This window comes from Pseudoalteromonas sp. K222D, from assembly GCF_017653575.1.
GTDB lineage: Bacteria > Pseudomonadota > Gammaproteobacteria > Enterobacterales > Alteromonadaceae > Pseudoalteromonas > Pseudoalteromonas nigrifaciens.
Window position 1 is genome coordinate 230,687 of the sequence record NZ_JAGGDL010000001.1, and the last position, 115,343, is coordinate 346,029.

The following is a 115,343-nucleotide window of genomic DNA, read 5'->3' on the forward strand; positions in this document are numbered from 1 at the left end:
AACCCACCTATGGCTTCTAAAACACTTTTTTTAATCATTATCATTGAAGTATAACAACTCCCAGATAGCAAAAAGGTCTTAGCGTCATGGCCTACAAACTTATCATCGTTTGCTAAAACACCTTTACCATTTTCTTCTACTTGCATATGGCTACAACAGACAGCAGGCTGCTCTTGTTGGTGTTTAAAAAAGTTAAGTTTTTCGAGTAATTTCCCATCTATAAAAAAATCATCATCGTCTAAAAAAGTAACATACTCGCCATTGGCTTGCTTAATACCAATGTTTCTGGCAATCCCTGCTCCTGAGTTTTTTTCTAATGGTATGTATTTTATTTTTTTAGAGACAATTAAATCCTCTAAAATAGACTCTGTATTTAGCTGATGCTCTGACCCTTTACCATTATCATCAACAACTATTACCTCACAAAGTGAGTTTATAAGTGCACTTTGTATTGCATTTCTTATTTTTGTGACTCTTCCATAAGTAGGAATAATGATGCTTAACTCTACCATTTAGCTTAATCCTTTTTAATTTTTATAAATGAAATTTAGCATAACCAAGTTTTTAACTTTGTTATTTTATATACATCAATCGACATCCAAATATTCCACAGCACTAGACTCATGCTTACAGCTAAAGCCGCCCCAATTGCTTGATAGATAGGCACTAAAATAAATAACAACAACACGTTTATTAATAATGTAGCCAACAATGCTTTTAATGAACGTTTTTCATTTCCTGTCATATTCAGCACTAAACCAACAGAGCCAAAACAAATATTAATTATTTGGCCAATACATAAAATAATAAGAATTGGATGGGAAGCCAGATATTGCTCTCCAAAAAGTATTCTTATAAACCAATCCCCAAAAAAAATTAAAACAACCGCTATTGGTATTGAAAAAGTGGCGCTTAACTTTACACTTTTAGTTAGTAAAGCCTGTGTTGACTGTATATCGCCACTTCTATACAACCTAGCAACTTTAGGGCCTATAATATTGTTTACCGCTGCAAACCCTAAGGTAACTAATGTCACCCCTTGTAAAGCTACCTTAAAAGAAGCGACAGACTCTTTATCATCAAAGTAGCCTAAAAATACGTTTGCAAGCTGTGCATTCATGGTGCTAATAAATATCATTAGCGTAAACGGGAGTAATGCAATATGCCATTTTTTAAAATAGTAAGTAGGTTTAACATGGTTAAGGTTATTCGATCGCTCTTTAAATATTAGCCCTAAGCCTAATAACAGCGTTAATGCCGATGTTATTAACTGTACTTTTATAAGCAGTAAACTGGTGAACTCAGTTTTTGATACAATAAAATATAAGTAAACTAAAATGGCTAAAAATGGCATCAAAATAAACTCTGGAAATAAGCCTAGAATTGGTTTTCTAAAACCGTTTAAAATAGCTCCTTGTTTTGCAGAAAAGCTTTTTATAGGGATCAAAAAAATTGCAAACCAAAGTAAACTAGCAGTCTGGGAACTTATTAAGCCTAAATATAAAATAAGCATGGTCGTAAGCATCACAAGCGCAGAAATACTGATAATAAATGCCGATGACCACCTGAGTAACCCCTTTAATTCTCCCCATTTACCTTCCAATTCAGCATGTGCAATTTCACGGATCAATAATTGTGGTAAACCTGCTATAACAGGTATTGTGACTATGGCAATAATTGATAAAACATAGGTATATAAGCCATATTGCTCAGGTCCTAAATAACGGGCAAGTATTACGCCTGCTATAACGGATAAAGCACGGCTTATCATTTGTAAACCGGCTGTGCCTAAAAACTTATTTAAAATAGCTGGCGATTGGCTCAAAAAACTTACCTTGTAATAATAGAGTCATATTTATAACTTCAATAAATCAAAATTTTAAAATTCAATAACTAAATAAATTAACTGACTGACTGTTTTAGATTTATAAAGATCTCAGTGTAGTAACTATATTAGTAATGTGTACTGCTTTATTAAAATTCACTAATCACTGCTACGTAAAAAATACGCACATAATTAGTACTCATATACAAACATCGTTTCCTATGTCGACTTTTGTGCATATTTAACTGTACTTTTTTGCCCTAAAAAAATTCGTGATGCGTAATTACTTTTTGATAATACAATTTCAACTGCAATCGGACCAAAGATCCCAAAGAACATGCCAAATACAATATTAAGCTCTGTCGATTGCACACCTAAATAAACTAGTAACATTCTAGATAAAACCAAAAAGTAAACATGGTATAAGTATATTGAAAATGAATATTTACCAATAAACACAAGGGGTATAATCTTTATTTTTGCAAAGTAAAATAATGAACAACCAACAAAGCCAGTTACTAGCCCCATTAGGCTGTTTCTTTCAAAGTTACTCTGGCTTTGTAGTTGTAAAAATTTATACAACATAAGGCCAGCAAACAAAGTTAATAATATTGTAACTAACTTTATATTTAGCTTTTCTTCGCTGTGTCTTTTTGAGCTAAGTAAGCACCCTAACGAGAAGAAAGGTAATAAAAAGAAAAATCCAGATAATGAAAAAAAATAAATATCTGTAGGCATAAATACGCATAAAATAATCCCCGTAAATAGCGCAAATATGTATTTATTTTGAGTTGTAGTTTTTATAAATGATGATAAGCCATAAAATAAAAACACCAAAAACATTGCTTGTAAAAACCAAAAATGAAATTTACTTTCCCATATCACGCTAAAGTAATAAGTAATATTGGTTATTTCTATTTTTTGATTTGCTCCTAAAGTATGTGCCTGAATAAATAGATAAATTGGGCCTACAAAAATTAGAGGAATGATTAGTCTAAAGTACTTTCCTTTTAACATAGAAAAAAATTGCTCTGATGTCACTCCTCTAAAAGAGAAAATAACGCCGCCTAAAAATGCAAATAATGGCATTCTGACATTTTCTAACATTAAGTTAAAAAAATAAAAGTCGTTATTTTCGGGTAACTTTAAACCTGATATATTTGGTTCACCTATTAAGTGATTAAGTACTAATAATAAACAAGCCCACCCTCTGAGTGTTTCTAGACTGAGAATTTTTTTTATTTTCATCTTCACTCCCTTAAAGTAAAAGCGTGAACCATTTATTAAATATACTTATTCTCTTAATTTATTAACCATTGTTTTTAAAAGCTAGTTTCATTTTACTTGCTAACTCCCTATCAAACTTTTCAGGCAGGAATTTAATGTACCCATTCCCAGGAGTAAACGTTAATTCACCAAAATATATTTTATCTTGAATATAGAGATCAACTCTTACAAAAGAAAATGAGCTACTCAATGCTTCTACAATTACAACTGCCTCTGCAAAATTTTTTGGTTTGAGTTCAACTTCTCCAATATCACATCCAGCCCTTAAGATTGGAAGTGGTTGCCATAACCTTGAATAGTAGTTGTGCGTTTGCTTATTGCTTGTCCTTTGTGAAATTACCTGCACAAATTCAATTACGCCCTCTATACAATAAAATTTATAGTCTTTTAGGCCATCTGTTGATTCAATAAACTCTTCACAAATAACTAGCTGCTCAACGTTTTTATACTGTTTTTCTTTACTTATTGCATAAAAATCAGACTTTAGCCATTGTGTAATTAATTGGCGAATTTCAGCATTACAATGATCATTTTTATTATTGATAACAAGATTATAGCCGCTACCGTTATTTAGTTTTATGACAAATTTATCTGGCATTTCGGTTAAATTAAAATCTTCAGCTACGGTACAAGTTTTTAGTAAGGTTGGAAGGTATTTTTCACCGCATTTATCAGCGACAAATGCTCTAACTTTATATTTATCCACAAAAATAGAAAAATCAGTTAGTTTCTTACTTAGTTTCCAGGAGAAAATCCTATCGCTAAAAGTAAGCACTTTCTTTTTTGAATAAAATTTACGGTGAAGCTTTAAATATTCATATCGAATATATATAGAGTCAGGTATCAATACCTTTAATTTATTTTTCAACAGTTTCAAAAATAAACCCATCCGTTGACTCTCTTAAATTTACTAAACGTAAAATAATTTTTCTAACTCCAAAATTGGAGCTACCATCAGACTCACTTGGTTTAAAATAGAACAATTCATCTTATAATAGATCAACTTATAAGATTAAACTTTTAATTTACTTAGTAAAACAGATCTCAAAAAACTCGTAAACATTGTATTTTCATGTGCACCGAGATTGTGTTTAATATTGAGCCTCTCATGTATTACTTAAGCTTTAAGTAATTAATATATATGGTTTATCAATGGTATAACTTAACAATGTAGTGTATTTGCTACATAGCACTTTATATCAATTGCCATACAATTTAATAAAGTCAAAATTTAGTGCCAATTTTTATTATATCCAACGAGCAATCTTTAAAACTTTTAACGCATATGTTGGGGTCACTAATCGCGATTACGTACATTTAAAGTACAAAACAACACAATTCAATAAACATTAAACCACACCTTTTAATTAGTCAATGCTAACAAATTGTTTCATTAAAACTTATTTAACCTACTTTATTGCTAGTTTCGGTTTTAATGCTAATAATATAATAAGTGTCGCATCTAAATTTTAAGGAACTACTTGTGCGTTTGGGGTGCTGCATTGTTATCTTGTTATCTTTTTATGTTTACTCACAAGACACAATCAATTACTTGCGTAATAGCGAAATAATTGAACGTGCAAAACAACATTATGGTAAAGATGGACATAATCGCATAAAGCAATGGCTTAGGTTTATTGATGCATCGATTGATAAGAATGAATGGCGGCAGGTACATCTGGTTAATAATTTTTTTAATGAACATATAAAATACAAAACAGATAATGAGCTTTGGAATAAAAATGATTATTGGGCTACACCAATAGAAAGTTTGGGTGTAGGTATGGGGGATTGTGAGGATTACGTTATAGCTAAATACTTTACTTTAATTGCGCTTGGTATTCCTGAAGAAAAAATAAGGTTTATGTATGTGCGTCAACACACCATTAATCAGCCCCACATGGTACTGATATACTTTCCTGAAGCAGACCAAATTCCTTTTGTTTTGGGTAACTTTAATACCCAGTTACTCCCCGCAAATAAACGTCACGATTTAACACCTATATACAGTTTTAATGGCCAAGGTTTATGGTTAGCCAAAGCAAAAGGGCTTGGTAATAAAGTTAAAAATAGTAGCGGTGTGTCGGCTTGGGATACTATGCTAAAAAGAATTGAAAAAGGTGAGCTTGCACTCGTAAATGGAATTGATACAGGAGATGAAAATAATGTATCACCCTTTTAAACAAGGTATGAGTCTTAAAATACAGATCTACGGGCTAATAATTTGTATTTCCATTTTATCTTTTTTTGTAAGAATTATTATTGATGTAGATACAACCCGAGACTATTTACAAACACAAATGGCAAGCCATGCAAAAGACACAGCTACAAGCCTAGGACTTTCTATCTCCCCTTATTTGGATACAGATGGAATCATAATAGGGCAAACTATGGCAACCGCAATATTTGATTCTGGTTATTATAGTAAAATACGCTTTATTAATACAAAACATGAAACGCTATTCTCATTAGAAAACCCTACCCATGTAGATTCTGTGCCTCATTGGTTTACAAACACTGTAAAATTAAGCGCGCCTACAATGCAATCTGAAATAAATACGGGTTGGATCATTGCTGGTACACTTGAAGTTACCAGCCACTTAGGAGAGTCATATTTAACTTTATGGCTGCACACAAAGCGTAGCTTTTATAGTTCGCTCATATTATTAATTGCTTCACTGCTGATCACTTATTTTATTTTACAAACAATATTCAAACCTTTAAAAGCAGTTGAGAAGCAAGCACTGCTTGTTACTCGCAAACGCTTTACACTCAATAATAAAGTGCCGTTAGCCCACGAATTGCGCATAGTAACCAAAGCAATTAATAATATGGTGCTTAATTTGCAAAGTACATTCGACTCTTTAGCTAAACAAACCCAAGCACTAACAAACGCCGTGTATAGTGATCCACTAACAGGGTTAGGTAATCGCAAATCTTTTGAAAACTATTTTAACGCCGTTACCCACTCCATTACCTCTGAGCGTCCAATGACAGCAACAATGGTCACACTTCCCTCGCTAGTAAACATTAATCGAACACTTAGCTATCAAAGGGGTGATGAGTATGTGACTGACGTTGCTAAAATATTAAAACTCTCTTTAGCTGAACTAAATAATTATAGGTTATGCCGAATAAATGGCAGTACTTTTGTTTTTATTGCGCCATACGATATTACTTTTTTATATAATTTACACGCTAACCTTATTGACCTGTTTAGCCAAAAACAGCACAGCTCACATAATAATGGTTATGCCCGCTTAGCTTCTATAAGTGTTGAAAAAAGCTTAACACTGAGTCATTTACTTTCGTCATTAGATACAAAATGTACTATTGGGGAAAGTACGATTGACGCTAACATTGATAATAAAATAGTCTTTAGTGTTGAAGAGTGGCAAAAAATAATTCAGAGCATAATTAACTCTGGGGAAGTGAGCTTTTCAGTACAGCCTGTGAAAAAAAGTAATACCGAGTTTACACAGTCCTACTTTGAAGTATTTGCGCACTTTATCTATAACAATGAAAAAATAAACAATAGTCACTTATTCGCTATGGCCGAAAAGTTAAATTTGACAGAAGAACTGGATAAAAAATTAATCCGTGATTTTATTAATATTAAAATGCAATATCCAGAGGATAAATTCGCATTAAATATAAGTAAGTCCTCATTATATTCACCGGAGTTTATACAATGGCTAGGTGCGTTTTCTCAACACTACCCCTGCCTCAAAAACAATCTTATTTTTGAGCTTCATGAATTGAGCTTACTAAGTAATATACGCGTTGCTGCACTTCATATTGATGCGATAAAAGAGGTTGGTATTAGTGTGTGTGTAGAGCACTTTGGCACCAGTTTAACCTCTTTTAAGTATTTACATGGTCTTGATATTGAGTATGTGAAAATTGACGGTAGCTACATTCAAGATTTAATTGATAATCCGCAAAGTCGCTTTTATATTCAAACTGTAAATAATATTTGTCATGGCTTTGGTATTAAAGTCTTAGCGTGTTTAATTGAAAAGCCCGAAACATTAAACATACTCGAAAGCTTAGGTTGTGATGGTGTTCAAGGGAATTTAATTTGCTCCGCCTCACAAGTAATCAACATTATTGATGAAAACACAAATAAAAAGTTTACTTTTCATCCAAATGTATTAGAATTTTGTAAGTAGCCTATTTTTTAAACAAGGGTCGATCATGAAAGCAATTATCTTATTTGGACTAATAGTAGGGCTGTGTGTATTTTATGTACCGCAAACTTATGCACAAACTAATACATCAAAATCTGTTCAGTCTGCAGGGATAGACAACTTGATTTCGATTTTAAGTAATGCACCAATAAATGTATCTCCTGAGCAACTGCAACAAGACTTAGTTGCCGCCATTAAAATTATTTGTAAAAACAATATAAAAAACCAACTAGACAAAACCTTGCCACGAGGCAATTGTAGTAACGCTCAGGTTGATCAAATGATTACTGCCGTTATTGCTGCTTTTGGTGTAGACAGCCCTATGGTTGCTACTTTATTAGCCGCACTTTCTGCATACGGAGTAGATTCAGACACTATTACACTTGCTGCAATTAATGCGGGCATAGATGCTACTATTGCTTCACAAGCCACGGCAGCAGGCCCTATCCAAGCACAACCTAATCCTCCTATTAGCTTACCTGTATTGCCTACACCTCCTGGATCGGGTGGTACTGGTGGTGATGCTGGTATATCTGAAGTTGGTAACTAACTTTATTAAATATAAATGCAGCCTTAGCGCTGCGTTTATATTTTGAGATGGCTGTGAATCGCTTTATATTTTTTGTTATATGTTTAATTATTTTTTTACTCCCCCTACCCCTTGGCAGTTACCGCCCATGGGCAATATTAGCTATAGGCGTGCTGATTAGCTTTACGTTTTTATTGCATTTATTTAATAGTGCTATTAAAAATAAACAACTGCTTTATCCTCCTTTATACTCTTGGCCTATATTTATTGCTCTTGGCGTTGTTGTTTTAGTTTGCACAATACAGCTATTTAGTATAAGTGTTGATCCGTTTCAAACTCAGCAAATGTTAATTAAAACCTGGTTTATGCTATTATTTTGCTGGTTAATTTTTATTTACTGTAACCACTCCCTACGAATTAAAAAATTAGTTTACACTGTTATTTTTGCTGGGGTTTTTCAGGCCTTATATGCAAGTTATTTAAGCTTATCACCCGATATTATTAGCCCATTATTTAGTTATAAACATACCGATCGTGCTATTGGTACTTTTACTTATTCTAACTTTTTAGCCAACTATTTAGCGCTGTGCTTATGTTTAGGCATAGGTGTGTTGATCAGTGAGTTAAAACGCTCTGCTAACGACAATACACAATCACTCGCACAAACATTACGTGACTGGGCTGGTATATTATTAAGCTCTAAAATTGTATTACGCGTATCATTAATTATTATTATTGTTGCCTTAATATTAACTCGCAGCCGCATGGGTAACTCGGCATTTTTTATCGCTTTAATGGTTATGAGCTTATTGGCTTTATTTATTTACAGACAAAAGCCCAAAGCGTTTAAACACCTTATTATTAGCTTTTTTATTATCGATTTAATTATTATTGGTGCAATATTTGACGTTGAAAAAGTAAAACAGCGTATTAGCGAAACCAGTATACACTCAGAAACGCGTGACGAAGTGGTACGCGACTCTATACCACTTATATTAGATAAACCATTGCTGGGATCAGGTGGGGGTACTTTTTACACTGCTTTCCCTGCGTATCAATCAGAGCCCTTTTCTGGCTACTACGATAATGCGCATAACGATTATATACAATTTGCTGTGGAGCTAGGTATACCGGCAACATTAGCACTTGGTTTGCTGATACTTTATTGTTTATGGCTCTGTATTGCGACCATGCGCCAACGCAAAACCGCACTTTATCAAGGAGTAGCATTTGGCTGTGCAGTAGCTATTATTACTATGCTACTGCATTCTTTAGTCGACTATTCGCTGCAAGCTGGCGCTAATTCAATGCTGTTTTTGGCTATTTTATGCTTAGCTATTTTAACTAATAAATTACCTGCGCCTAAAACTATAAAAAAAAGACGTAATCAAGCCGACTAGTGCTGTGCTAAATCAAACTCTGTTAAGTGACCGTCGCCATGAATAAGCTGATAGCGGGCCAAATTACCTTGCTCTAGCGTTATTAAGCTAATAGCTGAATCGCTCACTAAATACTTTTGCCCATCGCCTTTGGTTTGGTGTTTATCAACCTCCATATGCCAACGTTTAGTAAAGAAATTCAGCGGACTTTTCGGGCTATATAAAATTGAATCGAGTTTATCGAGTATATTTATTAATTTACGCGGAAATTCATTTTTTATACCACTGGCAGTCAGCTGCCACACTCTATTAGGATGATCGCCAAAACGTTTTTGCACCGAAAAACAAAAGGAGTAATGTACATCACCAGATAAAATTAGCGTTTCGTTTGGGGTATCGTCTCTTCTAAAAGTATCGAGCAATTTTCTTGCCGAGCCTTCGTGAGCCATCCAGTTCTCTACGTCTACCGTGAGCGGTTGGCCGCACATATTAAATAGCGCTTGAATAGCTTCAATCGATTTAACGCCAAATACTGGCGCGGGCGATACAATAATAACTTGATCATGGCTCAATAAGCTCTGCTCAAGATCAGTAAGTCGCTCCCAATCAAGTAGACCAGAGGGCTCATTAAAATTTTGCTCATTACGCCAACGATGTGTGCGAGTGTCGAGCACCACCACTTTAGGAACCGTTGTCAGTTCATAATGCCAATGACTAAATTCTGTTAGTGTTTTATCAAATGTTTTAAATTGCCAAATATTACTACTCGCTAAGCTGTGCTTAAACGCAGCGATTAATGTGCCCGTTTTAGTGAGTGCATCATTTCCCATCCCTTGAAACAACCAGTAACTAATTAAACCATTGCTTACAATACGTTTACTCACTGGGTTTTGACTAATCGCTTGCTCCCATCCAGCTGTCAGGTTCCAGTCATCGGTTACATCATGATCGTCAAATATCATTAATGTAGATACATTGGCAAACAACCGCTCTACATCACTCAATCCTTTTGTATAATCAATCAGTGCTGATTTTTCGGCGTTAAAAATAGTCTTGTTTTGCTCGTTTTGACCTGCATACGTTATGCTTTGTATATCTACACATTGCCAAGCTGCAGCACTAAAATTTAATAAATAAAGTGCTATATATTCTTCAAAGTGAATAAGGTGATTGTGGGCTTTTACACTTGAAAAGTGAGGTTCATCTTTTTTCAGCCAGTAACTAACACCTAACTTTGGGCGTTTTTGCCAAGGTGTTTTTGGTAAGAACAAATGGCGATTATAAAGCTGCTCATTTATATCGTTCGGTAGCTCAACTGTAAGTGGTTGCTCTTTATAAATACCTAAGGCTTCAATTAACTGATGAATGGCTAATAACATAGGTCCTGCTACGTCATCGGCATAAACCTGATCACCGCTCAGTAATAGCAATTGTGCACCTTGGTTGTTATTACCGCGCTGAGTGTTTTGCCAATGACTTGCAGAAACTAAACTGTCTTTTGCGGGATGATGTGCATTACGACATGATCCGTGCAAAATATCACTGAGTTTATTGGGAATTACAAATGCAGGTGTTGCTTGATTGCTATAGCACCAAGGCGATAAATCAATTGGAGTATCGTCAACTATAAGTTCGTAGCTTAATAAGCTGTCAGTAGGAAACTTATGATTTATTGGCTTTATAATGACGAAATGCAGATATAAGTGCTCGCCGAGAGAAACGCTGTGCTGATCGCTGTAACATTCATAATTTAACAGTTCAATGCGACAGTTTACAGGCTTAGAGGTAGCAAACTGAATGCATACACTGGTTTGCTCTGCACGGCGCACCATAGGCCCCATTAATAAAATAGGAAGTTGCGCCGTGTGAGTTTTCATGTATTTAGCCTTTGGCTGCTAATTTAAATAAAGAGTAAAAGTTCTCTGTAGTCGCTTTTGCCAGCTCGTTAAAGCTAATTCCCTTTAATTCACTAATGTAATAAGCCACATCTTCTACATATGCTGGCTGATTAGTTTTTCCGCGATACGGTACTGGTGCTAAATATGGAGAGTCGGTTTCTATTAACAAGCGATCGAGCGGTATTTGTTTTACCACTTCTTTTAACTCTACGGCATTTTTGAAGGTAACAATGCCCGAAATCGAAATATAAAAGCCCATATCAATGGCTTTTTTAGCCATATCCCAATCTTCAGTAAAACAATGTAGTACACCACCACAATTTTCGGCGTTATGCTGTTTCATTAAATTAATGGTATCGCTACGAGCGTCACGAGTATGAATAATTAATGGCTTTTGTAGTTGATTTGCTACTTCTATATGACCTACAAAGCTTGCCTGTTGTACGGCATGCGTGTCTTTTGCGTAGTAGTAATCAAGTCCTGTTTCACCAATGGCGACGACTTTATCGTGCGACGCTAAATCGATTAATTGTTGCTTATTAAGCGCATCTTTTTGATCAAGTGGATGTACGCCACACGAAGCTGACACATCATCATAATGCTTAATTTTATCAAGCATATTCGGGAATTGATCAAGTGTTACGCTTACACATAAAAAGTGTTCAACCTTTTTTGCACGCGCTTTATCAAGCACTTGGTCAAGGTTTAAATCGAGCTTATCAAAATCAAGGCGGTCTAAATGGCAATGAGAATCTACAATCATGGTACTACTTACATGGTATAAGTTGGATTACCGGAGTTTAACATAGTCCCCAGTAGTTTTTCGATCTTGGCGTTTAGGTTTGTTTTATCATCTAAAAAACTAATACCTATGCCAGGCGGGTTAGAGCTTTGCGCTCCTTGTGGTGTGATCCACGACACTTTCCCGGTCACAACGTCATCCTCTAACGCATCTGGAAGGGTAACTCGTAAAGCGAGTGAATGCCCTACTTCGTAACGCATATTAGTGCGTACAAATAAGCCACCTTTTTTTAAATAAGGCATATAACAGCAATATAATTCATCTAAATCGTCTATATCTACTAATAGCTCTTGCATGCTCAGTCCTTTAATTATTTCGCAGTACGGACGCTAATCTCGATACTGCTAGCGGTAAATTTAGCCCGAGTATTTTGGTATTATTTTGTAAAAACTCGTTTAGAGCATGTTGCACATTTTGATAAGCGTCAAAGCTCATGCCTTGCATAAGCTGTTGTTTTAATTGCTCGCTTAAAAACAACGTAAATATACGAATAAGCTCAGGCTGTTTATTTATTATTGCTATTAACTCAGTAAAATTATGACTTTGTTTAAACTCAGTTGCAAATTTATAAAGTGTATTTATATTTTTTAGCTGATTTTGCTCTTGCCAGTATTTAACTTGCAGTGGTTGGCTGTAAAACAGCGGCAACCAGGTGTAATTAGTTATTTCTAGCGATTCTAACCATTGCTGAGCAAGTGCTAAGTTTGTTACTTTTACATCCGTTTTTGCACAGCGACTTAAAACAGTGGCTGGCAATTGTGTAGCTTGACTGGTTGTGAGAATTAAAAACCGGCTTTGACTTGGCTCTTCTAGCGTTTTTAATAACGCATTTGCAGCAGCGGTAGTCATTTTTTCGCAGTTTTCGATAATAGCGACTTTATTACCATTTTGCGCTGCCGAATGATGCATAAAATCACTAATACCACGTATATCGTCTACGCCAATACTCTGCCCATCAACTTGCGTTAAGCGCTTATCAGGGTGAGTACCTGCCTTTATTAATAAACAACTTTTACACTGTCCACAAGCTGATAATACACTTTTTTTTGCCGCAACTTGCTCGGCTATATTGTTGCACAACAATGCATTGGCTAACTGGCTTGCAAAAGCAAACTTGCCAACACCAATAGGACCACTAAACAACTGCGCATGATGAAAGCGCTGTGCTTTAAAACTTTGTGTTAAGCGTTGCTCTATATCGTGTAGCCAAGGCAGTCTCATATTATTTTTGCTCTGCAAAAAATGTGCGTAATACATTCGTTATATCACGATGTACGTGCTCAATGCTTTGGTTTGCGTCAACAGTTTTAATAGAGTTGTCGTCATTAGCAAGTTCTAAGTAACGCATCCGTGTACGCTGAAAAAACTCAATCGCTTCTTGTTCTATTCTATCTAATTCGCCTCGACCTTTAGCGCGTTCAAGGCCAATAACCGGATCAATATCCAAGTAAATGGTTAAATCGGGTTTTAGCCCTTTTAATACCATGGAAGAAAGCGATGCAAGTGTATTAGCACTAATACCACGCCCACCACCCTGATACGCCTGCGATGACAAGTCGTGACGATCGGCAAGTACCCATTGCCCTTGCTCAAGTGCTGGGTTAATAACATTATGCATTAGCTGCGAGCGTGCAGCGTACATAATTAATAATTCAGTTTCGAACGCTATTTCTTCGTCATGTTGTGCTTTTACTAATGTACGTAACGATTCAGCAAGCGGCGTACCACCGGGTTCACGCACATTAATAAAATCAATTTTTTTGCTGTTTAAAAACGACTGGCACAAAGCAATAGCGGTAGATTTACCGGCCCCTTCTAACCCTTCGATTACTATAAATTTAGGTTTCATAAAAAATTAGTTCTTTTTGTTTAATATATACGTTTTAACTGCCGCATTGTGTTGCTTCAATGTGGTTGAAAATTGATGACTGCCATCACCTTTTGAAACAAAGTAAACATACTCAGTTGTGGGTGGATTAACCGCGGCTAAAATAGCTGCCTTTGATGGCATGGCAATGGGTGTAGGCGGCAGGCCATTAATACGATAGGTGTTATAAGGCGTGTAGTTACGCAAGTCTTTGCGTTTAATATCGCCGTCAAAGCTCTCCCCAATGCCGTAAATTACGGTTGGATCTGTTTGTAGACGCATATTAGTATTTAGTCTGTTTACAAATGCAGAGGCGATTAATGGCCGCTCACTGGCAAGGCCCGTTTCTTTTTCAATAATGGAGGCCATTATCAGTGCTTCGTACGCTGTTTTATAGGGTAAATTTTGTGCACGCTGCTGCCAAGCAGTATCAAGGGTTTGCTGCATTTTTTGGGCGGCGCGTTTTAGCACACTGCTAATTGTGTCGTTATTATGATAGTGATAGGTTTCGGGAAATAACCAGCCTTCTAAGTGCATATCACTGCCAAGTATTTGCTGACTTAGTTGCTGCTCTTTTAAATCATTTTTTAAGTTATTGGCATTTTTAATAGCGGCTAATACTTCGCGCAGCGCTTGGCCTTCAATAATTGTAAAACTAAAGCTAACTTGTTGGCCATTATTTATTTTTTTTATATTGCTAATAACACTATCACTATTAAGTGCGTAAAGCCCCGTTTTTAAATCTGTGAGTGTTGGGTCTAGTTTAGCAAGTAATTGGTAACGCCAGCAGTTTTCTACCCAGTTATTGGCTTGCCATTGCTTACATAACTGATTAAAGCCAGTACCTTTTTTCACTTCAAATTGGGTGTTATTCGCTACTTTTAATGGGCTATGGAGCGTTGCTTGTAATTGCTGATAACCAAAAACACTGGTAATTATAGCTAATAATAATACCGATAAAGTAACTTTTAACACTTAGCCTCCTTGGCTAATAATTTATTTAATAATAACTGGCTATGCACAATATCAAAGCTACGCTGCTCAAGACGATTAATAGGCACTACGCCCATTAAGCTATTACAGATAAAAACCGCATCTGCTTCAAGCAAGTCTGCAATACTTACGCACTTAAAATCAACGGCTAATTTATCACATAATGATTGTAGATAAACCCCCTTTATCCCGCACTCATTAAGGCTTGGGGTAAATAATTTATTTTGCTTAATAGCAATAATATTTGCTGCAGAGGCTTCTATCACATTGTTGTTATAATCAAGTACAAGCACATCGTCACAAGGTTGCGTTTGCAGCGCTTTTTTTATTAATACTTGTTCAAGGCGGTTTAGTGTTTTGAGCCCTGCAAGCAAGGGTTGTGCGGCTAGTTTAATGGGGCTGATGTTAAGGCTTATACCCTCATTTGCCAGTCTGCTGTAATTTTGAGGATACTCTAAAACACTCAATAACACGGTTACATTACAGGTTTGCGGCAAACCATAACCGCGCCCTCCTTCGCCTCGCGTTATTACAATTTTAAGCACACACAACGTATGCTCCGCTATACTTTTAGCTATGTGAGCTTCAAGTTCAGCAATATCTACTAATGGAAAACCAAGTCGTGCAGCACATTCAATTAAACGTGCTTTATGATGTGACCAATGCTCTACTTGCCCATTTACTACTTTTGCAGTTGTAAAAAAGCCATCACCATAATTTAAGCCACGATCGTACGCGCTTATAGTGCTGTTTTTAACTGTTGTAATAATAGTTTGTGTGTTTTTTTGTGTTTTTTGCATATAAAAAAAGCCCAGTTAAACAACTGAGCTCTTATAGTCTGGTCTGTTGTTAAAAAAGATTATACCTTTTTAAACAGTAACGAGCCATTAGTACCACCAAAGCCAAACGAGTTACATAGTGCAAACTCTAATTTTGCATCTCGGGCAGTGTGCGGTACATAGTCTAAATCGCACCCTTCATCTGGGTTATCAAGATTAATTGTTGGGGTAACTTTTTGATCGGTTAACGACAATATTGAAATAATCGACTCAACCGAACCAGCAGCACCTAATAAGTGACCCATCATAGATTTAGATGAACTCACCATTACGTCTTTTGCTGCACTGCCAAAAACACTTTTAACGGCCGAGGTTTCTGCTTTGTCGCCTGCATGAGTCGATGTACCATGTGCGTTAATGTAACCAATTTGGTCCGCATTTACTTGCGCATCGTTTAGCGCATTTTCCATCGCTAATGCTGCGCCTGCACCATCTTCTGGTGGTGAAGTCATATGAAATGCATCACCACTCATACCAAAACCAACTAGTTCTGCGTAAATTTTTGCACCACGTGCTTTTGCGTGTTCGTATTCTTCAACAACCACAACACCCGCACCATCTGATAATACAAAACCATCGCGGTCTTTATCCCAAGGACGCGAAGCCGCTTGTGGATCATCGTTGCGTGTTGAAAGTGCACGAGCAGCATTAAAGCCCCCCATACCAATTGGTGTACAGGCTTTTTCAGCACCGCCAGCTACCATAGCATCTGCATCGCCATACGCTATCATACGGGCAGCATGGCCAATATTATGCAAACCCGTAGTACAGGCTGTAACAATAGAAATATTAGGGCCACGTAGTCCATTCATTATTGATAAATGACCAGAAATCATATTAATAATGGTAGAAGGTACATAAAATGGGGATAACTTACGCGGTCCACTATTAAGTAGTTTTATATGGTTTTCTTCAATAAGCGTTAAACCACCAATACCTGAACCCACTGCTACGCCAATACGCGTCGCGTTTTGTTCAGTTACTTCAAGGCCTGAATCTTTAAATGCTTGGATCCCCGCGGCAATGCCGTATTGAATAAATAAATCCATTTTTTTAGCATCTTTTGCTGGCATATAAGCCGATGCATCAAAATCATTGATTAGACCCGCGAAATGCGTACCAAATTTTGATGTATCAAAGTGTGTGATAGTTTGAATACCACTTTTGCCATCTAATAAGCCCTGCCAGGTTGATTGCACATCATTACCTAGCGGCGTCAACATTCCTAAGCCAGTTACGACAACTCGACGTTTAGCCACGGTTTGCCTCCAATAAGGTGTTTTATAAGGGGATAATAATACCCAAGCAACTTCAAAGTACTCGTCCCAAATTAGATTTAAAACGCATAATACCAATAAAATCAGTGTAAATTAGATTGATGTTTAGCTTTGCTTTGAATCATATACTTTGAAGTGGTTTGGATATAGAGATTAAGGGCAGCGAATGCTGCCCTTAATATGCGATTAATTACTCAGCGTGAGCTGTAACGTAATCGATAGCAGATTGTACTGTAGTGATTTTTTCAGCTTCTTCATCAGGGATCTCAGTATCAAACTCTTCTTCAAGAGCCATTACTAATTCAACTGTATCAAGAGAATCTGCACCTAAGTCATCTACGAAAGAAGATTCATTCTTCACTTCTTCTTCTTTAACACCTAGTTGTTCGATGATAATTTTCTTTACGCGTTCTTGGATATCGCTCATTCTTCTTTCCTTTATTAAAAACGCCAATGCGTTATTTTCAGATTGCGGCGTAGTTTACGTCGCATAATTCTCTGATTCAATCTTTTGACCATAAATAATTGTCTGGTCAAACCTCTTGAGTGTACGTTTCGTCTTTTATCGCTTATTTTAACCACGATTTCAAGTATGTTTAAAGCAAGATTGCCAATAATTCAATCTTTTTTGGCAATTTAATTACTTATATTTAATTACTTTCTTTGCACATAGGCTATTAAACCATGTACATCGCACCATTTACATGCAAAGTTTCACCCGATACATACGCAGCCGCATCTGACGCTAGGTAACATACAGCAGCAGCAATTTCATCTGGTTGCCCTAAACGCCCTGCTGGTACATTTGCCAGTGTGGCTGCTTTTTGCTCATCCGTAAGACCATCGGTCATATCGGTTTGAATAAAACCAGGCGCAACTACGTTTACCGTAATACCACGCGACGCTACTTCGCGTGCTAGTGACTTAGAAAAGCCAATAACACCGGCTTTAGCCGCTGCATAGTTAGCTTGCCCAGCATTACCCATAGTGCCCACTACTGAGCCAATATTGATAATACGACCGTTCTTTTTCTTCATCATTGGGCGTAATACTGCCTTAGATAAACGGAATATAGAACTTAAGTTAGTGTCGATAATATCATCCCACTCACTTTCTTTCATGCGCATTAATAAATTATCGCGAGTGATGCCGGCATTATTAACCAATATGTCAACATCGCCAAAATCAGCTTTAATCGCCGCCAATGTCGCCTCAATAGATGCAGGATCAGTTACGTTTAACGCATAACCTTTGCCGCTTTCACCTAAATACTCGCTAATTTTAGCAGCGCCCGACTCACTGGTTGCCGTACCCGCTACTTTTGCGCCTTGGGCAACTAAAGTAGTTGCAATGGCTTTACCAATACCACGGCTAGCGCCCGTGATCAGGACAACTTTGCCCGCTAATGAAAATAAATTAGTCATATTTTATACTCTTATTTTGCAGCATCAATTGAGGCACAGTCGTTAACTGAACCACAGATCATTGCTTTATCAATTCGTTTTGCAAGGCCAGTTAATACTTTGCCTGGGCCAAATTCGTAGCTTTGCGTTACACCTTGTGCAACTAATGCTTGTACTGTTTCAGTCCAGCGTACTGGGCTGTATAACTGGCGTACTAATGCGTCTTTAATTGCATCAGCTGACGTTTCAGCTTTTACATCAACATTATTAATAACAGCGCATTTAGGCGTGTTAAATGTTAACGCAGCTAAATCAATAGCTAACTTTTCAGCGGCCGGCTTCATTAGCTCACAATGCGATGGTACGCTAACAGCAAGTGGCAATGCACGTTTTGCACCTGCATCTTTACACGCTTGAGAAGCGCGATCTACAGCCGCTTTATGGCCTGCAATAACAACTTGCCCAGGAGAATTATAATTTACCGGAGAAACCACTTCACCCTGCGCTGCAGCGGCGCAAGCCGCTTTGGTTTCATCGTCGCCTAAGCCAATAATAGCAGCCATTGAACCCACACCTGCAGGTACGGCTTCTTGCATATATAAACCACGGTTTTCTACTAACTTTACCGCTTCACTCAAGCTTATTACTTCGCTACATACTAATGCTGAGTACTCACCTAAGCTGTGTCCAGCCATAACAACATCTGCATCTGGGTTTGCTGCTAACCAGTCACGGTAAATAGCAACACTGGCTGTTAATAATGCAGGTTGAGTGCGGTGAGTTTGATTTAGCTTTTCTTCTGGGCCATTAAGAACCAGTTCTGCTAGGTCATATCCTAACGCCGCTGACGCTTCGCTAAAAGTTGCTTTAACAATGTCTGAGCTTTGGAGTAACTCAGTTAACATGCCAACACTTTGTGAGCCTTGACCTGGAAATAGAATTGCAATTTGTTGTGCCATATTTTGCTCTTTTTAATTAAACAAATAAATAATGTTATAAACACGGCAACTCAATTACTACTCGTTCACCGTGTCTTTAGAATGTATTTTTTCAAAAATTGCGGCTATTTTGTCAGGAAGTTGGCGTTCAACCTCCTTTACCGCTTCATCAATTGCTGCTTGAAATGCTTTAGCTGAGGCATTTCCATGGCTTTTAACCACAATACCGCGCAATCCTACCAGACTTGCACCGTTATACTGGTCGGGGTTCACCCTTTTATAGAGTTTTTTTATTATTGGGCTCAGCATAAACGCCATGCATTTATATACGAGGTGCTTTTCAAGCGCGGCGGTAAACTTATTCATTATAAGTTTTGCAATCCCTTCACAGGTTTTAAGCGCCACATTACCCACAAAGCCTTCGCATACAATAACATCGGCTTTTCCGGTAAATATATCGCTACCTTCACTGTAACCAATATAGTTGATTAAAGGGCTTTGCTGCATTAATTGTGCAGCTTGCTTAATATCTTCATGGCCTTTGATATCTTCAGAGCCAATATTTAATAAACTTACTTTGGGATTATCGCAGCCAAGTGCTTGCCCTGCGACTACCGACCCCATAATGCCAAATTGATATAAGGTTTGCGCATCGCAATGTACGTTAGCACCCAGATCGAGTAAATAAACAGGGTTTTTTCGCTCTGTAGGTACCGCAGAAATAAGTGCTGGACGTTTTACACCAGGAAGCATTTTTAACACGTAATGTGCCATAAAGAATAACGCGCCAGTATTACCTGAACTTACGCATGCTTGAGCCTCGCCCGATTTAACTAAGTTAAGGGCAACGCGCATAGATGAATCTTTTTTGGAGCGTACAGCAACACCGGGCTTACATGCATTTGTAACAACTTCGCTACAGTGGCGAATAATAAGTCGAGGGTGTGCTAATGAATCGAGTGATTCGAGTTGTTTTGATATGACTTGCTCATTTCCGCATAAAATTAGCGTTAAATTAGCATGAGCATTTACCGCGTTAACGGCAGCGGGGATAGATGAACGGGGGCCGTAATCGCCCCCCATCATATCTAACGCTATGGTTAGATTATTCAGCATAAAGAAATCTCTTATTTAGAAATTACTTGAACGCCTTTGTAGTAACCATCTGCAGTCACATGGTGGCGACGATGAGTCTCACCAGATGTTTGATCTACAGTTAAGCTTGGACCACTAATCGCATCGTGTGAACGGCGCATGCCGCGTCTTGCACGAGACTTTTTGCTTTTTTGTACAGCCATAGTCTTCTCCTAAGAATCTTTCTTAAGTTGTTTCAAAATATCAAATGGATTAGGTTTCTCATCTTCCGCCTTTAAAACACCAAAGCTGGCAGGCTTTGCTGAATAACTGCATGAAGCTTCGTTGTGGGTAGAGACCAATGGAACTGCTAAAATTAATTCGTCTTCAATTAAATTAAAAACGTTAATTTCACCATTTTCATCAAGCGCTACTTCATCGTAGTCTTCTGGAAAAATGTCTGATTCTGTTTCATCACCAACTGGTGAATAAACAAAATCTTGCACCAAATCCAACCCTAAATCACCATTACAACGTTGACAAGTGACAGTTACGTGTGTGGACAAATTGCCTCTAATCACAACAAAACCTTGGTCGTCGTTTTTGCAATGAATTTTTACCGCTATTTCACCTACTTCTTCCTGCACAACTTCTCGTAAACGAGTTAGTTTCTCAAGCGGTACAATGCCGTCATACTTTAAACGGTGTTGCGCTGCTTTGCCTGGATGAAGAGTGATGGGAATTTTCACCTTTTGCATAGGGGCTGCATCATATAGATAGTTAGTTGGTTAGTCAAAGTAAAAAACCATATTTACGTGGTTTTTCACGTGTTTTACTCACGGATCTGATTTATCCTAACTCAATCTGATTTTGGTTAGGAAAACAATCTATGAAGTACCCACTTATATTAGCCTCAAGCTCACTCTTTAGGCAGTCTTTATTACAAAAATTCAATCTACCATTCGATACATTTTCACCGAATGTTGACGAGTCAGCATTAAACAATGAAACCCCTGCACAACTAGTTAAGCGTTTAAGTGAATTAAAAGCCCGCGCAGCTAGTAAACACTTTAGTAAAGGCTTAGTGATTGGCTCAGATCAGGTTGCTGTATTTAATGAGCAAATTTTAGGTAAACCTCATAATAAACACAATGCCGTAAAGCAGTTATCCCTTTTTAGCGGCCATAGTGTAACATTTTTAACTGGCCTGTGCGTTTACGATCTTACATCTGGGGAGAGTAAAACCTGCATTGAACCATTTAATGTTACTTTCAAAACACTCACTGATGCGCAAATAAGTGCTTATTGCGATGCTGAGCAGCCCTATAATTGCGCAGGCAGTTTTAAAAGTGAAGGCCTAGGGATTTGTTTATTTGAAAAATTAACTGGAGACGATCCCAACTGTTTAATTGGTTTACCACTGATCAAACTCAGCCAATTATTAGCTGAGTTTGGCCTTGATGTGCTAAGTGCGCAATCAAATACCCCCCTTAGTTAATGCTCAGGCAGCAATAACTGTTGCAACTGCTGATAACTATCAACAGTTGCAATCGGGTTAAACTCGCTAAGTTGCTTTGCGTTATGTACACCCATAGTGACACCTATGCTATCCATACCCGCGGCTTGCGCCATTGCCATATCAATTTTTGTATCGCCAATCATAACCGCTTCATCGGCGCTTATGCCAAGCTCTGCTAATAATTGAAACAACATATCGGGCGATGGCTTAGAGCTTGCATCATCACTACTACGCGTTGCACTAAAATAATGCCCTAACTCACTTTGGTGTAATAAACGATCGAGTCCTGCGCGCCCTTTACCTGTTGCCACGGCTAAAATAATGCCACTGTGCTGTAGTGCTAATAGCACTTTTTCTACATCGGCAAATAATGGTGTAGCCGTAGTATCTGTTTGGTAATGCTGCTTATATCCACTAATTAACGCTTGGTGCTGCGCTCTATGCAGCGGAAATAATACCGCAATGGCTTTATCAAGCGACAAACCAATAATGCTTTTTGTTGCTTCATTGCTTGGCGGTTCTATATTTAACGCAACGGCACTGCTGCGAATACAATTAACTATTTTAGTTATTGAATCCATTACTGTGCCGTCCCAATCAAAAATAACCAGCTTGTACTTTTTGAGCGAACTGACTGCTATCACGTTTTATTAGCACGCAATTTAACTAAGCAATTAGCCAGTGCTTTATCAAGCGGTGCTTCTACGCGCATGGTTGTTTCGTTTTTAGGATGATAAAAAGTTAAGTCATGAGCATGTAAAAACAAACGATTTAACCCTGTTTTACGCATCGAATTATCAAACTCTTCATCGCCATATTTATCATCACACGCAATGGGATGCCCTTTGCATTGTGTATGCACACGTATTTGGTGAGTACGCCCGGTAACCGGTGACGCCTGCACTAACGAGCACTCGTTAAAGCGCTCAAGCACTTTAAAGCGGGTATGTGAGGGTTTACCTTCAGTGTTATCTACACGCACTACGCGCTCCCCAGACTTAAGCGTATTTTTACGCAGCCCTTCGGTAACATTTTTAGTTTTAGAGTCCCATTGGCCATCAACTAGCGCCCAATAGTTTTTTTCCATGGTTTTTTCACGTAACTGCTCATGTAAAGCAGTCAGTACTGAACGGCGCTTAGCAATTAATAAACACCCCGACGTATCGCGATCTAGTCTATGCACAAGCTCTAAACTGCGCTCTTCTGGGCGTAATACTCGCAGCGCTTCAATTAAACCATAACTTAAGCCACTACCACCATGTACCGCCATACCCGATGGTTTATTAATAACAATCAGGTATTTATCTTCAAATATAATATCATTTTCAAGGCGTGTTACTTTATCAAGTTTTGAAGGCACAAACTCTTCTCGTTCTGCCACCCTAATTGGCGCAATACGAAGAACATCTTCTAGCTGCAGTTTATATACCGGCTTAATGCGTTTTTTATTAACGCGCACCTCACCTTTACGCAAAAGTTTATAAATTGCGCTTTTAGGCACCCCTTTTAAATGGGTAATAAGAAAGTTATCAATTCGTTGACCTAAATGGTCTTCGTTGATCGTGACATAAGTTACTTGTAAGTCGTTTTTTTCTGACATTGCCTAATCACTAATTTAAGAAAAATAATTTAGTTGCTAACACAGTTATAATAGTGGGATAATCAGCAGCGCAAATATTTAGTATTTGCAAATAACAACGGTGCTTTTTAACGCAGTAATACATTCGTGATGCACATTCTGGGTAATTGATCATACAGATCCGAGTTAAGTTTTCCAAAGCTTTTATACATACCCAGTCAACACGTGCGATCAATTAGCGGCAATGCGCGTAATATATTGCCAGTTAAGTTTGAACATGAATTGATTTTTAATGCGATTGAAAAAGCAATGAACAGATAATTTGTCTGATAGTGACGACGTAAAAACGTCGTTCAGCACTTGCTCAATTGTAGTACCGTACAGCAGCTTATTTAGAACTAAAAAAATCTAATAAATAAGTCGTCATTAACATTGGCAGCGATTTTTGCTCACAAAAATGGATTTTAGTAGTACATCACATTGTATTACTCACTTACTTAACGAGCCCTATGCGCCTAAATATGAACGGCATTTAATAAGATTAGTATGACAGGCCAACTTCTGGGTAAAACGTGTAACGTAGCTGAAAAGCCGACAGTTTTAGCCCTGCTATGAATTTAATAGTAATAAATACACTATTGTTTGCCTGCATTTAAAAATACTGCGTACGCAAAAAACAGAGCCGTTCCATTAAAGACCCAGTCGTGAGGCTGCACATTCTAAAAATAGGAATAACTGAACAGACGTGAAAACAGCGTCATGTCAGCGACACAAACTAGTAGAGTAACAATATGAAACGTATGCTAATCAATGCAACGCAGCAAGAAGAAATGCGCGTAGCACTGGTTGACGGCCAGCGCCTATATGATTTAGATATAGAAAGCCCAGGTCACGAACAGAAAAAAGCCAATATTTATAAAGGCAAAATCACTCGCATTGAACCATCTCTTGAAGCAGCATTTGTTGAATACGGTGCTGATCGTCATGGTTTCCTTCCTTTAAAAGAAATTGCCCGTACTTACTTCCCAGCTGGGTATACTTTCCATGGCCGTCCGAATATTCGTGACGTGATCAAAGAAGGTCAAGAAGTTATAGTACAAGTTGATAAAGAAGAGCGTGGCCAAAAAGGCGCAGCACTTACTACCTTTATCAGCGTTGCCGGTAGCTACTTAGTTTTAATGCCTAATAATCCTCGTGCTGGCGGTATATCTCGTCGCATTGAAGGTGATGAGCGTACTGAACTAAAAGAGTCACTTAGTCGTTTAGAACTTCCTAAAGGTATGGGCTTAATTGTTCGTACTGCTGGTGTTGGCAAATCGTTTGAAGAATTAAACTACGATTTAAAAGCCTTACTTGTTCATTGGGAAGCAATTGGTGTTGCAGCCGACAGTGCTAAAGCGCCGTTTTTAATACACCAAGAAAGCAATGTAATATTTCGTGCAATTCGCGACTATTTACGTCGTGATATTGGCGAAATATTAATTGATAAACCACGTGTTTTTGAAGAAGCTAAAGCGCATATTGAACGTTTTCGCCCTGACTTTATGAGCCGTGTTAAGCTTTATCAAGGTGATACGCCATTATTTACGCATTACCAAATTGAAAGCCAAATTGAGTCTGCGTTCCAGCGTGAAGTACGCTTGCCTTCAGGTGGTTCAATTGTAATTGATCCTACAGAAGCATTAACCTCTATCGATATTAACTCGTCTAAAGCAACAAAAGGCGGCGATATTGAAGAAACAGCACTTAATACTAACTTAGAAGCAGCAGATGAAATTGCACGTCAATTACGTCTTCGCGACTTAGGTGGCTTAATTGTTATCGATTTTATCGATATGACACCACCACGCCATCAGCGTGAAGTAGAAAACCGTCTAAAAGACGCTGTTCGTCCTGATCGTGCTCGTGTGCAAATTGGTAAAATTTCACGTTTTGGTTTACTCGAAATGTCGCGTCAGCGTCTGCGCCCTTCATTAGGTGAAGCAAGCCAAGGCCCATGTCCACGTTGTAGTGGTCAAGGTACGATTCGTTCTAACGAATCAATTGCACTGTCTATTTTGCGTTTAATTGAAGAAGAAGCAATTAAAGACAACACTGCACAAGTTAATGCTCAAGTGCCTGTTGCTGTTGCCGCTTATTTATTAAATGAACAGCGCCGTAGTGTTCATCGCATGGAAAAACAACATAAGTGCGACATAGTGATCATTCCTAATCAACACATGGAAACACCACACTACGAAGTAATGCGCTTACGTAAAGACGAAACGATTGAAACAGTAAGCTATGGACAAATTGTTGCTCCAGAGCCTGAAGCATTTGAAATGTCTAAGTCGCCTGTAGCACCAGTACGTGAAGAGCCAATGTTAAAAGGCGTTGTAATGCCTGCAGCACCAGCTCCACAAGCGGCTCCTGCTAACGTTGTTGCCCCTGCTGAAACTAAAGCGCAAAGCGGTTTACTGGATGCAATTGGTAAGTGGTTTAAATCTTTATTCGCCAGCGAAACCGTTGAAGTGAAAAAAGAAGAAACACAAAAACAGCAACAAGAAACGCGCGATAATACGCGTAATAACGATAATCGTCGCCGTAATAACAACAATCAGCGTCGCCGTAATAACCCTCGTTCTAAGCCACGCACTGAGCGTACTGCGGATGAAGAGGTTAAAACTAACTCTGTATCAACACCTGAAGCAGCAACGCAAACTAACGAGAACCAAGAGAGAGGCGAGAATCGCAATAAGCGTCGTCGCAATCCTAATTCACGTAAGCGCCCAGAGCCACGCACTGAAGATAAAGATGCAGTAAAAGTTGATGCACCTGCAAAAGCAGAAGCTGAAACTAAGCCAGTTCAAGCCGAAGAGCCAAAGGATCAAAAACCAAAGGTTCGTCGCCAGCGTCGTAATTTGCGTAAAAAAGTACGCCTGCAAGATGAAAATGCTGAGCAGGTACAAACAACAGATGAAACACCTGTACAAGCTACAGAAAAAGAAACACCAGTAGCCCAAGAGCAAGCACCTGTTGTAGAAAAGCAAACTCAAACAGCGGCAGAAAAAACAGCTCATATTAAAGAAGAAAAAGTTGAAGATGTTGATTCTAACGATGAAACACCTACAACCGAAGACGAGCAAGAGCAAACTCGTACACGTTCACGTCGCTCACCTCGTCATCTTCGTGCATCAGGTCAGCGTCGTCGTCGCCCTGAAGGTGAAGGCAATGAAGCTAAGTCAGATGAAGCACCGGCATTTGTTCCTGTTGCCGACCAAGCTGCTGCAGAGTATGAAGCAGAGCTTAAAGCTAAATCTGCAGCTACACCTGCGGATGCAGCGCAACAAGTTGAACAAGCCGTTGCGGTTGAAGACTTAGCCAAAGTTGAAGCTGTAGAAGAGCCAGTACAAACTGAAGAGCCAGCTAAGGTTGAAACGCCAGTAGCAGCTGAAGAGCCAGCTAAGGTTGAAACGCCAGTAGCAGCTGAAGAGCCAGCTAAAGTTGAAACGCCAGTAGCAGCTGAAGAGCCAGCTAAAGTTGAAACCCCAGTAGTAACTGAAGAGCCAGCTAAAGTTGAAGCGCCAGTAGTAACTGAAGAACCAGCTAAAGTTGAAACTCCATTTGTAACTGAAGAGCCAGCTAAAGTTGAAACCCCAGTAGTTACTGAAGAGCCAACTAAAGTTGAAGCGCCAGTGGTAATTGAAGAGCCAGCTAAAGTTGAAGCTCCAGTGGTAACTGAAGAGCCAACTAAAGTTGAAACTCCAGTGGTAACTGAAGAGCCAACTAAAGTTGAAGCGCCAGCTAAAGTTGAAACTCCAGTAGTAACTGCAGCACCACATGTTAAAACAGCGATAGCTCAAGGGTCAGCAAGTGCGCCAATGGCACAGCCTACCCCTGTAGCTGATAGCGAAGTAAAACATACATCTGTTGCTATGGCTCACGATAAACGTGAACTAGTGCCAGACAGTGGTTTACGTGCGGGTTCAATCAAACCTGCTGGTCGTGCAAGTTCTACAATGACTAAAACAATGAGTGTTGATTAACAATACTCATTAAAAAGCCCCGCTAGTTAATTATTAACTAGCGGGGCTTTTTTGTACCTGTAACTTTAGATCAATCGCATTAGTCTTGTTCTTTTTCCATGAAGCGTTGTAACTGATCTTTTAAGTTTGGCGGAATGCCTTTGATCACTAAGGTATCGGTTGCTTCATTATAAGTAACACGTTCACCTAAGTGTTTACGCTCAAAGCTCACACTTACACCGCCACCTAAACCAGAGAACTTAACCATACTTGCCACTGTTTTTTTATCAACGGGGAATGACTCTTCTAAATCGTAACTTTGCTCTTTGCAAAAGCTGTCAAACGGACTGTCATCGCCTTTTGTAAGTGTTGCCGAAAGCTCACTTACGTTGGCATCTTCACCTGTCGTTACACAATCATTACAGTAATCAAATACTTGTTTACGTAAATCATCTTTTTCTGATTTATCAAATTGTTGCTCTGATAAGTAATCCTCTACAGCACTGAGCATTACTTGGCTTTGTTGTTTAGGATCAATACCTTCTTCACAGCCTAAAAAGTCTAAGAAGAAATCGGCAACTTTGCGCCCTGCGCGGCCTTTAATAAATGAAATATAACGATTGTCTTGCGCTTGGGTGTCCCAAGCGGTTAAATCGATTCGTGCCGCTAATTGCATACGCGAAATATCTAAATGACGTGACGACGCTAAATCAAGTTCAGAGGTAATTGAGTAATGCTCTTTAATATTAATCATCGCAATCAGCATGTAGTCTGTAGCCACATACTGATAGTGACAAAACACTAAATAACCGGTTTCATTAAATGCGTATTTATCAAGTTCCTCTTTTAACACACTCGATGCTTGATCTGTCATATGCCAAAAGCCAAGTTCGTTGTTACGGTAACTTTGCATTGCCGATGCAACTACGCTATTTTTATCGCCACTAAAAGCGCAAAAGCCTTTACCTGGCTTACCATTATATGCATGATGCAATTGCTCAATAAACACAGCTACTTTATCGTTGATTAGCATTTCATCATTACGTAAATGAATTTGAGTATCGCCGTCTTTTTTGTCTACATAATGAACGACTAGTTTTTTAACGTCTGTTGCCATCTTTGTTTTTCACGCCTCTGGTGTTAAAATGTGAGAATATAACTATTAAATTGAACCAACTGATGCCAATCTTATCAAAATACTCTAATGAACAAGTAGAACAAATCGTCGATCAGCTTATTGATGTGTTAACTCAACACAATGCGCCGGTTGATTTGAGTCTTATGTGTTTAGGAAATTCTATCACGCATATCTTAAAAGAGCATGTACCAACAGGGAAAAGACAAGCTGTTACCGAGAACTTTGCTAAAGCTCTCGCACAGTCGGTTAAATAAACTCTATGAATTTATCGCAGCACAATCAGTTTTCATCAAAAGCGAGTCAATTACTAAGTTGGGGGCATTGGTTTACCTTTGCCAATATTGGCTTAGCGCTCTTAATTAGCTTAAGCTACTTGTTTGCCGACTCGCCACCTACAAGCTTTATGGGTATTACTTATATGCTAGTTACTTGGCTTAGCCATACTAGCTTTATTGCCTTTTTAGCGTTTGTGCTGACGGTATTTCCGCTCAGTTTAGTTTTTCCATACCCTCGCCATATTCGCGGTATGGCTGCAGTTATTGCTACCTTTGGCGCCTCTTTACTCACACTTGATGCTTATGTTTATTTTAATTTAGGTTATCACTTAAGTAGTTCTGCTTTACCTGAGATCATTTCGCTTTTATGGCACCGCTTAAACAGCTCACCCGCTTTAACAACTATTTTAGCCGGTGGCATAGTTTTAGTTATTTTAGGTTTTCAGTTAACGGTCAGTAATTTTACTTGGCAAAATTTAGCGCGTTTAAAGCAGCTCAAGTTTGCTCGCTACGCGAGTTCATTTTTAGTGATTTGTTTTGCTTTAAGTCATAGTATTCATATTTGGGCAGACGCTAATTTAAAGTTTGATGTAACTAAACAAGATAACTTTTTACCACTCTCTTACCCTACAACGGCTAAAAGCTTATTAGCTAAAAATGATCTACTAGACATAGAAAGCTATAAACAAGCGCATAATGTGCAAATTAATCAACAAAACATTAGCTACCAATTGCCTACTCCGCTGACAAAATGCGAAGATTACACACCGGCTAAAATTGATATTTTTGTATTTGAAACAGCGCAGCAGCTTGCTCAATTTGCCAGTAATAAAAACTTGTATAGCACTAAGCAGTTTTTACAACCAACCGATCATAACGATATGCTCTTTAGTTTAGTTTATGGTTTACCAGCATTTTATAAATCTACAATTATAAATGAGCAAACATTACCCGCATGGCAAAGCCAACGTCGCAGTGTTGAAGTAACGGGTATTGCAGCGTTAAATTTTATTAACGATCAAACCCACACTAATAGTGCAATTAGAATTATTAAAGGCACTGATGATTTAGCACCTCGCGATAAAAATACTCATGTTTATGCTTTTAGTTTGGCTGATAATAATAAAGAGGTGGTAATTACCTCAACGCTTTATAGTTCAGATAAACGGATCACTCGCGTTAATGGCCTTATTCAACCTAGCGATATAATAGCGACCGCTGTTGGGCAGTATTTAAACTGCAACGCTATTGCTGAGCAAACTATGCTTGGTGTTAACTTACACCAGAAAAAAGATAATATGGGTGTTAATTATTCTCAAGGCGTGGTTATAGCGTATAAAAAGGATAGAATTACCTTAATTGATCCTGATGGCGACTTTAAAAATATTTCTGCCGCCGAAGGATTTTCTATTGAGCAAGGCTTAGACATTCCATTTTTAGTTCACAGTATCAAAAAGTTAAAAACCTTTACTCAATAAGGCTATTATTAACCTAGCTTGCTATACCGCCAAGCTAGGTTATAGTTTTACTTTAACGTTATTAATTTAACGCAGTAAAACACTCTTAGGGATAGCCAATATGATTAAGCTGTACTGTATTTTTATTTTCCTCTTGCTTACAACCTTAAGCTTTAACAGTTTCAGTGCAACCAGTTACTACAAGTGTGTTACACAAGAAGGCACCACCTTTTCTCAATTCCCGTGCGATAACAACGCCACCGTATACAAAGTTAACACCATAATAAATCAGCAAGTAGGCCCTAAAGTAGATTACACCAAGCAATTAAACGAACTGGAGCGCGAAAGCTTACTAGCAGGCTTACTAGCAGGCTTACAGGCAGAGCTGCGCAGTAATCAACATAAGTTAGCAATATTAGATCGTAAAAAAGACCAAGCTGATTATAAACAGCAACAGCGCCTTAACCATATTTTAGCCAAGGAAGATAAAAAACGTATTGCCGCCGATATTGCTAAAAAACAAAAAGTAATTAACAAAAACTATAAAGCACAAATTAATATGGTAAAAAAGCGCATTAATAAATTACAAAAAAAAATAGACAACTATCAGTAACCTTTATCTCATGAATAAATAACATCTTAATTTAGCTTGGTTTTAAATCGAGAATAACATACTCTTAACAACGATAGAGTATAAGCTCTAGCGTCTAATAAGGAGTAATGATGCAGCCTCGTCATATTGCTGAATTAATTTTAACGGGCTTTAAAAAGCACTACCTGTTATTTCAAAAAACCACGGCAAAAGCACCGCTGGCGTTTGCTAAAAGAGACTGGCAAGCAATTAATGATATAAGCCGATTACGTATTAGCCATTATGATGATCGGGTTAACGAAACCACCGCCACGCTTCGACAACAACAAACCGAACAACTCGACGAAAAGCTGTGGCTAGAAGTAAAAAAACTCTATCAACATTTTTTATGTTTTCATCCTCAGGCTGAGCTTGCCGAAACTTTTTATAACTCGGTATTTTGCCGCTTGTATCATCGCCGTTATTTTCATAACGACTTTATTTTTGTAGAAGCCACTCTAAAAGATGCGCCTGCAGTGCCCGTAGAAGCTGAGTATCGCAGCTATTTTCCTGTGGTTGACGGCCTAAAGCCCACAATTAAACAGATCATTAATCACTTTGATTTTAAAGCTCCCTTTGTAAACTTAGAGCGAGACATACGACTGCTGGTAAAAGCATTTTATAAACAAGCACCCGATACGCACCATAAAGCCTGGCAAATGCGCTTTGATATACTGCACACTCCATTTTACCGTAACAAAGCTGCCTATATTGTAGGGCGAGTGGTATCGCAAAGCGGCGTACAACCGTTTATTATTGCAGTACTACACCATGAAGATAAAGGCTTGTACCTAGACGCACTACTTACTAAATCGTCGCAAATGCGAGTTATTTTTGGTTTTGCGCGTGCCTACTTTATGGTAGAAACCCATGCACCTTGCGCATTAGTGCGATTTTTAAACCAATTAATGCCCAATAAAACCATAGCTGAGCTCTACAACGCTATTGGCTTTCATAAACAAGGTAAAACCGAGTTTTACCGTGAGTTTTTAAATCATTTAACTCACTCTAACGACGAATTTACTATTGCCCCTGGTACACCAGGCATGGTGATGATGGTATTTACCCTGCCCTCATTCGGCTATGTATTTAAAGTTATTAAAGATAAATTTGGCGAAAGTAAACCTTTTGGTCGTGATACCGTGTTAAAGCGCTACCAGTTAGTTAAAAAACACGATCGGGTTGGCCGCATGGCCGACACCATAGAGTATTCTAACGTCGTATTTCCTTTAGCGCGGTTTGATAGTAACTTGTTGCAGCAGTTACACCAAACCATTGGCTCATCTATGGTAATTGAAGGCGACTGGCTTATTATCAAACATTTATATATTGAGCGACGCATGACACCGCTTAATCTATTTTTAGAAAATGCCGATGATGCCAGTGCCGCCGACGCGATTGAAGAGTATGGCCAGGCACTAAAAGAAATGATTGCTGTTAATATATTTCCCGGCGACATGCTGTTAAAAAACTTTGGTGTTAGTAAACACAAACGTATTATTTTTTATGATTACGATGAAGTGCAATATTTAACCGACATGAATTTTAGAGCACTGCCTAAAGCAAAAACGTATGACGACTACTTAATGGATGAGCAAAGCTATTCGGTTGCACCGCAAGATGTATTTCCTGAGCAACTTTGCACCTTTGTAATGCCTAACCCAATCTACAAGCAGTTTTTAATGAGCACACATCCAGAGCTTATTGATGTTAACTTTTGGAAGCAAGCACAGCAAAATATTAAAAATGGTCAGGTTAGTCATATTTATCCATACCCGACAGCACAACGTTTTATCCATCACTGGTAAAGCGTTAAGGACACACAATGAATATAAGTAAAATAGATTTAAATTTACTGGTTTATCTCGATACTTTATTGCGCGAATGTAATGTTACCCGCGCAGCAAACCGGTTAAGTATTACTCAACCTGCCATGAGCAATGGCTTAAAGCGCCTTCGTAACTTATTTAACGATCCTATTTTAGTACGTACCAGCGATGGCATGGTACCCACAGAGCGCGCGTTAGAGTTACAACCCGTTATTCGCGGAATATTAATGACCCTAGAGGAAACACTTGCGCCTAATCGTGAGTTTGAAGCAAGCCAAAGTAAACGCGTATTTAGAATAATGGCCAGTGACTATGCGGCCAGTACCTTAGCGCCCAAGCTATTAAGTAAATTACACGCAGAAGCCCCCGACACCACCTTAGATATACTCACCCCTAGTGATGTGACCTTTCATGATGTGGAAAATGGCAAAGTGGATATGGCAATCAATCGCTTTGAAAACCTACCGCAATCGTTTCATCATAAGCGCATTTGGAAAGACAGTTTTTGCTGTTTAGTTAAATCCGATAACCCGATTATTGACAATTTTAGCCTAGAGAGCTACTTAAAAGCACGCCATATTTGGGTAAGTAAAACCGGTTTTGGTGTAGGCGTAGGAATGGATCCTAAAGATGTGCAAAAACTCGGCTGGGTTGATGAAGCACTCGCTCATTTTGGTAAACACCGTAATATTGCCACCTTTACCCGTAACTACCATGTGGCAGTACATTTAGCCAAAGTACAAAACTTAATAGCAACATTGCCCTCCAAAGCAGCTAACATTTATATAGACGATCCTAGTCTTAAAATATTAGAACCTCCTTTTCCTATTCCACCGTTTGAGTTAGATATGATTTGGAGCCCGCTGTTACATCGCGATGCTAGTCATATTTGGTTACGTCAAAAAGTAGCCGAAGTTGCTGAAGAACTTAAGTAATACCGTTACAAAAGCTTTGTAAAATTTGCTTACTTAATCTAATAAGTAAGCAAACATCATCCTCACTATATATTTATTTCAATAAAAACAAACTACTACGAAAGTTCTTATAGTGGAACAACCTTTGCTTTTATATAAATGAACATTTAATTTCATTTATAAGAGAGGTCATTATGAACACCCATCAAAGTAATGAAGTAAATCATATTTCTGACATCATCCAAGTAATGAATAGTGGTATAGATTTTTACGAAAAAGCCCAACAGAACGTAAAAGATCCCGCTGTTGCCGCCCTTTTCCAGCGCATGATTGATGCGCGTAAGGTAACCGTTGAACGCTTACAACCTTTTGCTGTTAATGAACAAGGCGAACGTGAAGATGGCTCATCATTTGCGGTAGAAGCGCGCCGTGCTTACACTGCGCTTATCACTAAATTTAGCAGCAATAACGACGATACGTATATTAAAGAGCTAGAAGAAGTTGAGGATAAAACCCTCGAAGAAATTAAAGATGCAATGAAAAAACCACAACCCGCAGACTGCGAAGCTGTACTAGCTAAAGCATTACTAACAATGCAAAGCTGTCATGCTGAAATGAGCCGAATGAAAAAGCAGTAAGTAGCCTAAATTCTGGATAATAACTCAACCTAAAGCTGAGTTCAGGTTAAACAATTAAAAAAGCCCAGCATTCTTAAATGCTGGGCTTTATATTAAGTATAAAAATGGGAGTATCTATAATTAAAAGCGGTATTCTGCACCTAGGTAGTAATACGCACCGTTAAAGCCAAATGGGGCTGAACGGCGAGAGTATTTAAATACCCCTGGGCTGCTTACAATGGTATTGCCTTGGGCATCTACAATAGTACCAGTACGTGAATTACCTATGGTATTTTCATCTGGGTAGACATCAAATAAGTTATTTGCGCCAATATTTACCGATAAGTTCTCAGTTATAAAGTAATTTACTTTAACATCAGTTAATATTTCGGCACCGTAAGTCTGGCGGCCGCCATCTTCTACTGTGTACTCACCAAAGCGATTAAGTGACAAATTAACTGTCCAGTCATCACGTTGATAAAGCGCACTTAAGTTAATGCGATCCTCTGGTTGCCATTCTTCAATAATCGAAATTTCTTGGTCAGAGAACACGTCCTCAACCGGTACTGTTTCTAAACCTGAACCTGCCGGGGTAAATAACGACACCACATCGGTTTTAGTAAAGTTAGCTGCTAAGGTAAAATCAAGCGTACCGCCTAACCCTTCAGTGTTCCAGGTAGCAACAAAGTCAATACCTTGCGTTTCTGTATCAGCACCATTTAAAAAGAACTGACCCGCACCAGCACCTGAGCTTATTAATGCAGCGTCAAGACTTGGCGACAACCCTTTACCTAAACGATTACTGATAACTATACGATCGTCTATATCAATTGAGTAATAGTCGAGCGTTACGTTAATGTTGTCTGTTACGTTATACACTATACCTAAGCTGCGGTTTTGCGACTTTTCTTCTGTTAATTTTGGAATACCTAAGCTTTGCGCTAATGTTGAGTCGTTTCTAAAAGTACCGACTTCTTCGGCAACTAAGTTGCCAGTAACATCGTCAACAACAAACTGAGTACTGATATTATTAAAATACAGCTGCTGCATTGACGGCGCTCTAAAACCTGAGCTTAATGCACCACGCAGTGAAATATCGTCAGTAATCGACCAGTTACCCGCTAATTTAAAGTTAACCGTGTCACCAAAGCCTTTATAATTATCGTAGCGCAGTGCGCCCGATAAAATAACGTCTTCAATAATATAGGTTTCAGCATCAAGGTAGAACGAAATCACATCGCGCGACTCATCAACCGATGACATTGGCGATGAACCACCAAAACCTTGCGTGCCGCCCGAAGCATCTTCGCTACCAACGCCACCGCTTAAACCGTCGTATATACTTACGCCGTTATTAGTGTCGTAATCTCGGTATGCGTATTCGCTGCCTTCTAAAATGCGATACTCATCGGTGCGAATTTCTGCGCCCATAGCGAGTGAGTAATCATCAAAATTTTGAGTAAAATCTAAATTAAGCGTTTGTAGCGATAATTCCATACCGTAAGCATAGGCTTCACGCGGAATAGTGGCGCGAATATCAGCAGCGCTTAAGCCTTGGTCGTAGCGTAAAAAGTTAGCGTACGAGGCGTTAATTGTGTCACTGGTAGTGTAATCAATACTGTTTTCACCATAGGTGTACGATAAGTCTAAGCTAGCATCGTTATCAAATTGCGTTTTGTAACCAAAGTTATACGAGATATCGTCGATAGTGGTGTTAATTTTTGGCAAAAAGCCAGCCTGAATTGTCGCATCGTTATCTTGTAAAACCGTATTACCGCCACCGTTGGCATTGTGCCTGAAAAACGCTGCCGACTCGTTATCGCGCGTTGAATAAGTAATAAAACCGTATAGTTCGCCATCACCTAACTCATAACCTGTGCTTACAATTAAGCCAAATTGTTGTGAGTCGGCATCGCCTATTCTAAAGGTATCTCTGTCGGCTGTTAGCTCTCGCGGATCGCCCGCTACTAAAGTGCCGTCATCAAGTGTTGTACAACCATTAAATTGGCAAGAGCCATGTAAACCGGCACGGTTAGTTGGCGCACGATCACGGTAGTTAAGTGTAGTATTTACGTAACCTTTATCACCTAAAGCAAAACCCTTATTAAAATCAAGGTTTATCGTTTCACCATCGCCTTCTGAATATTGGCCATAGTTAATTGCGGCTTTACCACCTTCGCTACCATCTTTGAGTACTATATTAATAACACCCGCTATGGCATCTGAGCCATATTGCGCTGCAGCACCGTCACGCAGTACTTCAATGCGCTTAATTGCCGACGCCGGAATAGCATTCATATCGGTACCCGCTGTACCACGACCTACTGAAGTATTAATATGAATAATACTGGCTTGATGGCGGCGCTTACCGTTAATAAGTACTAATGTTTGATCTGGGCCTAAACCACGCAGTGTTGCTGGGCGAAGGGCGTCGGTGCCATCACTAATTGACGAGCTTGAAAAGTTAAACGAAGGCGCAATTGACTGCAGCATTCTGCCCACTTCTGTTTGCCCTGTATTCTCTAGTGCTTCTGCACTTAAAATATCAACCGGAACAGGTAAATCTTCAACTGAACGACCTGCTACACGACTCCCGACAATGGCAATTTTTTCTATTTTTTCTTGGGCAACATCTTCAGCAGCATTAACGCCCTGAGTGTTTGCAGCAAGTAATGCAGGCAATATTGCTGCACTAACGCCTGAAAGCTTCATCATGTTGTTATTTTTCCTATTGATTTGTTTGAGTTTTATACTCAGTAAACCATTTTGATCAACAACCGCATCGAGCTTAGTGTCACCTAACAGTGCCTCCAGTGCATCTAATTGGGTGTAAAAACCATAAAGCGAATTTGCATTATATTGTTTAGCTAACTCATAAGAAAACACCACGGTTTGCTCTGTTTGCTTAGCAAATTCTATTAAAGCTTTGTCTGCTCGCTGCGCTTTTATATCAAATTGCACCATTTGCCCGGTAGTTACTGTGGCTAAAACATTCAAGCTAAAAAAAGCCGATGCAAGCACACTCAAACTACACAATAAATGCGTTTGGTTACTGCGCAACTTATATAAACAGTTGGCAAACAAAAATCCTCTATAGGTTTTATTCTTTTTATTAATATATTTTTTACTTTGCATGTTCATAATTGCAACTTAATCCAACATTAGCATGATTTTAGGCGCTGCTATTTATGACTTAGTTTGACGTTTAAGGCTAACTACGTGCTCACCTAAGCGTTCGTGATCAATCGAAAAATTTGTTTTTAAACTTTCAAGTAGCCCAGCAACATCACCCGCTTTAAATACCCCTGCAACTTTAATATTCGCAAGCTCTGCCGATGAAAGCTCAAACCGAGTAGCGGTATAACGGCTAACTTCATTTAAGGCATCGCTTAATTGTTCTCCGTTAAAAATTAGCATGCCATTTTGCCACGCTAAATCTCGTTGCACATCGTCAGCAGAGAGGCGTTTAATAGGCGCTGTAACACTTTTTTCTATAATTGCTTTTTCGCCCGAAAGTACAATGTTTGCGTTTATTTTTCTAATTTTTTGGGTGCTGTTATCGGCTAGTTGATAGGCTTTAAAATCGTTAGCATCTACAGCTACACTCGGATCAGTGATCATCACTTTTCCTTCAGTTACCACTAATTCTAAATGAGATGAGGTATTGCGCTGCACATTAAATACAGTGCCTAATGCTGTAAAGCTTTTATCACCTGCCATCACACTAAATGGCCGCGTAGCATCTTTAGCAACATTAAAACGCCCTTCCCCTCTACTCAGTAATAACTGTCTGCGCCCTTTACTATAGGCAACCTCTAATAGGCTGTTGGTATTAAGTTGCACTATGGTGCCATCGGGCAGTACGTAAGTGGCTTGCTCTCCCACCTTGGTTTTATAAATTTTAGTATAATTAACTTTCGCTAGGGCTTGGTTATAACCAGTCTCTAAATTAACCAATAAGTAACTGCAAATCATTAACGCAGCAAATAAGCTGGCCGCGATACCATACGAAAACACCCATTTACTTTTTTCCTCGGTATTGTTTTTATGCGGAAATAAAGTGCTTAACTCGTTTAATACGCTCAGTTCGTCCCACAACTTAGCGAGTTCGTAAACGGCGTCTTGGTGTGCATTACTTTGCAGCATCCATAATTTAAATTGCTCTTTTTCAACCTTGTTTAAACCGCGATCTATCGCGCTTATCCAATTAGCTGCTGTTTCTAAAATTAAATCTTTTGGTGTAAATTGATGAATATTACTCATTTTGCCACACTCACTATAGTTGGCTTTTGAGCAGCGGTGTCGTGCTTTTTATACTGCTCATTTTCATCCTGAGAATGCTCTCGCATGTATAGCATGGTTTGTAGTAACCCTTTTGCAATATGTTTTTCTACTGTGCTTTGACTTAACTGTAGTTGCTGGGCAATTTCTTTTTGGCTCATACCGTACACTTTTTTTAATATAAAACACTTACGAACCGTCAAGCTTAGTTGCTCTGTTGCCCGACAAAACAATAAAAAACGCTCTTTCGAGGTGTACTCGTCCTCTAGTTGTATTGATTTAAGTAACTTTGGTAATTCATGATCATCACAAAGGGAGTCGCTAAATTTATTATCCCATTTAGCAATATGATTAAGGGCAAGGTGTTTAGCAGTTTTGAGCATGTAACTACGCGTAAATTGAATATCTTGTTTTAAATCAGCTTCGTAGCTTTTAATAAAGGTTTCTTGCACTATATCTTCTACGTCGTCAGGTAACACTATTCGTGAAACAAAGCGGCGTAAATGAGTCGATAACTCTGTAAATGTAGTGGCTAATTTGAGTCCTCGCGCCATCCTTAATTTCATCCCTTATTATTGTATAAACCTAAGTTTGTTAAGATGACTAATTTTAACGTTAATTACAAGGTAAATTGTTAATCCACGGTTATTTTTTCGTTGCGTTAAAAGTCTCTTTATATGTTATTAAAACAGTAATAAACCTGCATTTTGACCTAGGTCATGCTTTAACTAAATAACGTATTAGCAAGTTCGTGGTGCAACAACTAAAAAGCTATAATATGCAAAATTTATCTCGCTTGAATGTAAGCAACCTAAGGGAGTTTTGTGGTGTTTAATAAAACAAGTTTAAGTGTTTCTGTATTATTAGCAGCAAGTGGATTGCTTGTTATTAGTGCACCGGTGAGCGCATCGCAAACCACGTTATCGAGCCAAGTATTTGCGAATTTTAGTAATATTCAAATTGACGATCAGCACCAGGATATTGAAGATTGGCAACTTGATGTAAAGCGCTTTTATCTTAATTTAGACCATCAATTTAATGATGACTGGTCATTAACAGTGACCACAGATGTGCAGTGGCAACGCCAGCAAGACCCTACCGACATTTGGTTTCGTCATGCTTATATAAAACGCAGTTTTAATCAAGGAAGTACGCTTAAAATTGGTGTTGCTGAACTGCCATGGATTGATTACATCGCACGCCGTGTAGGGTATCGTTATGTTGATCCGAGCTTAACGCCAAAAAACAAATTAGCCGGTCCAACCGATTTAGGTATTCATTATGGCCATAAATCGGCGCACTTTTCGTATGCTGTATCGGCTATTACTGGGGGTGGTTTTCAAAAGCCAACTGTGGGCGATCGAATTGATTTAGAAGCATCGGCTGTGTGGCATATAAATAAACAATTTGATTTTGCTTTAGGTGCTTATCAAGGTACACGCGCACTTGATAAAGACGAGGCCGAGAAAAATCATACTGCAGAGCGTTTCAATGCAGCGCTAAGTTACCTGCATCAAGGGGTACGTTTTGGCGTTGAATATGTATATAACGACAACTGGAACCAAGTTAACAAAATACCGCAAGACGCTAGCAGCGGCTGGGGGACTTGGGCAAGTTATGCTTTTAAACCGGGTTACTCTGCATTTGCTCGGTACGATACAATCAACCCTAATAGACGTTTAAACGCTAGTTTAGAACGTGATTACATACAACTAGGTGTTGATTATAAGGCAACTTCTTATTTAACGCTGGCGCTTGTTGCTAAGCAAAGTAATATTGATAGTGCAACAGTTGAGCGAACTCAAAATGAAGTAGGTATATGGTCAATGTGGAATTTTAAATAATCTGAGGTAATGGTCTTAATTCAAATATTAGGTTTATGTTATGCCAATAAAAATGCGCCAAAACGGCGCGTTTTTTGTACTACTCTAGTATACACAGAGTAAATAATCTGAGTTTTAACTAAGTACATTGCAGCAATAAAAAACCGCTTAACCTTGTTAGCTTAAGCGGTTATGCATACTGTATTAATAACGAGAATCAGCGGGATTATCCATACCTGGCCAATCGTTTTCTTTACCTGCAAAGTCTGGACGTGGCTTTTTAGTAAAGTATTCCACAACATCAACAACCTCTTGCTCTGATAAAGTGATCTGCCCAAGCGGCGCTTCACGACTCACACTCAATGGCATGTTATGAATAACAAATGCACCTGCTCGAGAGGCTCGTGCCATACCTGCCCCAATGTTAAATGAGTCATCGCCCCATAATGGTGGGAAAATATAATCACCAAATTGATCTTTTATCCCCTCGCCATCACTGCCATGACAAGTACCGCATTGCGCTGCATAAACCTGTGCACCGTTATTTGCGTTTGCTGTATATTTGCCTACTTTAAAAAACTCTAGGCTAGTTAGCTTAACGGTATTGCCCGGTGCCACATCACCACCCAACCATTTCATATAAGCATGCATACCTTGCATTTCTGGCGAATCTATTGGGATTGGTTTACCATTCATCGAACGTTGAAAACAGCCGTTAATACGCTCGTTTAAATCAAGTACGCGTTGCGCACGCGGATTAAAGCGCGGATAGCGATTATAAGTATTTATATAGGGTGCCCCCAACTCTCGTTTACCTTGCCCCATATGGCAACTATTGCAATTGAGCCCGTTACCTACATTATCGGGCAATAAGCGCGCCGTTTCGTTAAGTAAGCGCATACCGTATAAAATAGCCTCTTCATCTTTGTGGCCTACTACATCGGTAATTTTAGGAATGGTAAATTGATCAATCACTTTACCTTCGGCATTAATTACATCGTAAGTTTTTGCATCAGGCGCATCATAAAAACGGCTTTCATAACCCATGTAAGCAGCAACCGAAATTACAACTACAAGCACGCTTATCCCTAGTAACTTATTCATTTTCTATCTCCTTTGCGGGTACATAATGTACCGGAGCATGGTCAACTACACGGCGCATAGTCGCAACATCTCGACTCGAAATATGGCTGCCATGATTGCCCCAACTGTTGCGAATAAAGTTTAAAACATCGGCTAACTCTTGGTTTTTTAAATGATAAAACTCAGGCATAGTAAATGTCATTACATCGTGCGCGGTTGTTGCCATTTCACCCCCTGCTAAAGTGACTTGAATTAACGAACTGGGATCTTCTGCAAACACAATAGAGTTACCAGCCAATGCTGGAAAAATACGTGGTGCGCCTTTTCCATCTAAACGATGACACGCGGCGCACTGCTCCATATACAACAAAGCACCAGAGGCCGAAAAGTCACCTGCCCGCAATGCACTTGTAGTGGTATCTGCTTTTGACTGCCAATTTTTTTCATACCCAGGGCGCGGTGCTAACTGATGCAAATAGCTAGCAATAGCGTTTAAATCTTTATCAGTAAAGTACCGCGTACTATGCGCCACTACATCGGCCATGCTGCCAAATGCGGCAGTTTTGTCGGTACGTCCTGTTTTTAAAAATTCAACAATATCGGCTTGTTTCCAGGTTGCTAAGCCTAACCCTTCATTACGTAAACTTTTAGCATACCAGCCCTCCAGTACTGAGCCTGATACAAACTGACCCGATACATCATCTGATAGCGCCTTTTCTTGAAAAGCAATACCACGTGGCGTATGGCACGCACCGCAGTGAGCTAATCCCTCAACTAAATAGGCACCCTGATTTTGCTCAGTCGTTAAATTGGGGTTAGCTGTAAAGCTACGCGCTGGTGAAAATAATGCATGCCACCATGCTAATGGCCAACGCATACTTGCAGGCCATGGAATGGTTGTTTGTTGATTTTGTTGCTTTACTGCGCTAACGCTTGACATAAAATACGCGTACATTGCCTCTATTTCAGCATCATTTACTATTTTATATGACACAAAAGGCATAGCAGGATAAAGCGGTTGGTTATCTTGGCGAATGCCTTTTCTAACTGCACGTTCAAAATCGGCGTAGCTATAACTACCAATGCCTGTTTCGATGTCGGGAGTAATATTAGTAGAATAAATAGCCCCCATAGGTGTTTGCATGCCTAAGCCACCCGCAAAAGGTTTTCCGCCGGGTGCCGTATGGCACGCAACACAGTCAGCAACTCGTGCGTAGTATTCGCCCTGAGCAATGAGCGTTTGATCGTTAATATCTACTTTATGTGTTGCAGCTAAAGGTGGTGCTAAAGTAATAGGAATGAGCTTAGCGCCCACAAAGGCAAACACCAAGAGTGCAATACCTACTAACACAATGTACGTCACTTTTTTCATTGTTAAATTTAATCCCTCAAAGAAATAAAACGGCCAATAAGCCTGAGGGGGATAATAACAACAATAAAATATTCTCAAATGAGTATAAGAACAAAGGTTGATCTAACGCATGCGCTGCTCATAATAAAAGCGTCATGCAACCGCTTATATAGTTAGCATGCAACAAATAATGACTTTATAAAGTTAAAAAACACCTCAGTTTTACGTGTGGTTAAGCTGTTTTGTGGCCGTAAAAACCATACTGGTGCGTCGCTTTGCGCCATTACACCGGGCATAACTTCAACTAAGGTGCCATTTGCGAGCTCTTCACCAATTGCTATTTTTGATTTAATTGCAATGCCATGCCCAGCAATGGCAGCTTGGGTCATGTTATCTGAGTTTGAAATAGTAAAGCGGGTTTTAGCATTAAAACTGTGGATTTTGCCTTGCTCGTCAAATAATTTTAATTGCTTTTGCCACGGCAAACATACCCAATAATGCGCCGCAAGCTCGGTTAAATTACTTGGCATACCCTGTTTATTTATATAGCTAGGCGCTGCACATAACACACGGCTATTATTGACTATTTTACGCGACAACATGCCAGAGTCGTTTAACTGCCCTACTCTTATAGCCACATCTTGAGCATCATCAACCACATTAATAAAGTGGTCCGTAATTAAAAAGTCGAGTTTTAATTGAGGATATTCACTTTCAAACTCGCTGAGCTTAGGCATAACATACTTAGAAAAAATCCACGGTGGCATAGTTACCCTTAGCAACCCACTCACAGTTGAGCTGCGAGCACCTATACTATGCTCTGCATCGTGCAGTGCCTCAATAATAGCGCCCACACGCGTGTAAAACACCTCTCCTGCAGGCGATAAACGTACTCGCCGACTATCCCTAAAGACTAAAACAGTAGACAACTCTCGCTCTAATTTACTAAGGCGATGGCTCACTGTTGCTGGCGATAAACCTTGCTCGCGCGCAGCGGCAAGTACACCTTTATTCTCTACTACGGCTATAAAAGTTTCTAAATCACTTATGTTATACATAAAAAGCTACTTTGGGTTTTCAATGTTTAATATTTTCGAATGAAGCTTTCACTTTTGCAATCTATATTTAAATAACTAAAACTATATAATCTAACGTAACTTAATTATTGAGGTTATATATGAGTTTAAAAGCGCAAATTGACGCCTATAACGTGCAAAAAGAAGCAAAGCTCCCTGCAGATGTTTTAGCACTAATGAATACGACAAACGCAGAGCTTATTGCCCAGCACATTAAAGATAATGCATTACAGGTAGGGCAAAAAGTTACCAATTTTAGCTTGGCTAATCATCAAGGGAACACGGTTGAACTAGCGACATTATTAAAACAAGGCCCAGTAATTATTAGCTTTTACCGTGGTGGCTGGTGCCCTTATTGCAATTTAGAGTTAAAAGCCCTAAATGATTACTTACCACAATTTAAAGCGCAAAATGCACAGTTAATTGCCATTTCACCACAACTTCCTGATGAAACACTGTCAACGGCGCAAAAAAACGACCTTGAATTTGATGTACTTTCAGATGTAAGTAATAAAATAGCCAAGCAGTTCGGTTTATTGTTTACACTCGATGAGCGTATTCAAGCGTTATATACCGAATTTGGTATTGATTTTGAGCACTACTACGGCGATAAAAGCTTTCAACTACCACTACCGGCCACTTATGTTATTAATCAACAAGGTGTGATCACTTACGCATTTGTAACTGAAGACTACACCCTACGCGCTGAACCTTTTGATGTATTAAACGCTTTAAAATCTGAGAGTAAATAATGTCTGTATTAACATCCCTAAAAACCCTAACCCTTTCATTAATTTTAGGCGCAAGCCTATTATCTGGAGATACTATGGCCGAACAAACCTCAAATAAACCTAAAGTGTTAATTTTTGACGTTAACGAAACACTCCTTGATCTAGATTCAATGCGCGCTTCTATAGGCGAAGCACTTGGTGGGCGAGAGGATTTATTACCATTGTGGTTTTCTACTATGCTACACCACTCGTTGGTATCAACTGTAATTGGCGATTACCAAGACTTTGGCCAAATTGGCGTGGCGTCATTATTAATGGTGGCACAAAACAACAATATTAATATTACCAGCGAGCAAGCAAAAACCGCGATTGTTACACCATTATTAACACTGCCTCCACACGCAGACGTAAAAGCAGGTTTAGCTGCATTAAGAGCACAAGGTTATAAGCTGGTTAGCCTAACAAACTCTTCAAATAAAGGCGTACAAGCACAATTTGAAAGCGCTGGTTTAACCCATTATTTTGACGAGCGCTACAGCATTGAAGATATTAAAGTGTACAAGCCTGACTTACGTGCGTACCAATGGGTACTTAAAAAACTTAATGTAAAACCAAATGAAGCCATGATGGTTGCAGCACATGGTTGGGACGTAGCCGGCGCAAAAGCAGCCGGTTTACAAACCACTTTTATTGCACGCCCAGGTAAAGCACTTTACCCACTGGCTAAAAAACCAGATCATGTTGTAAAAAACTTACATGAGTTAACCGAGCTGCTTAAATAACCTGATGTAATGGTCTCCTCCCCATACGGCATCTATGTGCCATGATTAAAGTGGTAAAAATTAATCAATACCCAGCGGCCAATGTTAGGATAACGTTGGCCGTTTTTTTATATTTATAAAATGAATATAAATAAAGTATTCAAGCAGTTATTCAAAAAACATATATTCTAGTAATTTAGCACTAAGGGCGCTATTATTACTTAAATGTGTTGCGGAGAGTGCTATGAACAGTCAAAGATTAAGTGAGTTTGAACAATATTTTCAAATTGATGAAAGTAACCGTGTAAACCTATACATAGTTGATGATAACGCCGTTCCAAAAAACCTTACTCAGTTAGACGCAGACATCCCCCCTTTATTTAAACTCGCTAATGAAGTAAGTAGCTTAGAGCAAAGCGCGCTTGGACCACTGCGTAATTTAGGTGATGTTGCCCAAGAGCTAGCGGTTTTTTTACAAGCGCAATCACGTAAAATAGACTTAATAATGAGCCATGTTCTCGCCTCAGAGAAAAGCGAAGATAACGCTATTTATTGCGATAGTTATGGCGGCGGTGGCGTAAAATTTACAACAGAGGATGTTTATTCTTTAGGGCAAAAATTTCGAACTAAACTTTTTTTACACCATGAAGCGTCAGCTGTTTATTGCTATACCGAAGTCGTTGCAATTAAAAAAATCGATACCGAGCATTACCAATACACTTTACTCTTTATAGCCATAAGAGACAGCGACCAAGAACTAGTCGTTAGAGCCAGTTTGCATGCGCAAACCCGACAACTAAAAAAACGCCAGCAATTAGAGCAATCACAAAACATGCAAGCAGATGATAAATAGCTGACATGTACACTCAAACTGCTAAACTAGCGCTACCTTAATTTGTATCAATTACTCATGAATTTTAGACTTTTACCAGAATGGGCCGAGCAAGACGCTGTTATGCTAACTTGGCCGCATAAAAACACCGATTGGGCTGAAAACTTAGCACGCGTTGAGCCTGTGTATGTAGCGCTTGCAAAACATATTACCGCAGTTCAACAGTTAGTTATTGTAGCGCACAGTGAGCCTGTAAAAGAGCATGTTATTGCGCTATTGCACGCCGCCAACGTCCCCTTAAACTGTGTTCACTTTGTAGTTACACCAACAAATGATACATGGGCACGCGATCACGGCCCCCTTACTTGCGCCGCTATAAATAACCCTAATCAGCTTAAAGTGTATGATTTTACCTTTAACGGTTGGGGTAATAAATTTGCAAGTAATTTAGATAATCAAATAAACCGTGTTTTAGTCAATGAGCTTAGCGATACAAATAATGACTACCAAGCAGTAGATATGGTGCTTGAAGGCGGTGGCATTGAAATAAACGAACACGGCGTATTACTTACTACCAGTGAATGTTTGCTCAATAAAAACCGCAACCCAAATTTAACCCCAAGTGACATTGCAACACTGTTAAAACAGCACTTAGGAGCAACTGACTTTTTATGGGTTGACCATGGTTATTTAGCGGGCGACGACACCGACAGCCACATAGACACGCTAGTTCGCTTTGCACCAAACAATACCCTTGTTTATGTACAGTGCGATGATAAAACCGATGAGCATTACAACGCGCTGCATGCGATGGAAAAACAGCTTCAAGGCTTTAAAACTACCGATAACACCCCATATAATTTAATTGCCTTACCTTGGCCCAAAGCAGTGTATGACGATGAGCAAACACGTTTGCCTGCTACCTATGCTAACTATTTAATTATTAATAATACGGTATTAGTACCAACGTACGATGATGTAAGCGATAAGCTCGCCTTAACGCAAATTCAACAAGCGTACCCAGAGCACACAATTGTGGGCATTAATTGCCTACCTATTATTGAACAATTTGGCAGTTTGCACTGTATAACAATGCAACTCCCACGTGGATTTTTAACTGGAGCAGCTCAATGACCAGCCCTGCAAAATTAACCGTTGCACTCGTACAACAAAGCAATAGCGATAATGCTGAGCAAAATATGGCAAAGTCGATTGCCGCAATTCGTGAAGCAGCCAACAAAGGCGCTAAATTAGTTGTGCTGCAAGAGCTACACCGTAGCCTGTACTTTTGCCAAACCGAAGATGTAGACGTGTTTGATTTAGCCGAAACCATTCCAGGCCCAAGCACGCATACTTTAGGTGAGCTGGCAAAAGAGTTAAGCATTGTAATTGTGGCGTCGTTATTTGAAAAGCGTGCTACCGGCCTTTATCACAATACCGCTGTAGTACTTGAAAATGACGGCAGTATTGCCGGTAAATACCGTAAAATGCATATTCCCGATGACCCTGGTTTTTACGAAAAATTTTACTTTACTCCAGGCGATTTAGGCTTTGAGCCAATTCAAACCTCAGTAGGTAAATTGGGCATATTAGTATGTTGGGATCAGTGGTTTCCTGAAGCTGCACGCTTAATGGCAATGGCCGGTGCTGAGCTACTTATTTATCCAACTGCAATAGGCTGGGATCCGCGTGATGATAGCGATGAACAAACCCGCCAAAAAGATGCGTGGGTTATTAGCCAGCGCGCCCATGCGATTGCCAATGGTGTACCGGTAATTAGTTGTAACCGCGTTGGAGTCGAGCAAGACCCAAGTGAGCAAAGCGAAGGGATTCAATTTTGGGGGAACTCTTTTATTGCAGGGCCACAAGGTGAATTACTTGCTGAGGCTAATAATACTGACGAGCAAATTTTAGTAATTGAGCTTGATCAACAGCGCAGCGAAAACGTAAGACGTATTTGGCCGTATTTACGCGACCGCAGAATTGATCACTACCAAGACTTAACAAAAATTTACCGCGATTAAATAAAATTACTTGGCCCTTATTACATAATAAATTAGGGCCAATTTATAAATGGAGTAATAAATGGCGTTTGAGCAATGGGCAGCCTTGCCTTGGGTGAAATCTCAAAAAGATAAAATTCAATGGGGGCAACTTAGCGGCAGCGGTTTAAGCATTGCTATTGCTGAGGGTGTAAAACAACAAGACAATTTAGTATTAATTGTAACCCCAGACACGCCAAGCGCCCTGCGCCTTGAAACCGAGCTAGAATATTTATTGCCCGACAACCCGGTAATGATATTTCCTGACTGGGAAACCCTGCCTTACGACCACTTTTCTCCTCATCAAGATATTATTTCTGCCCGTTTAGCCACTTTAAATACGCTCAAAAACGAGCAACAAAGTGTTTTAATTGTCCCTGTTTCTACCTTAATGCTGCGCACCGCCCCGGCTTCGTTTATTTATGGGTCCACAATTAACTTTAAGGTGGGTGATAAGCTCGATACTCATAATTTCAGAAATAATTTAGAACAAGCGGGTTATTTAAACGTACAGCAAGTAATGGAGCACGGCGAGTACGCCATTCGCGGCTCTATTGTCGACTTATACCCTATGGGCAGCCCGCATCCTTTTAGACTCGACTTTTTTGACGACGAGCTCGACAGCATTCGTTTATTTGATGTTGAAACCCAGCGCTCAGATGAAAAAGTAGATAAAATTGAACTGCTCCCGGCACACGAATTTCCCACTAACGAAGCCGACATTGAACGCTTTAGAATAGCGTACCGTGAGAAGTTTGGTGCCAGCGCGCAGCAAGACTCTGTTTACATGCAAGTGAGTAAAGGTAATTGGCCTGCCGGTATAGAATATTATATGCCACTGTTTTTCGAGCAACTGGCCACTATTTTTGATTACCTACCTGAAACCACAACGGTAATGCAGCTCGGTGATTTAGAACATGCCGCCGATAATTTTTGGCATGACGTAAACGTGCGCTATGAAAACCGCCGCGTAGACCCACTGCGTCCATTATTAGAGCCAAGCGCGCTGTATCAACCCATTAATGAATTGTTTGCTAATTTAGGGAATTATGCGCGTATTCGCTTATCTCAAGCAAAACTAGGTACAAAAGCAGGCAATAAAAATTTAACTGTTAGTGAATTACCTGTTATTCGCATTGATCATAAACAAAGCGAACCTTACGGTGCGTTTATAAACTATGTAGCGGCGCAAAAAAAGTACAAAGGCCGTATTTTACTAAGCGTAGAGTCGGATGGCCGGCGCGAGTCATTACTGGGAGTATTAAAACCTAGCGGCTTAAAGTTTAAAGAATTTACTAGTTTTGAGCAGTTTACAAAAAGCCAAAGCGACGTTGGCCTAATTGTTAGCCCACTGGAGCAAAGTGTTGTATTAGGTACTAAACCTAGTTTATCTATTATCACCGAACAAGAACTGCTTGGCATAAAAGTATCGCAGCGCCGTCGCCGTAAGCATAAATACCAAGCCAGCCAAGATGCACTAATTCGTAACTTAGCCGAACTTAAAGAAGGCCAACCTATTGTACATCTTGATCACGGCGTTGGTCGCTATCAAGGTTTGCAAACCATAGATGCCGCAGGCATTACCACTGAATTTGTTACCATTACTTACGCCAGTGAAGCAAAATTGTATGTACCGGTTTCGGCGCTGCATATGCTAAGTCGTTATTCGGGCGGCGAAGAAGCCAGTGCACCACTGCATAAACTTGGCTCAGATGCATGGGACAAAGCTAAAAAACGTGCTGCTGAAAAAGTGCGCGATGTAGCCGCTGAGTTACTTGATATTTACGCTCAGCGCCAAGCAAAACCAGGGAATAAATTTACCCTCGATGCCCCAGCTTATCGCCAATTTAGCGACAGCTTCCCGTTTGAAGAAACCGACGATCAACGCAATGCCATTGAAGCCGTATTAGGCGATATGCAATCAAAACAAGCCATGGACCGTTTAGTGTGTGGCGATGTAGGCTTTGGTAAAACCGAAGTCGCCATGCGCGCCGCATTTGTAGCTGTTAACGATAACAAACAAGTAGCTATTTTGGTGCCTACAACATTACTTGCCCAACAACACTTTGAAAACTTTAAAGACCGTTTTGCCGACTTTCCTATTGAGGTAGGTGTATTGTCGCGTTTTAACTCACCTAAAGAGCAAAAAGACACGCTTGAAAAAATGGCCAACGGCAAGCTCGATATTGTCATTGGTACTCATAAGCTGATCCAGGCTGATATTATATTTAACGATTTAGGCTTATTAATTGTTGATGAAGAACATCGCTTTGGGGTGCGCCAAAAGGAGAAGATTAAAGCGCTACGCGCCGATGTCGACATACTCACTTTAACTGCAACGCCTATCCCGCGTACCTTAAATATGGCCATGAGCGGTATGCGCGACTTATCTATTATTGCCACTCCACCTGCAAAGCGTTTAGCAGTAAAAACCTTTGTGCGCCAACGCGATGTAGAATTAATACGTGAAGCGGTACTTAGAGAAATTAAACGCGGTGGCCAAGTTTACTTTTTACATAATAACGTAGAGACAATTGAGCGCGTAGCACAAGAAATAAGTGAATGGGTGCCCGAGGCAAACGTAACCAGTGCACATGGGCAAATGCGCGAGCAAGAGCTTGAGCAAATAATGGCTGACTTTTACCACCAAAAATACAACGTATTAGTGTGTACCACTATAATAGAAACCGGTATTGACATACCAACTGCTAACACCATAATTATGGATAGAGCCGACAAACTAGGTTTAGCGCAGTTACATCAATTACGTGGACGTGTTGGTCGCAGCCATCACCAAGCTTATGCCTACTTATTAACAGGCGATCCTAAAGCTCTTTCTAAAGATGCAAGCAAACGCTTACAAGCAATAGAGTCATTAGAAGACTTAGGCGCAGGTTTTGCACTAGCAACCCACGATTTAGAAATTCGTGGTGCGGGTGAGCTTTTAGGTGATGATCAATCAGGACAAATGCAAACCATTGGCTTTAGCTTATACATGGAAATGCTTGAACAAGCAGTAAAAGCATTGCGAGAAGGCAAAGAGCCCACCCTTGAAAACCTCTTGCAAAAACAAACTGAGGTAGACTTAAAGCTACCGGCTTTATTACCCGATGATTATATTTACGATGTGAACGCACGTTTAGGTATGTACAAGCGCGTTGCTAGTTGTGCTAATGTTGCCGATATGGACGAATTGCAGGTAGAATTAATCGACCGCTTTGGCTTATTACCCGACGCGGCTAAAAACCTCTTTAGCCTGCAGCAATTAAAAATGCGAGCAAGTGATTTAGGTATAACAAAAATTGAGGCAAACCCGAAAGGTGGTTACTTTGAATTTAGCCAAAACACTAAGGTTAATCCTAGCTTCATCATAGGCTTGATACAAAGTGCACCGCGCGTGTACAAAATGGATGGCGCAAATAAACTGCGCTTTGTTATTAGCGAGGCAAATGCCCGCGAACGCTTGAAAATGGTCACTGCAATGCTTGCAGATTTCGAAAAAAAGGTTAGCCATTAATGTTGCTAAAAAAATCGCTTATTATTTTATGCTGCTTATTTAGCAGCACCGCAATTGCTGAGCGCTGGTTTGAAGTAGAAGTGCTGGTATTTAAACAACGCCCTGCTCCGTACTTACAAGAAGACTTTAGCCTTAAAAAACCAGCTATTGAAGATAAAAACACACTTGATTTACTCACCCCACTTTACACTGAGCAAGCTATGCAAGCGTGTATTGATGGCGATACACGCTTTGAAAAACGCTCTTTTACAGATTCTTTAGTTAACTCAAAACAGCAATCTGGGGTGTGTGATAACAGTATTGATTATTTAAAAAGTTATGAACACCTACCGGTAACACCGCTTGTAGCTGCACAAGATACAATGCAGCAAACATACCTTTTAGCACCAACACAACTGCAATTTAACAGCCAACGCCAAGCCCTAGAGCGCAAAGGGTTAACGCCACTATTACATACTGGCTGGCGTTTTGAAGGGGCAAGTAAGTCGCGTGCACCTAGCATGCATTTAATCGCTGGTGAGCATATTAAAAGTGCAGAGCCTAGCGCCCCAAGTTATGCAAACCCAGACTTTATTAGTTTGGTTAACTCGCAAGATTCCTTTTTTAATGCACCTAAAGAACCCACTATGAAGTGGGAACTCGACGGTTTATTTAAAATACATTTACGCCATTATTTATACATAACCGCTAATTTCGATATTAGCCAAAAGCACGATAGTGGTGAAATAGAAGCCGCTCGTTTTTCACAATTTAGACGAGTAATAAGTGAAGAAATACACTATTTTGATCACCCTAGAATGGGGATGATCGTCCAAATTAGAAAATTCAAACATTAATATGATGTTATTTAACACATAGGAAATAACAATGAAAAAACTCCTGATTATTGCAGCAACGCTAAGCCTAGCAGCGTGTTCTAAAGTAAATGTTGAGAACTACGAAAAAATAAAAATTGGTATGGATAAATCAGAAGTCGAAGTTTTTTTAGGAAGCGCTGATAACTGCGTAGAAAAAACACTGCATACCAACTGCGTTTGGGGTGACGATGCGAAAAATATTGAAATTATACTCGTATCAAACAAGGTAACTTTATTTACCAAAAAAGGGTTAGCAAACAACTAACGCTAACCCTTTAGAGGAATAACATGGGATGTAACCGGTTACAGCCTTTGTTATTCCTGCTTAGTACCGTCATCAGAGTAAATAAGTTCAATATTAACTATTTTACTGCGGTTCATGGTTATTTTATAACGCTGATACAGCTTTTTATCTCGCTCGGTTAGCACTAATACCATATTTAATTGATAACGCCGCTCTACAGCCTGCTTAGAAATCTTATTACTCTCAAGATGATATAACTTACCCTCACCTTTTTTAAGATAGCGAGAAAACGGCGCAAGGCTAAACTGCAGTGTTTGATGCAAACTATCGTAACCTGGTAAAAACTCTCGGGCATTTACACGTGTTTCGCTTGCAAAGTGTAACCACTGTGCAGCGAGCTTATTTTGTTGCCGGCGTTTGGAGAAAATAGCACGGACTTCTTTTGGAATATTTTTAAAGCGCGTATATTCCAACCAAATAAGCTGGCTCGCAACTTTGTCTTTGGTCACGCTATTTTTAAAAACAAACCGCCACTTAGGCCGCCCACGTACAATAGAGCGCCAAATAATTCGGGTTATATCTTCTTTAAATATTTCGCGAAGGCCATAAATAAGCCCCAATATTAAGATTAATGTTGCAGTAACTTCTGTAAAAGTAGCGCGTGCGTTGAGTATAACTATCATCACTAACGCCATAATTACAGCGGTTACCGAGCCCTTAACTAAACGTTTTAAATAACTATTAAGGTAGCGAGTTTGGCGGTTTAAAATTACACCATGTTCAATTAAACGCTGCAATAACCGCATTTTATTAGTAATGCGGTTTGCATCTTTAAGGGTTGATTCTGAATTATATTGTTGCTCTTCGCGATAGCTGCTTTCTGACTTACAAAAGTTAACTAAGTCGTTGCGCTCTTTTGCATAGTCACTACTGCGTGGTCCTTCATCGAGCAGTTTTAAAAACGACTGCTCTATTTGCCAACTAAGGTAGTTATCGGCATTGGTGTAAAATGAAATTAGCTTTTCATCTTCAGGGGTATAACGTCTTAGTTTTCTTAATAAGCTTTGGCTTTGCTCGCACAGCTCACCCGCCCGTTGATAAAATTCATCAGGGTCTTCTATTTTGAGGGTTTCTTTAATATCTGCATCAATAGCCAAGCGCACCTGATAACAATACAAATTGAGGTTTTGTCGGTAATCTCGCTGCTCACCTTTGTTTTTACTTACAAAACGGCTTCGCACTAGCGGTAAGTGAATATTATTGGCGTTATAAGCTAAATAAGATTTAAATTGATTATTAAAATAGGATTCTTCACTAAGGGTTTGTGCATTCACGCCCATTTCGTTGGGAATAGAAAAGTATAAATCAAGGCGTTGCTCTGAGCGTTGGCCCAGCTGCGGTTCAATAATAAAAGATAAATTTTCATCTTGCTTTAACAATTAAATCTCCTTGTAATATAGCTCCTTAGTGTACTTGCCTGAAGTATTTTGTTCAATAAAAAAGGCCTAGTAAAAACTAGGCCTTAAAATATTTATTCTGCTAATTAAAATTTAAAATTAACACTCGCAAAAATACGCGAACCAATTACATCGTATATCTCAGGAACTGTTCCCATATCATTACCACCTAATACAGACTCAGGCTCTTTATCAAAGATATTATTCATACCACCAGTAATGCGTAAATCATCACTTACGCTGTAGCTCATAGAAATATCATGATAAACAGTATTGTCAGTGCTAAAGAAGTCACCGTAATACTCGCCATCCATTCCTTTAACGAATCTTGCATTATAAAGAAAGCTTAAAGCTTCGCTTACATCGTAATTTACAGATAGATTTGATTTGATTTTAGCATAGCCACCGATATTGCCATCGATAGTGCCTGTGTAATCAATATCATCTTGTTCAAATTCGATTAAGTATGTTGTATCAAGGTTGATAGCATAGTTATCTGCTTTGTATGAGATATTCCAATCAACACCAGATGTTTTTTGCGAGCCAACATTTGTTAATGCTGAACTCATATTTGATAAATCACCTGTTGATGTAATATTGATTGATGAACATGACTCAAGCGTACCAGCAAAACAATTTCTCATTTCGTTCTGAACGTCTAGACGCGTAATTGCATCAGTTATATCAAACTTCCAGTAATCCATGGTGCTTGATAAGCCATCAGTAAGTTCCCATACCATACCAAAAGTAAATGACTTACTTTCTTCTGCTTTAAGGTTTTTGTCACTGGTGTAATTTACTTCGATTTGAGGGTCTTGCTCATTACCCCATGGATCTTCTAGGTAATCGAAAGAGCCTGAGTTACCACCAAAAAGCTCAGCAACATTAGGTGCTCTAAAACCAGTCGCTAATACAGAGCGAACCATAAACTCATCTGTTACGTTCCAAGTTGCACCAAGCTTCCACGTTGTTGCACCACCAAACGTTGAGTAGTTATCGTAACGTGCAGCACCTTCAATTGTTACTGACTCAAGCACTGGCATAGACGCTTCAAAATACACAGACTGTACTGAGTAATCACCTTCAGTTGGATCTTGTTGTGCCGCTGTACTTTCACCGCGTTGAGTGATCATATCTGGAGTGTAATAACCACTTTCAAATCTGTTTTCAACACCAATTGCATAACCAATATCGTTATCTGTTAGTGCACTGTAACCTGCAGCTAGAATAAACTGCTCGTTACCACCTTCATTTGACTCAGTGTAAATTGCACCATCTGACACTAACATATCGCGATTTAATGCATCGCCAGCAAACCAAAGCGCTTGATTAGCATAAATGCTTTGCTCAACATTGCTTGCATGGATAGAGTTTTGAACTTTATCTTTAGAATCATTACGGCCATAAGTAGCACTTACATCCCAGCTAGCGTCGTTATCTAACGTACCCGCTAATGCAACAGACGCTCTGTAGGTATCGGTTTTTTGCTCATAAATACGAGGACCTGCATCAACCATTCTGCGACGATACTCTAAGGTATCTGCAAGAGCACCCTTACCATCTACAAAAGCACTTGTATAAGCAGCATCTAAATTAGCTGTTTTTAAATCAATATTTGCTGGTTGTGGTGCAAGCTGTTGAGTCGAATCACGACGCGTATACATCAAATCAACATTAAATGTTGTATCTGAGTCTAACTCTTTATCAAAGCTAGTAAAAATACTGTACAAGTCGTTTGGTGTTTGTGCATAGCTAGAAGTCGTATAATCATAGCCTTTATTACGGTCTATAAAACCACCATTTCCATCTGGCATTTTACCACCAAGTGTTCCCTCTGGAATAAATGATGATTGACCTGGCTCTACAAAGCTTCTGTCTGATTGGATTATTTCGCCGCGGCTTGAATACTGCGCACCTACAACTAAATTACCTTCAGCAATTTGCATTCCGTGTAATAAACTTACACCGTAGTTATTGCCATCACCTTTTGTAGTGCGGCTACCTTCTACATTAACTTCTGAACCTTCAAAGTCTTTCTTGGTTATTATATTAACAACACCAGCGATAGCATCTGAACCGTATACTGCAGAAGCACCATCTTTTAAAATTTCAATAGACTTAATCATTGCAACTGGAATCGTATTTAAATCAACAGAAGAATCTGCACCGGTTCCAGATGAAACCATACGACGACCATTTAATAATACTAGAGTACGCTGAGAGCCCATACCACGTAGGTTTACAGTAGCAGTACCACCTGAACCATTATTACTCGAACCACCTAAGCTCATCCCTGCCGCTGATGGTTGATTAGAAAGCACGTCTGCAACTGATGTGTAACCACTTTTTGCAATAAAGTCATCGCCTATAACTGTAATAGGGCTAGCCGTTTCCATATCTGTACGGTTAATACGAGAGCCTGTTACTTGAATTTTTTCAATTGACTTTGCCGCTTCGTCAGCCGCTAAAACTTGCACACTTGAGAACATTGGAATAGCAGCGATAACCGCTAAGCCAAGAGTTGATTTTTTCATGGATGAACCCTACTTGTTGAAAATTTACCTAAATGGTAATGCTCACTTTTATAAGAATTGTGAGTCAGAAAACAGCAACTTAGGCGTGATTAACTGAACAAAAACTTAACGAAAGGCCAATTAAAAACCAACTAAAAAACACAACACCCAAAAAAGGTACAAACGTTACACTATGTTTCCTTGTTAATTAATAAATACACTTCAAAATCAATACACTAAATGCATTGCGCTACATTAAAAGCACAGGTGAAATCAAACTAATGGACTTTGTAATTAAATGTAATTAACTCAACAATGTACCTTTAACCGGTAATTTAACAAGTTAATCACAGTAGGTTATTAAAACCGTAAAACTAGATGTTAATTGATAACTATATTTATGCGCTTTGAGTAATTAATTAGTCTGATTTAACGCATATGTAGCTTTTAAAGGAGAGATTTTTTATTCAGCCAAGATTAAACAAGTAAACTATTCACCAATTTAATGAAGCAATGATTGCCTCAAACCTAGTAGTACACTTAATTAACCAAATACCATTGATGCATTTTTCGAAATTAAAAAGAGAAAGTAAAAATTACAAAAGGCAGGAGTGCTAAGTGCTAGCTAAAATGATGTGAGTGTACGAAGTACTCTTATTGTAGGCTTAATCTTCTTGCGCTAAAGCTAACCCTCTGCGGATTTAGCTTTTCTGCGCCAAGAAATAAAAAGTAACGCTTAACTTAAAGAGAGTAAGCACAACTAAACTGATCTCAACCAGAATGCTTATCTCCCTGCTGCAAATTAAGCGAGCTACTTAATAAGCAATATAAGCAATGGCATGTTTAGTAAGTAACGTAAAAATAATAATATACCGAGTTGCTTTGCTGTGTTACCTCATCGGTTACGTTAAGGATTAATTTCCACAGCATATTTTTTTCAGCGCAAATACCTACCATAGTTTCACTTTGCCAAGTGTTGCCATGGCGCTTAAATTGCTGAGGAATATACCCCATATACATAGTTACGCCTTCAAGTTTTGCATTCGTAATAACATGCCCTTTAGGTAACTCGGCAAATATGGAGAATGGTGTTTCAGGGGATAAATCACCATCGCTAAGCCACACTTTAACGCCATTTGGAAAAGTACAGGCTAAACCGGCTTCGCAAGCAAGGTTTTTTAATTGTTGTGTATCGCTGGTTTTTGAATAATCACACGCAACTAAAAAAATTAGTAAAAAAAACAAACATACTCTATATATATACATGTGGCAGGTACTCACAATCCAAAAAATAATGGCTGGCACTAATTTAATAGTCACAAGGTCAAATCACACTTTTATTACAAATAACGTACAATTCACCTCAAAAAGTAAACAGCAAGCTAGTAAAGTTTGATTGATGTCATAATATTATGTAATTGACCTATCTTTTTTAAGCCAAAAATTTTATCATTTCAACCGCAAAAAAATAAGGGTTTCTCGAGTCTGTTTTCTAAAATAATCGCATTTTTAATGTTTTAGATGGCAAGCTTGTGAAGTAATAGTAGGCCCCACTTTTTTTAGGTGGGTAATTCATTTCTAAACGCATTTATTGCAGCGGAAGCCAGAAAATGAGCCAGACAGTAGCATCACACACTGAGTACAACTATAAAGTTGTACGCCAATTCGCTATTATGACAGTGATTTGGGGCATCGTTGGCATGAGTATTGGGGTTCTGATTGCTGCCCAACTAGCTTGGCCAGCACTTAACTTTGATACACCATGGTTAACATACTCTCGACTTCGTCCGTTACACACGAACGCAGTTATTTTCGCATTTGGTACAAGTGCACTTTTTGCGACGTCTTATTACGTCGTTCAACGTACCTGTCAAACGCGCCTTCTTTCAGATAAATTAGCAGCTTTTACCTTTTGGGGTTGGCAGCTTGTTATTGTGCTTGCTGTTATTACACTACCTTTGGGTATTACAAGTTCTAAAGAATATGCAGAACTTGAGTGGCCAATTGATATTTTAATAGCCGTTGTATGGGTAACTTATGCCGTAGTATTTATGGGCACAATCGCAAAGCGTAAAGTGTCTCATATATATGTAGCTAACTGGTTCTATGCTGGCTTTATCATTACGGTTGCTGTACTTCATATTGTAAACAGTATGGCTGTACCTGTGTCGTTAACTAAATCGTATTCCATTTATGCTGGTGCAGTTGATGCAATGGTACAGTGGTGGTACGGACACAATGCCGTTGGCTTTTTATTAACAGCTGGCTTTTTAGGTATGATGTATTACTTTGTACCAAAACAAGCAGGCCGTCCGGTTTACTCTTACCGCTTATCAGTGGTTCACTTTTGGGCGCTTATTTCGCTTTATATTTGGGCAGGCCCTCATCACCTTCACTACACTGCGCTTCCTGATTGGACGCAAAGTTTAGGTATGGTTATGTCTATTATCCTATTCGTTCCATCTTGGGGTGGCATGATTAACGGTATTATGACGTTGTCTGGTGCATGGCATAAGCTTCGTACTGACCCTGTTTTACGTTTCTTAGTTGTTTCATTATCTTTTTACGGTATGTCTACGTTTGAAGGTCCAATGATGGCAATTAAATCTGTAAACGCGCTTTCTCATTACACCGACTGGACTGTAGGACACGTTCACTCAGGTGCATTAGGTTGGGTTGCAATGATATCTATCGGCGCTATTTACCACTTAATCCCTGCGCTATTCTCGCAAGGTCGTATGTACAGCGTTAAATTAATTAACACACATTTTTGGTTACACACTGTTGGTGTTGTTTTATACATAGTAGCAATGTGGATCTCAGGTGTAATGCAAGGTCTAATGTGGCGTGCAGTTAACTCTGATGGCACATTAATGTATAGCTTTGTACAGTCTTTAGAGGCGTCTCATCCTTTCTATGTTATACGCTTTATTGGTGGTGTGTTCATCGTAGTAGGTATGCTAGTTATGGCTTATAACGTTTATCGTACAGTGGCAGCGAAGAATGATTCGCTGCAATTAGACGAACAAGCACAATTAGCATAACGGAGTGAGATAATGAGCAATAAAAATTCACAAAACAAACACGAAATAGTCGAAAAAAACATTGGCCTTATGGCTATCTTGACCGTTTTCGCAATTAGCTTTGGTGCATTAGTTGAAATTACTCCGCTAATGTTTCAAGACGATACAACTAAACCAGTTGACGGACTACGTCCGTTAACGGCACTTGAAATGGAAGGCCGAGATCTATATGTACGTGAGGGTTGTTCTAACTGTCACTCACAAATGATCCGCCCTTTTCGTGACGAAGTTGAGCGTTATGGCCACTATTCGGTTGCTGGTGAATCTGTTTGGGATCACCCTTTCCTTTGGGGTTCTAAACGTACTGGTCCTGACTTAGCTCGTGTAGGCAAACGTTATTCGGATGACTGGCATTATGCTCACTTAGTTGACCCACGTGCTGTGGTTCCTGAGTCGAACATGCCAGGCTTTCCTTGGTTAGCAGAGAATACGCTTGATACAAGCTTGACTTTGAATAAACTTAAAATTTTCCGTGACACATTTGGAATCGATAGCCGTACCGACCGTTACGATGGTTTAGGTTACGGTAGTGATGAAGAATTAATCGCTGATGTTGCCAAAGTTGATGCAATGAATGACGGTAAAGGTGCAACAGAAATGCAAGCCCTTATCGCTTATTTGCAACAGCTTGGCACCCACTTGAAGTAACTAATTATGGATTATGGGACATACAGAGGCATTTTAACTCTGGTAATTTTAGTACTATTTATTGTGATTGTTGCTTGGGCATACAGCAAACGTAGTAAAACACGTTTTAAAGACGCTGCTAATGTTATTTTCGAAGATGAAAAAAAACACAACAATACGCTCTCTAACGAGGAAAAGGGGTCTGAGAAATGACTAGCTTTTGGAGTATTTGGGTTATTGTATTAACCCTATCATGTTTGTTCATTTTGTTTGGTTTACTCGTGTGGAATTTAAAAAACTACGCTGGTGTACCTGAAGGTGAAAGCTGCGGACATGTATATGATGGAATTGAAGAGCTAAATAATCCACTACCTAAGTGGTGGACTTACATGTTCTTTGCAACATTTATTTGGTCTGTTTATTACTTAGCAGCTTACCCAGGTTTAGGTAACTGGGAAGGGTTAGGTAAGTGGACTAGTTCTAACCAAGGTATTACTTCTTTGGCTGAGTCTAAAGAAGCAGTAGAACTTGCTAAAGAAGAAGGTCGCTTTGTAAAACTGGACGCTGAGTACCGCGTTGCAGATGCACGTTTTGGTCCTATTTTTAATGAACTGGCACAAATACCTGTAGTAAAATTGGTTGAGTCTAAATTTGAAGGTGACGCAGCACAGCAAGTTGCACTTGAAAATGGTGAAAAACATGCCGAGACACAAGGTCAGCTAGCAATTGAAATTGGCCAACGTCTTTTTGCACAAAACTGTTCTCAGTGTCATGGTTCTGACGCGCGTGGTGGTACTGGCTTTCCTAACCTAACTGATAATGATTGGTTATATGGCGGCACACCCGATAAAATTAAAGAAACATTACTTTACGGGCGTATAGCAGCAATGCCACCTTGGGGTGCTGCATTAGGTGAGCAAGGCGTTAAAGAAATGACCGCTCATGTACTTAGCCTTTCAGGTCGTACTGTAAACCAAAAAGACGCTGCTGCCGGCGAAGCTAAGTGGGCTATGTGTGCTGCATGTCATGGTGCTGACGGTAAAGGCTCTGTTGCACACAACTTACCCTTTGGTGCACCTAACCTAACCGACAACGTTTGGTTATATGGTGGTTCTCAACGTGCTGTTGAAGAAACACTTAACCATGGTCGTGCCGGTGTAATGCCAGCGTGGAAAGATATTTTAGGTGAAGATAAAATACACCTACTAACGGCTTACGTTTACAGCTTATCTCAAGCTAAATAGTTACACCGTTAACGAATATTTAATCTTTTAAATTCAATAGATTAATCCAGATCAAAAAAGCCTCCACTCGGAGGCTTTTTTTTAGTCTTTTACAAATATTTATTATAGTATAGCCGCATCTTCATTTTATTTTAGAGTAACTATGCAACCTACTCCGTGGTATAAAAATTTTTGGCCTTGGTTTTTAATCTTTTTTCCCTCTGCTGCAATTATTGGCTGCATTAGCTTATTCTTTACCGCCATAGGCAATGGCCCTGATATGGTGGTAGATGACTACTATAAAAAAGGCAAAGCAATTAACTTAGAGCTTACTAAGTTTGATAAGGCAAAAGCTTTATACTTACATGGCGAGCTGAATGTTACCAGTGAGCGCGTTGGTTTTAAATTTACCAAAGGCGATACGAGCAACATACATGCATTAAAACTGTCGTTTTATCATCGTACAATTAAAGCGCATGACTTTGAAGCCACGCTAACGCCTAATGCTAATCAAGAATTTACCGCATTACTTGACGGGTTTACCGACGGTGCTTATTCGGTATTTATTGAGCCTATTGATGGTAGCTGGAAGCTAAAAGAAAACATTACCTTACCAACCACCCTTGCTGTTTTAGTTACGCCTAATTATAAGTAGTATTTAGTATGTCTATAAATTGCTTTCATTGCCTTGAAAGTGTACCTAACGGGTTTAGCGCACACGTAGTAATTGATAATAAATCTCAGCCAATGTGTTGCATTGGCTGCCAAGCCGTTGCGCAAAACATTATTGATCAAGGTATGACCGACTATTATAAATATCGTACCGTTCAAGCTGGTAAAGTAGAGCAGTTAGTACCAGAGCAACTCGCCTTTATTAAAAGCTACGACAATGAAGATATTCAAGACGAATTTATAACGACCAATGACAACTTCTCAGAAGTATTGCTCAGCGTAGAAGGTATAACCTGCGCAGCTTGTGCATGGCTTATAGAAAAGCAATTACTCAGTTTAAAAACAGTAAAGCGTGTTGATGTTAATACCTCAACTAACCGCGCTATGGTGCAATGGGATAAAACCGCCACCCCATTGAGCGAAATTATTACTAGCCTTGCTAAAATTGGCTATAAAGCCTATCCGTTTCAGTCCGACTTAGAAGCACAGCAAAAACAGCAAACCGCAAAAGCCTATATTCGCCGCTTAGGTGTAGCCGGTTTAATGACCATGCAAGTGATGATGTTTGCCTTTGCTATGTACTTTGGCATGTTCTCCGGTATGGACAGTAATTTTGAGGAATACTTTAGGTGGATCAGCCTCGTTTTAGCTTCTCCGGTTATTTTATATAGCGCACTGCCCTTTTTAAGTAATGCCATTAATGGTTTAAAAGCAAAACAGCTTAATATGGACTTACCCGTCTCGCTGGCTATTTTTGGTGCTTACGGCGCAAGTTCTTACGCCACAATTATGAATGTTGGCGAGGTGTACTTTGAATCGGTATGTATGTTCACCTTTTTATTATTATTAGGTAAATATCTAGAATTTAGAGCACGATTAAAAGCCAGTGAATTTACAGCTAACTTACAAAAGTTATTGCCACTAACCGCCCGTACTCTCGATGCAAATGGGCAAGAACATATTATTGCCGCTAAAAAGCTTAAATTAAACGATATTATTCTAATTAAAGCCGGCGAAACCATTCCTGCCGATGGAATTTTAATTAAAGGTAAAACCAGCGTTGATGAATCAATGATGACCGGAGAGCACCTGCCGGTTAATAAGTTTATTAATCACAGTGTTTACGCCGGCACAGTCAATCATGACGGTATTATTGAAATAAAAATCAATAAAATAGGTCAAAGCACGCTGCTAAATCAAATAATTCGCCTACAACACAATGCACTTAGCAAACGCCCTAAACTAGTAGAAATTACAGATAAAGTTGCCCAATGGTTTGTAGCCGTGTTACTTATATTTGCATCGATAACGGCATTTGGCTGGTATCAAATTGCCCCTGAGCAAGCATTTTGGATCACTATTTCTGTACTCGTGGCTACTTGTCCTTGCGCGCTAAGCTTAGCTATTCCAACCGCATTAACCTGTTCGGTAGCCAACCTTACTCGTAAAGGTATTTTAATAAAACAAGCGCATGTGCTCGAAACTTTATCTAAAATCACTTTATTCGCATTTGATAAAACCGGCACGCTAACCCAAGGACGCTTTAGCTTAGATGCGGTCGATATACTCAGTGAAGAGTACACTAAAAACCAAGTGCTTGAGATTGCAGCCCAACTAGAGAGCTATTCAGAGCACCCAATTGCCCGTGCGTTTAGCCAATATAAAGTACCAGGGCATAAACTTAACGACATTCAATTACATCCGGGCAAAGGGATCAGTGCACAGCATAACGACACCCATTATGCTATTGGTAAAAGTGGCTGGTTTAATAGTAAAAAAACTAACGCGCAAGCAACTTTGTATATTAATCAGCAACCTATTGCCCGTTTTTACTTTGTCGATAAAATAAAAGATGATGCGAGTACGTTAATTAACGCTCTACACACACATAAGTTAACGTGTCATATGCTTACTGGCGATGCGTCTGATGCGGGGCAACGTATAGCTAAAAAACTTAAATTACACAGCGTGCAATCGGGCTGTAGCCCTAAAGACAAACAAACAGCGGTTGAGCAATGGTCAACACAAGGTGAAGTGGTTGCCATGGTAGGTGATGGGGTAAACGACAGCCCTGTATTTGCCAGCGCGCACTTATCAATCGCCATGGAAACTGGGGCCGATATTTCAAAAAATAGCGCCGATGTGGTTTTGCTCAATAGCGATTTAGCCTCAATCGAGCACCTATTAATAGTTGCCAAAAAAACTAGGCGTATTATTAAACAAAACTTAACTTTGTCTTTATTGTATAATGGCTCAATATTACCGTTAGCTGCAATGGGGCTGGTAGCGCCTTGGATGGCTGTTATTGGTATGTCGACCAGCTCAATTATTGTGATATGCAACTCATTAAGGCTGTTAAAGTTATGAGCATAATTTACATTTTAGTTCCTATCGCTATTTTATTTGTACTAATAGCTATAGGAGTATTTTTTTGGGCAGTAAAAGGCGAGCAATTTTCTGATTTAAATAAACAAGGCCATAGTATCTTGTTTGAAGATGACAAAGAGCAGCATAACAAAAGTAATGATTGACCCTATTTTTGTCAGTGCTTTTTTTATGGGCCTAATTGGCAGCGGCCATTGCATTGCAATGTGTGGTGGCATAGCCAGCTCATTGCAATTAGCCAGTAATAAACGCCAAACCCTCATTTACTCTTTTGCTTATAATATAGGCCGAGCGCTGAGTTACATGCTTGCAGGCGCATTAGTGGCAGGCATTAGCAGTAAATTTGCCACACAAAACTCTGTTTTTGCATTATCACTGTCTTTTATAGCAGGCATTTTTATGTTGTTGGTAGGGGTATATATAATGCGCTTAGCAGCTACCTTACAATGGCTCGAAAAAGTAGGTAAAACCTTAGTTTGGCAACACCTAGTTAAATTTAATAAATATTTAATGCCGATTAACTCGCCATTTAAAGCACTTGGATACGGCGCTTTATGGGGCTGGTTACCCTGTGGTTTAGTTTATTCAGCACTTACTTGGGCCATGACCAGCGCAAATGCGCTTGATGGTGCATTAGTAATGCTGTGTTTTGCACTAGGCACCTTTCCCGCGATGATCACAATAGGCGTTAGTGCAAAAAAACTGAGCACCCTATTTAATCACCCTTGGACGCGAATAATATTAGGCAGCGTAATAATTTGGTATGGTATTTATTTACTGATCATTGCAACAGATAAGCTTGTGCATTAACATTGATCATATTGTGGCTTGAATTTTAACGGATTGAATTTATGGATTTTTCTCAAGGTCGTGCTAAAAGTAATTGTGCTATTAGCTGTAATAACTGCAGTATCAGCCAGTTATGTTTACCCTTCTCTCTTAATGGTCAAGAAATGGATAAGCTTGACGAAATAATCGAGCGCAAAAAACCATTACACAAAGGCGACTTTTTGTTTGAGTCGGGCGCGCCATTAAACGCTATTTATGCTGTGCGTTCGGGTTCGTTTAAATCTTATACTTTATCTGAGCAAGGCGATGAGCAAATTACAGGTTTTCATTTAGCCGGTGACTTAGTTGGTTTTGATGCAATAAGTAAAATGATGCATCAAAGCTTTTCACAAGCGTTAGAAACATCTATGGTATGCGAAATTCCGTTTGATACCCTTGACGAGTTAGCAGGCAGACTCCCGAAGTTACGCCAACAAATAATGCGCTTAATGAGTAGCGAAATTACCTATGATCAAGAAATGCTGTTACTGCTTAACAAAAAATCTGCCGAGCAGCGCTTAGCCAGCTTTATTTTTAACTTATCGGAACGCTTTGGTGAACGTGGTTTTTCTCGTAAAGAATTTCGCTTTACCATGACCCGCGGCGAAATAGGCAATTACCTGGGTTTAACCGTTGAAACGATTAGTCGTTTATTGAGTCGCTTTCAAAAAGCTGATTTAATAAAAGTTGAAGGCAAATTTATTACTATTTTAGATAACGATGCACTAGCCAAAGCAGCGGCAATAGTAAAAGCTCGCTAATTAGCGTACTTACATTGTAATATTTAAACTATTTAAACTAATTCCTTAGATTAAATAGTTTGATTTAGAACAATAATATTTGTGCTATCCCTTTCACTGTGCTCTATTTACGTTACACTCAAAGTACACCCGTAAAGTGAATGGAGTTGCACATGAACACGATTAAACGCATTCTTGCGGTTATTGACCCCACCAAAGACGACCAGCACGGTTTAGCTCGTTCAATTGACTTAGCTAAAAAATCTGGTGCGAGAATTACCGCCTTTATGACGGTTTACGACTTTTCTTATGAAATGACTACTATGCTCTCTGGCGAAGAGCGCGAAGCTATGCGTAAAGCCGTGTTAAACGACCGCGAGCTTTGGTTAAAAGATTTAGTATCGCCTTATCAAAATGTTAATATTGATACACAAGTTGTTTGGCACAATCGCCCTTACGAAGCCATTATTAATACCGTTATTGAGCAAAAATTTGACCTTGTTATTAAAGGCACTCATCAGCACAGTACACTTAAAGCCGTTATTTTCACCCCAACCGACTGGCATTTAGTACGAAAATGTCCATCTCCGGTTTTATTTGTAAAACAAATGGCATGGCCTGCAAATGGCAACATTTTAGCGGCTGTTAATGCAGTGAGCGAAAACGAGCAACACTTAGCCCTTAATAAACGTATTATTAAAGACGCACAATTTTTAGCTGAACTGGCCAACGCCCAACTAAACTTGGTGAACGCCTACCCTGCGACACCAATTAATATTGCCATAGAAATACCTGAGTTTAACCCTGGCATTTATAACGAGTCGGTTAAAAAACATCATCATCAATCTACTAATGCACTGGCTGATGAGTTTAATTTACCCCCTGAGCAGTGCTTTATTGAAGAGGGTTTGCCTGAAGACGTTATTCCCGATGTAGCAAAACGTTTAAACAGCGAGTTGGTGGTTATTGGCACTGTAGGGCGTACTGGTTTAAGCGCGGCCTTAGTAGGCAATACTGCAGAGCATGTAATTGATAGCCTAGATTGCGATGTATTGGCACTCAAACCCGATGGTTATATAAGCCCACTCGCAAAAGATTAAATTTTGTTACCGGGCATTTTAAGTATATAATGCGCCCCTTTATTTTTAGCAAATAACTTTGCCGTATTGTTTAATAAGGGGGCGTAATTGTCTCATTCAGATCAAGCTAAAGCTCAATTTAACTTAACCAAGCTTCAAAAGCGTTTACGCCGCCAAACAGGTCAAGCCGTCATGGACTTTAACATGATTGAAGAAGGCGACCGCATTATGGTGTGCTTATCTGGTGGCAAAGATAGCTACACTATGCTCGACATGCTGCAACACTTAAAACGTGTAGCACCGATTAAGTTTGAGCTATTTGTTGTTAACTTAGATCAAAAGCAACCTGGCTTTCCTGAGCACGTTTTACCCCAGTATCTAGATAAACTAAATGTTGAATACAAAATTGTAGAAGAAGACACCTACAGCATAGTGACCGATATTATTCCTGAAGGTAAAACGACTTGTTCACTTTGTTCGCGCCTGCGCCGGGGTATTTTATACCGTACTGCTAAAGAGTTAGGTGCAACTAAAATTGCGCTTGGCCATCATCGCGATGACATGATAGAAACCCTATTTTTAAATATGTTTTACGGCGGCAAACTTAAAAGTATGCCAGCTAAGCTAATGAGCGATAACGGTGAACATATGGTTATTCGCCCACTTGCATACTGTAAAGAAAGCGATATTAGCCAATATGCGTTTGTACAGGGCTACCCTATTATTCCGTGTAACTTATGTGGCTCGCAAGAAAACCTACAGCGTAAACACACAAAAGCTATGTTAGCTAAGTGGGACGCAGAGCACCCAGGGCGTATAGAAAGTATTTTTACCGCCATGCAAAACGTTGTACCTTCACACTTAGCAGATAACCAGTTATTTGATTTTACTAATTTGCAAACTGGCGAAGTAATTGATGGTGGCGATATTGCCCTAGATAAACCAGACATTCCTAAAGTGCCAATTAATAGTTTACAAGATGAAGATGCCAGCGCAGAAGTTGTTACGATTAACTTAAGCTAGTGTTACATAGGGTTTGTATGCCAATACAAACCCTACCACTTCTAGTTTTTGAGCTAATTCTATTGCTTAAAAACCACTTTATTTTGGTTACATTACCTTATAATTACAATGTAACATCAATCCCCTGCTCCTTTTTTTGCTAAAACACACTGTTTACTTTTAAACAGAAAGAGTCGCGCTTTACTCTCTGATGCCCTGCTAGCAATGCATATAAAGTGTAAATTACGTATTCATTCCCCCCTTAGATCTAGCTTAATTGCAACAACCTCGTCACAACCATTCTATTTTAAAGAACAAAAAACACGGTTTTTACAAATGTACAACAGTTAAAAGTGAACCTATTATATAAAGGTCAAAACAAACTGACACTCTGTAATCAACCAATAAATAGGAAGAACTTATGTTAAAAATTAATAAAACATTAAAGACGCTAGCAGTAGGCCTAAGCTTAGTTGCTGCAACGTGCAGTTCTGCTTTTGCTGGTGAGCCATCAAAAAGCATGTTAACACCAGACAACCACTCGTTAATTTTAATTGACCACCAACCACAAATGGCTTTTGCTACTCGCTCGCACACGGTTGAAAGCGTGCGCAATAATGTAACTGGCTTAGCTAAAGCTGCTAAAGCATTTAAAGTGCCTACTATTTTAACAACCGTTGCAGCTAAGTCTTTCAGTGGTCCAATTTTTCCTGAATTACAAGCGGTATTCCCTAAACAATCACCGATTGATCGTACAACAATGAACACATGGGAAGATAAGCGCGTAACTGACAAAATAAAATCGTTTAAGAAAAACAAAATTGTTATCTCAGCACTATGGACCGAAGTATGTGGTGTAGGCCCAGTGTTATCTGCGATTGATGAAGGTTATGAAGTATTTTTTGTAACAGATGCATCGGGTGGTGTAAGTAAAGAAGCACACGACATGGCAGTATTACGTATGGTTCAAGCGGGTGCAAAACCAATCACATGGTTACAGTACATGCTAGAACTACAACGTGACTGGGCGCGTACTGGCACTTATGCTGACGTAACTGATATTGCTAAAGAGCATGCAGGTGGCTATGGTTTAGGCCTTATTTATGCAACAGACATGTTTAATGCAAAAGAAGGTCACTAGTTTTATCAATAATTAAAGGCCACTTATGTGGCCTTTTCATTGGAGAGCAGCATGAAAATCATTCCATTATTAGCTTTACTACTCTCAGCCTCACTTTATGCCAATGAGGAAGTAAGCACCTCTGAACAAGCACAAAGCCTAGCAAGAGCAAAGCAATTATCCCAACAATGTTTAGGTTGCCATGGCGAATTTGGTATTGCGCCAATTACTACTAATCCTAACTTAGCAGGACAAAATGCTGAATATCTCGAATATGCTTTAAAAGCGTATCGTGGCGGCGAGCGTAAAGGCGGAATGGCTTTTATTATGCGCGCCAATGCCAGTGCCCTATCGGATCAAGATATTAAAGATTTAGCACTGTATTTTTCATCGCAAGCTGGGCGTAACGCCAGCTCACATCAATAATTTAATGTAAGGAATACGCTATGAAACTAATTAAAAGTTTACTCTCTGTTGCTATTAGCTCGACTATCGCTTTCAATGCACTTGCCGCCGATATGATTGTTTACAATAGTAAGATTGATACTTATGACGGTCAAAAATTCAGTGCTTTTTCGGTTACAGATGGCCGTTTTGAGCAACTAACTAATGATAAAGAACAGCTATTAAAAGAAAAAACCGCCGATACTATTGTTATTGACGCGCAAGGTCGCCGAGTGATCCCTGGTCTTAACGACTCACATTTGCATGTAGTGCGTGGCGGACGCTTTTATAACCTCGAAACCCGCTGGGAAGGTATTGACTCTTTAGCCACTGGCCTGGAGATGATAAAGAAAAATGCAAAAGTAACTCCTAAAGGTCAATGGGTGCGTGTTGTTGGTGGCTGGAGCCCATACCAATTTAAAGAAAAGCGCTTACCAACCTCAGCTGAATTAACCGAAGCGGCACCTGATACTCCAGTATTTGTTTTGCATTTGTACTCAGGCGGTGTATTGAATAAAAAAGCAATGCAAGTATTAGGTATCACTAAAAATACCGTCCCCCCTAAAGGCAGTTACTATGAAAAAGATGCCAACGGTGAATTAACTGGGCGCTTAGTAGCTGATCCTAACCCAATGATTTTATATAAAACGATTGCTGCACTACCGCAATTATCCGCCGAAGAGCAACTAAATTCTAGTAAGCACTACTACAACAAGCTATTAAGCTTAGGCGTAACAAGCGTTATTGATGCAGGCGGCGGTGGCCACACTTTTCCTGAAAACTATCAAGCATCAACAGCCTTAGCGGTAACTGGTGAACTACCTATCCGCGTGTCTAATTATTTATTTCCACAAACACCTGGCAAAGAAATTCAAAGTTTTACGCAATGGATGAGCAGCTACAACGCCAACCAAGATCTGCACTCACACATGGACAATGGTTATGTAATTGAAGGCGGTGGCGAGTTACTTGCTTGGAGCGCCTCTGATTATGAAAACTTCACATCAGGACGCCCTGATCTTGCCGCAGACGCTGAAGATGAACTTGAAAAAGTAGTGCGTTTACACCTACTACAAGGTTGGCCATTTAGAATACACGCTACCTACGATCAATCTATTGAGCGCATGTTAACTGTATTTGAAGAAATCAATAAAACACAACCCTTCAACAAAGTCCGTTGGATTATTGACCATGCCGAAACCGTGTCTGATAAAAATCTAGCGCGGATTAAAAAATTAGGCGGTGCTATTGCTGTGCAAGGCCGTATGGCATTTGCAGGAGAGGATTTTGCCAAGCGTTATGGTAAACAGCAAACTAAACGTACACCACCCATTAAAAAAATGCTCGCTATGGGCATACCGGTAGGCTTTGGTACTGACGGTACCCGCGTTGCTAGCTTTAACCCATGGGCCACTTATTATTGGGCGGTATCGGGTAAAACCGTAGGCGGTTATACCCTGTACGATAAAACCAATACCCTAGACAGGCTAACTGCATTACAGGTATTCACCCAAGGTAGTGCGTATTTTTCAGGCGAAGAAATGTTAAAAGGTCAAATTGAGCCTGGCATGTACGCAGATTTTGCTATTTTAAACCAAGATATTTTAACGGTGACTGAGAGCAAACTATTAAAAACGCAAGCAGAGTTAACCGTTGTAGATGGTAAAGTGCAGTATGCTGCAAAACAAAGCTTTCCTAAATTACATAAACCACTTCAAAAAGCATTGCCTGCATGGTCACCAGTCAATCAATAAACTGAGTATTTATATTAAGCTATTAAAATATACCTAGTTTAGAAGTAAATAACGCACTAAGTTAAAAAGGGTTTGCATTGGCAAACCCTTTTTTAATCGCTAAATTTGAAGAATTAATAAGATAAAATTTATATCGTTAATTTACTAAACGCTCATATAAACCAGATGCTCTGGACACGCTTTTATTCATTGCTAGTAACAACACTTTTTTATCTGCCACCAGCTCAAAGGTATTTTTAGCACGCGTTATGCCGGTATACACTAACTGCCTATTTATCCCCATGCGGGCTTGTTTTAGCGGCGGCAATACCATGGCGGTGTAGCTAAACTCTGATCCTTGTGATTTATGTATAGTCATTACATATACTTTGTCGTGCGCAGGTAAGCGTGCTGGTGAAAACGCGCGTTGATTCCCCTGCTCGTCTATAAATAGTGCTTTAAGCTGGCCGCTTTCATCGGGCATTAAAATACCAATGTCGCCATTAAACAACTTAAGCTGATAATCGTTTTGGCTTACCATTATTGGCATACCGGTATAATGACGCTGATTCGGGCTTAGGGTAATAAGTCCTTGTTGTTGTAAAACGCGCTCAATACGCTGATTTAAACTATTAACTCCGTAATCACCTTCACGCACCGCGGCCAGTAACTGATAACTTGCAAAGGCTTTATGCACCTCTGCAACGCTTGCACCTTGAGCAATTAAACTAAGGTAATGTGTGTATTTACTTGCAGCGCTTTTAACCAATTTTTCGATAGGTTTAGCTATAAAGTCGTAATCTAAAATCACATCCTTAAAACGCCCCTCAACACTTTCTTGCTCAACGTAATTTAAAACACCTGTGTTATTGGTATTTACCGCTAACGCAAGTTGACCAATACCACTTTGTGCATCAAAGCGGTAGCTGTGTTGTAAAAATGCAATGCAATCGGCAAGTTTAAACGCGCTATTACTTTGCGCTATTAATTTAGCTTCGCCGTTAAAGCATAAGTTATTTAGCTCATCACATCGTGCAGGTGAATAACCAGGTGTTTGCCCCAGTACTAACCCTTGGCATAAGTCGCTCATTACGCTGCCGGTGTCTACCGAGGCCAGCTGATCTTTATCACCTAAGAGTATTAACCGTGCATGTGCAGGTAATGCCTCAATTAGTTTTGCCATCAGCGATAAGTCGACCATTGAGGCTTCATCTATAATCAACACATCTAAATGCAGTGGATTCGCTTTATTGTGCCTAAATTTATTGGTAAAGGGTTTTACCCCTAATAATCGGTGAATAGTTTGTGCACTTTCGGGGATTAACGTTTTAATATCAGCGGGTATATTAGTGAGCTTATCTTTAGCGCCTAAAATTGATTCGCTTAAACGCGCTGCAGCTTTACCTGTAGGTGCCACCAGCTTAATACTCAGTGGCGCAGTTTTATAAAGCGACTGTAAAATGGCGAGTAATTTAGTCACAGTGGTCGTTTTACCAGTACCTGGGCCGCCAGTAATAACGCTAAAACCTTTGGTGGCTGCAATAGCACAGGCTACTTTTTGCCAATCGGTGGTAATGTTTACATCGGGTGTAAAATACTCATTAAGTAGCGCAGCTAATAACTCATTATTTATATTAAGTGTACGCTCGCTCATTGTTAGTAAACGGCTCGCTAATGTTTGCTCGTATCCGGCAAGGCGCGCAAAATAAAGGCGTTGATTAAACAGTTGCAGTGGTTTGTTGGCTCCAACGCTTGTATGGTTTTGTAAATAGCTAAGCACCTGCTCATAATTAAACCCTTCACTAAACGGGCTTAGCTTATCTGGCACGCTCCCCTGTGTTTTACTAAAATCGCTGCGGCGTAAATTAAAGGGGTTACTCCAATCAACCTCGCTTAAGGTTAAACAACTATGCTGGCTTTGCTGCGATAAACACAGTAATAGCACCAGATAAAACATCTCATTGTGCGTATTTTCGCTATCGCTGTTACTTTTACTGAGCATTTCAGCTAACTTTACATCCACAATGCGAATGCGGTTTTCGCTAAGTAAATAGGTAAGTAAAGGCACTGCTGTACTTAAAGTAGGGTTTTGCTCATTTAGCTCAAGTTCCTGATCTAACTCTTGATCAAACTCTTGATCAAACTCTTGATCAAAAAGGCCCGGTTGATTATTTGGTTCACTCATAACATGGCTCCTTGGCTAAACAAACCATCTAAAATAGTCACTTGCTCAGTGGTGAGCTTTTTAAAGTACACACCTTGCCCAGCTGGCATGCCGCGTAAAAAGGTGTAATACACGCCGCCTAAATGAGTTTCAACTGAGTAATCAGCTATACGCTGTTTTAGCAAACGATGCAGCGCTACGGTGTAAATTAAATACTGTAAATGGTACTGGTGGCTACTCATGGCTTGCTCAAGCATATCGTGCTCGTAATCAGCAGCGTTACTACCTAAGTAATTAGATTTATAATCTAAAATATAATATTTACCTTGGTGGCAAAATATTAAATCGATAAAACCTTTTAACAGCCCTTTTACATGGCTAAATTCGAGCTTACTGTACTCAAAACCAAAATGTTTTATAAGAATTTCATTAAGCTGCGGCGCACTTAAACTTTTAAGCGGTAAGTTAAACTCCATTTCTACTAGGCAATCACTTGGCGCTAGTTGGCTTAAACTCAGGCCATTACTGTTAACTGAAGAGCTGTTAACTGAAGAGCTATTAGCTGAGGTATCATTACCTGAGGTATTAATATTTGCATTGCTATCGTCATTCAGTGGGCAAGCAAGAACGTCTAATATCCACTGCTCAGTAATATCTTGCCAGTGTTCACTAATATGGTACTTTTCTAGGCTGCGTTTAATAACTTCTGCTAAGTTGTGCTCTTTATTAACTGGGTGCTCTATTGGGCTAGTAAAATCTATTTGCTCAAAAATTTCGTGTAAACAACTCCCCGGTTTTGCCCCCTTAGGAAAGCTATATACAGAAGGTGCTTCGCCTTCTTGTACGGCAAATTCATCTTTTTCATGATCTTCATCACTGCGACCAGGCGCTAAATGGTCGATATGCTTTTTAAAGCTCAGCGCACTAAAGCTGGTTGCTCGCCAATTACGCTCAATATTGGCTGTTACATTATTTATACTCAATGTTTGCTGAGCATCAGCGCTATTATTAAAGCTTAAAGTACCTTGGGCTAATAAATCCTCTGAGGTGAATTGCTGATAATCCATACCTGTATGCTCGCTGCAAAAATCGGCTAAATGGTTACGCCAAATTTGACTACTTGTAATTTCAAGCCCTGCAAATAACACATGCCCCAGCGCACTGCTTTGTATTGCCAAACGGCTACTTTGCCCTTGGCCAATGTTATACATACCAATAGCACAAAAGTGTACCGCGCGAGTGAGTGCTACATACAGTAAGCGTAAATCTTCGGCAAGGCGCTCTTGCTCTGCTTTTTGCAGTGCGTCATCCCCTTTACTTAAATCGTAAATTAGTGTGCCATTATTATGATACAGCGCTTCTTTTGTTTCACGATAGCCACTAGCAAAGGGCATAAATACCAGCGGATACTCAAGCCCTTTTGAGGCGTGCATAGTCACTATTTTAACTAAATTAGCGTCACTCTCTAGGCGTACTTGCACTGTTTCGCCATCTTGCTGGCTTACCTTTTGTGCAAACCAGCGCAGTAAACGCAGTGTGCCCTCAAGCTCAATTTGTTTTTGCTGTAGTATTTCGCCAAGGTGCCTAAAGTCGGTAAGCCAGCGCTCAACGTTGTAGCCTAAGCCTTGCCATTTAGCACTAAGTTGATTGTGGCTCATTAAGCGCTCAAGCATTGCCATAGCGCCTTGCTTGTTCCAAATATGGTTAAGTTGCGCAAAAAAGTTTAAGTGCTCTTGCCATTGTGCCTCGTCATCTGCCAGTGCATATATTTCGTTATAGCTTAAACAAAATAACGGCCCTGCTAACACCCCACGTAATAGCGACTCATCATACTGGCCATGCAACGCAGTTAAAAAATTAAGTAAGTGATGGCTAAGCTCTTGGCTAAACACACTCTCGCGCGATAAATACACGCTGGCAATTTTAGCGTTGCTTAAGGCCTTTTTCATTATTTGCGCCTCAACACGGTCACGCACTAATATACAAATATCTGCAGCGCTTACTGGCTGTTCACCAATACAGGCTCGCCCTTGCTCGGCCTGCGTTAGTAAAGTGACTATTTTATTGGCAAAAAAGGTGGCTAAGTGCTGCTGCCCAATGGCTTTGCCTGTCGGCTTGTTTTTTTCATCTGCGGCGGTGTCGCTAAATACACAAAATTCAAACGCAGTGGCTGCTTGTCCGTCAATCAAAAACGACTCGTCAGCTTTTTTACCTTTAGCTGCTACTGCATTAAACGGTATGGCATCGTTATAAATAAAACTGTTAGCGTGCTTACCAAATAAGCTGTTTACGCTGCTTACTACATCGCTGCTAGATCGAAAGTTAGTGCCTAGCGTAAATTGCTGCTGTTTTTGCACCGCTTCCTTGGCACCAATATAGGTAAAAATGTCTGCGCCCCTAAAACCATAAATAGCTTGTTTAGGATCGCCAATCATCGCCAGTGTAGTGTGCTCTTGCTGGTAAATTTTACTAAAAATACCATACTGAATCGGATCGGTATCTTGAAACTCATCTATCATAGCCACCGGAAACAACTGAGCAATTTTTTGCTCCAGTACATTGCCTTGCTCGTTATTTAATGCGCTGTGTAAATTGCTAAGTAAATCATCTGGGGTGATCACGCTTTGCTCTTGCTTGCGCTTTATTACGGCTGCTTTTACCCACTTTGCCGCATGCTGTACTACAGCAATTGCTAACCCTTGGTTTATGGTGTTATTAAGTTCAGCAAGCTCGTCAAATTGACTCAGTAATGAATGTGTAAATAGCGGCTGATTTTTTTTATAATTGCCTATATCGCTTAAGTTTTCGCTACTCCATATCTCAAACGAGTATTTACTAGTACCAAATTCAAAAAACAAATCGCCGCCTAAACAAAAAGCTTCAAGTGCTGCAAGGCTGCCTTTGCGCCCTGGCGTTTTAGAACCACTTAAGCCAGAGCTTTTAATAGCAGCTATAAACTCTTGCTCTAACACCGCTTTTTTAAATGCAGGTATTCGGCTTATATACTCGTCACGCGCTTGCCATACGTCATCTAAGTTTACTTGCGGGGTAATTTGCGCATTCGCTTTATTTAAAATACTCGTCACTTTGCCAAACAAAGCTTCTGGCGCGGAAAATACACCTAAAATAGCATCGGTTTTTTCTTTATTGAGTGGATATACAAAGGCGCGCCAAAAATCTTTAATGGTTTCGAGCAATATGTCGCGCTCATCCAAAATAAATTCTAAGTTAAACGCCACACCCGACTCAAACGCGTGTTGTTTTAGCATGCGCTGACAAAAGCCATGAATTGTAAAAATAGCCGCTTCGTCCATCGATTTAGCCGCCGCATCGAGTAAGTCAAAGGCGCGGTGTTTATCATCAACTGCAGCTATTACCCCTGCAATAAGCTCATCTTTTGGGTCTTGCCCAAGAAGTGCATCGCGCGCGGTGATAATGCGATTACGCACGCGGTCTTTAATTTCTTGCGTGGCAGCATCGGTAAAAGTTACCACCAGTATTTGCTCAACGCTTAGCGGCTTATTTAATAGCGAGTTTGCATCATCGGCTATTTGCATTCCCAATAAGTAACGTAAATATAGGCCAGTAATTGTATACGTTTTACCCGTACCGGCACTGGCTTCAATTAAGCTTTGCCCTGTTAGTGGCATAGTAAGTGGATTAAGCGCTTGCATGGTCACTCTCCTTAGCGTGTGCAAATAACGGGGCGAGTAATTTATCGCTCCACTGTATAAACTCGTCTTGGCAATCGTTAAGCGATTGTACCGTTAAGCGAATATAGGGGTTTTCACCCTCGCCTCGCCCTATGTATTGCGGGCTAAATTTACTCATGGCTTTTGCTATATCGCCGCCGCTTTTTACGTACTCGTAACCACTTACCGGAAAAAACGCCACGGGTTCGTTGCGCAGTGCTTTGTATAACTCAAACCAATCAAGTAACAATGCATCGGCATCGGTTTTACTTATTGGCGCAAAGGTAACTTGTTTATCAAGCCCAAGTATTAGCGTTTCTACTTGTTGCTCCATACTTTGCGCTACTAGGTGATAAATAAAGCCTTTAATTAAATCTTTCGCTTTTATACTAGCGCTGCGATAAAACACTTGTTTTTGCAAATAAATATGGTTTAACCAGCCTTCTATTTTAGTGTTTTCTAGTTCGAGGGCTACCTCTATAGGGTCGCTTTTGCCCCCTTTAATTTGCTCTTTCACTTGCCCTGCCAATGCGTCTACTCGGTGCTGCATGCTCTCAAATATTAAGCTACCTACGTTGGCTTGTGGTAGTTCGCCGCGTTGCAATATTTGTTCTGTACTAAGTGGCAGCTCGTTAATGTTGGCTTCGAGTATTTCATCAAGGTAAAAATAGCGGCGCAATGCGTCTAGGCTAAAGGGCTCTTCGTCTTTTACTACTTCGTTAAATTGCGGTAATCGCAATCCTAAACTTTGTTGATAAAAACTCTCTTGGGCGTTGCAAACACTGCGAATAAACACATCGAGCTCTAACTGCTCAGGCGGTGTTGCATTAAGCGCGCTCACGACTTGTGGGGTTATTGACTCACTTGGCAGCCAAATTGGATTATAGCTGTGGTTGCTCAGCACAGTGTTTGCTTGCTCATTGGCTAAATAATAATGGCTATTAAAGGGCTGTAAATGCTGTTGGCTAATTAAACACTCTGGCAGTGTTTTTTCGCTGTCGTCGCTTAATGCAAAGCTACGCCCAATATATTCTAGCAGCTCGCTCACAAGGGTTGATGGCATGCGCGGCTGGTTGTCAAAACACGAGCGACCAATGTAACTCATGTATAAGTTATCGCGGGCACTGAGTAGCGCCTCTAAAAATAAGTAACGATCATCTAATTTACGTGATCGGTCACCTTTTTGTTTTTTAGAATAAGGCACTAAGTCAAAACCAATCGGCTGTACGTTACGCGGGTAGTCGGCATCATTCAAACCCAGCATACACACCACTTTAAATGGCACGGCGCGCATTGGCATTAGGGTACAAAAGTTAACTTGCCCCACTAAAAACCGTTGCCCTACGCCTTTTTCTTGAATGCCTTGTTTAATTAAGTAACTAACAATACGCTGCGATACCGCTTTGCTGTAGTCGCCATTATTATGATGCTTTTGTAACTCTTCGAGCACGTTTTGCAGCACCAATAAATCCCAGCTGTCGTCGCTTTCGCTCTCGTAAATTGCACTAAGCAACTCGCTTAAAACATGCGCTTTGTTGGTAAGCGTATCGTCGGGCGTTAATTGCTCTTTAAAGCTTTGTAGCACATCAATAAAATGCACTAGCTTATTAAGCGTATCAAGCGCCATGCCTTCTACTTCATCGGCGCTATAAATGCCGTTAAACGGGCATTGCTCGTCGCGCATCGCAATACCTAGTAATAAACGGTTAAGCCCGTGTTGCCAGGTATTTAAATCGATAGCGGGTAAATCAAAGCTGCTTTTATGATCGGCATTTATACCCCATTTAACGCCAACACGTTCCAGCCAATATTGAATTTGCTCGTACTCGTGTGCCTCCAGGCCAAATTTTTCGGCTATTTGTGTCACTTGTAATAAATCGAGAATATCCGACACACCAAAGCGCGAAAACGGTAAATTAGCTAAACTCGCAAATGAGCTAAGTACGGGTTTTTCTTGCTCTATGGCTAAATCGGCAAGTGCGTAAGGAATAAAGCGGCTGCCTTGTGCGCCACCAAAAACGGCTTCAATGTACGGGCTGTAAGTGCCTACATCGGGCATCATTACTATTATGTCTTTGGGGGTAAGCGCAGGGTTTTGATTAAATAAATTAAGTAAGTAGTCGTGCAGGCGCTCAACTTCTCGAAGCGGTGTATGGCAATCGCTTAGCGTAATACTGGTGTCGGTTGCACTTATAGGCAATTTACCTTCGTTGTTTATAAACCACTCTTTGTTATCGGTCAGTGACTCACCTTTAAACGCTAGCTGATAAATTTCACTTTGTATTTGCCCAAGTAAGGTGTCGTCAAACACATCAATAAAGCCATCAATCCAACGGGCGTCTAGCTGTACTAGCTGCTCAAAGTAGTCGCGACCTAATTTACCCCACGAGGATAACAGTGGGTTGCCTATAAAGTAGTATTCTTCATCGGGATTAGTTTGCTTTTTTTGCTGCGCTTCCACCAGCGGCATTTTGGCGTATTTTGCACTTATTTTAGCGGCGGTTTTTTCATCAATAATATCGCCCCAATAATGCTCACTGGGATTAAAAAAGAATAAAAATACCTCGGTTTTTTCACTCAGCGCTGTAAATACTTCAAGCTGCGAGCTGGCAATGGCCGATATACCAAATAAACTAATGCGTTGTGGTAATAAGCTGTTGTCCATTGTCTCAAGCGCTGCCAGCAGTTGTCCTTGCATATTCGCGCGATGAAATTGGCTTTGCCCAAGCTCTTGGCTTAACTGTACAATGCGTCGCCATAAATCAGGTTGCCACGGGGCTATGGTTACATCAACATCATCAAGTTCATCTGTACCGCTATCCCATGTGGCAATCCAATGCGGGCGGTACATTAAATATTGGTCGTACACGTCGGCTATTTTTTCACACAAGGCAAAGGTTTTTTGGCCATCAATATCGCCCTCTAAATAGGTTTTTAGCGGTAAATACAGTGGCTCATTAATACAGCTTGGTAAAATAGCAAACAGTTTCCATGCAAGGTTGGGTTTATTAAACGCCGACTCTTTAGGTACATTTGGTAAAAGTTGCTGATACAACTGCCAAATAAAGCTCGAAGGCAGCGGAAAATCCACCTGCGCCGCTACACCTAAGTTTTCGCTCAAACCAATTTTTAGCCACTGCGACATACCCGGTGACTGCACCAGTACCACTTCTTTGTCGAATGGGCTTGCTAATGGGTTGGTTTTTAATAACTGATGAAACTGCGCTTGCAGTGCTTCCATACGGTTTGATTGAATAATATTGAGCATACTTACCTGTCCTTGCTTGAGATAAAACGAGTGTAAGATATTTTCAATTACAGGGGTAGCGATTAGCGCAAATTGGCTTTAATAAATCAGCGGGTTAGTTAAATTTTATACGCATAGTAGTGATGCTATTTACTGTGCGTTTTATAAGGGCGATAATTAATAAGGGCTAATGCTTGAGAGTTTAAACTGACTTTGCATTATTGCTTTACCATCAATATCTTTGAGCTGTAATGAAATTGACGGGTCGGCTTGTTGCCAGTCTATGCTTAAATCGCCGTAATTAACCTGGTGGGTAAAGTCCCCTATTCGGTGTTTATTAGGGCTTACGTTTTTCCATTTTTCGGTTAGGCCAGAACTGGTCATTTCTATTAGTGGGTAGTCAAGGTTGTGCTTATACTGTGAAATTTCGCCCCAGTGGGTATCGCCGCTAATAATAACTACGCCGTTTACTTTATGCTTTTTGATCAGTGTAAATAAACGCTTTCGATCGTCGGGGAAATTAGCCCACGACTCCCACCCTGTAAAATCGGGAAGTAGCTGTAAGCTTGAGACAATTAGCTTTATAGCCGCGGGCTTTTTAAGCTCTTGTTCAAGCCATTGCCACTGCGCCTCACCAAGCATTGATGCGCCTTTAACATGACTTGGGCTATACGGGCCTTGATTATTTAGTTTGCGCTTAGTGTCGTACTCCAACTTACTTACTGCGTTTAACGCATCTCGGTTCCAGCGCAAATCTGGCATAATCACCTGCACAGTTTGCTCACCTTCACCATACGTATACGAGGTATAAATACCATCGGGGCGAGTGCGTCGTGGTGAGTTTGCAGGTTCTTGCCAAAAATCGAGCATAATTTGCCGCGACTCTTCTTTATGCGGATACTCTTTACCTGCATCGTTTTGGCCATAATCGTGGTCATCCCACATAGCTATAATAGGCGTTTGCGCTTTTAGTGTTTTAAAACCGGGCTTTGCCCCTAAGCGCTGGTATTTATTAGCAAGTACGCTCATATTATTGGTGTCGCCATAAATATTGTCACCTAAAAATATAAATAAATCGCTCTGCTCTTTGTTTATAGCATCGAATATAGGAATGTTTTTATCTTGATGCCCGCACGAGCCAAATAATATTTTAGAGGGAGCACTCAAAGCACTAAAGCTTACAAGTAAGTTGGTTAATACTACCGCGGTTATTATTTTCATTTTACAATCTCATTAATCGCTGGTGCCATATTCGAATTTATCTGCTTTGGATTTTGCCCAAGTGCCTTTAACACTGTTGCGGCAATTTGCGTTTGTTTTAGCTCAGTAGTTGTTTTAACTAAGCCTTGGCCTTTTATTGCAGGGCCAATCGCGGCAAGCCAAATATGTTCGGAGCCTATAATGCCCTCGGGAAACTTATTTTCGCCTATATGCAGTGCTGCTAAGGCGCGTTTTGAACTGTGATGCTGCCAGTCGCTTGCGTTACTACCACGGCCATGATCTGTGGTAATGATGAGGGTGGTGTTATTTTTATACCCAGGTGTTGTTTGAATGGTATTCCATAAATCAGCTATAAAAGCATCGCTTTGTTTTGCCGATTTTAAATACGCGTGGTAATCACCATCGTGAGCAAAGTCGTCGGTCTCTCCTAAACTTATTACTAATAATTTTGGTTTTTTAGCTAACATATACGCCTTAGCAAACCGATAAGTAAAACTGTCTAATCGTACATTACTCCAAGGGCTCGGAATTTCATTTTGCATGGCATTTAAAAGTGGCGCATTTTCAAATAAATCCTCCTCAATTGGCATAAATCCGGCGTTAACATATACCTTACTGCGCTCAGTATTAAGTATTGAAGGAAATACATCCCAGCTACCAAATAAGGCGGTGTTATTTTTAAACGCGGGTTGGTGCTCCAAACGCTCTAATATAGTGTGATTTGGGTTAGGGATTTTATCGTTACTATTAATACCTTCATCTACCTCACCGCTAAGTATTTCGTTATAACCGGGATACGAAAAATACCACGGGTTACTTACCGACATATTAGAGCCTTGCTCTCTATTACCAATTATTACCCCTTGCTTAGCTACAATTTGGGTAATAAACGGCATCAGCAGTTGCTGGCGTTTTGCAGAGCTGTTATGCCAAAACTCTGTATTTAGCTGCTCTGGCTTTTTAACAAAATCGGAATTATTAATAAGGTTTTTATCTGCACCACTAAACACCTCTTGCCAGCGCACACCGTCAAGCGTTACCAACACGACATTTTGTGTCGTATTTTGTACTGCCGCTGCAAAGTCGCTTGCTAGGGCAATTAAACTAAATGCACTTACTTTTAAAATCGTTTTCATATTGTTATCGGCCTATTTTTATAACAAAAAGCCCATTAGTAATGGGCTTAAAATAATTTACATTACGACTTAAAAATCTGCAGTAAACGTAACCGCAGCAGTACGAGGCGCACCAATAAAGTAAGTAGTCCCATTACCTGTGCCACCTGCTAAGTAGCTTTTATCGGTTATGTTATAAACAACAAACGAGAGATCAATGGCTTTAAATGGCCCTGCGTCTACATCGGTTGAGTAACCGGCATTAAAGTCGAGTACCGTGTAGCCGTCTACTTTATTGCGTGCTCGCGTGCCTTCGTCTTGCCATGCACCTAAACGCTCACCTGTGTATTTAGCCGACAAACCAACACGAAAGCCGTCACTAAAGTAATCGGTAGATACAACCAATAAATCTTCCGATGTATCTATTAAGCTATCGCCTTTTTTAAAGCTTGGCGCTGCAGTGTTACCCTCTTTATCTTGTTGTAATACGCCTTGTGAGTCATATGCATTTGGATCATCAGACGAATATTCAGAGCTGCTATTGGTATACGACGAATAAACACTCCAGCTTGGTGTGAGCATATAGCTTGCAGAGAGCTCTAACCCCTTAGAATCGATGCCCCCTACATTTATGTATGAACCATTAGTGCCAATAGTGTAGTCAATTCCGCCTGAATCACTGCCTGGTGCAATAAAGGTAATACGGTTATCAAACTTAACGCTGTAGGCCGTTGCGCTTAGCGTTAATCTATCGGCTTGGTAGCGTACACCAAAATCAATGTTTTTTGCTGTTTCTGGTTCTATTTCAGTCAGTGTTGAACTGTCGCGCTCCAGTACCCCGTCTTTAATTGCAGCAAAGTTTTCGCTGTAACTTGCAAATAGTTCGGTATCGTTATTTAACTGGTACAGCGCACCACCACTAAATAAAACATCAGAGTCGCTGTCTACTTTATCTGAGCTTTCGTTAGCAAAGTGGTCGTACTTTTGTAACTCAACTAAATACTGTTTAGCGCCAATATTTAAGGTTAAATCACCTAAGTTAATAGAGTCTTGGATGTACCATTTGAACGTATCTGTATCAAAGGTATTTTTGTACTGAGTCCAGTAAGGGGTGTTTTCAAAATGATGAAAAATACGCGCATCAATTACTTTGTGCCAATCACGCGACTCTTCTCGCTCACTTTGCTCATACCAAAAACCAGCCTCAATATCGTGATCACCAAACGTCGCTTGATAGTTAGCGGTTACGCCTAAACGATCTTTTTTGTAATGGGTATGGCGATAAGACATAACGGGCGTTGCTGTATCGTCGTAACATGCCGGATTTAAATCAGGCCCCGACTCCCACGGCCAACTTAAACTTGCTGTACAGCCTGAGTTAGGTGCAAGTGGGTTACCCTCGCTATCTGCAAAACCATAAGAGCCAGCATTAGTACCGCCTTGTGTTGTTGGCTCGCCGTTTTCATCAACTGGGGTTGTTAAATATGGTGGGATCCAGTCACCACGCCCCGAGTTTTTATGATAATAAGGGCTGATCGTTAATAGTGATGTGGGCGAAATTGCATATTCAAACTTTAAATAACCTAAGGTATTTTCACGTAGCGTCCCCCAACCTTCAGCAAACATTTGATCAAAATGCGGAACCCCTGTCCAGTTCCACGTTAATTGATCCCAATTTGGTGTTTGCTCAAATTGTTCAATACTCACGCTGTTGTAGTTAGTTTCGCTTACATCGTCGTAAGATAAACGTCCGGTTAGGGTTAAATCGTTAAAATTAGATACAAACTTAAGCTCAGCATGTTGGTTGTCTTTACCGCCATTACTTCCCGAGCCAATCCAACGGCTGGTGTCGGTTTGCGAGTAGCTTACGTATGCTTGGGTATTATCAAAAACAGTGCCTGTTTCGTGCTTAATATAATAACGCGAGGCGTCGTGGCTGCCCGATGTATAGGCAAACGTAGTGCCTTTTTCGAGACTGGGATCTTTACTTACAAAATTAAATGTACCGCCTAGCGCTTCCAGCGATGCCGATTTAATATCAGACGTACCTTGGCCTACTTCAACTGTAGCCAGGTTTTCGCTGTCTAGGTAACGGTTAGCTTTAGCGCCGCCACCGTAATTAGAGCCACCATTGGGTATGCCATCTACTGTCATCCCTAATTGCTGTTGGTTACCGTCAATACTAAAACCACGCATTGTAATTGTGGTAGACCAGTCGTCACCACCAAATGCATCACCTTCGTTTATGCTAATACCCGGTAAATTATCAATCACCGACAATATACTTGCTACCGAACTTTGTTGCTCAAGCATTGCAGGCTCAATAACGTTGTTAGCGTAGCTGGTAGGCTTAGCGACTACGGTTATTTCTTCTATAGTTTTGTCGTTTGCATAAACAGATGTTGATACAGCCATGGCTATAGCCATGCTCAAAAGCGATTTGTTTTTTAAAGCGTACATTGTTGTCCCGTTTAGTTTTAATTATTAAAAATTAATTATTATGAAAACGGGAGCAGTATGAGTTTTAAATATGACAACGGGGATGAACTTTATTTACATAAAAATTAAACAAATATGGGAAATTTATGGCAGGAATATGTACAAAAAAAGACAACCCAAAAGTAAGCTTATGGGTTGTCTTAAAAATCGTTTTAAATAATTATAAAACTAATAGTTACACCAGCTCGCTAAGCATATCGGCATTGTATTCTACCAGCGGTTGATTATTACTAATTTTGCTTATGTAGTCTGGGTTTGCAATAAGTGGGCGACCAATGGCAATTAAGTCAAACTTAGCGTCGTTAATCGCCTCTTTTGCTGTTTCAAAACTATAGCTACCCACACCTACTAACGTACCTTTGTAGCCTGCGCGTAAAAACTCAGAGGTGTTTTTGCCTTCAAGCGAGTCAAAACGCATGCTGTCGTCAAAAATTCCACCATGTAAGTAAGCAAGATCTTTTGTGTCTAATTCAGCTAACAAATAATCAAATACGGCTTTGTCGCGGCTATCCTCGGTCATATTAAAATAAGCACCCGGCGTTACACGAATAGCGGTACGTTCGTTTCCAACGACAGCAATAACTGCGTCGGTTACTTCAAGCGCAAAACGCGCCATGTTCTCAGGCGTTTGGCCGTATTCATCATTGCGCTCATTTGCTGCATAATGTAAAAACTGATCAATTAAATAACCGTTAGCACCGTGAATTTCTATGCCATCGAAGCCTGCTTCTATTGCGTTTTCGGCTGCTTTTGCGTAATCGGCTACTAAGCTTTTAATATCATCTGTGGTTGCCGCTTTTGGCGTAATGTAAGTAAGCTCACGCATGCGCGGAACTGTCCCTTCTACACCAATTGCTGATGGCGCAAGTACATCGCCATCAAAAAAGTGTGGGTGAGCAACACGGCCAACATGCCAAAGCTGGGCAAATATTTTGCCGCCATTGGTATGTACTGCGTCGGTTACTTTTTTCCAGCCCTGAATTTGCTCACTAGTAAATAAACCCGGCGTATTAGGATAGCCTTGCGCGTCTGGGCGAATAATTGTCGCTTCGCTAATAATTAACCCTGTATCTGCACGGCGCGCGTAGTAGTCAACCATAGCTTGGGTTGGCACTAGGTTATCATCAGCCATACTGCGCGTTAACGGCGCCATTAATACGCGGTTTTTAAGCTCAATTGTGCTGTTTAATTTATACGGGGCAAGTAAATCAATCGACATTGTGGATCCTTTGTGTGGGAATGGCTAAGCACTAAATGCTCAACCTAAATAGCAAGTATGGTGTGTAAATGCGGCCATTTGGTAAACATTCAAGGGTATTTTTGAATGAACGCTCAAATTAATAATAAAACTTATACTTACAGAGCCGTAAATTAGATCTATATAGGGTAAATTAAATAATAACTTTTCACCACACTGTCATATAACTCGATATACTTACACTTAATACCAAGCCATAAACTTAGAGTAAGCAAATTATGACAACAGCAAATAACACAGAACAACACGACGTAATTTTAGGCCTTGGTGCCAAAAAACGACTCGCTTTTATGTTTGAAACCACACAGCAATTTAAACAAGTATGGATTTTAAACGATGACGATGGCTGCGTTATGCTCACCAACGAAGATGACGACTGCGTACCCGTATGGCCAACTCGCGAATTTGCACAAGCATGGGCCACTGGCGAATGGGAAGGTTGTACGCCTAAAGCTATTCCCACACAAGATTGGATAAACCGCTGGACACCCGGCTTAGAAGACGACGACTTACTTATTGCCGTTTTTCCAACCGAAGACGACGACGGCACTATACTGTTTCCGGATGAGTTTGATACACAATTAAAAATGCCAAAGAAAAAGTATTAAGCACTTTCCCTCAAAACAGTAAAGCCATGCTCACAATAATGGTTTTACTGTTTTATACAGCCCCTTTGCAATTGCGGCCCTTATTAAATCCTCGCTTTATATTACTAAGCTATAAATTTCCGTCCAATTAAATCGCCCGCTAAATAGCATAATATTGTAACTATTAATGACCAACACGCCCTAAATATTAAAATAAAATATACATTTTAAATAATTATTAACTATATTTTTAAATACAATAAATTATGGTTTTTTAATAGCAAACTTTTAGCTAAATAACGCCGGCAAAACGATTGAAAGCAATAGGAAAATGGTTTTTCAGGCGTATAATCCACACACTTTTATACCCTAGGGTCAAATTATGTTTACACTCCGTCACATTACTATTTTAAGCGCTATCTTAGCGCTATTTGCTTGCTCTGAGCCAGTACCTGAACCAGCTAAACAAACAACCGCTAAAACCACTGCTGTTGAAAAAGCAACCAGCCAAAATACAGCTAACGCCACTGTAAAAGCAGTAGCCGAACCACTATCAGATATACAAAAAGCGCTAAGCAATGCGCCAGTAATTACTAACCTATCAGCAAGCCACCCAAACACCTTATCAACGCCAAACATTAACGATTTAGATAATAGCCCTGAATCTGATTTAATTCGTTACGGGCGTTTATTAGTTATCGATACCTACCGCCAATTACCCGAAAACGTTAATAACAAACTAAACTGTAGTTCTTGCCACCTAAACGAAGGCCGCGTAGCTAACGCAGCCCCTTATGTAGGTATGAACGTAGTTTATCCTAAGTTTCGTAGCCGTAATGCTAAAATAAACACTATTGAAGATCGTATTAATGGCTGTTTTCAACGCTCAATGAACGGCCAACCATTAATAACCGACTCTACACAAATGCAAGCTATGGTCAGCTACATGAACTTTTTATCGCAAGATATAAAAACGAAAGATGACTTAAAAGGTAATAATGGTTTTGTAGCAATTAACAAAGACCTAGAGCCAAACGCAGAAAATGGTAAAACACTGTATGCACTGCACTGTGCAAGCTGCCATCAAATGGACGCCAAAGGTTTATACCCTAGTGGCACTTATATGTTCCCAGCAGTAGCAGGCGACAACTCATTTAACGACGGCGCAGGTATGGCACGTACTTATACAGCCGCTGCATTTATAAAAGGCAACATGCCACTTGGCCAAGAAGGTATTTTAACTGACCAGGAAGCCGTTGATATAGCCTTTTACTTTAGCCACCTAGCACGCCCAGCATTTGCCGCTAAAGCAAACGATTGGCCTGAAGGTGGCGCACCAAAAGACGTACGCCGTTAATAGTATTAACTACGGTTAAATAATAAGACTTTAAAGCCAGTTGGATTAACCCGCTGGCTTTTTAATTGCCAGAAAAAACTTTTCGGCTTATAACTAACTGCTGAGTTTTTAAATTGATACTTTATCGGAATACAGGCGGTTCAGCCCCGTCGGTACGGGGAACACCATTCAACTATGACCACACCATTATCATCTGGCGGTTCAGCCCCGTGGGTACGGGGAACACAAATAAATGAAAGAAATTAGCCGCAACCCAAGCGGTTCAGCCCCGTGGGTACGGGGAACACCAAGGCGGTATTGATCACACTAACCGCATTGGCGGTTCAGCCCCGTGGGTACGGGGAACACTAACGCTACTTTAGCAGCAAACGGATCGGCCGCGGTTCAGCCCCGTGGGTACGGGGAACACAGAGTACGCCAGCCATACTGCCATTGTTAACGCGGTTCAGCCCCGTGGGTACGGGGAACACACACAAGCGAGCGAAGGCGACGTAAGTGTCTCCGGTTCAGCCCCGTGGGTACGGGGAACACTCAGATGAATTGATTGAAATGTCAATACAGGACGGTTCAGCCCCGTGGGTACGGGGAACACCTGGCTAAACGTGCCAGTAACAATAAGCAAAGCGGTTCAGCCCCGTGGGTACGGGGAACACTGTTGAATGTACAAAGCTAACCCCATAATTAGCGGTTCAGCCCCGTGGGTACGGGGAACACTACGTGTGTGCCCTGCCAGGCTCAGGTAAAACCGGTTCAGCCCCGTGGGTACGGGGAACACCTGTACGTGCTAAATGCTGGCTCTGCATCGGGCGGTTCAGCCCCGTGGGTACGGGGAACACTGCTTTTGTTCTTTCACCAACACCCCATATATCGGTTCAGCCCCGTGGGTACGGGGAACACGTTAATACCAAAGTAACCTTGCTGTAGCTCGGCGGTTCAGCCCCGTGGGTACGGGGAACACTAGTCACTTTATTAAGAAAGGTGATGAATTAACGGTTCAGCCCCGTGGGTACGGGGAACACTCGTCAGCACTAGTATCAACCAAATTATAGGGCGGTTCAGCCCCGTGGGTACGGGGAACACTCATGTCGTCGATTAGCGTTTGCGCATCGGGGCGGTTCAGCCCCGTGGGTACGGGGAACACGCGCTAGCGGCTATTCGGGCACTATAACCTCGCGGTTCAGCCCCGTGGGTACGGGGAACACCCCACTTATTGCTAATAAGTGTTACTTGGCCGCGGTTCAGCCCCGTGGGTACGGGGAACACTGATAGGTCAACTTTCATCGAGTCGGTCAAACCGGTTCAGCCCCGTGGGTACGGGGAACACACTCAACTTTAGGCTCTAACGTTTCATATTCGCGGTTCAGCCCCGTGGGTACGGGGAACACATTCGCCCAATGATGATATTCATCGTAAACAGCGGTTCAGCCCCGTGGGTACGGGGAACACCAACAAAGTAAACTTCGCACAACCTATACACTCGGTTCAGCCCCGTGGGTACGGGGAACACACTATTGATGGCTTGGGACTCATACGTAAATGCGGTTCAGCCCCGTGGGTACGGGGAACACACTCAACTTTAGGCTCTAACGTTTCATATTCGCGGTTCAGCCCCGTGGGTACGGGGAACACATTCGCCCAATGATGATATTCATCGTAAACAGCGGTTCAGCCCCGTGGGTACGGGGAACACCAACAAAGTAAACTTCGCACAACCTATACACTCGGTTCAGCCCCGTGGGTACGGGGAACACACTATTGATGGCTTGGGACTCATACGTAAATGCGGTTCAGCCCCGTGGGTACGGGGAACACAGTATGCATGCTGCGGCTATTGCTAATACCGTCGGTTCAGCCCCGTGGGTACGGGGAACACACACAAGCGAGCGAAGGCGACGTAAGTGTCTCCGGTTCAGCCCCGTGGGTACGGGGAACACACCACTATTCGACAAAACGTTTATTCACCACTCGGTTCAGCCCCGTGGGTACGGGGAACACGTTATCAGGGGAAAAATTAAGTTTATTGCCATCGGTTCAGCCCCGTGGGTACGGGGAACACCTGTTGAGGTTGGTTAAGCATTTTTAGCTATCCGGTTCAGCCCCGTGGGTACGGGGAACACCGCCTTGTTAAATGAGAGCATGGGAACCTCGCCGGTTCAGCCCCGTGGGTACGGGGAACACTCAGCATCAAAAGGTGAGCCGTAAACACCAAGCGGTTCAGCCCCGTGGGTACGGGGAACACGATAAATGGCACAAGTTTGGCACATGGCCACTCGGTTCAGCCCCGTGGGTACGGGGAACACAAAACAGCCAGCATCAAACAAATGCGCCAGATCGGTTCAGCCCCGTGGGTACGGGGAACACTTAACTCCACTGCACCCGACGGGCAATTCCATCGGTTCAGCCCCGTGGGTACGGGGAACACCGTGTTTTTACCACCACTCGCTGCCTCCACGGCGGTTCAGCCCCGTGGGTACGGGGAACACATATTCCTCATTTAATAAATTACTGCAACGCGCGGTTCAGCCCCGTGGGTACGGGGAACACAAATACCTACGTAAAAAAGGCATTAACAGCGGCGGTTCAGCCCCGTGGGTACGGGGAACACTCACTGTAACCGGCTGGGCCGATTGGGTTTGACGGTTCAGCCCCGTGGGTACGGGGAACACGCTGCCCCGCAATACGATGCAGTAATAATTGACGGTTCAGCCCCGTGGGTACGGGGAACACTAACTCGTACCGGCGGGCTATTAATTCCCACACGGTTCAGCCCCGTGGGTACGGGGAACACCATCATTAATGCGTGCAGGGCGGCGGTTGATGCGGTTCAGCCCCGTGGGTACGGGGAACACTAGTGAAGACAGTTTAATTAAACAAATAATCACGGTTCAGCCCCGTGGGTACGGGGAACACTGGTAGGTTTCCGTTTATGCAAGTACCACATGCGGTTCAGCCCCGTGGGTACGGGGAACACTTATTAATAAGTATTCTGGCTCGGTTGAGGGGCGGTTCAGCCCCGTGGGTACGGGGAACACTTATCGAACATATTTTTCATAACATGTGATCCCGGTTCAGCCCCGTGGGTACGGGGAACACCAAATAGACTCGTAAGCGACATGGAGGTAGCACGGTTCAGCCCCGTGGGTACGGGGAACACAAATTGGGCTGGTGGAAGGTTCAGGTAAAGAACGGTTCAGCCCCGTGGGTACGGGGAACACGACTTTTCAAACGTTCAAACATTCGCTCTTACCGGTTCAGCCCCGTGGGTACGGGGAACACGTCATAATGTGGCACTGAAATGTTAATGCTATCGGTTCAGCCCCGTGGGTACGGGGAACACAAATAATATTGCGGCCCAATAAGTAAATCTAACGGTTCAGCCCCGTGGGTACGGGGAACACTCTATAGTAGTTAGTCAGGACACGCATCTCAACGGTTCAGCCCCGTGGGTACGGGGAACACACATTGCATTGAAGTATACGGTTCACTTCTTCCGGTTCAGCCCCGTGGGTACGGGGAACACGTTTGCCCTGCGCCCATTACTAGCTGCGCTAATGGTTCAGCCCCGTGGGTACGGGGAACACACATGGGGTTATTGCTCAGCAGCTTTATAATACGGTTCAGCCCCGTGGGTACGGGGAACACTGACAGTCAAGGCAATAAGGGTAATAATCAGCCGGTTCAGCCCCGTGGGTACGGGGAACACGTATTTTCTGTCTTTCATTTTACACCCCATAACGGTTCAGCCCCGTGGGTACGGGGAACACGTCGAGCCAATGCGCACCGACAGAGGTCAGATGCGGTTCAGCCCCGTGGGTACGGGGAACACTACCGTTTTACAGGTAGTTTGGGTCATGCAAACGGTTCAGCCCCGTGGGTACGGGGAACACTTTAAGCCATTCGTACTGAGTCATGCCTGTATCGGTTCAGCCCCGTGGGTACGGGGAACACTCTAAGAGTATATGCTTGTTTTAATTAAATAAAAATAGCTAAGTAAAATCTACCAGATTTTTAAAGAGCAAAACAGTTATTTATCAGTCGGTATTTCTTGCGTAATTGGAGTGAACTTAACTAATCTTAAACCTTCTAAATCAATTGGCATTCGTGCATTTTTACCATAAGTAATAAAGTCAAAACCCGATTCCGTATTTGTACTCCACGCCATTACAACATTTCCTTGCTCTGCTAACTCTTGGACTTGATGCCAAATCATCTCTCGTATTTTTCTGCCAACATCGCCGACATAAACACCAGCTCGAATTTCTAATAGCCAAACAGCTAACCGCCCTCTTAATCTTGGCGGTACGGCTTCGGTTACTACAACACACATGCTCATAATCTATTCCTAACTTGAACGGTGACCTGAATCACCAATAGATTCTGGCTCTGGTAATGCCGGCGGCTGCGCATCATCATAAGGCTTAGGTGGAGTGATCTCTCCTGCATTTAGTACTTCTTCTATAAGAGGAATGAGCCGTTTGAGGGTTTTATCTTTTCTAAAAGCTTCACGGCACGCTATGCGAACTTCTCGATCGGGTTGTTTAGGCCGTTTGCTCGCAACTTTAAACGCCGCAGGCACAACCGTGTCAAATTTAATAAGGTCGGCAATATCATACACAAATGAAAGTGGCTTACCTGAGTGTAAAAAACCGATAGCAGGCGCATAACCAGCAGCTAATATCGCGGCCTCGGTTACGCCATATAAACATGAAGTGGCAGCACTTATACATTGATTTATTATATCTCCTGCTTGCCAGTCTTTTGGGTTGTAGCGCCTTCCCCGCCATTCAACATTATATTGTTTGGCGAGTAGCTCATAGGTTTTACGCACTCGTGCCCCTTCGATCCCGCGCAGCTGATCAACACTGCGTCGCTCTGGAGCTACTTCGTTAAAGCGCAGTTCAAACATTTTGCGAACCACTTTTAAGCGTAAACTTTCATCAAGTGCTAACTTGGCTTGATAAAGCAACTTATCTGAACGTGCGCCACCAGGCTGACCTACAGAATAGAGCCTGACACCGGCCTCTCCTACCCAAATTAGTAATGTGCCTGTTGTTGCTGCAAGTTTAACAGCAGCATGGCTTATGCGTGTACCAGGTTCGAGTAAAATACACACTACCGACCCTACTGGTATGTGCATTCGTTCGCCGTTCACTTCATCAATAACAACAAATGCACCATCGCGTACATCAATGCGCCCCATTGCAACAAATATCATAGAGTTACGATCTTTAATGGGTATTGGTTTTAAAGGGAGAAAGGTCATTATTTAGCATCTTTTTGAATTGTAGCCAGGGTTATCTTTGACTGTTGTTTAATAGAGTTACTGAGTATTCCCATTTGTTTAATTGCTAATTTATTTAGACTTTCAAGACGTTGAGCTTGATTAATCCCTTGCTCAATAAAATGAGCATTTAAACTTTCTAAATTAGCCAAACACACTAACTGATGAACATTAGCGTGATCGCGCATATTACCTTTTATTTTTGGGTTTTCACTGCGCCATTGCTTTGCGGTTGTACCAAATAGAGCAACATTTAAAAGATCAGCTTCGCTGGCATACATTTGAGCTACTTGAGATGAACTAACCGTATCTGGTATTAAGTTTTCTTTAATCGCGTCGGTATGAATTAAGTAATTTACTTTGGCTAGGTTTCGCTTTATATCCCAACCTAGCTGTTGTTGTTCTTGATCTTTTAAGCGTTGAAATTCTTTGATCAAATAAAGTTTAAACTCAACCGAAACCCAACTTGCAAATTCAAACGCGATATCTTTTTGCGCAAATGTACCGCCATAACGCCCTGCTTTTGAAATAATACCTATCGCATTAGTAGCACTTATCCATTGTTTAGCCGTGAGCGTAAAGCTATTTAACCCCGCTTCTTTTTTAAACCCGTCGAATTCGACGGGATTAAAATGAGGATTATTTAGTTGCTCCCAAATACCTAAAAATTCAATGGTGTTACGGTTACGCAGCCAGTTACGAATTAAATCATCAGTACGTGCCGTGCTTTTAAAACGCGCAATATCTGTAATATTAATATATTCAATATCACCTTGTTTTAAAGTAGAAATATCCTTTTCAAGTACCCTTAGTTTCGCAGCCATAACAAGTCCTATTAAATTTTAAGTTACATCAACTTTAGTTAGCTTTATAAAGTACATACTCACCTTTTACTAACGCTTTAAATAAAGGTAAATCATGCTGATATTTACGCTGTACTGATTTAAATATGGATTTTGCTTCAGTATTTAGCGCTGTGATCGCGTCTTTTCTTAATTGCGACGCTTCTTTTCTATCTACATCTAATAAAATTTGTTGAATAATTTGTTGCGCATTAGAGGTAAAGCGTTGCATTGCCTGCTCTTTAATTCCTCCTACAAAGTTTTTATCGTAACCAACTCCAAACATTTTATTAAACGATTGAGAAAGCTTATCTTTTTGCTCAAGCCCTGCATCTATAACTTGAGAGATACGCCTATTATTTTTTGATAGTGAAGAAGGCATAGAATACAAATCATAAACACGCCCGGTTATTGAACCTTGATCAGCAATATTACCGCCAATGAGTATATTCGCCTTTCCTCGCCCTAATTTATTTTGAAATTGATTAAAAATAAAAGCGGGTTTCACTATCGCTTTGTCAGTTTCCTTACCAACAATATAAGATGTTAACTCCTGCCAAGATTGCCAGTTTTGATCTCTTGCGCACACAGCATATGTTCCATCTTCTTTTTCCATTCTCGGCGTATAAGGGTGCAACCACCAACCAGCGCCATTATCACGTCCATTCTTCGTGGAGCCATATGTACCGGTAAACTTTATTCGCTGAAAATTTCTAGCTACTTTTTCTGTTTTAGAGCCGCAAATATGGCAGCATCCAGACTGCTCAACCATCTGAAAATCAATATAATATGCAAGTGCAAATAAACCTCTTTCTAACCCAATATTTTGTGCTTGGTAGACAGCTCCTGAAGGAGGTAAATCCCACATGTAGCGTGTTTCTGCTGTTTCATCTAGTGCTGAACATTCATCATAGAAATCAATCGCTACTGTATTTAATAATAAGGTTGCTTTGAGTGTATCGCCTGCGATTAAGGTAGTTATTGAACCACCGCCCCTTATACCTGTTGCTCCTGTTGGACCAAAACATTCACCTTTAATGTTCATGTGCAAATTGTAATTAAGAACATGAGTACAATCTGAACAAGATTGACTTACACTCTGTGGGTCTGAAAATAATCCTAAAGCATTTGCTGAACCACCACATTCAATTCCTGAAACTAATTTAGTAATTGGTCCATCAGCAATTTTTGAGTTGGCAGGAAATGGTAAACGCATAAAACGCGTCTCTTCAAACCATTCTACTTCTATCTCCTCAAGTGCTTTTTCATACTGTTCCGTCGTTAAACCATTCGCTAAATAGTCTTTCAACTCAGCGATTGTTGGCTTTAATACGACCGTTGTAAGCGACGCTAACATTTGCAGCATGGCTAACTGGGTTTCGTCAAAAAAGTACTGGAGTTGATAATCAGTATCTGAAGTTAAAACCTCTTTTAAAGAAACTTTACCAACGGTTGTAGAGATAAAAGGATCTTTAAGTAAGTTCATTCAATACCTCCTGATCTTTTTTAATCATTTGCCCACTAACAAATACTGTTCTCATTGCATATTTTCTAAAAATAGAGGTTAGTTTGTCTCGTACTTGCAACGTAGCGACATGGTTTTCACCTTGTATATCACTAAAAATTTGCCCGTTCTCACCATGCTCTTTTAAAGCAGTAGACGGATTAGTTTGATCCATCACTGTTTCAAACAAAGGTCGCGTCAACGGGCACGATTTTCTCCCTTGAAACAAAGTAAACTGTGGCGCTTTCACTGCATAAGTTAGCTGTTTAATTAACTGTTCACTGGCTGTAATAGCAAACGTATATTCACTATCACACCAGTATTCCCTGTAAGTAGGTTTAACGCCCTTTTGAATTTTTCCCTGTGGGCTGCGAAAATTTTGCACTGTGTGGTAGTCCATTATTTTTTCACCCGCATTATTAACTTGAACTGCCACCTGCACACTTTCAGATAATTCAAAAAGCCTACCTTGTTCTTTGCGCGTAATACCAACCGCGGCAGCAAGTAAACCAATAATCGCAGAACGTGTTGGAAAGTGATTAGCTCTGCGGTGAACATCAAAGGTTTGCAAGCCATATGCTGACAAACCTTCTGTTTTTAAAATTAACGTTTTCATAGTTAACGCCCTTTTGCATTCTGTAGCAATTTAGTGAATAACAGGTATTAAAATGTTAAATCGCTAATTTTATTCACCATTGTGATTTTTTCGCTCTGAGCGGTATTGGTCATATCGAATGCTTTAGCCTGAGACTCTAATTCATAACCATCAACTAGGTTTTCGTAATGCGTTACTAAACTTTGAATAGATGCTTCCATCACTTCTCCAGTATTGGGAATTGGCTTTCTAAAAGCATTCGCAAGGGATAATGGTTGGTTTGAGCAAGTACACAATACAAAATCAGCCTTATTATGAGCGGCAAACGTTTTTTGTTTAGCTGAAGGTGAAACCTGTGCAAAACAATTTATAATAGTGGTTACTATGCTGGTAGTTTCCTCAATTGATTTTTTAATATTTTCCGCTAGTAGGTCTACGTTAATTGATGCATAACGATAAAACACACCAGAGCTGAATTCATTTGTACCAATGTGCCCTGATCCTTGCTCTGCTAAGTCATCACACGCTGTAAACCAATCAACTTCAATATCTGCGCTGTGAGTAGTTAAACTGTGTGCTACGCTCATCGCCGCTTCTACATTGCGTTCTGGGCAACTTGCGTCCATTCGCCCTGATAATGCAACATCAATAGTGGGTAATTGCACAATTTTTTTAATTTCTTTTAGTTCTGTACCCGCTTGTACAATATGAATGGCTTCGCGTATAGCACCTAATGAATATGGCTGTACAGCATCAAAGTAACGACGTTTTTCTTTAGTGTCTTTATCTGTTTCTGTTTTTATTTTAGAACCCATATTTTCTAAAACATCTTCAATTGTTTTAGCATCAAATTCAGGTAGTTTTTCAATACAAAGCTTGAGTAGATCATCAAACCTGTTAGTTCTAATTGATAGCTCCTCTACATTACTTTTGTATAAGTCACTTTGGCGGATGGCACGTTTTAAACACTGGCTTGAAATTCTACTGCGTGTGGTTCCACCAAAGACGGCTGTTTTTTGTAAGCCAGAATCATCACGATTCATCATTGAAGAAGGATGTGATATTAATGCGTGAATATTGATAAAAGTAGTCATTGTAATTTCCTTAATTTTTATAAAATGAGTGTTACCAAACTAATCGTCAATTTGTGCCAAAATAAACTCTTTTAAAAGCTCGCGTCTTGCTTGCTCTCCCCAATATTGAGCTAACTTCCCTAAACTAGATAAACTTATATTTTCACACCGGATAAGTTGTCGTTTTAAGTATTCAATTGCATTATCACCACTGCGTGTAATTTGAATAATTTGCGTTTCTTTTACACCCGCTTTTAAAAGCGCAAGAGCGACCGAATCTGATTCTGGATCTGCTGTGACTTTAATAGATACGAGTAAAAATAAAATACGCTGCGTCTGCGCATTATCTTGTGCTCCTGAAAATTTTAAAACGCGAAAATATGCAGGACAATTAGCTAACTTTTTTAAGTTACAGCGCTTAAGTTCAGCCTGATCGCCTTTCGTTAAATTTAAGTAGGCTGTATATATTCTGTTGTACATAAGTATTCCTTAAATTAACTGGCTTTAGCCAAAGACAATAAACCTGCGCCGGCGTGTTTTTGTCGACCAATACCCATAATTAAAGCCTGATAAACTTGTTCTGCATTAGTAACTTGTAAAATCCCTTCAAAGCAAACATAACGGCTATTAAAGCTTTTTTTACTTTTCACTAATACGCTATCTATCGCGGTTACATTAACATTGGCACCCGATAACTTTTTATGCAGCCATTCTACTTGTAGGTCTTCATCATGAATTTCTACAACTCGCTTGCCTTGGCTAATGCACTTAGTTGGGTATGCTAATAACTTAAATTTATAAAACTCTTCATTGTTTAATTGAGGTGCGAACTCCTTGCTCTGTAATACCTTTGCACTATCACTACTTTTTGGTTGAGTACTTGACTGTAAGAGCACGGTTACCTGGCCTGAATCTGACTTATTTTCAACTCTAAATAAATGGTCACGTTTTCTATCTGGTGTTTTTGGAAATAAACTCCAAATTGCCTGATGTTGTAAATAACTATCGGCCGTATTTAATGCCACCATAGATATGAACATAGAGCCTCCTTTTTAAATTTATTGTTTTTTCAAATTAGGTAATACAACACCTAACTCGCCGTATTCAATGTCTTTGTTTACTACTGCTTTGATGCAATGAAAATCACTGTCTTGCTTGCCTTTAGCATACTTTTTAGCAATGGCAACGGTACTACGCTCTCTGTCTTGTTGTTCTTTATAGTCACCTCCATGTAATAACCCACCTTGCTCGTCAATAAGCACAACCGTTGCCGTCATTTCACCTTCGCGGGTTAATAATGCGCAACGAGGATCGACATCTGTTAACGGCTTTGAATCAAGTACACTGTACATTTTTGCTGTATAAGCTGAGCCTTCTTGCTCAATTTGGTACTTATCGTATAAGTTAGTTAGCTCTAACGCCTCATTTGGGTATGGTTGTTCAGCATGTACATATTCAATTGCCTGACGATAGCAATCTGGGAAAATTAAAGTGTCTGTTTGCTGCAAATACTGCTCGGTTCTAAAAAGCACTCGGATGTTTCTATACACAAAGCCACTACCCTGGTAATGACTGCTCCAATTACTAATCTTCTGGCTTGGTAATAAAGTAATAAATGTTGGCTTTTTTATTCTATTACAACGAGTGTGGAGTGACGTATTAATACGATTATGTCGCCACAACCTCCCCATACGCTGCATTAAAAACTCTATTGGGGCTATTTGACTAACCATAATGTCAAAATCTAAGTCAAGTGACTGCTCAACAACTTGAGTTGCAACTAAAATACGCCCTTTACGAGGTGCGTTTTTGCCATAAGTTTGTAGAACTTCATTTTCTATTTTTGCTCTATCTGCATAAGTGTAGCGTGCATGAAATAGATCAACTTCAATCTCCCTTTCTGCTGCTAAACGTTTCAATTGAGTATATAAGCCTTGTGCGTCCGCAACTGTATTACAAATAACACCAATAACGGCACCTGCTTTGGCATGCTCTAATAATGTTATTTGTTGCTCAGAGGAAGGCAATAAATCTTCTGAGAACCAATTTTCAATCGTTATATATTTCTTTTTATCAGATGATTCCAGTGAGTATTCTTGGGTGTTACCGTCTAAATCAACATGCGTTACGAGTGGATACGCATTGCTTTTTGCTCTACCTGCATAAGGTTTTAGTAATTTATTTTTTAACGATAAAGATAACGTAGCTGATAATAAAATAACGTTAGAAAATGCTTGATGTTGCCCCTTAATAACTTTATCAATCAGTGCATACATGTATGCATCAAAACTATGAATTTCATCAAGAATTAATACTGATTTTCGTGTACCAAACGAACGTATAAACTGATGTTTTATGCCTAAAACACCCATTAAAATCTGATCGACTGTTGCTACCGACATAGAACCCAAAAAAGCGCGTTTATTTGATTGATGTAAAAAGCCATTTTCATCTGGGAATAAATACTTTGATTTACCATGAGCGAGGGTAAGTGTGCTATCCGGAAAAAGTTTAAAGGCGGCTTCGCCAATCCGATCAAATAATCCATTTGCCGTTGCTTGTGTAGGAAGCCCAAAAACAATACCATCAGCTATCTTTTGCTCAATTAACATTGAAGCATAAGCCAATGCAAACTCAGTTTTACCTGATCCCGTATCAGACTCAACCACCGTTAAGCCTGTTTTTAAAGGTAGTTTAGCTAGTAAGGTTTGAATTCCTCGAGGTTGATATGGGGTAAATAAAAAGTCAAAGCCTGAACCGTTAATCTTGTTTAGCACACCTGATTCAAGTAATGCGTCTTTTGCTCTTGGCAGTGCTTTTTTATAATACTTTTTTATGTTAAGCGTTTGATCTTTAGTGAAATTGGTTATAGAAGAGCCAATCCAATCAGCTACACTGCACAGACCAGCAAGCATTGGAATATCGCCAACATCAGGAATTGCGGTTAAACCTGTAAACGTGAGACAAAAATCAATCCAATCTTGCCGCGCTTGTTTATCAAGCTCTACTAATTCTTCATCCGCGTCTGGGTCAATTAAATTACGATCAATTGATGCGTCGCAAAAACCGTGATGTCCAGCAACCGCTTTCATTGCTTCATTATGTCCATATTGCTGAATAAAGTGCAGGTAACCATGCGACCCATGGGCATACTTTTCTGGCTCAACTTCGAATTCATTGCCTTGTAATTCTATTCTTATTTCTTCAGCAAAATTTTGAAAGCGAGCATCAAATTTACCTAAGTCATGGAGTAAAACATAAAATAATACGATTGCTTTAGCTTCAGATTGGGAGCAATTAATTTGTTGCGCGATTTGTTTTAAAATGACACTTGATTCATCTAGCCATATATCGACTACCGCTGCCACATCCAAACAGTGATAAACCAGCAAGTGATAATCAGCGCCGTTTTGCAGCGGATCTCGCTTTGCTTTTCCCCAGTATTTAAAATAACTTGGTATACCCATTATATTTTCCCTTCCTTGTTATTTATTTTTGTTTACCCTACTGCTTGCTAGGTTTATGAGCAACACTGTACGTTTATCACCTGTCGTATTTTTAGGCAGGTTTTTTAATAACTTAAACCGTTAGCTTGCTCTTTAAAGTTATGGCATGTAAGGCTGTAACTCAGCTAAGCAATCTGGACTTAATATTATTTGCTGCGCGGCTGGGTTTGCTTGATAACTATCTACACGTAGTTGTTTTAAAAGATAAAGTAATAAGGCGGCACGTACTTGCAAGGTGCGTTTATAGAGTCCATTAGGTTGTAAAGTCATTTGGTGATCGAGAGCAATAATATGCGCTTTATTTGGAGTTAACCGTGGGTCGGGCTCTATACTCACATTGAGTATTGTTTGCCATAATGTGTCGTGATGTTGAGCAAATAATGCATCGCCTTCAATCTCACAATCGCCATTAAAACGGGTTAATACAAAATCGCGAAAGTCGCGGTTTTTTTCACAATAGGCGCGCACATGCCAGCGGCTGCCGTCAAAAACAAGGTTATGCGGGCTAATTATGCGCGACTCAAACTCGGGGCTCGATAACGACACATACCCTACATCAATGCGTTGTTTATACTTTAGCGCCTGTAAAATTCCCATTACCTTGCTGGGCTGTACCGGCACGAGTGGCGATGCCATGCTGGTAAAATGGTTTAATGCGTGGCTTTGCATACTTTGTGCTGTGATATTTAAATAGCTGCCTAAGTCACTTAAACCCTGAGTGGGTGTAAACTTCGCGGTTTGCTCATACCCTTTTTTGGAAGCGTTATAAACTAATGAATGAGGGTAACATTGAAGGTAATCTTGAATATATTTAGATGCACTTGAACGACTAATATTAAAATGCTGTTGCAGGTGATTAGTGGTCAGCCGCCCTTCCCAAAAAATAATAAGTTCTATGAAATAAAAACGTTGAACGACGTCGTAGCTTAGTTGCAGGCTCATGCTTTTCCTTAGCTGAAGATTCCTACTTACAAAGTATCAAAATAAATTATTATTGCAACTCTAAGCCAAGCCTGTGTGCTGTATTAATTCTTTTTTTGGTATACCTGAGCGTGGATCATTTCTCTGGGTATACTATCAGGTATACTAAAAACCTTAGCTTGGGTGAAACAGCATGGGACGAGGTGAAACGCCAAGCCATTGATTTATATTTATTACAGGCACAAAAAAGGACGTCATAAGACGTCCTGATATTGAATAATGGTGGAGGGAGAGGGATTCGAACCCTCGTTAGGGATTAACCTAAACACACTTTCCAGGCGTGCGCCTTCAGCCACTCAGCCATCCCTCCACGGCGTTGCTACATACTAGGTAGTGCAACAAGCGCGCTATAGTATGAAATAGCCGCCATAGGTGCAAGGCATTTTTAGTTTTGAGCTTTTAACTGCTCACTTATCATTCATATTTTTTATGCTGTGCACAAAAAACGGCTATGCGGGTGGCATAACCGTTTTTTAAGCGTTAACTTAACGTGCGTTTTTATATTCGTTAATTTTACTTTGCCATTGTGGCGGTAAAGTCGAGCATGCGGTTAAGTGATTTAAGTGCGCCTTCGCGTAAGTCCATGTCAACAAAAACTTCTTTACCTTTGGGGTCTATCAGAGCTTCTTCAATCGCTTTTAAGCCGTTCATTGCCATCCAAGGGCAATGCGCACATGTTTTACATGAAGCGCCTTCACCGGCAGTTGGAGCGGCGAAGAATTCTTTGTCTGGGCATAGTTGCTGCATTTTATAAAAAATACCGCGGTCAGTTGCTACAATAAACTTTTTGTTGCTCATTGTTTGCGCTGCTTTTATTAACTGGCTGGTTGAACCAACTGCATCAGCAAGGGCAACAATTTCCTCTGGCGACTCTGGGTGTACGAGTACGCCCGCATCTGGGTGCAGCGCTTTCATGTCTTTTAGAGCTTTAGTTTTAAACTCGTCATGAACGATACATGCACCATTCCACATGATCATATCAGCGCCGGTATTCTTTTGAATATAGCTACCTAGGTGCTTGTCTGGGCCCCAAATTATTTTTTCACCTAGTTCATCTAAGTGCTCAACAATTTCCAGTGCACACGATGAGGTTACAATCCAATCTGCACGCGCTTTTACTGCGGTAGAAGTATTTGCATACACTACTACTGTGCGGTCGGGGTGCTGATCGCAAAACGCTGAGAATTCATCTACCGGGCAACCTATGTCTAACGAACAAGTCGCTTCGAGCGTTGGCATAACCACGGTTTTGTTAGGCGTTAATATTTTTGCGGTTTCACCCATAAAACGCACACCCGCTACAATGATCATGTCGGCATCGTGGCGTGTACCAAAACGCGCCATTTCTAGCGAGTCGGCAACGCAGCCGCCGGTTTCTTCGGCTAGTGCTTGTATTTCAGGATCGGTATAGTAATGGGCAACTAATACGGCATTTTTTTCTTGCAGTAGTTGCTTTATACGTGCTTTGTATTCGCCTTGTTCGTTTTGTGTTAACGGTGCTGGCTTAGGAGGGAAAATATAGCCTTCAGGCATAATAGTTTGAGCTAGACTCATGTTCTCGACCACTTCATCTATATTGCATTAATTACGATGAATTATACGAGAATATAAAGCTAAATAACAGCTATCTGCTCAAGGTGTTTATAAATAAAAAGTTGAAGTTTTAAAAAGACGCTATTAAGAAGGGATTGTCTAAAAATGGTGGGGCATGATGGATTTGAACCATCGACCAATTGATTAAAAGTCAACTGCTCTACCAACTGAGCTAATGCCCCCCTTTGATAACTAATTAGCAAGGCTTGCTAGTTAGTTGATTGCGTAAATCCGCCGACTAATACTTTACTTTCACTGCTCATAGAATGGTGGGGCATGATGGATTTGAACCATCGACCAATTGATTAAAAGTCAACTGCTCTACCAACTGAGCTAATGCCCCGCTCTATGCACTTAATTTAATTAAGCTTACGTAAATCCGCCGACTCCAGCCATTCTTAAATATAAAGAATGGTGGGGCATGATGGATTTGAACCATCGACCAATTGATTAAAAGTCAACTGCTCTACCAACTGAGCTAATGCCCCGCTCTGGGTACTTAATTTAATAATTAATTAAGCTTACGTAAATCCGCCGATAATAGACCATTATTACTATAAATATAATGGTGGGTCATGATGGATTTGAACCATCGACCAATTGATTAAAAGTCAACTGCTCTACCAACTGAGCTAATGACCCGCTCTATTTTTGTCGCATTTCGAGTGGGGTAACCATTCGTTTGCTGCGGGCGCTTATAATACTTATTTATAAAATGAGTGCAACCGAAATTGTCTCTTTTTTTAAGTTTTTATGCTTAGCTGAACAATTTTAGACCGCTTATGACAAAAAGCAGCCTAATCAAGTCTCTTGTATTAATTTTATAAGCGCTTTGTGGCCAATTTTGCAGCAGTGGTACTTGGATACTGATTAATTAAATCGTTCAGTATTTTTTGCGCTTCGGCTGCTAAATTTTGCTCTTGTAGCAAAGTGCCTAACTTTAACATGGCATCTGGGCGCTTATTTGAATTTGGAAATTCATTAACCACCACTTTAAAATGCTCCGTTGCTTTAGCTGGGTTATTTTTTATCGTGAGCAGCTGCCCAAGCCAATAATGTGCATTTGATGCATACACAGAATTTGGGTAGGTAGTTAAAAAAGTTTGAAACTCTGGGATCGCCTGATCATAGCGTTTATCTTTCATTATTAACGCAACAGCACGCTCGTATGCTTCGTTTTCAGATAAATCGGCACTGTATGTCTGAGTATCGCTTGCTTGCGTGTGATCAACTCCAGGCGCTGTGACAGCCGGTTGACTATAAGCTTGGCTTACGCGGTTTTCAATTTCTTGATAAAGCTCGCGCTGACGCTGCAGCACTTTTTCTAGCTTATAACTTTGCTCTTCGGTTACACCACGAATTTGGCTCACTTCATCTTGCAATAAATTAAGCTGTTGCTGTAACTCAACTTGTAAAAAGTTACGTTGTTGCATCATGTTCTCTAACGACGCTAAACGCTTTTCAATACTCGATTGTGAACTTGCAGCTTCTGAAACAGGAGCGGGAGCAGCCATTAACTGGGTGCTCCCGCTCAATATCATGGCTGCCAAAATAATTTTCGGCTTCATAATATCTCTTATCTTAGTAAACTAGTACCGCACGGCGGTTTTTAGCGAAAGCTGATTCAGTGCGAGATTTAACCATAGGTTTCTCTTCACCGTAGCTTACCACTGACATTTGGCTTGCAGAAACACCTAAGCTTTGTAGGTATTTTTCAACTGCTTGGCCACGGTGCTCACCTAGTGCAATATTGTACTCTGGCGTACCGCGCTCATCTGCGTGGCCTTCAATAAGTACTTTAACAGATGAGTTTTGAACTAAAAACTCAGCGTGTGCGCGTAATAAATCAGCGTACTTGCCTTCAACTGTCGCTTTATCAAAATCAAAGTAAATTACTTGCTCTTGACGAAGTGCTTCGTATTTTTGACGAAGTTGCTCTTCTGCACGTTGCTCTGGCGAAATTGTCGCTACTTCAACTGTGTCAGTATTTGTTGATTGCTCAACCATACCTTGATTTGATTGGTTAGCTGCGCCTTCATCTATATCTGAAGATGAGCTACAAGCTGCTAAAGCCATTACTGGCACAGCAATTAGCAGGCCTTTAAGTATTTTATTAAGTTGCATTGAGTAGATTCCTATTTTGAGTAAACCAGCAATTATTACTGTAAATATGGCGACCAAGCTGGCGCCTTTACTTGTCCGTCTAGCACAGGTAACCGTGCTTTAAAGCGACCGTCCATCGATACCAGCGCAAGTACCTGTTTATTATTATGAAGCGTGCTATATATAATCATCGAGCCATTTGGCGCTATACTCGGTGATTCATCAAGGCGAGTTCGTGTTAATACTTGAAACGCACCTGTAGCCAGCTCTTTTTTAGCAAGATGGTACTGCCCGTTGGTACGGTTAACCATCACTAATTCTTTGCCATCGGGTGTTATTGAACCTGCTAGGTTCATATCACCGTCAAAGCTTAATCTTTGTGTTCTGCCAGTTTTTAAATTTAACTTATAAATCTGGGCATTACCACCCCTTTCAGATGTAAATACAATATCTTGGCCATTAGGATGCCACGATGGCTCTGTATCTATACTGCGATGACGAGTAAGACGCGTTTCTTTGCGTGTTACTAAGTCTAGTAAATAAACTTCGGTTGCACCGGTTTTATCTTTTGAAAGTACTAATAGTAACTTTTTACCATCGGGCGAAAACTGCGGTGCACCGTTAATACCAGGGTAACTAGTAACCAATTCACGTTTACCTGAGTATAGGTCTTGAATGTAAATTTGGCTCTGACGATTTTCAAACGTTACATAGGCTAACTTAGTGCCATCGGGCGACCATGCTGGCGACATTAACGGCTCTTTAGAGCGCAGTAATACTTGCTCATTAAAACCATCGTAATCAGAAACTACCAGTTGATAAGGTCTGTCGTCATTATCGCGTACTATAACATAGGCTATTTTAGTTAAAAATGCGCCTTTTTCACCGGTTAGCTTTTCGTAAATCACATCACTTATACGGTGTGAATAACGACGAAAGCCGGTGTCGCTAATAATACTTTCACGTGCTTCTAAAATATGGTCTTGGTTTTTAATCAATTTACCGTTAGTCATCATTTGCGTTTGACCACCGGTAATTTGCCCACGAATAACATCAACCAGTTCATAACGCACCAAGTAGCGGCCATTAGATTGCTGCTCAACTTCGCCAACTAATATCGCCTCTACTCCTTTGTTTACCCAAGAAGCATAGTTAATATCGCTATCTTTACTTGGCTGTTGCGGCATTTGTGCTACATCTACAGGCTTAAATTTACCACTGCGCATTAAATCTGCAGCAATAACTTCGCTGATTTTTTGTGGAATAGGGCCAATACCTTGATACTTAAATGGCACAATAGCAATTGGTCGTGCGCCATCTATACCCTCTGTTATTACAATTTCCAGAGCTGCATTTGCAACGCCCTGAAAACCCAATAATAAAATTAAACAGGCTACTTTTACTTTGCTGAACATATCATTCCTTTAAAATTCTGGCTTGATTGTTAAATTTATATTCTTAAGTTGGTCGAATACGTCTTTATCTTTTGATACCGGTAATGTGTCGGCCATACGCACCGCTCTTAATGCAGCTTCACACACTAATCTATCGCCGCCTAATGAAGTCACTTGCGTTACTAAGCCATTAAAGCCTAAACGAATGTTAACTCGGCACTGCTGATTTTTCATTTTTTCGTCAATAAGTAAGTTTTGCTGTATACGTGCCATTATTAATGCACGGTACTTATCTACTTCACTCACTACTTGTTGTTGGCGTATTTTACTGCGGGCAGCCTGCTCTTTAGCAAGTTGCTCTTGTAACATTTGCTCTTGCATTGCTTGCTCACGCTTACGTTCGGCTTCTGCTTCGCGTTTTTTGCGTTCAGCTTGTGCTTTTTTAAGCGCATCTTCCTCAGCTTTGCGTTTATCAGCGGCAGCCTTTGCAGCGTTTTCAGACTCTTGCTTTTGCTTTTCGGCTTGCTTAGCTTTAGCACGCTCTTGCTGCTCTATGGCACGTGCTTTTTTAGCTTGTGCTTGCGCCTCTGCCGTTTCTTTCTCTTTGGCTTTACGCTGTTGCTCTAACTTTTTAATTTGTCGTGCTTCTGATTCTCGCTCTTTGCGCGCATTACTAGCTCTGCGCTCTAAATCGCGAATACGTTTGTCTTCAGCTCGCTTTTGATCGTCTTCTTTTTTTCTAAGTTGCGCAATTTTTTGCTCAACCTGTTTTTGATCAACCGTTACCGCAGACACCGCTTTATCTACATCGGGAATAGCCGAATTAAGTGTAACTTCCATTACCTTAGGCGCTGGCGGATGAATATTTGCGGTGGCATACAAAAACCCACCTAATGCCACATGTAAAAGTACTGATTTAATTAATGGTGTTTGCATAAGGCTACTTCGTCCCCTCAAAGGATTCTGTCATTAACCCTACCGATGGCACGCCTGCTCTTTTTAAAAAGTCCATTAATAGTAATACTTCTTGATATGACACTTTGCCCGAGCCTTTTATCATTACAGGTACATCTGGATTTTTCATCAGCTGTAACTTAATTACGGCAGCTACATCTAGCGCTTCCATTGGCTCTTCAGGGTCGGTGCCTACGCTTACATAGTATCGGCCATCAGCATCTATAGAGGCAATAATAGGTGGCGTATCTTTAGTATCAACTAAGTCTGACTCTTCCATTTTTGGTAAGTCAACTTTAACACCGTGAGTAATGAGAGGTGCTGTAGCCATAAATATAATTAGTAGTACCAACATTACATCAATGTAAGGCACTACATTAATTTCTGCGACCGGACGGCGCTTTTTACGCTGATACATTCGCTTGGGCCTCTATTTGAGTAGCTGCTTGACGGTGTAGGATATTAGCAAACTCTTCCATAAAGTTAATGTAATGCGTTTCTAATTTTTCAACTTTATTAGCAAAACGGTTATAAGCAATAACAGCTGGAATAGCTGCAAATAAACCCATTGCAGTAGCAATCAACGCTTCAGCAATACCTGGTGCTACCATTTGTAGCGTAGCTTGCTTAACTTCGCCCAGTGCAATAAAGGCATTCATTATGCCCCATACTGTACCAAACAAGCCTATATATGGACTAATTGAGCCCACGGTTGCTAAAAATGACAAACTTGATTCTAATTTTTCTACCTCACGCGAAAGCGCCACGCGCATGGAGCGATGTGTGCCTTCCATAACAATGCCAGCACTTTGAAATGTATTTTTTTTATGACGTGCAAACTCTTTAAAGCCAGCGGTAAATAATGCTTCTATACCTTTTGATTGCCCACTACGTGATGAAATTTCGCTATACAGCTTACTTAAATCAATTCCAGACCAAAACTTTTGTTCGAACTTTTTGGCATTGCTTAAAGCGTCTGAGATTGCTTTTTTACGCTGAAAAATAATAGCCCACGACATTACCGACATCGCTACTAACGCTAGCATCACTAGTTGCACAAGCAAACTTGCTTCTAGAATTAGATCTAAAAAATTAAGCCCTGATCCCACGTTAAACTCCTAAAAAATTAAAAACACATCAAATTGATTTATTTGGATAATATGACCTTACACCAGAACTACAAAGGGTAAGCGTCTAAAATTGTAGCTAGTGTATATAGTGTATTTCCCGCTTACAACGATCTTGCTATGAATAGACAACAAAAAACGTTAAAAAATTCTTTTATTTTTATTAAACCGTAAAATAACCCGTTTATTATAATTGCGTAATTAATATTAGTGTTTATTAATGCGCTATTATAAAGGTAACACTCAGTTAAATTAGCTGTTTATTCAAAATATAAGCATAAGCACGCAAAACAACCTAAGGTTTACTTTAACGTAATAGTAAAACTAATACCGAAATTTACTGCAAAATACAATATAAGCAAATAATTTCATAAAGTTATAATGTTAACGATTAATTAACGTGCAATAATTGAACATTCATAAAAAGCATTCAGATTAGTTTTTTTTATCTGAAATTATAAATTTTCTAGTTTGAACAAAAAACAACTCTTCGGTATTATTACCTCATACCGAACTAACGCATTAAATGAAAGTTTTCATTGCACCCAGTTCTTCGTAATATGACATTTCATCGTATTACATTGTTTTACTTTTTTAGGATAAAACCTAAGTAAGTAAAATAGAGTTCCCAAGATTACTTCCTTCAACTTGTTGTTTGCCCGCATTATTTGCGGGCTTTTTTTTGCCCATAAATAATCTTCATAACATTAATACCTAGGTATTAAGTTAGCATCACAACTTTAGCGTTTATAACAATTGCATAAAGCCTAAGCTAGTGCGCCACAGCAAACCACCTATTAGTTAACACCAGCAATATAACGCAGGCACAATAACCTTGATTGACTTAACGCATCGTGAATTATTGCTAAATTTAAGTACGCATACCAACCACATTAAAACTCACCAAGTATAGCGCCAATAACGTGCCTATAGAATGAATATAACGGCAGCGCAAAGCAACATAAAACACGGCTAAGCATAAACTAAAAAGCCATTGCAATTAATTAATCGCAATGGCTTTTTAAATTGGGTATAGCTTTTTATTAGTCTTGCTTTGGTAGTAAACCAAAGTGATGATATGCGTTATCTGACACTATTCGTCCACGGGGTGTACGCTGAATAAAGCCCTGTTGAATTAAAAAGGGTTCTATTACATCTTCAATAGTCTCTTTTTCCTCGCCAATAGCTGCAGCTATATTGTCGAGCCCAACTGGGCCGCCCATAAATTTTTCTATAATGGCGAGTAAGTACTTACGATCCATATAATCAAAACCGCTTTTATCTACATCTATCATATTAAGTGCCAGCTCTGCCACTTCGGCGTTTACCGTACCGTCTGACTTTACTTGGGTGTAGTCACGCACTCGGCGTAGTAATCTATTGGCAATACGGGGGGTACCGCGTGAGCGTTTAGCAATTTCAACTGCACCCTCGTCGCACATTTCTAAATCAAGAAAATGCGCCGATCGCCCTACTATGTACGATAAGTCTTCTACTGAATAAAACTCTAAGCGCTGCACAATACCAAAGCGGTCACGCAGTGGCGAGGTTAACGAACCCGCGCGAGTCGTTGCGCCAATAAGCGTAAACGAGGGTAAATCTAATTTTATCGAGCGTGCTGCTGGGCCTTCACCTATCATAATATCAAGTTGGTAGTCTTCCATTGCTGGGTAGAGTATTTCTTCAACTTGTGGGCTTAACCTGTGTATTTCATCAATAAATAATACATCACCTTCTTCAAGGTTGGTTAGCAATGCGGCTAAATCACCGGCTTTTTCGAGCACTGGCCCTGAGGTTGCCTTTATATTTACCTGCAGCTCGTTGGCAACAATATTAGCTAATGTAGTTTTACCCAAACCTGGTGGGCCAAAAATAAGCAGGTGATCGAGTGCTTCGCCTCGGCTACGGGCCGCTTCAATAAAAATTTCCATTTGCTGTTTAACATGCGGTTGACCACGGTAATCGGCGAGTAATTTTGGCCTAATTGCACGGTCTATAGAGTCTTCGTTGGGTTTTTCAGTCGCGTCAATTAAGCGATCAGCTTCGATCATAGGTTACTCACAGCATTGATTTTAAAGATTCTTTAATAAGAACCTCAGTAGACATATCGGGTTTACTTACTGATTTTACTGCTTTTTGCGCTTGTGGCAATTTATAACCTAGCGACACCAAAGCCGACACAGCATCATCGGCGGCATTATTAGCAATTGTCGCGTCGCTAAACGGCTCAATAACCGCACTGTCGCTGAAAGGGGTGAATAAATCGTTGCCCCAATTTTTTAACCTGTCTTTCATTTCGAGTACTAGCCGCTCGGCGGTTTTTTTACCTACCCCGGGTAATTTAACTAAGCTTGTGGAGTCTTCGTTATTTACACAGCTTACAAATTGCTGCGCCGACATACCCGACAAAATAGCTAAACCTAGCTTTGGCCCTACGCCATTGGCCTTTAATAACTCTCTAAATAAAGCACGCTCTACTTTATTGTTAAAGCCAAACAATAGTTGTGCATCTTCGCGTACTACAAAATGAGTATAAACAATGGCATTTTCGCCAACTTTAGGTAAGTCGTAAAAGCAGGTCATTGGCATTTGCACTTCGTAGCCAACACCATTTACCTCTAATAATATTTCGGGAGGTTGTTTTTCTACTAAAATACCATTTAAGCGACCAATCATAGTTATTTCCTTAAACGTCCTCTAACGGTTTTGCTTGCGCTACCCGCTAGTTTTATTAAATTTTGTTCTGAGTGCGCATGGCAAATAGCAATAGCCAGTGCATCGGCGGCATCAGCTTGTGGCGTACCAGGTAGTTTTAAAATGTTTTTAACCATATGCTGTACTTGAGTTTTATCGGCGCCACCATTGCCTACTACGGCTTGTTTTATTTGCCTTGCTGAGTATTCAAATACTGGTAAGTCGGCCATTGCAGCGCCTACAATAGCAGCACCACGTGCTTGGCCTAGCTTTAAGGCTGAGTCGGGATTGTGCGCCATAAACACTTTTTCTATCGCGAAGGTTTCTGGCGAAAACTGCTCTATAAGCTGGGTAATGCCTTGGTAAATCATTTTAAGTCTTATATGAAACTCATGATCCGCTAATTTAATGCAACCACTGCCTAAATAAGTGAATTTAGATCCCTGATGCGCTACAACACCGTAGCCAGTTAAGCGTGAGCCTGGATCAATCCCTAAAATTATGGCCAAAAAGCACTCTCATTATTGTTATTCGTTAATTAGGCTAATAATGCCAGAGCACTGTATAAATTACCAGTAACAATAAAACAAAAACGCCCACTTAAGTGGGCGTTTTCCTTTTGCTTAAATATTGGCAACTTAACCTAACGCACGCACCAGCCCTTGGGTGTTTTGCTTAAGTGTGCGAGCAATCATAAAATAGCCTAACCCCGCTACAAACACTCCACCTGCCACCGGTCCTATTATCCAAATATGTGGATGTAATTTACCCGCCAGATCAAATAACTGCTGCTGTACAATTAATAGTGCAATATCACTAAAAAAAGCGGCAACTAAGCCGGCCAAACCACCAAGCAATAAAAATTCATATAAAGTGGCGTTTTTAATAAGCCGGCTTTTTGCACCAAGTGTGCGCAGTATTACAATTTCTTGCATGCGCTCGCCTAAGCTTGCTTGCACTTGCGATATTAATACCAGTGCACCACACAACACCACAATAGTAAGTACAAAGCCAATTGCAAGTGACACTTGCTCTATGGTTGATTGTATTTGTTTAACAAAGTTACCTACATCTATGGCGGTAACCGTTGGATAGCTGCGCAGCAATTGGCTAAAGTCGCGTTTTTGATCAGGCTCAATACGTACCGACGAAATATACGTTGCCGGAAAGTCTTTAAGCACATCAGGGCTTAAAATAATAAAAAAGTTTGGCTTAAGGGTGGCCCAGTTTACTTTACGCACACTGGTAATTTTAGCGTCAAACGACTGCGCACCAATTAAAAACGTTAACGTGTCGCCAAGTTCAACATCTAAACGCTCAAGCATAGACTCCTCAATGGATGCCTCTGCTAATGTGTTTTCATTAAACCACTGCCCTTGCACTATTTCGTTTTGCGCTGGCGGCGTTTCAAGCCAGGTTAAATTTAGCTCGCGACCAATACCAGCGCGTGCCTCTTCATCTTTTTTCTCGTTGTCTTGCAATGATACTTCTCGCGCTACCAGCTCGCCATTTACCGCATTTACCCGGCCACGAATGGTGGGATAAAACTCCGATACCTGAATGTTTTTTTGCGCCAAATAAGTATTAATTGGCTCGAGTTCGTTTTGGGTAATATTGACTAAAAATGCATTGGGAGCATCGTCTGGTAACTGCGACTGCCAATCGGCTATCATGTCGTTTTTAAGTACCACTAAAAATAGTAATAGCTTAATAGCGAGGGAAAAGCTGATCAGCTGGACTGCATTCACATTTGCACGCTTTTGAATTGACGCAATTGCCAGCGACCAACTATTACCCGGCTTTAAGCCCAATTTACGGCCACCACCAAATATAACTTTAGACACCAAAAATAACACGCCAATTAAAGTAAGCGTTGAGGCAAACAAAATCAGGGTGATTTTTATATTATTGCTAAATAACCACATCAGTAAAAATACGGTAAACGCACTCATAGCTAAATGCACCCGGCTTACCGCTAGTTTATCGCCTAAGTTACGGCGCAGCACCCGCAGTGGCGGAATATCAAATAAATCAAATAACGGCTTGATAGAAAACATCACTGCACAAATTACACCTGTGCTAATTGCCACTAACCACGGCTTAAAACCCGCCATTGGCAAAGTTGTACCCATGCTTTTTGCTAAATAATGTGTTGCAATTTCTTGTAAACCATAACCAATTAATAAACCCACTGTTACCGCCATTAAACACACCATTAATAAGTGTGTAAGGTAAATTTTGCGGATCATTGCGCGGCTACCACCTAAGGTTTTCATCATAGCAACTGGGTCGTATTGGCGTTCACAATAACGCTTTGCAGATACCGCAATTGCCACTGCGGCTAAAATAATGCCCAGTAAACCTGCTAGCAACAAAAAGCTTTCTGCACGATTTAAACTGTTAGATATTGGCGATTGGCGATCTTTTACGCCATACCATTGCTGGTTTTCTTTTAGCTGTGGCTTTAGCCAATCGTAAAAGCTATTTATATCGCTTTCATCGCCGGCATAAAGCTGACGATAAAATACTCGGCTACCCGGTTGTATTACTTCTGTTTTTTCCACGTCGTTAATGTTTATAAGCACCCTGCGGCTACTCGAAAACACATTAAAAGGCGCGTCGGGCTCTTCTACAATTACTTTTTCAACGTTAAATAATGCAGCACCTAGCTCTACTACATCGCCTATATCTATATTTAAACTATAAAATACCGACTCGCTAAGCCACACATTGCCAAGTGTTGGTCCGCCGTTAGCAACTTCGGTTTCTCCATTTAGGCTCGATTTAA

95 protein-coding genes, 5 tRNA genes and 1 CRISPR repeat array (2 of these 101 running past the window's edge) are annotated in these 115,343 nt (G+C 40.2%); of the genes, 37 read left to right on the plus strand and 63 right to left on the minus strand.

What is annotated here, in order from left to right; all coding sequences use genetic code 11:
• From J5X91_RS00980 to J5X91_RS00995, 4 genes are all read right to left on the minus strand, one after another.
• Positions 1 to 512, minus strand: the 5' portion of a protein-coding gene (locus J5X91_RS00980; protein ID WP_089368435.1) for a glycosyltransferase. It extends 403 nt beyond the left edge of the window; 512 of the gene's 915 nt are visible here — the first part of the coding sequence; its start codon is at positions 510 to 512; its stop codon lies beyond the left edge, outside the window.
• 35 nt (positions 513 to 547) lie between these two features.
• Positions 548 to 1,825 carry a flippase gene (locus tag J5X91_RS00985; protein WP_011328466.1) on the minus strand — a complete coding sequence of 426 codons (1,278 nt, stop codon included), beginning with the start codon at positions 1,823 to 1,825 and terminating at the stop codon, positions 548 to 550.
• Positions 1,826 to 2,044: 219 nt separating this feature from the next.
• Positions 2,045 to 3,073 (minus strand): acyltransferase, encoded by a 1,029-nt coding sequence (locus J5X91_RS00990; RefSeq protein WP_182683393.1) that lies wholly within the window; start codon positions 3,071 to 3,073, stop codon positions 2,045 to 2,047.
• Between the two features lie 61 nt (positions 3,074 to 3,134).
• Positions 3,135 to 4,001: an ATP-grasp fold amidoligase family protein gene (locus tag J5X91_RS00995; RefSeq protein WP_197108138.1), complete on the minus strand. Its 867-nt coding sequence runs from the start codon at positions 3,999 to 4,001 to the stop codon at positions 3,135 to 3,137.
• A gap of 594 nt (positions 4,002 to 4,595) precedes the next feature.
• Here J5X91_RS00995 and J5X91_RS01000 point away from each other — a divergent pair.
• The 4 genes from J5X91_RS01000 to J5X91_RS01015 are packed head-to-tail and all read left to right on the plus strand — an operon-like array spanning position 4,596 to position 9,231.
• On the plus strand, positions 4,596 to 5,294 hold the full coding sequence (locus J5X91_RS01000; protein ID WP_089368437.1) for a transglutaminase-like cysteine peptidase: 699 nt from the start codon (positions 4,596 to 4,598) through the stop codon (positions 5,292 to 5,294).
• A complete protein-coding gene (locus tag J5X91_RS01005; protein ID WP_208833884.1) occupies positions 5,278 to 7,284 on the plus strand; it encodes an EAL domain-containing protein in 2,007 nt (668 codons plus the stop codon). Before J5X91_RS01000 ends, J5X91_RS01005 begins: the two co-directional genes overlap by 17 nt.
• 25 nt (positions 7,285 to 7,309) lie before the next feature.
• Complete coding sequence (locus tag J5X91_RS01010; RefSeq protein ID WP_182683390.1) at positions 7,310 to 7,852, plus strand: hypothetical protein; 543 nt, start codon at positions 7,310 to 7,312, stop codon at positions 7,850 to 7,852.
• A 53-nt stretch (positions 7,853 to 7,905) separates the two neighbouring features.
• Entirely contained in the window at positions 7,906 to 9,231 is a 1,326-nt protein-coding gene (locus J5X91_RS01015) for an O-antigen ligase family protein (protein ID WP_208833885.1), read from the plus strand.
• Here J5X91_RS01015 and J5X91_RS01020 read toward each other — a convergent pair.
• From J5X91_RS01020 to yceD, 14 genes are all read right to left on the minus strand, one after another.
• Positions 9,228 to 11,087, minus strand: a complete 1,860-nt coding sequence (locus J5X91_RS01020) for an alkaline phosphatase D family protein (RefSeq protein ID WP_208833886.1) — start codon at positions 11,085 to 11,087, stop codon at positions 9,228 to 9,230. The two genes, J5X91_RS01015 and J5X91_RS01020, sit on opposite strands and share 4 nt — an antisense overlap.
• A 4-nt stretch (positions 11,088 to 11,091) precedes the next feature.
• Positions 11,092 to 11,871 carry a YchF/TatD family DNA exonuclease gene (locus J5X91_RS01025; RefSeq protein WP_011328476.1) on the minus strand — a complete coding sequence of 260 codons (780 nt, stop codon included), beginning with the start codon at positions 11,869 to 11,871 and terminating at the stop codon, positions 11,092 to 11,094.
• An 8-nt stretch (positions 11,872 to 11,879) separates the two neighbouring features.
• Positions 11,880 to 12,206, minus strand: coding sequence for a PilZ domain-containing protein (locus J5X91_RS01030; RefSeq protein ID WP_011328477.1), 327 nt, complete (start codon positions 12,204 to 12,206; stop codon positions 11,880 to 11,882).
• A 10-nt stretch (positions 12,207 to 12,216) separates the two neighbouring features.
• Positions 12,217 to 13,131, minus strand: a complete 915-nt coding sequence (locus J5X91_RS01035; RefSeq protein ID WP_208833887.1) for an AAA family ATPase — start codon at positions 13,129 to 13,131, stop codon at positions 12,217 to 12,219.
• A 1-nt stretch (position 13,132) separates the two neighbouring features.
• Entirely contained in the window at positions 13,133 to 13,759 is a 627-nt protein-coding gene (gene tmk, locus J5X91_RS01040) for a dTMP kinase (protein WP_011328479.1), read from the minus strand.
• A gap of 6 nt (positions 13,760 to 13,765) precedes the next feature.
• Positions 13,766 to 14,752, minus strand: coding sequence for an endolytic transglycosylase MltG (mltG, locus tag J5X91_RS01045; RefSeq protein WP_011328480.1), 987 nt, complete (start codon positions 14,750 to 14,752; stop codon positions 13,766 to 13,768).
• Positions 14,746 to 15,570, minus strand: a complete 825-nt coding sequence (pabC, locus tag J5X91_RS01050) for an aminodeoxychorismate lyase (protein WP_089368443.1) — start codon at positions 15,568 to 15,570, stop codon at positions 14,746 to 14,748. Before pabC ends, mltG begins: the two co-directional genes overlap by 7 nt.
• 59 nt (positions 15,571 to 15,629) lie before the next feature.
• Positions 15,630 to 16,868 carry a beta-ketoacyl-ACP synthase II gene (gene fabF, locus J5X91_RS01055; RefSeq protein WP_011328482.1) on the minus strand — a complete coding sequence of 413 codons (1,239 nt, stop codon included), beginning with the start codon at positions 16,866 to 16,868 and terminating at the stop codon, positions 15,630 to 15,632.
• A 208-nt stretch (positions 16,869 to 17,076) separates the two neighbouring features.
• Entirely contained in the window at positions 17,077 to 17,313 is a 237-nt protein-coding gene (gene acpP, locus J5X91_RS01060) for an acyl carrier protein (protein ID WP_006792304.1), read from the minus strand.
• Positions 17,314 to 17,563: 250 nt separating this feature from the next.
• A complete protein-coding gene (fabG, locus tag J5X91_RS01065) occupies positions 17,564 to 18,310 on the minus strand; it encodes a 3-oxoacyl-ACP reductase FabG (protein ID WP_086994963.1) in 747 nt (248 codons plus the stop codon).
• Between the two features lie 11 nt (positions 18,311 to 18,321).
• Positions 18,322 to 19,248: an ACP S-malonyltransferase gene (gene fabD / locus J5X91_RS01070; protein WP_089368444.1), complete on the minus strand. Its 927-nt coding sequence runs from the start codon at positions 19,246 to 19,248 to the stop codon at positions 18,322 to 18,324.
• Positions 19,249 to 19,305: 57 nt separating this feature from the next.
• Complete coding sequence (gene plsX, locus J5X91_RS01075) at positions 19,306 to 20,343, minus strand: phosphate acyltransferase PlsX (protein WP_011328485.1); 1,038 nt, start codon at positions 20,341 to 20,343, stop codon at positions 19,306 to 19,308.
• 11 nt (positions 20,344 to 20,354) lie between these two features.
• Positions 20,355 to 20,525 carry a 50S ribosomal protein L32 gene (rpmF, locus tag J5X91_RS01080; RefSeq protein ID WP_011328486.1) on the minus strand — a complete coding sequence of 57 codons (171 nt, stop codon included), beginning with the start codon at positions 20,523 to 20,525 and terminating at the stop codon, positions 20,355 to 20,357.
• A gap of 9 nt (positions 20,526 to 20,534) precedes the next feature.
• Positions 20,535 to 21,059 carry a 23S rRNA accumulation protein YceD gene (gene yceD, locus J5X91_RS01085; protein WP_011328487.1) on the minus strand — a complete coding sequence of 175 codons (525 nt, stop codon included), beginning with the start codon at positions 21,057 to 21,059 and terminating at the stop codon, positions 20,535 to 20,537.
• Positions 21,060 to 21,190: 131 nt separating this feature from the next.
• Between yceD and J5X91_RS01090 the strand changes: the two genes are divergently transcribed.
• A complete protein-coding gene (locus J5X91_RS01090) occupies positions 21,191 to 21,799 on the plus strand; it encodes a Maf family protein (RefSeq protein ID WP_208833888.1) in 609 nt (202 codons plus the stop codon).
• Here the strand turns inward: J5X91_RS01090 and J5X91_RS01095 are convergent.
• Together J5X91_RS01095 and rluC are read right to left on the minus strand one after the other, a co-directional pair.
• The gene (locus J5X91_RS01095; RefSeq protein WP_182683383.1) at positions 21,796 to 22,464 is read right to left on the minus strand and encodes an HAD-IA family hydrolase; all 669 of its coding nucleotides are present in this window, start codon (positions 22,462 to 22,464) and stop codon (positions 21,796 to 21,798) included. The genes J5X91_RS01090 and J5X91_RS01095 overlap by 4 nt on opposite strands.
• Positions 22,461 to 23,420, minus strand: a complete 960-nt coding sequence (rluC, locus tag J5X91_RS01100) for a 23S rRNA pseudouridine(955/2504/2580) synthase RluC (protein WP_011328490.1) — start codon at positions 23,418 to 23,420, stop codon at positions 22,461 to 22,463. Before rluC ends, J5X91_RS01095 begins: the two co-directional genes overlap by 4 nt.
• A gap of 770 nt (positions 23,421 to 24,190) precedes the next feature.
• Between rluC and rne the strand changes: the two genes are divergently transcribed.
• Positions 24,191 to 27,424 (plus strand): ribonuclease E, encoded by a 3,234-nt coding sequence (gene rne, locus J5X91_RS01105; protein WP_208833889.1) that lies wholly within the window; start codon positions 24,191 to 24,193, stop codon positions 27,422 to 27,424.
• Between the two features lie 79 nt (positions 27,425 to 27,503).
• Here the strand turns inward: rne and yejK are convergent, their stop codons facing one another.
• Complete coding sequence (yejK, locus tag J5X91_RS01110; protein WP_011328492.1) at positions 27,504 to 28,520, minus strand: nucleoid-associated protein YejK; 1,017 nt, start codon at positions 28,518 to 28,520, stop codon at positions 27,504 to 27,506.
• Positions 28,521 to 28,582: 62 nt separating this feature from the next.
• Between yejK and J5X91_RS01115 the strand changes: the two genes are divergently transcribed.
• From J5X91_RS01115 to J5X91_RS01140, 6 genes are all read left to right on the plus strand, one after another.
• A complete protein-coding gene (locus J5X91_RS01115) occupies positions 28,583 to 28,795 on the plus strand; it encodes a DUF1414 domain-containing protein (protein WP_011328493.1) in 213 nt (70 codons plus the stop codon).
• Between the two features lie 5 nt (positions 28,796 to 28,800).
• On the plus strand, positions 28,801 to 30,294 hold the full coding sequence (locus J5X91_RS01120) for a DUF3413 domain-containing protein (protein WP_182679242.1): 1,494 nt from the start codon (positions 28,801 to 28,803) through the stop codon (positions 30,292 to 30,294).
• 100 nt (positions 30,295 to 30,394) lie between these two features.
• Positions 30,395 to 30,886 carry a DUF4124 domain-containing protein gene (locus J5X91_RS01125; protein WP_208833890.1) on the plus strand — a complete coding sequence of 164 codons (492 nt, stop codon included), beginning with the start codon at positions 30,395 to 30,397 and terminating at the stop codon, positions 30,884 to 30,886.
• Between the two features lie 110 nt (positions 30,887 to 30,996).
• Entirely contained in the window at positions 30,997 to 32,712 is a 1,716-nt protein-coding gene (aceK, locus tag J5X91_RS01130; protein WP_208833917.1) for a bifunctional isocitrate dehydrogenase kinase/phosphatase, read from the plus strand.
• A gap of 17 nt (positions 32,713 to 32,729) precedes the next feature.
• Entirely contained in the window at positions 32,730 to 33,668 is a 939-nt protein-coding gene (locus J5X91_RS01135) for a LysR family transcriptional regulator (RefSeq protein ID WP_011328497.1), read from the plus strand.
• A gap of 173 nt (positions 33,669 to 33,841) precedes the next feature.
• On the plus strand, positions 33,842 to 34,285 hold the full coding sequence (locus J5X91_RS01140; protein ID WP_011328498.1) for a PA2169 family four-helix-bundle protein: 444 nt from the start codon (positions 33,842 to 33,844) through the stop codon (positions 34,283 to 34,285).
• Positions 34,286 to 34,405: 120 nt separating this feature from the next.
• Here J5X91_RS01140 and J5X91_RS01145 read toward each other — a convergent pair whose 3' ends face one another.
• Genes J5X91_RS01145 through J5X91_RS01155 form a run of 3 tightly spaced genes read right to left on the minus strand, consistent with a single transcriptional unit; the run spans position 34,406 to position 39,099 of the window.
• A complete protein-coding gene (locus J5X91_RS01145; RefSeq protein WP_231613466.1) occupies positions 34,406 to 37,405 on the minus strand; it encodes a TonB-dependent receptor in 3,000 nt (999 codons plus the stop codon).
• 45 nt (positions 37,406 to 37,450) lie between these two features.
• The gene (locus J5X91_RS01150; protein ID WP_011328500.1) at positions 37,451 to 38,527 is read right to left on the minus strand and encodes a FecR domain-containing protein; all 1,077 of its coding nucleotides are present in this window, start codon (positions 38,525 to 38,527) and stop codon (positions 37,451 to 37,453) included.
• Positions 38,524 to 39,099, minus strand: coding sequence for an RNA polymerase sigma factor (locus J5X91_RS01155; protein WP_011328501.1), 576 nt, complete (start codon positions 39,097 to 39,099; stop codon positions 38,524 to 38,526). Before J5X91_RS01155 ends, J5X91_RS01150 begins: the two co-directional genes overlap by 4 nt.
• Before the next feature lie 273 nt (positions 39,100 to 39,372).
• Here J5X91_RS01155 and J5X91_RS01160 point away from each other — a divergent pair, with 273 nt between their 5' ends.
• A complete protein-coding gene (locus tag J5X91_RS01160) occupies positions 39,373 to 40,389 on the plus strand; it encodes a hypothetical protein (protein WP_208833891.1) in 1,017 nt (338 codons plus the stop codon).
• 183 nt (positions 40,390 to 40,572) lie between these two features.
• Here J5X91_RS01160 and J5X91_RS01165 read toward each other — a convergent pair whose 3' ends face one another.
• The 3 genes from J5X91_RS01165 to J5X91_RS01175 all read right to left on the minus strand — a co-directional run bounded on the left by J5X91_RS01165 (position 40,573) and on the right by J5X91_RS01175 (position 43,860).
• Positions 40,573 to 41,472: a c-type cytochrome gene (locus J5X91_RS01165; protein ID WP_011328503.1), complete on the minus strand. Its 900-nt coding sequence runs from the start codon at positions 41,470 to 41,472 to the stop codon at positions 40,573 to 40,575.
• Positions 41,465 to 42,823 carry a cytochrome c gene (locus J5X91_RS01170; protein ID WP_208833892.1) on the minus strand — a complete coding sequence of 453 codons (1,359 nt, stop codon included), beginning with the start codon at positions 42,821 to 42,823 and terminating at the stop codon, positions 41,465 to 41,467. Before J5X91_RS01170 ends, J5X91_RS01165 begins: the two co-directional genes overlap by 8 nt.
• A 152-nt stretch (positions 42,824 to 42,975) precedes the next feature.
• Positions 42,976 to 43,860, minus strand: a complete 885-nt coding sequence (locus J5X91_RS01175) for a LysR family transcriptional regulator (protein WP_011328505.1) — start codon at positions 43,858 to 43,860, stop codon at positions 42,976 to 42,978.
• A 119-nt stretch (positions 43,861 to 43,979) separates the two neighbouring features.
• On the opposite strand from J5X91_RS01175, the gene J5X91_RS01180 reads away from it, so the two are divergent.
• The 8 genes from J5X91_RS01180 (at position 43,980) to J5X91_RS01215 (ending at position 52,883) form a co-directional block, all read left to right on the plus strand.
• On the plus strand, positions 43,980 to 44,630 hold the full coding sequence (locus tag J5X91_RS01180) for a peroxiredoxin-like family protein (RefSeq protein ID WP_179807298.1): 651 nt from the start codon (positions 43,980 to 43,982) through the stop codon (positions 44,628 to 44,630).
• On the plus strand, positions 44,630 to 45,391 hold the full coding sequence (locus J5X91_RS01185; RefSeq protein ID WP_041454475.1) for a haloacid dehalogenase type II: 762 nt from the start codon (positions 44,630 to 44,632) through the stop codon (positions 45,389 to 45,391). Before J5X91_RS01180 ends, J5X91_RS01185 begins: the two co-directional genes overlap by 1 nt.
• A 223-nt stretch (positions 45,392 to 45,614) precedes the next feature.
• Positions 45,615 to 46,223 carry a PilZ domain-containing protein gene (locus tag J5X91_RS01190; protein WP_208833893.1) on the plus strand — a complete coding sequence of 203 codons (609 nt, stop codon included), beginning with the start codon at positions 45,615 to 45,617 and terminating at the stop codon, positions 46,221 to 46,223.
• Between the two features lie 57 nt (positions 46,224 to 46,280).
• Positions 46,281 to 47,336, plus strand: a complete 1,056-nt coding sequence (locus J5X91_RS01195) for an agmatine deiminase family protein (protein WP_208833894.1) — start codon at positions 46,281 to 46,283, stop codon at positions 47,334 to 47,336.
• Positions 47,333 to 48,226: a carbon-nitrogen hydrolase gene (locus J5X91_RS01200; RefSeq protein ID WP_208833895.1), complete on the plus strand. Its 894-nt coding sequence runs from the start codon at positions 47,333 to 47,335 to the stop codon at positions 48,224 to 48,226. Before J5X91_RS01195 ends, J5X91_RS01200 begins: the two co-directional genes overlap by 4 nt.
• A 61-nt stretch (positions 48,227 to 48,287) precedes the next feature.
• Entirely contained in the window at positions 48,288 to 51,761 is a 3,474-nt protein-coding gene (mfd, locus tag J5X91_RS01205) for a transcription-repair coupling factor (RefSeq protein WP_208833896.1), read from the plus strand.
• Positions 51,761 to 52,597 (plus strand): peptidoglycan binding protein CsiV, encoded by an 837-nt coding sequence (locus J5X91_RS01210; protein WP_197108122.1) that lies wholly within the window; start codon positions 51,761 to 51,763, stop codon positions 52,595 to 52,597. Before mfd ends, J5X91_RS01210 begins: the two co-directional genes overlap by 1 nt.
• 31 nt (positions 52,598 to 52,628) lie before the next feature.
• Complete coding sequence (locus J5X91_RS01215) at positions 52,629 to 52,883, plus strand: DUF3862 domain-containing protein (RefSeq protein WP_086994927.1); 255 nt, start codon at positions 52,629 to 52,631, stop codon at positions 52,881 to 52,883.
• Positions 52,884 to 52,933: 50 nt separating this feature from the next.
• Here the strand turns inward: J5X91_RS01215 and J5X91_RS01220 are convergent, their stop codons facing one another.
• The 3 genes from J5X91_RS01220 to J5X91_RS01230 all read right to left on the minus strand — a co-directional run bounded on the left by J5X91_RS01220 (position 52,934) and on the right by J5X91_RS01230 (position 58,098).
• Positions 52,934 to 54,301: a hypothetical protein gene (locus J5X91_RS01220; RefSeq protein WP_208833897.1), complete on the minus strand. Its 1,368-nt coding sequence runs from the start codon at positions 54,299 to 54,301 to the stop codon at positions 52,934 to 52,936.
• Positions 54,302 to 54,405: 104 nt separating this feature from the next.
• A complete protein-coding gene (locus tag J5X91_RS01225; protein ID WP_208833898.1) occupies positions 54,406 to 56,853 on the minus strand; it encodes a TonB-dependent receptor in 2,448 nt (815 codons plus the stop codon).
• A gap of 822 nt (positions 56,854 to 57,675) precedes the next feature.
• The gene (locus J5X91_RS01230; protein WP_182683372.1) at positions 57,676 to 58,098 is read right to left on the minus strand and encodes a hypothetical protein; all 423 of its coding nucleotides are present in this window, start codon (positions 58,096 to 58,098) and stop codon (positions 57,676 to 57,678) included.
• Between the two features lie 344 nt (positions 58,099 to 58,442).
• On the opposite strand from J5X91_RS01230, the gene ccoN reads away from it, so the two are divergent.
• The 14 genes from ccoN (at position 58,443) to J5X91_RS01300 (ending at position 71,789) form a co-directional block, all read left to right on the plus strand.
• Positions 58,443 to 59,876 carry a cytochrome-c oxidase, cbb3-type subunit I gene (gene ccoN / locus J5X91_RS01235; protein ID WP_011328517.1) on the plus strand — a complete coding sequence of 478 codons (1,434 nt, stop codon included), beginning with the start codon at positions 58,443 to 58,445 and terminating at the stop codon, positions 59,874 to 59,876.
• A gap of 12 nt (positions 59,877 to 59,888) precedes the next feature.
• On the plus strand, positions 59,889 to 60,563 hold the full coding sequence (gene ccoO, locus J5X91_RS01240; protein WP_011328518.1) for a cytochrome-c oxidase, cbb3-type subunit II: 675 nt from the start codon (positions 59,889 to 59,891) through the stop codon (positions 60,561 to 60,563).
• 6 nt (positions 60,564 to 60,569) lie between these two features.
• Entirely contained in the window at positions 60,570 to 60,755 is a 186-nt protein-coding gene (locus tag J5X91_RS01245) for a cbb3-type cytochrome c oxidase subunit 3 (RefSeq protein WP_011328519.1), read from the plus strand.
• Complete coding sequence (locus J5X91_RS01250) at positions 60,752 to 61,786, plus strand: c-type cytochrome (RefSeq protein ID WP_011328520.1); 1,035 nt, start codon at positions 60,752 to 60,754, stop codon at positions 61,784 to 61,786. Before J5X91_RS01245 ends, J5X91_RS01250 begins: the two co-directional genes overlap by 4 nt.
• Before the next feature lie 142 nt (positions 61,787 to 61,928).
• Positions 61,929 to 62,420 (plus strand): FixH family protein, encoded by a 492-nt coding sequence (locus tag J5X91_RS01255; protein WP_011328521.1) that lies wholly within the window; start codon positions 61,929 to 61,931, stop codon positions 62,418 to 62,420.
• Positions 62,421 to 62,428: 8 nt separating this feature from the next.
• Complete coding sequence (locus J5X91_RS01260) at positions 62,429 to 64,804, plus strand: heavy metal translocating P-type ATPase (protein WP_193038388.1); 2,376 nt, start codon at positions 62,429 to 62,431, stop codon at positions 64,802 to 64,804.
• On the plus strand, positions 64,801 to 64,968 hold the full coding sequence (gene ccoS / locus J5X91_RS01265; RefSeq protein WP_008109812.1) for a cbb3-type cytochrome oxidase assembly protein CcoS: 168 nt from the start codon (positions 64,801 to 64,803) through the stop codon (positions 64,966 to 64,968). The genes J5X91_RS01260 and ccoS overlap by 4 nt, the downstream gene beginning before the upstream one ends.
• Positions 64,961 to 65,632 carry a sulfite exporter TauE/SafE family protein gene (locus J5X91_RS01270; protein WP_041454477.1) on the plus strand — a complete coding sequence of 224 codons (672 nt, stop codon included), beginning with the start codon at positions 64,961 to 64,963 and terminating at the stop codon, positions 65,630 to 65,632. Before ccoS ends, J5X91_RS01270 begins: the two co-directional genes overlap by 8 nt.
• A gap of 41 nt (positions 65,633 to 65,673) precedes the next feature.
• The gene (locus J5X91_RS01275) at positions 65,674 to 66,411 is read left to right on the plus strand and encodes an FNR family transcription factor (RefSeq protein WP_197108113.1); all 738 of its coding nucleotides are present in this window, start codon (positions 65,674 to 65,676) and stop codon (positions 66,409 to 66,411) included.
• Positions 66,412 to 66,563: 152 nt separating this feature from the next.
• Positions 66,564 to 67,490 (plus strand): universal stress protein UspE, encoded by a 927-nt coding sequence (gene uspE / locus J5X91_RS01280; RefSeq protein ID WP_197108111.1) that lies wholly within the window; start codon positions 66,564 to 66,566, stop codon positions 67,488 to 67,490.
• Positions 67,491 to 67,577: 87 nt separating this feature from the next.
• Positions 67,578 to 68,492 (plus strand): tRNA 2-thiocytidine(32) synthetase TtcA, encoded by a 915-nt coding sequence (gene ttcA, locus J5X91_RS01285; RefSeq protein WP_011328526.1) that lies wholly within the window; start codon positions 67,578 to 67,580, stop codon positions 68,490 to 68,492.
• Positions 68,493 to 68,892: 400 nt separating this feature from the next.
• Positions 68,893 to 69,612 carry a hydrolase gene (locus J5X91_RS01290; protein ID WP_011328528.1) on the plus strand — a complete coding sequence of 240 codons (720 nt, stop codon included), beginning with the start codon at positions 68,893 to 68,895 and terminating at the stop codon, positions 69,610 to 69,612.
• Positions 69,613 to 69,663: 51 nt separating this feature from the next.
• Positions 69,664 to 70,017 carry a cytochrome c gene (locus J5X91_RS01295; protein ID WP_011328529.1) on the plus strand — a complete coding sequence of 118 codons (354 nt, stop codon included), beginning with the start codon at positions 69,664 to 69,666 and terminating at the stop codon, positions 70,015 to 70,017.
• Positions 70,018 to 70,037: 20 nt separating this feature from the next.
• A complete protein-coding gene (locus J5X91_RS01300) occupies positions 70,038 to 71,789 on the plus strand; it encodes an amidohydrolase (protein WP_011328530.1) in 1,752 nt (583 codons plus the stop codon).
• 136 nt (positions 71,790 to 71,925) lie between these two features.
• Here the strand turns inward: J5X91_RS01300 and recD are convergent, their stop codons facing one another.
• From recD to J5X91_RS01335, 7 genes are all read right to left on the minus strand, one after another.
• Positions 71,926 to 73,953 (minus strand): exodeoxyribonuclease V subunit alpha, encoded by a 2,028-nt coding sequence (gene recD, locus J5X91_RS01305; protein WP_208833899.1) that lies wholly within the window; start codon positions 73,951 to 73,953, stop codon positions 71,926 to 71,928.
• Positions 73,950 to 77,606 carry an exodeoxyribonuclease V subunit beta gene (gene recB / locus J5X91_RS01310; RefSeq protein ID WP_208833900.1) on the minus strand — a complete coding sequence of 1,219 codons (3,657 nt, stop codon included), beginning with the start codon at positions 77,604 to 77,606 and terminating at the stop codon, positions 73,950 to 73,952. Before recB ends, recD begins: the two co-directional genes overlap by 4 nt.
• Positions 77,593 to 80,892, minus strand: coding sequence for an exodeoxyribonuclease V subunit gamma (gene recC / locus J5X91_RS01315; protein WP_208833901.1), 3,300 nt, complete (start codon positions 80,890 to 80,892; stop codon positions 77,593 to 77,595). Before recC ends, recB begins: the two co-directional genes overlap by 14 nt.
• A 156-nt stretch (positions 80,893 to 81,048) precedes the next feature.
• Positions 81,049 to 82,092 carry an alkaline phosphatase D family protein gene (locus J5X91_RS01320; protein WP_208833902.1) on the minus strand — a complete coding sequence of 348 codons (1,044 nt, stop codon included), beginning with the start codon at positions 82,090 to 82,092 and terminating at the stop codon, positions 81,049 to 81,051.
• A complete protein-coding gene (locus tag J5X91_RS01325; protein ID WP_208833903.1) occupies positions 82,089 to 83,228 on the minus strand; it encodes an alkaline phosphatase family protein in 1,140 nt (379 codons plus the stop codon). The genes J5X91_RS01320 and J5X91_RS01325 overlap by 4 nt, the downstream gene beginning before the upstream one ends.
• 69 nt (positions 83,229 to 83,297) lie before the next feature.
• Positions 83,298 to 85,667, minus strand: coding sequence for a TonB-dependent receptor (locus J5X91_RS01330; RefSeq protein WP_208833904.1), 2,370 nt, complete (start codon positions 85,665 to 85,667; stop codon positions 83,298 to 83,300).
• A gap of 214 nt (positions 85,668 to 85,881) precedes the next feature.
• Entirely contained in the window at positions 85,882 to 86,925 is a 1,044-nt protein-coding gene (locus tag J5X91_RS01335) for an alkene reductase (RefSeq protein WP_011328537.1), read from the minus strand.
• A gap of 257 nt (positions 86,926 to 87,182) precedes the next feature.
• On the opposite strand from J5X91_RS01335, the gene J5X91_RS01340 reads away from it, so the two are divergent.
• Together J5X91_RS01340 and J5X91_RS01345 are read left to right on the plus strand one after the other, a co-directional pair.
• Positions 87,183 to 87,572, plus strand: coding sequence for a DUF2750 domain-containing protein (locus tag J5X91_RS01340; RefSeq protein WP_011328538.1), 390 nt, complete (start codon positions 87,183 to 87,185; stop codon positions 87,570 to 87,572).
• Positions 87,573 to 87,933: 361 nt separating this feature from the next.
• Complete coding sequence (locus tag J5X91_RS01345) at positions 87,934 to 88,908, plus strand: c-type cytochrome (RefSeq protein WP_208833905.1); 975 nt, start codon at positions 87,934 to 87,936, stop codon at positions 88,906 to 88,908.
• 136 nt (positions 88,909 to 89,044) lie between these two features.
• Positions 89,045 to 92,856: direct repeats of the CRISPR family, unit length 29 nt; unit sequence CGGTTCAGCCCCGTGGGTACGGGGAACAC.
• 76 nt (positions 92,857 to 92,932) lie between these two features.
• On the opposite strand, the gene cas2e is transcribed toward J5X91_RS01345, so the two are convergent.
• From cas2e to J5X91_RS01475, 26 genes are all read right to left on the minus strand, one after another.
• Positions 92,933 to 93,241: a type I-E CRISPR-associated endoribonuclease Cas2e gene (gene cas2e / locus J5X91_RS01350; protein WP_086994878.1), complete on the minus strand. Its 309-nt coding sequence runs from the start codon at positions 93,239 to 93,241 to the stop codon at positions 92,933 to 92,935.
• Between the two features lie 9 nt (positions 93,242 to 93,250).
• On the minus strand, positions 93,251 to 94,171 hold the full coding sequence (cas1e, locus tag J5X91_RS01355; protein ID WP_208833906.1) for a type I-E CRISPR-associated endonuclease Cas1e: 921 nt from the start codon (positions 94,169 to 94,171) through the stop codon (positions 93,251 to 93,253).
• Positions 94,171 to 95,013: a KilA-N domain-containing protein gene (locus tag J5X91_RS01360; RefSeq protein WP_086996213.1), complete on the minus strand. Its 843-nt coding sequence runs from the start codon at positions 95,011 to 95,013 to the stop codon at positions 94,171 to 94,173. The genes cas1e and J5X91_RS01360 overlap by 1 nt, the downstream gene beginning before the upstream one ends.
• 34 nt (positions 95,014 to 95,047) lie before the next feature.
• The gene (locus J5X91_RS01365) at positions 95,048 to 96,517 is read right to left on the minus strand and encodes a type I-E CRISPR-associated protein Cse1/CasA (RefSeq protein ID WP_208833907.1); all 1,470 of its coding nucleotides are present in this window, start codon (positions 96,515 to 96,517) and stop codon (positions 95,048 to 95,050) included.
• Positions 96,504 to 97,151, minus strand: coding sequence for a type I-E CRISPR-associated protein Cas5/CasD (gene cas5e, locus J5X91_RS01370; protein ID WP_208833908.1), 648 nt, complete (start codon positions 97,149 to 97,151; stop codon positions 96,504 to 96,506). Before cas5e ends, J5X91_RS01365 begins: the two co-directional genes overlap by 14 nt.
• Positions 97,152 to 97,198: 47 nt before the next feature.
• The gene (cas7e, locus tag J5X91_RS01375) at positions 97,199 to 98,224 is read right to left on the minus strand and encodes a type I-E CRISPR-associated protein Cas7/Cse4/CasC (RefSeq protein WP_086996204.1); all 1,026 of its coding nucleotides are present in this window, start codon (positions 98,222 to 98,224) and stop codon (positions 97,199 to 97,201) included.
• A gap of 39 nt (positions 98,225 to 98,263) precedes the next feature.
• Positions 98,264 to 98,683: a type I-E CRISPR-associated protein Cse2/CasB gene (locus J5X91_RS01380; protein WP_086996202.1), complete on the minus strand. Its 420-nt coding sequence runs from the start codon at positions 98,681 to 98,683 to the stop codon at positions 98,264 to 98,266.
• Between the two features lie 14 nt (positions 98,684 to 98,697).
• Positions 98,698 to 99,243, minus strand: a complete 546-nt coding sequence (cas6e, locus tag J5X91_RS01385; RefSeq protein WP_086996199.1) for a type I-E CRISPR-associated protein Cas6/Cse3/CasE — start codon at positions 99,241 to 99,243, stop codon at positions 98,698 to 98,700.
• Positions 99,244 to 99,261: 18 nt separating this feature from the next.
• Positions 99,262 to 101,670, minus strand: a complete 2,409-nt coding sequence (gene cas3 / locus J5X91_RS01390; protein ID WP_208833909.1) for a CRISPR-associated helicase/endonuclease Cas3 — start codon at positions 101,668 to 101,670, stop codon at positions 99,262 to 99,264.
• A 138-nt stretch (positions 101,671 to 101,808) separates the two neighbouring features.
• Positions 101,809 to 102,651: a WYL domain-containing protein gene (locus J5X91_RS01395; RefSeq protein WP_208833910.1), complete on the minus strand. Its 843-nt coding sequence runs from the start codon at positions 102,649 to 102,651 to the stop codon at positions 101,809 to 101,811.
• Between the two features lie 259 nt (positions 102,652 to 102,910).
• A tRNA-Ser gene (locus J5X91_RS01400) sits at positions 102,911 to 103,000 on the minus strand.
• A gap of 203 nt (positions 103,001 to 103,203) precedes the next feature.
• Positions 103,204 to 104,244: a quinolinate synthase NadA gene (gene nadA / locus J5X91_RS01405; protein ID WP_058373665.1), complete on the minus strand. Its 1,041-nt coding sequence runs from the start codon at positions 104,242 to 104,244 to the stop codon at positions 103,204 to 103,206.
• 145 nt (positions 104,245 to 104,389) lie between these two features.
• Positions 104,390 to 104,465, minus strand: a tRNA-Lys gene (locus J5X91_RS01410).
• Positions 104,466 to 104,550: 85 nt separating this feature from the next.
• Positions 104,551 to 104,626: transfer RNA gene (locus J5X91_RS01415), tRNA-Lys, on the minus strand.
• Between the two features lie 69 nt (positions 104,627 to 104,695).
• A tRNA-Lys gene (locus J5X91_RS01420) sits at positions 104,696 to 104,771 on the minus strand.
• A gap of 78 nt (positions 104,772 to 104,849) precedes the next feature.
• A tRNA-Lys gene (locus tag J5X91_RS01425) sits at positions 104,850 to 104,925 on the minus strand.
• Between the two features lie 179 nt (positions 104,926 to 105,104).
• Positions 105,105 to 105,851 (minus strand): tol-pal system protein YbgF, encoded by a 747-nt coding sequence (ybgF, locus tag J5X91_RS01430; protein WP_208833911.1) that lies wholly within the window; start codon positions 105,849 to 105,851, stop codon positions 105,105 to 105,107.
• Positions 105,852 to 105,864: 13 nt separating this feature from the next.
• Complete coding sequence (gene pal / locus J5X91_RS01435) at positions 105,865 to 106,407, minus strand: peptidoglycan-associated lipoprotein Pal (RefSeq protein ID WP_011328542.1); 543 nt, start codon at positions 106,405 to 106,407, stop codon at positions 105,865 to 105,867.
• Positions 106,408 to 106,442: 35 nt separating this feature from the next.
• Positions 106,443 to 107,801, minus strand: coding sequence for a Tol-Pal system beta propeller repeat protein TolB (gene tolB / locus J5X91_RS01440; RefSeq protein ID WP_208833912.1), 1,359 nt, complete (start codon positions 107,799 to 107,801; stop codon positions 106,443 to 106,445).
• Between the two features lie 9 nt (positions 107,802 to 107,810).
• Positions 107,811 to 108,716 carry a cell envelope integrity protein TolA gene (gene tolA / locus J5X91_RS01445; RefSeq protein ID WP_011328544.1) on the minus strand — a complete coding sequence of 302 codons (906 nt, stop codon included), beginning with the start codon at positions 108,714 to 108,716 and terminating at the stop codon, positions 107,811 to 107,813.
• A 4-nt stretch (positions 108,717 to 108,720) separates the two neighbouring features.
• Complete coding sequence (gene tolR / locus J5X91_RS01450; RefSeq protein ID WP_041454479.1) at positions 108,721 to 109,152, minus strand: protein TolR; 432 nt, start codon at positions 109,150 to 109,152, stop codon at positions 108,721 to 108,723.
• On the minus strand, positions 109,139 to 109,843 hold the full coding sequence (gene tolQ, locus J5X91_RS01455; protein WP_041454480.1) for a protein TolQ: 705 nt from the start codon (positions 109,841 to 109,843) through the stop codon (positions 109,139 to 109,141). The genes tolR and tolQ overlap by 14 nt, the downstream gene beginning before the upstream one ends.
• Before the next feature lie 1,061 nt (positions 109,844 to 110,904).
• A complete protein-coding gene (ruvB, locus tag J5X91_RS01460; protein WP_011328547.1) occupies positions 110,905 to 111,912 on the minus strand; it encodes a Holliday junction branch migration DNA helicase RuvB in 1,008 nt (335 codons plus the stop codon).
• 7 nt (positions 111,913 to 111,919) lie between these two features.
• Positions 111,920 to 112,537, minus strand: a complete 618-nt coding sequence (gene ruvA / locus J5X91_RS01465; RefSeq protein ID WP_089368500.1) for a Holliday junction branch migration protein RuvA — start codon at positions 112,535 to 112,537, stop codon at positions 111,920 to 111,922.
• Between the two features lie 2 nt (positions 112,538 to 112,539).
• Entirely contained in the window at positions 112,540 to 113,064 is a 525-nt protein-coding gene (gene ruvC / locus J5X91_RS01470) for a crossover junction endodeoxyribonuclease RuvC (RefSeq protein WP_011328549.1), read from the minus strand.
• Positions 113,065 to 113,193: 129 nt separating this feature from the next.
• On the minus strand, positions 113,194 to 115,343 hold the 3' portion of the coding sequence (locus J5X91_RS01475) for an FtsX-like permease family protein (RefSeq protein ID WP_089368501.1). It continues 352 nt past the right edge of the window; the window shows 2,150 of its 2,502 coding nt (coding positions 353-2,502); the start codon falls outside the window, past its right edge; the stop codon is at positions 113,194 to 113,196.

Excerpts from the sequence above, each read along its gene's own strand:
- J5X91_RS01135 (WP_011328497.1), top strand. The coding sequence starts at position 32,730 with ATGAATATAAGTAAAATAGATTTAAATTTACTGGTTTATCTCGATACT.
- recB (WP_208833900.1), bottom strand. The coding sequence starts at position 77,606 with ATGCAAGCGCTTAATCCACTTACTATGCCACTAACAGGGCAAAGCTTA.
- rpmF (WP_011328486.1), bottom strand. The coding sequence starts at position 20,525 with ATGGCTGTACAAAAAAGCAAAAAGTCTCGTGCAAGACGCGGCATGCGC.
- J5X91_RS01395 (WP_208833910.1), bottom strand. The coding sequence starts at position 102,651 with ATGAGCCTGCAACTAAGCTACGACGTCGTTCAACGTTTTTATTTCATA.
- J5X91_RS01195 (WP_208833894.1), top strand. The coding sequence starts at position 46,281 with ATGAATTTTAGACTTTTACCAGAATGGGCCGAGCAAGACGCTGTTATG.
- yceD (WP_011328487.1), bottom strand. The coding sequence starts at position 21,059 with ATGCAAAAGGTGAAAATTCCCATCACTCTTCATCCAGGCAAAGCAGCG.
- J5X91_RS01180 (WP_179807298.1), top strand. The coding sequence starts at position 43,980 with ATGAGTTTAAAAGCGCAAATTGACGCCTATAACGTGCAAAAAGAAGCA.
- nadA (WP_058373665.1), bottom strand. The coding sequence starts at position 104,244 with ATGAGTCTAGCTCAAACTATTATGCCTGAAGGCTATATTTTCCCTCCT.
- J5X91_RS01300 (WP_011328530.1), top strand. The coding sequence starts at position 70,038 with ATGAAACTAATTAAAAGTTTACTCTCTGTTGCTATTAGCTCGACTATC.
- J5X91_RS00990 (WP_182683393.1), bottom strand. The coding sequence starts at position 3,073 with ATGAAAATAAAAAAAATTCTCAGTCTAGAAACACTCAGAGGGTGGGCT.
- pal (WP_011328542.1), bottom strand. The coding sequence starts at position 106,407 with ATGCAACTTAATAAAATACTTAAAGGCCTGCTAATTGCTGTGCCAGTA.
- aceK (WP_208833917.1), top strand. The coding sequence starts at position 30,997 with ATGCAGCCTCGTCATATTGCTGAATTAATTTTAACGGGCTTTAAAAAG.
- cas2e (WP_086994878.1), bottom strand. The coding sequence starts at position 93,241 with ATGAGCATGTGTGTTGTAGTAACCGAAGCCGTACCGCCAAGATTAAGA.
- rluC (WP_011328490.1), bottom strand. The coding sequence starts at position 23,420 with ATGTCAGAAAAAAACGACTTACAAGTAACTTATGTCACGATCAACGAA.
- cas6e (WP_086996199.1), bottom strand. The coding sequence starts at position 99,243 with ATGTTCATATCTATGGTGGCATTAAATACGGCCGATAGTTATTTACAA.
- cas3 (WP_208833909.1), bottom strand. The coding sequence starts at position 101,670 with ATGGGTATACCAAGTTATTTTAAATACTGGGGAAAAGCAAAGCGAGAT.
- J5X91_RS01210 (WP_197108122.1), top strand. The coding sequence starts at position 51,761 with ATGTTGCTAAAAAAATCGCTTATTATTTTATGCTGCTTATTTAGCAGC.
- ruvB (WP_011328547.1), bottom strand. The coding sequence starts at position 111,912 with ATGATCGAAGCTGATCGCTTAATTGACGCGACTGAAAAACCCAACGAA.
- J5X91_RS01335 (WP_011328537.1), bottom strand. The coding sequence starts at position 86,925 with ATGTCGATTGATTTACTTGCCCCGTATAAATTAAACAGCACAATTGAG.
- yejK (WP_011328492.1), bottom strand. The coding sequence starts at position 28,520 with ATGGCAACAGACGTTAAAAAACTAGTCGTTCATTATGTAGACAAAAAA.
- fabD (WP_089368444.1), bottom strand. The coding sequence starts at position 19,248 with ATGGCACAACAAATTGCAATTCTATTTCCAGGTCAAGGCTCACAAAGT.
- plsX (WP_011328485.1), bottom strand. The coding sequence starts at position 20,343 with ATGCTGAATAATCTAACCATAGCGTTAGATATGATGGGGGGCGATTAC.
- J5X91_RS01255 (WP_011328521.1), top strand. The coding sequence starts at position 61,929 with ATGCAACCTACTCCGTGGTATAAAAATTTTTGGCCTTGGTTTTTAATC.
- J5X91_RS01190 (WP_208833893.1), top strand. The coding sequence starts at position 45,615 with ATGAACAGTCAAAGATTAAGTGAGTTTGAACAATATTTTCAAATTGAT.
- J5X91_RS01020 (WP_208833886.1), bottom strand. The coding sequence starts at position 11,087 with ATGAAAACTCACACGGCGCAACTTCCTATTTTATTAATGGGGCCTATG.
- J5X91_RS01345 (WP_208833905.1), top strand. The coding sequence starts at position 87,934 with ATGTTTACACTCCGTCACATTACTATTTTAAGCGCTATCTTAGCGCTA.
- J5X91_RS01200 (WP_208833895.1), top strand. The coding sequence starts at position 47,333 with ATGACCAGCCCTGCAAAATTAACCGTTGCACTCGTACAACAAAGCAAT.
- J5X91_RS01155 (WP_011328501.1), bottom strand. The coding sequence starts at position 39,099 with ATGGCGCGAGGACTCAAATTAGCCACTACATTTACAGAGTTATCGACT.
- J5X91_RS01185 (WP_041454475.1), top strand. The coding sequence starts at position 44,630 with ATGTCTGTATTAACATCCCTAAAAACCCTAACCCTTTCATTAATTTTA.
- ccoN (WP_011328517.1), top strand. The coding sequence starts at position 58,443 with ATGAGCCAGACAGTAGCATCACACACTGAGTACAACTATAAAGTTGTA.
- J5X91_RS01010 (WP_182683390.1), top strand. The coding sequence starts at position 7,310 with ATGAAAGCAATTATCTTATTTGGACTAATAGTAGGGCTGTGTGTATTT.
- uspE (WP_197108111.1), top strand. The coding sequence starts at position 66,564 with ATGAACACGATTAAACGCATTCTTGCGGTTATTGACCCCACCAAAGAC.
- J5X91_RS01295 (WP_011328529.1), top strand. The coding sequence starts at position 69,664 with ATGAAAATCATTCCATTATTAGCTTTACTACTCTCAGCCTCACTTTAT.
- pabC (WP_089368443.1), bottom strand. The coding sequence starts at position 15,570 with ATGCAAAAAACACAAAAAAACACACAAACTATTATTACAACAGTTAAA.
- J5X91_RS01140 (WP_011328498.1), top strand. The coding sequence starts at position 33,842 with ATGAACACCCATCAAAGTAATGAAGTAAATCATATTTCTGACATCATC.
- J5X91_RS01035 (WP_208833887.1), bottom strand. The coding sequence starts at position 13,131 with ATGAGACTGCCTTGGCTACACGATATAGAGCAACGCTTAACACAAAGT.
- J5X91_RS01260 (WP_193038388.1), top strand. The coding sequence starts at position 62,429 with ATGTCTATAAATTGCTTTCATTGCCTTGAAAGTGTACCTAACGGGTTT.
- tmk (WP_011328479.1), bottom strand. The coding sequence starts at position 13,759 with ATGAAACCTAAATTTATAGTAATCGAAGGGTTAGAAGGGGCCGGTAAA.
- J5X91_RS01090 (WP_208833888.1), top strand. The coding sequence starts at position 21,191 with ATGAAGTACCCACTTATATTAGCCTCAAGCTCACTCTTTAGGCAGTCT.
- J5X91_RS01330 (WP_208833904.1), bottom strand. The coding sequence starts at position 85,667 with ATGTACGCTTTAAAAAACAAATCGCTTTTGAGCATGGCTATAGCCATG.
- recC (WP_208833901.1), bottom strand. The coding sequence starts at position 80,892 with ATGCTCAATATTATTCAATCAAACCGTATGGAAGCACTGCAAGCGCAG.
- J5X91_RS01170 (WP_208833892.1), bottom strand. The coding sequence starts at position 42,823 with ATGAAAAAAGTGACGTACATTGTGTTAGTAGGTATTGCACTCTTGGTG.
- J5X91_RS01340 (WP_011328538.1), top strand. The coding sequence starts at position 87,183 with ATGACAACAGCAAATAACACAGAACAACACGACGTAATTTTAGGCCTT.
- J5X91_RS01270 (WP_041454477.1), top strand. The coding sequence starts at position 64,961 with ATGATTGACCCTATTTTTGTCAGTGCTTTTTTTATGGGCCTAATTGGC.
- J5X91_RS01030 (WP_011328477.1), bottom strand. The coding sequence starts at position 12,206 with ATGCAAGAGCTATTAGTAGATATAGACGATTTAGATGAATTATATTGC.
- J5X91_RS01365 (WP_208833907.1), bottom strand. The coding sequence starts at position 96,517 with ATGAACTTACTTAAAGATCCTTTTATCTCTACAACCGTTGGTAAAGTT.
- J5X91_RS01325 (WP_208833903.1), bottom strand. The coding sequence starts at position 83,228 with ATGAAAACGATTTTAAAAGTAAGTGCATTTAGTTTAATTGCCCTAGCA.
- J5X91_RS01360 (WP_086996213.1), bottom strand. The coding sequence starts at position 95,013 with ATGGCTGCGAAACTAAGGGTACTTGAAAAGGATATTTCTACTTTAAAA.
- J5X91_RS01145 (WP_231613466.1), bottom strand. The coding sequence starts at position 37,405 with ATGAACATGCAAAGTAAAAAATATATTAATAAAAAGAATAAAACCTAT.
- mfd (WP_208833896.1), top strand. The coding sequence starts at position 48,288 with ATGGCGTTTGAGCAATGGGCAGCCTTGCCTTGGGTGAAATCTCAAAAA.
- ccoS (WP_008109812.1), top strand. The coding sequence starts at position 64,801 with ATGAGCATAATTTACATTTTAGTTCCTATCGCTATTTTATTTGTACTA.
- J5X91_RS01005 (WP_208833884.1), top strand. The coding sequence starts at position 5,278 with ATGTATCACCCTTTTAAACAAGGTATGAGTCTTAAAATACAGATCTAC.
- J5X91_RS01115 (WP_011328493.1), top strand. The coding sequence starts at position 28,583 with ATGCCAATCTTATCAAAATACTCTAATGAACAAGTAGAACAAATCGTC.
- J5X91_RS01215 (WP_086994927.1), top strand. The coding sequence starts at position 52,629 with ATGAAAAAACTCCTGATTATTGCAGCAACGCTAAGCCTAGCAGCGTGT.
- J5X91_RS01230 (WP_182683372.1), bottom strand. The coding sequence starts at position 58,098 with ATGTATATATATAGAGTATGTTTGTTTTTTTTACTAATTTTTTTAGTT.
- J5X91_RS01125 (WP_208833890.1), top strand. The coding sequence starts at position 30,395 with ATGATTAAGCTGTACTGTATTTTTATTTTCCTCTTGCTTACAACCTTA.
- J5X91_RS01150 (WP_011328500.1), bottom strand. The coding sequence starts at position 38,527 with ATGAGTAATATTCATCAATTTACACCAAAAGATTTAATTTTAGAAACA.
- tolB (WP_208833912.1), bottom strand. The coding sequence starts at position 107,801 with ATGTTCAGCAAAGTAAAAGTAGCCTGTTTAATTTTATTATTGGGTTTT.
- acpP (WP_006792304.1), bottom strand. The coding sequence starts at position 17,313 with ATGAGCGATATCCAAGAACGCGTAAAGAAAATTATCATCGAACAACTA.
- recD (WP_208833899.1), bottom strand. The coding sequence starts at position 73,953 with ATGAGTGAACCAAATAATCAACCGGGCCTTTTTGATCAAGAGTTTGAT.
- J5X91_RS01025 (WP_011328476.1), bottom strand. The coding sequence starts at position 11,871 with ATGATTGTAGATTCTCATTGCCATTTAGACCGCCTTGATTTTGATAAG.
- fabG (WP_086994963.1), bottom strand. The coding sequence starts at position 18,310 with ATGACTAATTTATTTTCATTAGCGGGCAAAGTTGTCCTGATCACGGGC.
- ybgF (WP_208833911.1), bottom strand. The coding sequence starts at position 105,851 with ATGAAGCCGAAAATTATTTTGGCAGCCATGATATTGAGCGGGAGCACC.
- tolR (WP_041454479.1), bottom strand. The coding sequence starts at position 109,152 with ATGTATCAGCGTAAAAAGCGCCGTCCGGTCGCAGAAATTAATGTAGTG.
- J5X91_RS01225 (WP_208833898.1), bottom strand. The coding sequence starts at position 56,853 with ATGAAAAAATCAACTCTTGGCTTAGCGGTTATCGCTGCTATTCCAATG.
- J5X91_RS01175 (WP_011328505.1), bottom strand. The coding sequence starts at position 43,860 with ATGTATAACATAAGTGATTTAGAAACTTTTATAGCCGTAGTAGAGAAT.
- J5X91_RS01290 (WP_011328528.1), top strand. The coding sequence starts at position 68,893 with ATGTTAAAAATTAATAAAACATTAAAGACGCTAGCAGTAGGCCTAAGC.
- cas7e (WP_086996204.1), bottom strand. The coding sequence starts at position 98,224 with ATGACTACTTTTATCAATATTCACGCATTAATATCACATCCTTCTTCA.
- J5X91_RS01380 (WP_086996202.1), bottom strand. The coding sequence starts at position 98,683 with ATGTACAACAGAATATATACAGCCTACTTAAATTTAACGAAAGGCGAT.
- J5X91_RS01275 (WP_197108113.1), top strand. The coding sequence starts at position 65,674 with ATGGATTTTTCTCAAGGTCGTGCTAAAAGTAATTGTGCTATTAGCTGT.
- tolA (WP_011328544.1), bottom strand. The coding sequence starts at position 108,716 with ATGCAAACACCATTAATTAAATCAGTACTTTTACATGTGGCATTAGGT.
- J5X91_RS00995 (WP_197108138.1), bottom strand. The coding sequence starts at position 4,001 with ATGGGTTTATTTTTGAAACTGTTGAAAAATAAATTAAAGGTATTGATA.
- J5X91_RS01320 (WP_208833902.1), bottom strand. The coding sequence starts at position 82,092 with ATGAAAATAATAACCGCGGTAGTATTAACCAACTTACTTGTAAGCTTT.
- J5X91_RS01245 (WP_011328519.1), top strand. The coding sequence starts at position 60,570 with ATGGATTATGGGACATACAGAGGCATTTTAACTCTGGTAATTTTAGTA.
- cas1e (WP_208833906.1), bottom strand. The coding sequence starts at position 94,171 with ATGACCTTTCTCCCTTTAAAACCAATACCCATTAAAGATCGTAACTCT.
- ccoO (WP_011328518.1), top strand. The coding sequence starts at position 59,889 with ATGAGCAATAAAAATTCACAAAACAAACACGAAATAGTCGAAAAAAAC.
- J5X91_RS01165 (WP_011328503.1), bottom strand. The coding sequence starts at position 41,472 with ATGAATAAGTTACTAGGGATAAGCGTGCTTGTAGTTGTAATTTCGGTT.
- ruvA (WP_089368500.1), bottom strand. The coding sequence starts at position 112,537 with ATGATTGGTCGCTTAAATGGTATTTTAGTAGAAAAACAACCTCCCGAA.
- J5X91_RS01250 (WP_011328520.1), top strand. The coding sequence starts at position 60,752 with ATGACTAGCTTTTGGAGTATTTGGGTTATTGTATTAACCCTATCATGT.
- rne (WP_208833889.1), top strand. The coding sequence starts at position 24,191 with ATGAAACGTATGCTAATCAATGCAACGCAGCAAGAAGAAATGCGCGTA.
- cas5e (WP_208833908.1), bottom strand. The coding sequence starts at position 97,151 with ATGAAAACGTTAATTTTAAAAACAGAAGGTTTGTCAGCATATGGCTTG.
- J5X91_RS01120 (WP_182679242.1), top strand. The coding sequence starts at position 28,801 with ATGAATTTATCGCAGCACAATCAGTTTTCATCAAAAGCGAGTCAATTA.